Origin of the sequence: Leisingera sp. ANG-M1 (assembly GCF_000813745.1) — a bacterium.
Lineage (GTDB): Bacteria > Pseudomonadota > Alphaproteobacteria > Rhodobacterales > Rhodobacteraceae > Leisingera.
The window spans coordinates 1-111,812 of the sequence record NZ_JWLC01000018.1 but is presented as its reverse complement, the minus strand read 5'-3'; the positions used below and the strand labels follow the sequence as shown (position 1 = coordinate 111,812).

Annotated in this window: 109 protein-coding genes, 2 tRNA genes, 1 pseudogene and 3 riboswitches (1 of these 115 running past the window's edge); of the genes and pseudogenes, 35 read left to right on the top strand and 77 right to left on the bottom strand. The window is 62.8% G+C overall.

The window, feature by feature from the left end; genetic code table 11:
- The 13 genes from napA to RA19_RS15720 all read right to left on the bottom strand — a co-directional run.
- On the bottom strand, positions 1–424 hold the 5' end (the start) of the coding sequence (gene napA, locus RA19_RS15780; RefSeq protein WP_039164298.1) for a nitrate reductase catalytic subunit NapA. 2,075 nt of this gene lie to the left of the window's left edge; the window shows 424 of its 2,499 coding nt (coding positions 1–424); its start codon is at positions 422–424; its stop codon lies off the left edge, out of view.
- Positions 421–699, bottom strand: coding sequence for a chaperone NapD (locus RA19_RS15775; protein WP_039164296.1), 279 nt, complete (start codon positions 697–699; stop codon positions 421–423). The genes napA and RA19_RS15775 overlap by 4 nt, the downstream gene beginning before the upstream one ends.
- A complete protein-coding gene (gene napF, locus RA19_RS15770) occupies positions 696–1,211 on the bottom strand; it encodes a ferredoxin-type protein NapF (protein WP_039164294.1) in 516 nt (171 codons plus the stop codon). Before napF ends, RA19_RS15775 begins: the two co-directional genes overlap by 4 nt.
- 12 nt (positions 1,212–1,223) lie before the next feature.
- Positions 1,224–1,373 carry a periplasmic nitrate reductase, NapE protein gene (gene napE / locus RA19_RS15765; protein ID WP_039164292.1) on the bottom strand — a complete coding sequence of 50 codons (150 nt, stop codon included), beginning with the start codon at positions 1,371–1,373 and terminating at the stop codon, positions 1,224–1,226.
- Positions 1,374–1,671: 298 nt separating this feature from the next.
- A complete protein-coding gene (locus RA19_RS15760) occupies positions 1,672–2,121 on the bottom strand; it encodes a CoxG family protein (protein ID WP_039164289.1) in 450 nt (149 codons plus the stop codon).
- A 140-nt stretch (positions 2,122–2,261) separates the two neighbouring features.
- Positions 2,262–3,062, bottom strand: coding sequence for an XdhC family protein (locus RA19_RS15755; RefSeq protein ID WP_039164287.1), 801 nt, complete (start codon positions 3,060–3,062; stop codon positions 2,262–2,264).
- Positions 3,059–4,237, bottom strand: coding sequence for a vWA domain-containing protein (locus RA19_RS15750; RefSeq protein WP_039164286.1), 1,179 nt, complete (start codon positions 4,235–4,237; stop codon positions 3,059–3,061). The genes RA19_RS15755 and RA19_RS15750 overlap by 4 nt, the downstream gene beginning before the upstream one ends.
- On the bottom strand, positions 4,234–5,043 hold the full coding sequence (locus RA19_RS15745) for an AAA family ATPase (protein WP_446720291.1): 810 nt from the start codon (positions 5,041–5,043) through the stop codon (positions 4,234–4,236). Before RA19_RS15745 ends, RA19_RS15750 begins: the two co-directional genes overlap by 4 nt.
- Positions 5,044–5,214: 171 nt before the next feature.
- Positions 5,215–7,632, bottom strand: a complete 2,418-nt coding sequence (locus RA19_RS15740) for an aerobic carbon-monoxide dehydrogenase large subunit (protein ID WP_039164282.1) — start codon at positions 7,630–7,632, stop codon at positions 5,215–5,217.
- Positions 7,629–8,123, bottom strand: coding sequence for a (2Fe-2S)-binding protein (locus RA19_RS15735; RefSeq protein ID WP_039164279.1), 495 nt, complete (start codon positions 8,121–8,123; stop codon positions 7,629–7,631). Before RA19_RS15735 ends, RA19_RS15740 begins: the two co-directional genes overlap by 4 nt.
- Before the next feature lie 13 nt (positions 8,124–8,136).
- The gene (locus RA19_RS15730) at positions 8,137–8,991 is read right to left on the bottom strand and encodes an FAD binding domain-containing protein (RefSeq protein ID WP_039164277.1); all 855 of its coding nucleotides are present in this window, start codon (positions 8,989–8,991) and stop codon (positions 8,137–8,139) included.
- 127 nt (positions 8,992–9,118) lie between these two features.
- Positions 9,119–10,246: an MHYT domain-containing protein gene (locus RA19_RS15725; RefSeq protein WP_039164401.1), complete on the bottom strand. Its 1,128-nt coding sequence runs from the start codon at positions 10,244–10,246 to the stop codon at positions 9,119–9,121.
- 82 nt (positions 10,247–10,328) lie between these two features.
- Positions 10,329–11,699 (bottom strand): aminotransferase, encoded by a 1,371-nt coding sequence (locus RA19_RS15720; protein ID WP_039164399.1) that lies wholly within the window; start codon positions 11,697–11,699, stop codon positions 10,329–10,331.
- 195 nt (positions 11,700–11,894) lie between these two features.
- Here RA19_RS15720 and RA19_RS15715 point away from each other — a divergent pair, with 195 nt between their 5' ends.
- Positions 11,895–12,560, top strand: coding sequence for a TetR family transcriptional regulator C-terminal domain-containing protein (locus RA19_RS15715; protein WP_039164274.1), 666 nt, complete (start codon positions 11,895–11,897; stop codon positions 12,558–12,560).
- 124 nt (positions 12,561–12,684) lie between these two features.
- Positions 12,685–12,993: a hypothetical protein gene (locus RA19_RS15710; protein ID WP_039164271.1), complete on the top strand. Its 309-nt coding sequence runs from the start codon at positions 12,685–12,687 to the stop codon at positions 12,991–12,993.
- Positions 12,994–13,036: 43 nt separating this feature from the next.
- Here the strand turns inward: RA19_RS15710 and RA19_RS15705 are convergent, their stop codons facing one another.
- From RA19_RS15705 to RA19_RS15620, 18 genes are all read right to left on the bottom strand, one after another.
- Positions 13,037–13,738 (bottom strand): response regulator, encoded by a 702-nt coding sequence (locus tag RA19_RS15705; protein WP_039164270.1) that lies wholly within the window; start codon positions 13,736–13,738, stop codon positions 13,037–13,039.
- Positions 13,739–13,740: 2 nt separating this feature from the next.
- Complete coding sequence (locus RA19_RS25865) at positions 13,741–16,068, bottom strand: ATP-binding protein (RefSeq protein ID WP_052261822.1); 2,328 nt, start codon at positions 16,066–16,068, stop codon at positions 13,741–13,743.
- A 110-nt stretch (positions 16,069–16,178) separates the two neighbouring features.
- Positions 16,179–17,144 carry a DUF3137 domain-containing protein gene (locus tag RA19_RS15695; RefSeq protein ID WP_039164267.1) on the bottom strand — a complete coding sequence of 322 codons (966 nt, stop codon included), beginning with the start codon at positions 17,142–17,144 and terminating at the stop codon, positions 16,179–16,181.
- Between the two features lie 90 nt (positions 17,145–17,234).
- Complete coding sequence (locus RA19_RS15690; protein WP_152615784.1) at positions 17,235–17,420, bottom strand: hypothetical protein; 186 nt, start codon at positions 17,418–17,420, stop codon at positions 17,235–17,237.
- Positions 17,421–17,667: 247 nt separating this feature from the next.
- A complete protein-coding gene (gene gyrB, locus RA19_RS15685) occupies positions 17,668–20,085 on the bottom strand; it encodes a DNA topoisomerase (ATP-hydrolyzing) subunit B (RefSeq protein WP_039164263.1) in 2,418 nt (805 codons plus the stop codon).
- Between the two features lie 140 nt (positions 20,086–20,225).
- Positions 20,226–20,846 carry a LysE family translocator gene (locus RA19_RS15680; RefSeq protein WP_039164260.1) on the bottom strand — a complete coding sequence of 207 codons (621 nt, stop codon included), beginning with the start codon at positions 20,844–20,846 and terminating at the stop codon, positions 20,226–20,228.
- Positions 20,843–21,940 (bottom strand): DNA replication/repair protein RecF, encoded by a 1,098-nt coding sequence (gene recF, locus RA19_RS15675; RefSeq protein WP_039164258.1) that lies wholly within the window; start codon positions 21,938–21,940, stop codon positions 20,843–20,845. The genes RA19_RS15680 and recF overlap by 4 nt, the downstream gene beginning before the upstream one ends.
- 62 nt (positions 21,941–22,002) lie before the next feature.
- The gene (dnaN, locus tag RA19_RS15670; protein ID WP_039164256.1) at positions 22,003–23,121 is read right to left on the bottom strand and encodes a DNA polymerase III subunit beta; all 1,119 of its coding nucleotides are present in this window, start codon (positions 23,119–23,121) and stop codon (positions 22,003–22,005) included.
- Positions 23,122–23,414: 293 nt separating this feature from the next.
- Complete coding sequence (locus RA19_RS15665) at positions 23,415–25,865, bottom strand: GcvT family protein (protein WP_039164253.1); 2,451 nt, start codon at positions 25,863–25,865, stop codon at positions 23,415–23,417.
- Between the two features lie 83 nt (positions 25,866–25,948).
- Positions 25,949–26,962, bottom strand: coding sequence for a GlxA family transcriptional regulator (locus tag RA19_RS15660; protein ID WP_039164251.1), 1,014 nt, complete (start codon positions 26,960–26,962; stop codon positions 25,949–25,951).
- A 16-nt stretch (positions 26,963–26,978) separates the two neighbouring features.
- The gene (locus RA19_RS15655; RefSeq protein ID WP_039164248.1) at positions 26,979–27,875 is read right to left on the bottom strand and encodes a homocysteine S-methyltransferase family protein; all 897 of its coding nucleotides are present in this window, start codon (positions 27,873–27,875) and stop codon (positions 26,979–26,981) included.
- Between the two features lie 122 nt (positions 27,876–27,997).
- Positions 27,998–30,445, bottom strand: coding sequence for a GcvT family protein (locus tag RA19_RS15650; protein WP_039164246.1), 2,448 nt, complete (start codon positions 30,443–30,445; stop codon positions 27,998–28,000).
- 15 nt (positions 30,446–30,460) lie between these two features.
- Complete coding sequence (locus RA19_RS15645) at positions 30,461–30,832, bottom strand: GFA family protein (RefSeq protein ID WP_039164243.1); 372 nt, start codon at positions 30,830–30,832, stop codon at positions 30,461–30,463.
- Positions 30,825–31,226 carry a GFA family protein gene (locus tag RA19_RS15640; RefSeq protein WP_039164242.1) on the bottom strand — a complete coding sequence of 134 codons (402 nt, stop codon included), beginning with the start codon at positions 31,224–31,226 and terminating at the stop codon, positions 30,825–30,827. Before RA19_RS15640 ends, RA19_RS15645 begins: the two co-directional genes overlap by 8 nt.
- Positions 31,223–31,852 (bottom strand): LysE family translocator, encoded by a 630-nt coding sequence (locus RA19_RS15635; protein ID WP_039164241.1) that lies wholly within the window; start codon positions 31,850–31,852, stop codon positions 31,223–31,225. Before RA19_RS15635 ends, RA19_RS15640 begins: the two co-directional genes overlap by 4 nt.
- Position 31,853: 1 nt before the next feature.
- Positions 31,854–32,441, bottom strand: coding sequence for a helix-turn-helix domain-containing protein (locus RA19_RS15630; RefSeq protein ID WP_446720289.1), 588 nt, complete (start codon positions 32,439–32,441; stop codon positions 31,854–31,856).
- Positions 32,442–32,622: 181 nt separating this feature from the next.
- A complete protein-coding gene (locus tag RA19_RS15625) occupies positions 32,623–33,078 on the bottom strand; it encodes a GAF domain-containing protein (protein WP_039164239.1) in 456 nt (151 codons plus the stop codon).
- A gap of 99 nt (positions 33,079–33,177) precedes the next feature.
- Entirely contained in the window at positions 33,178–34,350 is a 1,173-nt protein-coding gene (locus RA19_RS15620) for an acetyl-CoA C-acyltransferase (RefSeq protein WP_039164237.1), read from the bottom strand.
- Between the two features lie 95 nt (positions 34,351–34,445).
- On the opposite strand from RA19_RS15620, the gene RA19_RS15615 reads away from it, so the two are divergent.
- The 3 genes from RA19_RS15615 to RA19_RS15605 all read left to right on the top strand — a co-directional run bounded on the left by RA19_RS15615 (position 34,446) and on the right by RA19_RS15605 (position 37,153).
- Positions 34,446–34,790 (top strand): STAS domain-containing protein, encoded by a 345-nt coding sequence (locus tag RA19_RS15615; protein WP_039164235.1) that lies wholly within the window; start codon positions 34,446–34,448, stop codon positions 34,788–34,790.
- Between the two features lie 35 nt (positions 34,791–34,825).
- Entirely contained in the window at positions 34,826–35,275 is a 450-nt protein-coding gene (locus RA19_RS15610) for an ATP-binding protein (protein WP_039164233.1), read from the top strand.
- 303 nt (positions 35,276–35,578) lie between these two features.
- Complete coding sequence (locus RA19_RS15605) at positions 35,579–37,153, top strand: gamma-glutamyltransferase family protein (protein WP_039164230.1); 1,575 nt, start codon at positions 35,579–35,581, stop codon at positions 37,151–37,153.
- Between the two features lie 25 nt (positions 37,154–37,178).
- On the opposite strand, the gene hspQ is transcribed toward RA19_RS15605, so the two are convergent.
- Positions 37,179–37,505 carry a heat shock protein HspQ gene (hspQ, locus tag RA19_RS15600; protein WP_039164229.1) on the bottom strand — a complete coding sequence of 109 codons (327 nt, stop codon included), beginning with the start codon at positions 37,503–37,505 and terminating at the stop codon, positions 37,179–37,181.
- 85 nt (positions 37,506–37,590) lie between these two features.
- On the opposite strand from hspQ, the gene RA19_RS15595 reads away from it, so the two are divergent.
- Both RA19_RS15595 and RA19_RS15590 read left to right on the top strand, forming a co-directional pair.
- The gene (locus tag RA19_RS15595; protein ID WP_039164227.1) at positions 37,591–38,478 is read left to right on the top strand and encodes an AEC family transporter; all 888 of its coding nucleotides are present in this window, start codon (positions 37,591–37,593) and stop codon (positions 38,476–38,478) included.
- 58 nt (positions 38,479–38,536) lie between these two features.
- Positions 38,537–39,124 (top strand): transglycosylase SLT domain-containing protein, encoded by a 588-nt coding sequence (locus RA19_RS15590; RefSeq protein WP_039164224.1) that lies wholly within the window; start codon positions 38,537–38,539, stop codon positions 39,122–39,124.
- A gap of 279 nt (positions 39,125–39,403) precedes the next feature.
- Here RA19_RS15590 and RA19_RS15585 read toward each other — a convergent pair whose 3' ends face one another.
- From RA19_RS15585 to RA19_RS15570, 4 genes are all read right to left on the bottom strand, one after another.
- Positions 39,404–39,988 carry a LolA family protein gene (locus RA19_RS15585; RefSeq protein WP_039164221.1) on the bottom strand — a complete coding sequence of 195 codons (585 nt, stop codon included), beginning with the start codon at positions 39,986–39,988 and terminating at the stop codon, positions 39,404–39,406.
- A 79-nt stretch (positions 39,989–40,067) separates the two neighbouring features.
- A complete protein-coding gene (locus RA19_RS15580; RefSeq protein WP_039164218.1) occupies positions 40,068–43,103 on the bottom strand; it encodes a DNA translocase FtsK in 3,036 nt (1,011 codons plus the stop codon).
- A 116-nt stretch (positions 43,104–43,219) separates the two neighbouring features.
- The gene (locus tag RA19_RS15575) at positions 43,220–44,398 is read right to left on the bottom strand and encodes an aminotransferase class I/II-fold pyridoxal phosphate-dependent enzyme (RefSeq protein ID WP_039164216.1); all 1,179 of its coding nucleotides are present in this window, start codon (positions 44,396–44,398) and stop codon (positions 43,220–43,222) included.
- A 109-nt stretch (positions 44,399–44,507) separates the two neighbouring features.
- Positions 44,508–45,839, bottom strand: coding sequence for an amidase (locus RA19_RS15570; RefSeq protein WP_039164215.1), 1,332 nt, complete (start codon positions 45,837–45,839; stop codon positions 44,508–44,510).
- Positions 45,840–45,950: 111 nt separating this feature from the next.
- Here RA19_RS15570 and RA19_RS15565 point away from each other — a divergent pair, with 111 nt between their 5' ends.
- The gene (locus tag RA19_RS15565) at positions 45,951–47,177 is read left to right on the top strand and encodes an FAD-dependent monooxygenase (protein WP_039164213.1); all 1,227 of its coding nucleotides are present in this window, start codon (positions 45,951–45,953) and stop codon (positions 47,175–47,177) included.
- A 310-nt stretch (positions 47,178–47,487) separates the two neighbouring features.
- On the opposite strand, the gene RA19_RS15560 is transcribed toward RA19_RS15565, so the two are convergent.
- Genes RA19_RS15560 through RA19_RS15550 form a run of 3 tightly spaced genes read right to left on the bottom strand, consistent with a single transcriptional unit; the run spans position 47,488 to position 49,271 of the window.
- Positions 47,488–47,676 carry a Trm112 family protein gene (locus RA19_RS15560; RefSeq protein WP_039164210.1) on the bottom strand — a complete coding sequence of 63 codons (189 nt, stop codon included), beginning with the start codon at positions 47,674–47,676 and terminating at the stop codon, positions 47,488–47,490.
- Positions 47,673–48,317 carry an LON peptidase substrate-binding domain-containing protein gene (locus RA19_RS15555; protein WP_039164208.1) on the bottom strand — a complete coding sequence of 215 codons (645 nt, stop codon included), beginning with the start codon at positions 48,315–48,317 and terminating at the stop codon, positions 47,673–47,675. Before RA19_RS15555 ends, RA19_RS15560 begins: the two co-directional genes overlap by 4 nt.
- Positions 48,318–48,344: 27 nt before the next feature.
- On the bottom strand, positions 48,345–49,271 hold the full coding sequence (locus tag RA19_RS15550; RefSeq protein WP_039164206.1) for a tetratricopeptide repeat protein: 927 nt from the start codon (positions 49,269–49,271) through the stop codon (positions 48,345–48,347).
- A gap of 74 nt (positions 49,272–49,345) precedes the next feature.
- On the opposite strand from RA19_RS15550, the gene RA19_RS15545 reads away from it, so the two are divergent.
- Positions 49,346–49,867 (top strand): DUF6653 family protein, encoded by a 522-nt coding sequence (locus tag RA19_RS15545; protein WP_039164204.1) that lies wholly within the window; start codon positions 49,346–49,348, stop codon positions 49,865–49,867.
- Between the two features lie 179 nt (positions 49,868–50,046).
- Here RA19_RS15545 and RA19_RS15540 read toward each other — a convergent pair whose 3' ends face one another.
- The 3 genes from RA19_RS15540 to RA19_RS15530 form a co-directional block, all read right to left on the bottom strand.
- On the bottom strand, positions 50,047–50,835 hold the full coding sequence (locus tag RA19_RS15540) for an exodeoxyribonuclease III (protein WP_039164202.1): 789 nt from the start codon (positions 50,833–50,835) through the stop codon (positions 50,047–50,049).
- Between the two features lie 123 nt (positions 50,836–50,958).
- Positions 50,959–51,375, bottom strand: a complete 417-nt coding sequence (locus RA19_RS15535; RefSeq protein ID WP_039164200.1) for a VOC family protein — start codon at positions 51,373–51,375, stop codon at positions 50,959–50,961.
- Between the two features lie 394 nt (positions 51,376–51,769).
- The gene (locus RA19_RS15530) at positions 51,770–52,456 is read right to left on the bottom strand and encodes a response regulator transcription factor (protein ID WP_039164198.1); all 687 of its coding nucleotides are present in this window, start codon (positions 52,454–52,456) and stop codon (positions 51,770–51,772) included.
- Between the two features lie 173 nt (positions 52,457–52,629).
- Between RA19_RS15530 and ribA the strand changes: the two genes are divergently transcribed.
- Positions 52,630–53,718 carry a GTP cyclohydrolase II gene (gene ribA / locus RA19_RS15525; protein WP_039164197.1) on the top strand — a complete coding sequence of 363 codons (1,089 nt, stop codon included), beginning with the start codon at positions 52,630–52,632 and terminating at the stop codon, positions 53,716–53,718.
- Entirely contained in the window at positions 53,715–54,227 is a 513-nt protein-coding gene (locus RA19_RS15520) for a L,D-transpeptidase family protein (protein WP_241479078.1), read from the top strand. Before ribA ends, RA19_RS15520 begins: the two co-directional genes overlap by 4 nt.
- A gap of 54 nt (positions 54,228–54,281) precedes the next feature.
- On the opposite strand, the gene RA19_RS15515 is transcribed toward RA19_RS15520, so the two are convergent.
- Complete coding sequence (locus RA19_RS15515) at positions 54,282–54,932, bottom strand: YggS family pyridoxal phosphate-dependent enzyme (RefSeq protein ID WP_039164196.1); 651 nt, start codon at positions 54,930–54,932, stop codon at positions 54,282–54,284.
- Positions 54,933–55,055: 123 nt separating this feature from the next.
- The gene (locus RA19_RS15510; protein WP_039164193.1) at positions 55,056–56,093 is read right to left on the bottom strand and encodes a porin; all 1,038 of its coding nucleotides are present in this window, start codon (positions 56,091–56,093) and stop codon (positions 55,056–55,058) included.
- A 309-nt stretch (positions 56,094–56,402) separates the two neighbouring features.
- Here RA19_RS15510 and RA19_RS15505 point away from each other — a divergent pair, with 309 nt between their 5' ends.
- From RA19_RS15505 to RA19_RS15485, 5 genes are all read left to right on the top strand, one after another.
- Entirely contained in the window at positions 56,403–56,891 is a 489-nt protein-coding gene (locus RA19_RS15505) for a DUF3576 domain-containing protein (RefSeq protein WP_039164191.1), read from the top strand.
- Between the two features lie 88 nt (positions 56,892–56,979).
- On the top strand, positions 56,980–59,544 hold the full coding sequence (gene leuS / locus RA19_RS15500) for a leucine--tRNA ligase (RefSeq protein ID WP_039164189.1): 2,565 nt from the start codon (positions 56,980–56,982) through the stop codon (positions 59,542–59,544).
- Complete coding sequence (lptE, locus tag RA19_RS15495) at positions 59,531–60,046, top strand: LPS assembly lipoprotein LptE (RefSeq protein ID WP_039164188.1); 516 nt, start codon at positions 59,531–59,533, stop codon at positions 60,044–60,046. The genes leuS and lptE overlap by 14 nt, the downstream gene beginning before the upstream one ends.
- Positions 60,043–61,071 carry a DNA polymerase III subunit delta gene (gene holA, locus RA19_RS15490; RefSeq protein WP_039164187.1) on the top strand — a complete coding sequence of 343 codons (1,029 nt, stop codon included), beginning with the start codon at positions 60,043–60,045 and terminating at the stop codon, positions 61,069–61,071. The genes lptE and holA overlap by 4 nt, the downstream gene beginning before the upstream one ends.
- Positions 61,072–61,141: 70 nt before the next feature.
- Positions 61,142–61,732, top strand: a complete 591-nt coding sequence (locus tag RA19_RS15485) for a glutathione S-transferase family protein (RefSeq protein WP_039164185.1) — start codon at positions 61,142–61,144, stop codon at positions 61,730–61,732.
- Here RA19_RS15485 and RA19_RS15480 read toward each other — a convergent pair.
- A complete protein-coding gene (locus RA19_RS15480) occupies positions 61,705–62,904 on the bottom strand; it encodes a TIGR03862 family flavoprotein (RefSeq protein WP_039164183.1) in 1,200 nt (399 codons plus the stop codon). The two genes, RA19_RS15485 and RA19_RS15480, sit on opposite strands and share 28 nt — an antisense overlap.
- A gap of 68 nt (positions 62,905–62,972) precedes the next feature.
- On the opposite strand from RA19_RS15480, the gene RA19_RS15475 reads away from it, so the two are divergent.
- Positions 62,973–63,266 carry a hypothetical protein gene (locus RA19_RS15475; RefSeq protein WP_039164181.1) on the top strand — a complete coding sequence of 98 codons (294 nt, stop codon included), beginning with the start codon at positions 62,973–62,975 and terminating at the stop codon, positions 63,264–63,266.
- Here RA19_RS15475 and RA19_RS15470 read toward each other — a convergent pair.
- From RA19_RS15470 to RA19_RS15460, 3 genes are read right to left on the bottom strand one after another with little or no spacing between them, the layout of a single operon-like run.
- On the bottom strand, positions 63,263–63,949 hold the full coding sequence (locus tag RA19_RS15470; protein WP_039164391.1) for a VOC family protein: 687 nt from the start codon (positions 63,947–63,949) through the stop codon (positions 63,263–63,265). The two genes, RA19_RS15475 and RA19_RS15470, sit on opposite strands and share 4 nt — an antisense overlap.
- Positions 63,946–64,557: an enoyl-CoA hydratase/isomerase family protein gene (locus RA19_RS15465; protein WP_039164179.1), complete on the bottom strand. Its 612-nt coding sequence runs from the start codon at positions 64,555–64,557 to the stop codon at positions 63,946–63,948. Before RA19_RS15465 ends, RA19_RS15470 begins: the two co-directional genes overlap by 4 nt.
- A complete protein-coding gene (locus tag RA19_RS15460) occupies positions 64,554–65,303 on the bottom strand; it encodes an SDR family oxidoreductase (RefSeq protein ID WP_039164177.1) in 750 nt (249 codons plus the stop codon). Before RA19_RS15460 ends, RA19_RS15465 begins: the two co-directional genes overlap by 4 nt.
- Before the next feature lie 135 nt (positions 65,304–65,438).
- Between RA19_RS15460 and RA19_RS15455 the strand changes: the two genes are divergently transcribed.
- From RA19_RS15455 to lpxK, 5 genes are all read left to right on the top strand, one after another.
- Positions 65,439–66,962 (top strand): DUF2125 domain-containing protein, encoded by a 1,524-nt coding sequence (locus RA19_RS15455; protein WP_039164175.1) that lies wholly within the window; start codon positions 65,439–65,441, stop codon positions 66,960–66,962.
- A gap of 122 nt (positions 66,963–67,084) precedes the next feature.
- Positions 67,085–68,431, top strand: coding sequence for a TldD/PmbA family protein (locus RA19_RS15450; protein ID WP_039164173.1), 1,347 nt, complete (start codon positions 67,085–67,087; stop codon positions 68,429–68,431).
- A complete protein-coding gene (locus RA19_RS15445) occupies positions 68,418–69,221 on the top strand; it encodes an inositol monophosphatase family protein (protein WP_039164170.1) in 804 nt (267 codons plus the stop codon). Before RA19_RS15450 ends, RA19_RS15445 begins: the two co-directional genes overlap by 14 nt.
- A 101-nt stretch (positions 69,222–69,322) precedes the next feature.
- Entirely contained in the window at positions 69,323–70,516 is a 1,194-nt protein-coding gene (locus RA19_RS15440) for a 3-deoxy-D-manno-octulosonic acid transferase (protein ID WP_039164168.1), read from the top strand.
- Positions 70,503–71,504 carry a tetraacyldisaccharide 4'-kinase gene (gene lpxK, locus RA19_RS15435; protein ID WP_039164166.1) on the top strand — a complete coding sequence of 334 codons (1,002 nt, stop codon included), beginning with the start codon at positions 70,503–70,505 and terminating at the stop codon, positions 71,502–71,504. Before RA19_RS15440 ends, lpxK begins: the two co-directional genes overlap by 14 nt.
- A gap of 80 nt (positions 71,505–71,584) precedes the next feature.
- Here the strand turns inward: lpxK and RA19_RS15430 are convergent, their stop codons facing one another.
- Both RA19_RS15430 and RA19_RS15425 read right to left on the bottom strand, forming a co-directional pair.
- Positions 71,585–72,256: a DsbA family protein gene (locus tag RA19_RS15430; protein WP_039164164.1), complete on the bottom strand. Its 672-nt coding sequence runs from the start codon at positions 72,254–72,256 to the stop codon at positions 71,585–71,587.
- On the bottom strand, positions 72,253–72,780 hold the full coding sequence (locus RA19_RS15425; RefSeq protein ID WP_039164163.1) for a DUF721 domain-containing protein: 528 nt from the start codon (positions 72,778–72,780) through the stop codon (positions 72,253–72,255). The genes RA19_RS15430 and RA19_RS15425 overlap by 4 nt, the downstream gene beginning before the upstream one ends.
- An 84-nt stretch (positions 72,781–72,864) precedes the next feature.
- Between RA19_RS15425 and mutY the strand changes: the two genes are divergently transcribed.
- Positions 72,865–73,929, top strand: a complete 1,065-nt coding sequence (mutY, locus tag RA19_RS15420) for an A/G-specific adenine glycosylase (RefSeq protein WP_039164162.1) — start codon at positions 72,865–72,867, stop codon at positions 73,927–73,929.
- Between the two features lie 85 nt (positions 73,930–74,014).
- A complete protein-coding gene (locus tag RA19_RS15415) occupies positions 74,015–75,148 on the top strand; it encodes an alkane 1-monooxygenase (protein ID WP_039164160.1) in 1,134 nt (377 codons plus the stop codon).
- Positions 75,149–75,151: 3 nt separating this feature from the next.
- On the opposite strand, the gene RA19_RS15410 is transcribed toward RA19_RS15415, so the two are convergent.
- From RA19_RS15410 to RA19_RS15395, 4 genes are all read right to left on the bottom strand, one after another.
- Positions 75,152–76,543, bottom strand: a complete 1,392-nt coding sequence (locus RA19_RS15410; protein ID WP_039164158.1) for an adenylate/guanylate cyclase domain-containing protein — start codon at positions 76,541–76,543, stop codon at positions 75,152–75,154.
- 189 nt (positions 76,544–76,732) lie between these two features.
- Positions 76,733–77,836, bottom strand: coding sequence for a site-specific DNA-methyltransferase (locus tag RA19_RS15405; protein ID WP_039164156.1), 1,104 nt, complete (start codon positions 77,834–77,836; stop codon positions 76,733–76,735).
- Positions 77,837–77,943: 107 nt separating this feature from the next.
- Positions 77,944–78,561, bottom strand: coding sequence for a ribonuclease HII (locus RA19_RS15400; RefSeq protein ID WP_039164155.1), 618 nt, complete (start codon positions 78,559–78,561; stop codon positions 77,944–77,946).
- Positions 78,562–78,654: 93 nt separating this feature from the next.
- Complete coding sequence (locus tag RA19_RS15395) at positions 78,655–79,170, bottom strand: hypothetical protein (protein WP_039164153.1); 516 nt, start codon at positions 79,168–79,170, stop codon at positions 78,655–78,657.
- A gap of 169 nt (positions 79,171–79,339) precedes the next feature.
- Between RA19_RS15395 and RA19_RS15390 the strand changes: the two genes are divergently transcribed.
- From RA19_RS15390 to RA19_RS15380, 3 genes are all read left to right on the top strand, one after another.
- The gene (locus RA19_RS15390) at positions 79,340–79,633 is read left to right on the top strand and encodes a hypothetical protein (RefSeq protein ID WP_039164151.1); all 294 of its coding nucleotides are present in this window, start codon (positions 79,340–79,342) and stop codon (positions 79,631–79,633) included.
- A complete protein-coding gene (locus RA19_RS15385; RefSeq protein ID WP_039164149.1) occupies positions 79,605–80,306 on the top strand; it encodes a winged helix-turn-helix domain-containing protein in 702 nt (233 codons plus the stop codon). Before RA19_RS15390 ends, RA19_RS15385 begins: the two co-directional genes overlap by 29 nt.
- A gap of 146 nt (positions 80,307–80,452) precedes the next feature.
- A complete protein-coding gene (locus RA19_RS15380; protein ID WP_052261820.1) occupies positions 80,453–82,027 on the top strand; it encodes a DUF427 domain-containing protein in 1,575 nt (524 codons plus the stop codon).
- Positions 82,028–82,269: 242 nt separating this feature from the next.
- Here RA19_RS15380 and RA19_RS15375 read toward each other — a convergent pair whose 3' ends face one another.
- The 9 genes and pseudogenes from RA19_RS15375 to RA19_RS15335 form a co-directional block, all read right to left on the bottom strand.
- Positions 82,270–83,304: an acyl carrier protein gene (locus tag RA19_RS15375; protein ID WP_039164144.1), complete on the bottom strand. Its 1,035-nt coding sequence runs from the start codon at positions 83,302–83,304 to the stop codon at positions 82,270–82,272.
- Entirely contained in the window at positions 83,301–85,490 is a 2,190-nt protein-coding gene (locus RA19_RS15370) for a dehydrogenase E1 component subunit alpha/beta (protein ID WP_039164141.1), read from the bottom strand. The genes RA19_RS15375 and RA19_RS15370 overlap by 4 nt, the downstream gene beginning before the upstream one ends.
- A gap of 502 nt (positions 85,491–85,992) precedes the next feature.
- Positions 85,993–86,643 carry an energy-coupling factor ABC transporter ATP-binding protein gene (locus RA19_RS15365; RefSeq protein WP_039164139.1) on the bottom strand — a complete coding sequence of 217 codons (651 nt, stop codon included), beginning with the start codon at positions 86,641–86,643 and terminating at the stop codon, positions 85,993–85,995.
- Positions 86,630–87,418, bottom strand: a complete 789-nt coding sequence (gene cbiQ, locus RA19_RS15360; RefSeq protein WP_039164138.1) for a cobalt ECF transporter T component CbiQ — start codon at positions 87,416–87,418, stop codon at positions 86,630–86,632. Before cbiQ ends, RA19_RS15365 begins: the two co-directional genes overlap by 14 nt.
- The gene (locus RA19_RS15355; protein ID WP_039164136.1) at positions 87,415–87,990 is read right to left on the bottom strand and encodes a hypothetical protein; all 576 of its coding nucleotides are present in this window, start codon (positions 87,988–87,990) and stop codon (positions 87,415–87,417) included. Before RA19_RS15355 ends, cbiQ begins: the two co-directional genes overlap by 4 nt.
- Positions 87,987–88,604, bottom strand: coding sequence for a cobalt transporter CbiM (gene cbiM, locus RA19_RS15350; RefSeq protein ID WP_039164135.1), 618 nt, complete (start codon positions 88,602–88,604; stop codon positions 87,987–87,989). The genes RA19_RS15355 and cbiM overlap by 4 nt, the downstream gene beginning before the upstream one ends.
- Before the next feature lie 10 nt (positions 88,605–88,614).
- Positions 88,615–89,400, bottom strand: a complete 786-nt coding sequence (locus tag RA19_RS15345) for a DUF4198 domain-containing protein (protein ID WP_039164132.1) — start codon at positions 89,398–89,400, stop codon at positions 88,615–88,617.
- Between the two features lie 143 nt (positions 89,401–89,543).
- A riboswitch (cobalamin riboswitch) is annotated at positions 89,544–89,758 on the bottom strand.
- A 60-nt stretch (positions 89,759–89,818) separates the two neighbouring features.
- Positions 89,819–90,195 (bottom strand): annotated as a pseudogene (locus RA19_RS26215) (IS5/IS1182 family transposase); the annotation flags it as partial.
- 164 nt (positions 90,196–90,359) lie between these two features.
- A tRNA-Arg gene (locus RA19_RS15335) sits at positions 90,360–90,436 on the bottom strand.
- A gap of 147 nt (positions 90,437–90,583) precedes the next feature.
- On the opposite strand from RA19_RS15335, the gene RA19_RS15330 reads away from it, so the two are divergent.
- Complete coding sequence (locus tag RA19_RS15330; protein WP_039164129.1) at positions 90,584–91,609, top strand: LacI family DNA-binding transcriptional regulator; 1,026 nt, start codon at positions 90,584–90,586, stop codon at positions 91,607–91,609.
- Positions 91,609–92,817 (top strand): winged helix-turn-helix domain-containing protein, encoded by a 1,209-nt coding sequence (locus RA19_RS15325; RefSeq protein WP_039164127.1) that lies wholly within the window; start codon positions 91,609–91,611, stop codon positions 92,815–92,817. The genes RA19_RS15330 and RA19_RS15325 overlap by 1 nt, the downstream gene beginning before the upstream one ends.
- 9 nt (positions 92,818–92,826) lie before the next feature.
- Here the strand turns inward: RA19_RS15325 and RA19_RS27025 are convergent, their stop codons facing one another.
- The 5 genes from RA19_RS27025 to RA19_RS15305 form a co-directional block, all read right to left on the bottom strand.
- On the bottom strand, positions 92,827–93,003 hold the full coding sequence (locus tag RA19_RS27025) for a hypothetical protein (RefSeq protein WP_193748283.1): 177 nt from the start codon (positions 93,001–93,003) through the stop codon (positions 92,827–92,829).
- A gap of 154 nt (positions 93,004–93,157) precedes the next feature.
- Entirely contained in the window at positions 93,158–94,663 is a 1,506-nt protein-coding gene (locus RA19_RS15320; protein ID WP_039164125.1) for a TRAP transporter large permease, read from the bottom strand.
- Positions 94,660–95,241 (bottom strand): TRAP transporter small permease, encoded by a 582-nt coding sequence (locus tag RA19_RS15315; protein WP_039164123.1) that lies wholly within the window; start codon positions 95,239–95,241, stop codon positions 94,660–94,662. The genes RA19_RS15320 and RA19_RS15315 overlap by 4 nt, the downstream gene beginning before the upstream one ends.
- 81 nt (positions 95,242–95,322) lie before the next feature.
- The gene (locus tag RA19_RS15310; RefSeq protein ID WP_039134403.1) at positions 95,323–96,366 is read right to left on the bottom strand and encodes a TRAP transporter substrate-binding protein; all 1,044 of its coding nucleotides are present in this window, start codon (positions 96,364–96,366) and stop codon (positions 95,323–95,325) included.
- A gap of 325 nt (positions 96,367–96,691) precedes the next feature.
- Positions 96,692–97,390 carry a fumarylacetoacetate hydrolase family protein gene (locus tag RA19_RS15305; RefSeq protein WP_039164120.1) on the bottom strand — a complete coding sequence of 233 codons (699 nt, stop codon included), beginning with the start codon at positions 97,388–97,390 and terminating at the stop codon, positions 96,692–96,694.
- 191 nt (positions 97,391–97,581) lie between these two features.
- Here RA19_RS15305 and RA19_RS15300 point away from each other — a divergent pair, with 191 nt between their 5' ends.
- Positions 97,582–98,601 carry a DMT family transporter gene (locus RA19_RS15300; protein WP_052261819.1) on the top strand — a complete coding sequence of 340 codons (1,020 nt, stop codon included), beginning with the start codon at positions 97,582–97,584 and terminating at the stop codon, positions 98,599–98,601.
- 125 nt (positions 98,602–98,726) lie between these two features.
- Here the strand turns inward: RA19_RS15300 and RA19_RS15295 are convergent.
- Positions 98,727–98,802 (bottom strand) — tRNA-Lys (locus RA19_RS15295).
- Positions 98,803–98,989: 187 nt separating this feature from the next.
- Here RA19_RS15295 and dapF point away from each other — a divergent pair.
- The 4 genes from dapF (at position 98,990) to RA19_RS25855 (ending at position 103,004) form a co-directional block, all read left to right on the top strand.
- On the top strand, positions 98,990–99,832 hold the full coding sequence (gene dapF / locus RA19_RS15290; protein WP_039164118.1) for a diaminopimelate epimerase: 843 nt from the start codon (positions 98,990–98,992) through the stop codon (positions 99,830–99,832).
- A complete protein-coding gene (mtaB, locus tag RA19_RS15285) occupies positions 99,829–101,091 on the top strand; it encodes a tRNA (N(6)-L-threonylcarbamoyladenosine(37)-C(2))-methylthiotransferase MtaB (protein ID WP_039164115.1) in 1,263 nt (420 codons plus the stop codon). Before dapF ends, mtaB begins: the two co-directional genes overlap by 4 nt.
- Positions 101,092–101,232: 141 nt before the next feature.
- Positions 101,233–101,721 (top strand): glyoxalase superfamily protein, encoded by a 489-nt coding sequence (locus tag RA19_RS15280; protein WP_342586087.1) that lies wholly within the window; start codon positions 101,233–101,235, stop codon positions 101,719–101,721.
- A 251-nt stretch (positions 101,722–101,972) separates the two neighbouring features.
- Positions 101,973–103,004, top strand: a complete 1,032-nt coding sequence (locus RA19_RS25855; protein WP_052261818.1) for a calcium-binding protein — start codon at positions 101,973–101,975, stop codon at positions 103,002–103,004.
- Positions 103,005–103,189: 185 nt separating this feature from the next.
- Here the strand turns inward: RA19_RS25855 and RA19_RS15270 are convergent, their stop codons facing one another.
- The 5 genes from RA19_RS15270 to RA19_RS15250 all read right to left on the bottom strand — a co-directional run bounded on the left by RA19_RS15270 (position 103,190) and on the right by RA19_RS15250 (position 107,365).
- The gene (locus RA19_RS15270; RefSeq protein ID WP_039164111.1) at positions 103,190–103,975 is read right to left on the bottom strand and encodes a cytochrome c1; all 786 of its coding nucleotides are present in this window, start codon (positions 103,973–103,975) and stop codon (positions 103,190–103,192) included.
- A gap of 19 nt (positions 103,976–103,994) precedes the next feature.
- Positions 103,995–105,329: a cytochrome b gene (gene petB / locus RA19_RS15265; protein WP_039164109.1), complete on the bottom strand. Its 1,335-nt coding sequence runs from the start codon at positions 105,327–105,329 to the stop codon at positions 103,995–103,997.
- 12 nt (positions 105,330–105,341) lie between these two features.
- Positions 105,342–105,902 carry a ubiquinol-cytochrome c reductase iron-sulfur subunit gene (petA, locus tag RA19_RS15260; RefSeq protein ID WP_039164108.1) on the bottom strand — a complete coding sequence of 187 codons (561 nt, stop codon included), beginning with the start codon at positions 105,900–105,902 and terminating at the stop codon, positions 105,342–105,344.
- 213 nt (positions 105,903–106,115) lie between these two features.
- Positions 106,116–106,718, bottom strand: coding sequence for a glutathione S-transferase (locus RA19_RS15255; RefSeq protein ID WP_039164107.1), 603 nt, complete (start codon positions 106,716–106,718; stop codon positions 106,116–106,118).
- A gap of 17 nt (positions 106,719–106,735) precedes the next feature.
- Positions 106,736–107,365: an FMN-binding negative transcriptional regulator gene (locus RA19_RS15250; RefSeq protein WP_039164106.1), complete on the bottom strand. Its 630-nt coding sequence runs from the start codon at positions 107,363–107,365 to the stop codon at positions 106,736–106,738.
- Between the two features lie 155 nt (positions 107,366–107,520).
- Positions 107,521–107,729, top strand: a riboswitch (FMN riboswitch).
- 90 nt (positions 107,730–107,819) lie between these two features.
- Between RA19_RS15250 and RA19_RS15245 the strand changes: the two genes are divergently transcribed.
- Positions 107,820–108,257, top strand: coding sequence for a 6,7-dimethyl-8-ribityllumazine synthase (locus RA19_RS15245; RefSeq protein ID WP_039164104.1), 438 nt, complete (start codon positions 107,820–107,822; stop codon positions 108,255–108,257).
- A gap of 136 nt (positions 108,258–108,393) precedes the next feature.
- Here RA19_RS15245 and RA19_RS15240 read toward each other — a convergent pair whose 3' ends face one another.
- The 3 genes from RA19_RS15240 to thiB are packed head-to-tail and all read right to left on the bottom strand — an operon-like array spanning position 108,394 to position 111,588.
- Positions 108,394–109,092: a thiamine ABC transporter ATP-binding protein gene (locus tag RA19_RS15240; RefSeq protein ID WP_039164387.1), complete on the bottom strand. Its 699-nt coding sequence runs from the start codon at positions 109,090–109,092 to the stop codon at positions 108,394–108,396.
- Positions 109,079–110,635 (bottom strand): thiamine/thiamine pyrophosphate ABC transporter permease ThiP, encoded by a 1,557-nt coding sequence (locus RA19_RS15235; RefSeq protein ID WP_039164102.1) that lies wholly within the window; start codon positions 110,633–110,635, stop codon positions 109,079–109,081. The genes RA19_RS15240 and RA19_RS15235 overlap by 14 nt, the downstream gene beginning before the upstream one ends.
- Positions 110,611–111,588, bottom strand: coding sequence for a thiamine ABC transporter substrate binding subunit (gene thiB, locus RA19_RS15230; RefSeq protein WP_039164100.1), 978 nt, complete (start codon positions 111,586–111,588; stop codon positions 110,611–110,613). The genes RA19_RS15235 and thiB overlap by 25 nt, the downstream gene beginning before the upstream one ends.
- Before the next feature lie 32 nt (positions 111,589–111,620).
- Positions 111,621–111,712, bottom strand: a riboswitch (TPP riboswitch).
- Positions 111,713–111,812 lie beyond the last annotated feature (100 nt).

Genomic DNA, 111,812 nt, shown 5'->3' with positions numbered 1-111,812 from the left:
CTTTCTCGGCCAGAGTCTTCTTCCACTTCTCGGCCATGATGTCGAAGGCCTCATCCCAGGAAACCGGGGTGAATTCGCCGTTCTTGTCGTATTCGCCGTTGGTCTTGCGCAGCAAAGGCGTGGTCAGGCGGTCGGCGCCATACATGATCTTCGAGAGGAAGTAGCCTTTGACGCAGTTCAGGCCGCGGTTCACCTCGGCCTGGGTGTCGCCATGGGTAGCCACCACGCGGCCGGCCTTGGTCGCAACCATGATCGAGCAGCCGGTGCCGCAGAAGCGGCAGGGTGCCTTCGACCATTTCAGCTGAGTCAGGTCGGCGTCGGTAACAAGGTTCTGCGCGGCGGCAGGGATCGGCAGCCCGGCAGCAAGCGCCGCAGCGGCAGCAGCCTGCGCCTTGATGGCGTCACGGCGGGTAATTCCGGTCATTGGAGGGTTCCTTCTTGAAGGGCGAGTTCCTGGGCATCGCAAGCCTGATGGAAGACAAGCGCCGCGCTGGCGACGCCGTCGAGAAGCTGGATCTTTGCCAGGGCATCGCCGATGGCACGGTCACTGTCCGCTTCGAACAGGACAACGATTTTGCCCGAGGGATCGGTTTGCGAAATCTCGGCGTTGGGCATGGATGTGATGGTCTCCAGCACGGCCGCCATGCGGGCCGGATTGCTGCGCACCAGCAGGCTGGAAATGTGAAGCTCTTCTGTCACGCGTGGCTCCTTTGCTGGCGTGGGTCGCAGATGGCGATGGCGTCATTGGGACAGGTGGCAAGGCAGGCGCCGCAGCCGCTGCAGGCCTCAGGATCAATCCGGATGGCGCCAACCGGGCGCACTGACAGATCCATCCGAAGGGCGCGCGGATCACAGCTGTCGGTGCAGAGCTGGCAGCTGATGCCCGCGGACAAAAGACAGTCATCACCGATACTTACGGTGACCGGCCAGGGAGACGGTTGCAGCAAATCGAAAACCGGCTTTGGGCAGGCTTCAGCACAGACCTCGCAAAAGGTGCACTCGCTGCCCCGGAAATTGATCCGCGGGCGGTTCCGGCTGTCGAATTCAATGATTTGTTCCGGACAGCTCTCCACGCAGGCATTGCAACTGGTGCAATGCGCCTGCACCCGGTCCTCATCCGTCCATGGCGGGCGGAATTGCGGCTCGGGGCGCGCGACACGGCCAGTCAGAAAGGCGCGGCGCGAGGGGGCTGTGCTGGCATGCGCTGGCATCGGCCTGGCCCCTTACCCGGCCGGGGGACCCAAGAAAATTTGGGAGATCCAGACGATCAACCCGTAGCCGCCGACGATTCCCACCGCCAGGACTGGCGCCAGAACCACGGCGAGGAACAGGAAGGTGTTCCGTTCTTCGGCTTTGGTTGGCTGTTCGGACATTTTGTCCTCCTTGGCTCCTACAAAAGTAGCGCAGCAAGGCGGGCTGGAAAGAACCCCTCGTGATTCTGGTTCTTCAATGCAGCGCTGCTACGCTGACCGGAGAATGCTCAGGACCGCCGGAGGGCACATTGATCTGAATCATTTCAGAAGCGTTTGATTTCGAAAAACAAAATATTCAAAAAACCGAAAGTGTAAATTTGTCAGCCCTACCGGGTTATCCCGCTGCAAGAGGCTGAGCAAAATTTCTGCCCGCACAACCCATAGGCTGCGCGGGCGGTCTGGAAACCTTCAGCCTGCGTCAGGCATCGGCAGGCGCCATGACCTCTGCGAATTTCTTAAAGAACTTAGCCGCCAGCTTCTTGGCCGTGCTCTGGATCAGCCGGCTGCCCAGCTGCGCCAGCTTGCCGCCAATCTCGGCCTTGGCAGTGTATTTCAGCACCGTCTTGCCATCTGCTTCCTCCAGCGTCACATCAGCGCCGCCTTTGGCGTGGCCTGCTGCCCCCCCATTGCCTTGACCGGACAGTGAAAACGCGTCCGGCGCGCCTGAGGTGTCCAGCTCGACGTTGCCGCTGAAGCGCGCCTTTACCGGGCCAACCTTGAGCACAACCTTGGCTTCCAGCTCGGTATCGGAATGTTTGATCAGCTCTTCGCAGCCCGGAATGCATTGCCGCAGGATCTCCGGGTCATTCAAAGCCTCGTAGACCCGGGCCATCGGTGCGTCGATGATGATCTCGTCGTTCAGTTCCATATGCGGTTCCTTCTTAGCAACAGGGAAATTTGATCTTGGACAGCAGCTCGGCGTGTTCCTTGGACAGTGAAACCTGCGCCAAGCGCCGCCACAGCCGGGCCAGAAAGCCGCCAGGTTTGGTGCTGCGGGGGAGGCTGCTGTCAGTCATCGCTTTGATCTCCGCGCTGGCGCCGGCGCCGCACCTGTGTCAGCTGCGCCAGGATTGAGAGGGCAATCTCCTCCGGGGTGACGGCATCGATGGCCAGGCCTGCCGGAGCTTGGACGGCGGCCAAAAGGATGGGATCACACCCCTCCCCGATCAGCTTTACGGAAAGAGAGGCGAACTTCCGGCGGCTGCCGACAAAAGCGACGAACTCCGCCCCTGCGTTCAGCGCCCCGCGCAGGCTGGCTGCATCGTCCTTGCCCTGTGTGGCCACCACGACCATCCGGCGGGTGCTATCTGGCACATTTGCAGGGGGCGCGTCTGCGCTGCCCTCTGTAACCATCCAGTGAAACTGTTCTGCCAAGGTTTTCAGCGCCCCGGCCACAGGCGATGCGCCATAGACGACCAGTTCTGGCCGCGGCAGCACCGGCTCAACAAAGATGTCGAGCGAGCCCTTGGAGGGGCAGCCGTTCCTGGCAAAGCGGATACCATCCTGTTCGGTGCCCGGGGTGATGCCTTCGGCCTCCAGCATGTCCTGCGGTTTCAGCGAGATCAGCTGCGGCTGGCCCCCTGCCACCGCCTGCTTCACCGCGCGCGCCAGCGCTGCACGCACACAGCCGCCGCCCACCCAGCCATGGGCAATCTCGCCATCCGCCAGCAGCACGGCCTTAGCCCCGGGCTTGGCGGCGGTCAGGCCCGCCGTGCGGATCACTGTGGCAATAGCAAAAGGCGCACCTTCAGAGCGCAGCGCCTGGGTCACGACCGCAAGATCCCGGTCTGTTAGTTCTGCAGGTGTCATAGCCGGGCAAGCTCCGGTTCCAGGGCGGCCAGGTCTTCCAAGCGGTTCGCCGCGCTGAACAGGTCAAGATGCGGAAGGGCGGCTGCCATGCCGCGGGCGATAGGCTCATATCCGGCCCAGCCCTTCATCGGGTTAAGCCAGATGATCCGGCAGCCGCGCTTGCGCAGCCGCGCCAGCGCCGCGCCCAGCAGTTCAGGCGGATCGGTGTCATAGCCATCCGACAGGATCAGAACCGCGGTGCGGCCGTCCACGAAGCGGCGCGCATAGCTGCGTGAGAAATGGTCCAGCGACGCACCGATTTTTGAACCGCCGCCAAAGCCCTCCGCCATGACCGACAGCCGGCCCAGCGCGCGCAAGGCATCCTTGTCGCGCAACGCATCGGTGATCCGCACCAGGCGGGTGTGGAACAGATAGGCATCGCTGGCCGGGTCAGCGCGCATCAGGCCAGCCAAAAAGGCCAGAAAAACGCGGGCGTACAGCGTCATCGAGCCGGAAACGTCACAGATGGCCACAATCTTTACCGGCCGGTCCGGGCGGGTTTTCCGGTACAGGCGCAAAGGTTCTCCGCCCGTGGACAGGCTGCTGCGGATTACCTTGCGCAGATGCAGTTCCCTGCCCTTGCGGGAGGCCTTGCGGCGGCGCGCGCGCCGGTCGCGCAGCGCCGCACCCAAGCGGCGGGCCACGGTTTCCGCTGCGGCGATGTCTTCCTTCTGCACCAGGTCGCGCAGATCTTGCTTCATCAGGTTCCGTGTTGCGACGGCGGCCAGCTTACCCTCGCCGCCGGTTTCTGCTGCACCGCCGCCGCCATCCGGTGCGCTGGCTTTGCCGCCGCTGCTCCTGTCTTCGCCTTTGGTCTCGCGCGAAGAATGAACCGAGGACATATCCAGCGATGGCACCGGTACGGCCTTGGAAGAAACCCGCCCGCCATTGCGCCAAAAACTGTCGAACAGATCGCCGAACCGGGCCGCATCATCCGCGCTGCCGGCACAGACCGCTTTGAGCGCGCGGCAGCAGTCATCGGCATTCCAGGCGTCAACACAGGTCAGCGCCTCCAGTGCTGCCCGGGTTTCCGAAGCCCCCAGTCGCAGCCCATTGGCCCGCAAATGCGCCATGAAACCCGCCATCCGGGCAGCCGGCCCCGGGTCGCGGACCGCAAACCGCGTCACCCGGCTCATGCCGCCCGCCCCGCCAAGCGCTGCGCAACCTCTGTGGTGATGTTTGCGCGGTCGCTTTGGGTCTTCAGCAAAGCGGCCAAGGTTGCCTGCAACTGATGCGGATCATCGGTCAGGTCGGCAACGCCCAGCCCCATAAGCGCCGCCGCAAAATCAAGAGTTTCGGCAATGCCGGGGGTTTTCTCCAGCTCTTCCTTGCGCAAAGCCTGCACAAATCCAACGACCTGCCGGGCCAGGCGGTCTTCCATCCCAGCACAGCGGACCTGCAGAATGGCAAGCTCGGCAGCCGGATCCGGATAGTCCACATGGGCATAGAGGCAACGCCGCCGCAGCGCATCGCTGAGGTCGCGGGTGCCATTGGCGGTCAGGATCACAACCGGGCGGGAAGTGGCGGAAATGGTGCCAAGCTCCGGCACGGTGATCTGAAACTCTGACAGCACCTCCAGCAGATAGGCTTCGAATTCCTCATCCGCGCGGTCAATCTCGTCGATCAACAGGACTGGAGGCGTCTCCTGCCGGATCGCTTTCAGCAGCGGCCGTTCCAGCAGGAACTCTTCCGAGAAGATGCGGCTCTCCACTGCCCGCCCGGTCTCGCCATCCTCAGCCGCAGCCCGGATCGCCAGCAGCTGGCGCTGATAGTTCCACTCATAGATTGCCTGCGCCGCATCCAGCCCTTCATAACACTGCAGCCGGATCAGCTGGGTTTCCAAAACCGCTGCCAGCACCCGGGCCACCTCGGTCTTGCCGACGCCTGCCGCCCCTTCCAGCAGCAGCGGCCGCCCCAGCGCCAGCGCCAAGTGCACCGCCATCGCCAGATCCTCTCCAGCAACATAGCCTTGTGCGGCCAACGCCTCTTTCAGCTCACCATGTGTCACAAATGGGATCCACTCTTCTTCTGGCAATAAATATCCCGGGGGAGGTCCGGAGGGGGCAGCGCCCCCTCCGGCGGGTCGGACCAAGCCAAGCTGGTCCGAAACCCTTCACCCATGCAGGCCCAGGTCATTGGCAGTTTTCCAGATCCGCCAATGATCATGCGGCATTTGCGTATGGCGCAGGCCAAAGGCCCGGAACGCATCCTGCACCGCATTGGAGAAGCAGGGCACCCCGCCCACATGCGGACTTTCACCCACGCCCTTGGCGCCGATCGGATGATGCGGCGAAGGGGTCACCGTGTGATCCGTCTCGTAGTTTGGCGTCTCCCAGGCGGTGGGCAGGAAGAAGTCCATCAGCGTGCCGGTCTTCACATTGCCCAGATCGTCATAGGCAATCTCCTGCCCCAGCGCGACGGCCAGCGCCTCGGTCAGGCCGCCATGCACCTGACCTTCGATGATCATCGGATTGATGCGGGTGCCGCAGTCATCCAGCGCATAGAAACGGCGGATCTCCGGCACCCCGGTGTCAACGTCGATATCCATCACGCAGACATAGGCGCCAAAGGGATAGGTCATGTTCGGAGGGTCGTAGTAGCTCACTGCCTCCAGCCCCGGTTCCACGCCCGGAATGGCCTGGTTATACGCGGCATAGGCGATGTCCTTCATGGTCTTGAACCGCTCCGGCGCGCCCTTGACCACGAAGCGGTCGACGTCGAATTCCACGTCGTCGTCGTGCACCTCCAGCAGGTAGGCCGCGATCATCTGCGCCTTTGCGCGGATCTTGCGGCCTGCCAGAGCCGTCGCGGCCCCCGCCACCGGGGTCGAGCGCGAGCCGTAGGTGCCGAGGCCGTAGGGTGCGGTGTCGGTATCGCCTTCCTCGATGGTGATGCTGTCGGCGGGGATGCCGGTCTCACTGGCCAGGATCTGGGCAAAGGTGGTCGCATGCCCTTGGCCCTGGCTGATGGTGCCGAGCCGTGCGATGGCCGAGCCTGTCGGGTGGATGCGGATCTCGCAGCTGTCAAACATGCCCATGCCGAGAATATCGCAATTCTTGACCGGCCCGGCGCCGACGATCTCGGTAAAGAAGCTCAGCCCGATGCCCATCAGCTTGCGGGTCTCGCCGCGCTTGAAGGCCTCGACCCGCTCCGCCTGCTCGCGGCGCAGCGCGTCATATTCCACCGTTTTCAGCGCCTTGTCCCAAGCCGTGTGATAGTCGCCGGAGTCATATTCCCAGCCCAGTGCAGCCGTGTAGGGAAACTGCTCCTTCTTGATGAAGTTGATCCGGCGCAGCTCAGCCGCGTCCATGTTCAGCTCAATCGCCAGAACCTCGATCATCCGCTCGATGAAATAGACCGCCTCAGTTACACGGAAGGAACAGCGGTAGCTGACCCCGCCCGGCGCCTTGTTGGTGTAGACGCCGTCGACACCCAGATAGGCCACCGGAATGTCATAGGAGCCGGTGCAGATGTTCATGAAGCCGGCCGGGTATTTGGTAGGGTCGGCGCAGGCGTCGAAGGCCCCGTGGTCGGCCGTAACATGGCAGTGCAGCCCGGTAATCTTGCCCTCCTTGGTGGCCGAGATCCTGCCGGTCATCCAATAGTCGCGGGCAAAGGCGGTGGACATCAGGTTTTCCATCCGGTCCTCGATCCATTTCACCGGCTTGCCGGTGACGATCGAGGCCACGATGGAGCAGACATAGCCGGGGTAGACCCCCACCTTGTTGCCAAAACCGCCGCCGATGTCTGGCGAGATCACCCGGATGTTGTGCTCCTCAATCCCCGACAGCAGCGAGGCCACAGTGCGCACCACATGCGGCGCCTGGAAGGTGCCCCAGAGAGTGAGCTTGCCGTTCACCTTGTCCATCGACGCCACCGAGCCGCAGGTCTCCAGCGGGCAAGGGTGGGTGCGGTGGTAGTACATGGTCTCTTCCGTCACCACTTCGGCTTCGTCCAGCACCTGGTTGGTGGCTTCCTCATCGCCCGCTTCCCACAGGAAGATGTGGTTGTGATGCTTGCGGGGGCCATGCGCGCCGTCGGCGCCGGGCTCCAGATCCTCGCGCAGGACCACATCGGACTGCAGCGCCTCAAACGGGTCGACGAGGACAGGGAGTTCTTCGTAGTCGACCTCGACAAGCTCCACTGCGTCGGCGGCCACATAGCGGTCGCGCGCCACCACAAAGGCGACCTCCTGGCCTTGGAACAGTACCTTGCCATCGGCCAGCACCATCTGCTTGTCGCCCGCAAGGGTCGGCATCCAGTGCAGGCTCAGCGGTGCCAGATCCTCGGCCGTCAGCACGGCCACCACACCGTCCAGCGCCATGGCGGCCTCAGTATTAATCGATTTGATCCGCGCATGGGCGTAGGGAGAGCGCACAAAGTCGCCGTGCAGCATGCCGGGCAGTTTCACGTCATCGACGTAGTTGCCTTTTCCCTGGGTGAAGCGGACGTCTTCCACCCGCTTGCGGGAGCATCCCATGCCCTTGAGGTTTGCGGAACGGTCGTCGCGGTCGGGGGTCATATCGTTCATTCCGCGGCCTCCTTGGCTGAGTTCATTTCAGTGGCGGCAACCTGAATCGATTTCACGATGTTCTGGTAGCCGGTGCAGCGGCAGATATTGCCGGCCATGCCAAAGCGGATGTCCTCCTCCGTCGGGTCCGGGTTCTCCTCCAGCAGCTTGGTCGCGCGGGTGATCATGCCCGGGGTGCAGAAGCCGCATTGCAGCCCGTGATGCTCGCGGAAACTCTCCTGCAGCACGTGCAAAGCGTCGGGCTGGCCGATGCCTTCGATGGTGGTGATCTCGGCGCCGTTGGCCTGGGCCACGAACATGGTGCAGGATTTCACCGATTTGCCGTCAATGGTGACGGTGCAGGCACCGCAGTGGGAGGTGTCGCAGCCCACATGCGGGCCTGTCAGGTCCAGGTGCTCGCGCAGGGCATAGATCAGCAGCTCGCGCGGTTCGGCCAGAAACTCGCGGTCCTCGCCGTTCACCTTCAGTTTGATATGCATCTTGTCGCTCATCTCCGCTCCTCCCTCATGCGCGGCCCCAGGCGCGCTGGATGGCGCGGGTCAGGATGATACCGGCCACATGGCGCTTGAACGCCACCGGGCCGCGGTTGTCCTCAACCGGGTCGATGTCATCGAGAACAGCCTGAACGGCGGCGCTGACGGCTGCAGCGTCCACGGAGGTGCCCGTCAGGGCCTCACCTGCCGCGTCCGACCACACCGGCACATCGCTGAGGTTGGTCATGGCGATGGAGGCCGCCGCGCAGGTGCCGCCGTCCTTCTGCAGGATCACCGCAGCGGCAGCCGTTGCGTAGTCGCCGATCTTGCGCTTCTGCTTTTCATAAGCGTAGCCGCCCGAAGGCGCCGCAAAGCTGATCGCTGTCAGAACTTCTTCATCCTCGCGCTCGGTCATATAGGCCGCTTCATAGAAGTCGCGGGCGGCGACAGTACGCTGGCCATCGGGGCCAACAAGGGTGAACTCCGCATCCAGGCACTGCATCAGGCCAGGCATGTCGTTGCCCGGATCGCCATTGGCGACATTGCCGCCGACGGTGCCCATGTAGCGCACCTGCGGGTCGGCAATCACCAGCGCAGCCTCGCGCAGGATCGGGGCGGTATTGGCCAACCCTTGGTGCTGGATCAGCTCATGCTGAGTTACCATGGCGCCGAGGGTTACCCGGCCTTCAGCCACAGCAATCCCCTTCAGCCCGGCCACGTCCTGCAGGTCGATCAGGTGGGGTATCTCTGCCATGCGCAGTTTCATCATCGGGATCAGGCTGTGCCCGCCCGCCATTACCCGCGCGTCATCCCCGTGTTCTTCCAAAAGCGCGATCACGCCGGCCATATCCGCCGGTCTGTGATACTCAAACGCCGCTGGTATCATCGCTTGTCCTCCCTCAACTGGCTGAGGAAGAGACTGTCTGCAGCGGCCTGCTAAGGCCCGGGGATTTCAACCATTTTCGCGGCTTTCTGCACGAAATGCGAATAGGAGCGCACGAAATGCGCGCGGCCTACACCCCCAATGCCGCCCGCACGTCCTTGAGCCGCGAGCGCGACACCGGCACCTTGGCCAGTCCCGGGATATCGAAGTGGCAGACACCATTGTCTTTCAGCCTTTCGAACCCGCTGACATGGGCCGGGTTGATCAGATAAGAGCGGTGGGTCTTGATGAAATCCGTCTGCGCCAGCCGCCGCTCGGCCTCGGTGATAGACCAGCTGCAAAAGTGCTGGCCAGCCGCGGTGTAGAGATGGGTGTAATGCCCCTCGGCCCGGATCGCCGCCACCGCATCGGTGCTGAAGAACTGGGTACGGCCTTCCTGCTCATAAGGGATCTGCCGCGAGACCGGCGCCGCCTCGGCTTCCGGTTCTGCCTGGACTCCGGGCTGAGGAGCCGACCCGTCGGGCGGCTCTACCTGTGCGGCAGACGATGGCTTCAGGAATGTCACCCCGGTCAGCAGAAACGCCCCGCAAAGGGCAAAGCTGGTCAGCACCACGCCAATGGCCAGTGTCTCATTGCCGATCAGGGGCCCGACTTGGCTGGTCACTTCCAGCGGAATGAAACTGGTGCCAGCAATTGCGATGAAATGGACGGTGAAAACCGCCAAACCAAACCCGGCAGTGCCCAAAAGAATGTTGCGGTGGCTGCGCTCGCCATAGGCAATTGAGAACGCCGCGATGTTCAGCGCGCAGGAGGCCGCAACCGCCAAGGCAATGCCCCCGGGTGTATAGAGCGCGCGGCACAGCTCCAGCCCGGCCATGCCGATGTAATGCATCGCCAGCACCCCCAGCCCTACCGTAGTGCCGGCCAATGCGAGGGTCATCCGGGTGCGCTGCCAGAAATGCAGGATCAGGAGCGCCACACCGACCACCAGTATCGCCACCAGCGCAGAGGCCAGAGTGACCGCGGAGTCATAATAGAACTGGATCGGCAGCTGCAGACCGAGCATGGCCACAAAATGCATCGACCAGATGCCGCCGCCCAGCGCCACAGACGACAGTGCAATCGCCAGCTTCCGCTGCGCAAAGGAGCGCGCGGACAGTCCTTTGGTCAGCGACAGCCCCGTGAACCCTGCTACCAGCGCAACGAAAAAGGAAGCCGCCACAAGCCCTTGGTTATGGGTGTAGTCCAAAACCTGCATGACGGGAATCATTAGCCGCTTGCACCACAGCCTGCAATAAAGCTGTGGTGAACCCGCGCCTGCGGATCTTCTGGCACGGCATTCAGCCGGTCAGTTTGTCCTGCACCTCCTGCAAGGCGGCCTCGAGGACACCGAACATTTCGTCGATCTGCTCCAGGCTGATGATCAGCGGCGGCGAAAACACCGCCATATTGATCAACGGACGCACCAGCAGGCCGCGGGCCTCGCAGGCGGCATCTATTTGCGCACCAAGCTGGCGCTCCGCCTCCAGGTCATCCGCCCGCCCCTCGATACAGCCGAGCAGTCCCATGCCGCGGGCGTCGCCGACGATACTGAACTTTTTCAGATCCTGCAGCCGGGCCTGGAAATGCGGCGTCACTGCGCGCACATGTTCCAGTATGCCCTCTTCTTCGAAAATTTCGATGTTTTTCAAAGCTGCAGCACAGCTCACCGGGTGGCCGGAATAGGTGTAGCCATTGGTGTAGCCCGAGGGTTCGCCCAGGTGACTCATTTGCCGCATCACCCGATCCGAAATAATGCAGGCGCCCAGCGGCAGATAGCCCGACGTCAGACCCTTGGCACAGGTGATCATGTCGGGCTGGATGCCGAACAGCTCTTCGGAGGCAAACCAGTGCCCCAGACGGCCGAAGCCAGTGACCACCTCGTCGGAGATATAAAGGATGTCATGCGCCCGGCAGATCTCCCAGGTCCGCTCGTGGTAGCCGGGCGGCGGCACGATCACCCCGCCTGAACTGAGGATGGGTTCGGCGATGAAGGCACCAATCTTGTCCGCTCCCAAAGTACCGATAGCAGTCTCTAAATCAGCCACTTTCGCGTCACACCAGGCTTCGACGCTCATCCCGTCCGGCCGGCGGTAGGGGTTCACATCCGGCAGAAAATGCACCAGCCGGGTCTCGAAATCGAACTGGCTCTGGTCGCGCTCCTTGCCGGTCACCGAATGGGCCAGATAGGTGGAGCCGTGGTAGCCCTTCTCCCGCGCCAGGATCAGTTTCTTCTCCGGCAGGCCGCGCCGGTTGTTCAGATACTGCATGGTGCGCAGCGCGGTATCCACCGCGGTGGAGCCGCCGGTGGTGAAGAAGACGTTGTTCAGATCCCCCGGTGCGCGTTCAGCCAGCTTGCGGGCCAGCACTGCCGAAGGTTCGGTGGTGTTGGTGAAAGGCGAGGTATAGGGCAGCTTCATCACCTGCGCGGCGATGGCATCTGCCATGTCCTGGCGTCCATACCCGATCTGGGTGCACCACATGCCGCCTGGCCCGTCGATGTAGCGCTTGCCGGCCGCATCCCACATGTAGATACCGTCCGCCGTGTCGACGAGCATGTTGTCGTAGCTCCGCCATTCATCCATCGCCATCCAGGGATGCAGCTGATGTGTCCTGTCCCAGGCCTGCAGGGTCTCTGCTGCCGGGGCGTTGCTGAACTTGTGCATGGTCATTTTGCTCATGATGTCCGCCTGATCCGTCCCAGAACACCGCAAGGCGGCACTGCTGCGCTGCCTCTGCCGGTTACCAGACCCTAGGCGATCCCGGCGCTCGCGTAAAGATTATTTGAGCGCTCAATTAAATTTTAGCGGGCTGACAGCCTCAGGTAATTGTGAAACAAGGGAAATAGAGGAACGCATGAGGTTGGCATGAGCGCAGTTGCCGCCAGCGGCAAGAAGCCGCGCAAGGAACGCAAGGACAACGCAGACAAGCGGCGGAGGCAGATTCTTGACGCCGCTTTCCGCTCGATCGTGACCCATGGGCTGGCCAAGACCACGCTTGCGACCGTGGCGAACGAGGCCGGTCTGTCGCAGGGTGTGGCGGTTTTCTATTACAAGTCCAAGAACGGCATCCTGGCCGCGGTGCTGCGCGATCTCTACGAGAAATACGAGACCCGCTGGCACGCGGCTCTGGAGCAAGCTCCGCAAAATCCCGCTGCCCGGCTGCGCGCCGTCCTGACCGCCGACTTTGACGCGGATCTGTGCACTCCCGACACTCTAGCGGTTTGGTTTGCTTTCTGGGGCGAGCAGAACTTTGTCCCGCAATATGCCGAGATCACCAGCGTGTTTGAAAGGAAACGCGCTGACGCTCTGCGCGGCATCTGCCAGCAGCTGGCGCCCGAGGACCCAAGCAAGGCCCTGCTGGCGGGTAATTGGATTGACACGCTAACCGATGGCTATTGGCAAAAGCTGCACCTGTTCCCGCACAGCTGCAGCCGCGAAGACGCCTTGGCGCAGACATTGCAGTTTGCACAGACTCTGTTTCCAGGCCACGCAGAAGCCTTGCAACCTCACCCGCACCGCGCCAACAGCTGACAGGCCGGCAAGGCCGTGGTGCTGCTGGTACATTTGAAACAGAACGCGGTGACATTCTGACAACTGGCCCCCGTATCCAGTGTTCGCCTGGCGCTAGCTGCGCAGGAGAACAGGAGACACGACGATGCCCGTATTTGCAAAACTCGATGGCGTGCCCGGAAGCTCGGAAGGGAACGAAGACAGACCGTCTGCCCCCGCCTGGTTTGACCTGGACGGCAGCGACGAACCGCTGGCCTTTGCACGCGGCAAAGCCTGGATCGAGCCGGTGCCGCTTGCAGATACCGACGGCCACGACCCGGTCATATTCACCGGTTTGGAGCTGGCTCCCGCCGTAAACCCGGATCCCGAGCCAGCCTCTGCTGCAGGTCAGCCGGATCTGTTCTGCCCTTACGAGATGGCGTTCACGACCGTGGAATACCTGATCATGGGCTGAGACCAGCCCTAGGACAAACCGGCCATTGCCGCCGCAGCGCGGCTTACCCGAAAATATAACCGATACCGCGCACCGTGCGGATTACCTCCGGTTTGGCGGGGTTTGTCTCGATCTTGCGCCGCAGCCGGGAAATGCGAAGATCTATCGACCGGTCAAACGGCTCCCAGCCCCGGTCATGCGCCTTGTCCAGCAGCTGGTCCCGGTTCAGGGTCCGGCCGCGGTTTTCGGCAAAGACCCGCAGCAGGCTGAATTCCATGGCCGTGATGGCAATCTCTTCACCGTCCGGCCCAAACAGCCGGGCTCCGTCCAGGTCGAGCCTGCAGGGGCCGAAGTCCACTGTTCCGCTCAACCGGTCATGAACCTTTTGCGCTTGCTCCTGTATCGCACTGCGCCTGATTGCAGCCTTGATCCGGGCCTGCAGCTCACGCAGGTCCACCGGTTTGACGATATAGTCATCGGCTCCGAATTCCAGGCCCAGCACCTTGTCCACAACGTCGCCTGCCGCGGTCAGCATCATCACCGGCACTTTTGAGGCCGCCCGGATTTCCCGCAGAGCTGCCAAGCCGTCCTTGCCCGGCATCTGCACATCCAGAATGACCAGGTCGGGCTCTTCTTCCGCCAGCAGCGCCATCATCGCGGCAGCATCCGCAGCCTCCCGCACGGCATATCCGCAATCACCGAGATAATCTTTGAGCATCTGGCGCAATGGAGCTTCGTCATCGCAGACAAGGACAGTGTGGTTCATGTTTATTCCAAGCTGTAGAGCACAAGCCGGATCAGGGTCAGCAGCTCGCGCTTGATAATTGGTTTTTCAATAAACGGGCGTTCCGAGCGGGCAAAGAAGTCCCGGACATTCCCGCTGAGCGCATCGCCGGTGACAAAGCCGATCCGGCTGGCACACTCCGGGGAAATTACCCGCAGCGCCTCGTAGAATTCCTCGCCATCCATATCGGGCATCTTGAAGTCGCTGAGAACCACGTCAAACGGCCGGGCTTCAATCAGGCGCAGAGCCTCGCGCGGGCTGGTTGTGGACTCGACGCAATATCCCTCTTCTTTCAGCAGGTCATGCAGCAGCTGCGCGACGCCGGCCTCGTCATCAACCACCAGAACCGACAACGTCTCTTCCGGCTCCAGACCGATCCGTTCCACTTCGGCCTGAGCGTCTGTGTTCTGCGCCGCATCCAGCTTGACGTAGAAGCTGGTCCCGGTGCCGGGCGCCGACTGCAGGGACAGCTCGCCTTTGTGGCTTTCGACAATCTTGTGGCTGAAGGCCAAGCCGACCCCCGTGCCTTCGCCAACGTCCTTTGTGGTGAAGAACGGTTCGAAAATCCGGCTTTGGATGTCCTTGGGGATGCCTGGACCATTGTCGCTGATCTCAACCACGGTGCGGTCCGTCTCCGCTTCGTGATACGAACGTACCATGATGCGGCCATCTTCCCGCTGGTCCTGCAGGGCATGGCCGGCATTGACGATCAGGTTGCTGAAAACCTGGGCCAGCTGATCGAAGTCGCAAGCGACAGGCGGCGCGGTTTCGTCCAGTTCGGTCTCCACGATTGTTCCGTTGGCCTTCAGCGAATACCCCGAGACTTCCAGCGCCGTGGCCACGATATCGTTCAGCGAGCAGATCTCGATCCGGGTCGGGCGCTGACGGGCCATCGCCAGGAAGGTCTTGACGATCTTGCCCGCGCGCTCGGCGGATTTGCACACCAGATCTATTCGCTCCGACAGCACCGGGTCCTGAACCTTGCCCTGCAGCATCTGGCTGTAGCCGAACACCACCGACAGCGGGTTGTTCAACTCGTGGGCGACTCCGGCCAGCAATTCGCCAAGCGCCGACAGCTTTTCATTCTGATGGGCAAGCTCGCGCTGTTCCTGCAGTTCTGCTTCGGCGCGGACCTGTTCGGTGATCTCACGGTAGGACAGCAGGTAGCCTCCAAGCGCCGTGACATTCGAGCTGGCCAGAAAGATCCGGCCATCCGACGTCTGCAGCGGGAATTCGCGCCCATAGTTATAGATCAGTGCCATGCCGTGGGCATAGAACTCTTCTTTGCTCATCTCCTCGGGCCAGACATAATACCCGCTTTCGATCGTCGACCAGAAAAACTCTGCCCCCGGCTCCCCCGGCTGCGGATCCAGCCCTGTCGGAGCGATCATGGCGTACCAGGCCTTGTTGGCCAGTACGAACTTCTCCTCGGAATCAAACAGAACCAGCGGGTAATCCACTGCGTCAATTGCGTCGTTCACCGCTTCCAGCCGGGTGGCTTCAGCCTGGCGCTGCTCGGTCAGATCCCGCACAAACAGCAGCGACCCGCCAAAGGCAGTCAGATGCGATGCGCCAACGTAATGCTTACCCTCGGCAGTCCTGATTTCCACCTGTTTGCCGTGCTGGGCCATTTCAACCATCAGCCAGTTGATGAAGTCCTCGTGGCTCTGGCCCTCAGGGATGTCGTAGAATCCATCCTCCACCAGCTCGATGACTTTCTCGACAACGTGATCTCCGGGTTTCGGGGCCAGATGCGGACGGCTGCCGTACATCATTTTCAGCCAGGCCTTGTTACCGAACACAAACCGCATGTTCTCATCGCAGAGGACCAGCCCCTCATCCAGAGCCTGGAACGCGTCCAGCAGCATGTCCCGGGCAACCTGATCCGAGTGCCGCTCGCGGCTGGCATCCCGCAAGGTAACCAACAGCCCGCCAAGGCCGGTTGTTTTGGCGGAGGACACAAGAGTGCGCCCAGCCGCTGTTTCCAGTTCGGCAGGCAGGCCGCCACCGCCAAACACAGCGCTGCCAGAAACAAAACCCTCAGTTTCCGCAGCAGTCGGGCGTTTCAGATGGCCCGTTACCGCAAGGCCCCGCAAAAGGTCTTGCAGGGAGACGCCAGGTTCCGGCGGCAGCTGGCCCTTTGGCAGCAGCATCTCCGCAAACCGGGTGTTGCAACAGATCAGCCGGCTATCCGCATTGAACAGAGCGGCGCCGTCCTCCATTGCATTCAGCAAGTCTTGATACTGCGCGGCGCTTAGGTTTCCCCCGGACAGCCCGGCAGGCGGCGGCGCAGGGTGCGGGGTCGTGCTCATTACGCGGTCCTTTGATACGGCGTGGCGCTTAAACAGCACCCAGATTTCGAAACTGTATCGCGAACTGTATCAATTGTATCCGCCAGAGAAGCTGCCGGATTCCTTAGCTGTCAATCCAGCAGCATATCGATAACGCGCCGCGGCATCACCAAGTCGGCCAAGGCGCGGCGGATTGGTTCATCCGCCAGATGCAGCGGGTCGTTCCCGAGGTTAAACCCCAGAAATCTGTGCGGCAATCGCAGAGCGAGATAGAAATCATGACCCTCGAACGCCGCCTCGCAGTATTCCCGCCCTCCCTGGAACGACTTGGCCATATCAATGAATTTACACGGGAAATTCTGTCCAAGGTGCTGGCTGGCGCGATCAATGTCATCGGAGTAAACCTCAAAAACATTCTCAATGCCCGGGTCTGCAAATTCCCAGCGGTGCGGCGGCACAGCCGGGCTCGACCATTTGTTCACCTTATTCAGGGTCTCCCCGAAATCCCGCAGAAAGACAGTGCAAGGCATGTCCACCGGGCAGTCGACCTGCAGCAAAATGCCTGAGAAAACCTCATGGTAGCGGACATCCCCCTCCGAATCCCGCTCCCTTTGCCGGCATGTCAGGCTAAGCACTTTGTAGTTCACATCCCGCCACTGGCCGGTCACCGCCAGGCTCTGGTTTGCCTCGCTGCCGTGCGGCAGCAGCCGAAGGTCCCGCAGCCTCTCCAAAGGCATGAACCCGCCGGGCACCTCCCGGGTCATCTCCATGCTGCCCAGGAAACGGCACAAAACCGGTGGCAGGAACGCGGCCGCAGCGCGTTCCACTTTGTCGCCCCGCTGAACCCAAAGCAGGAATGCCAGAACAAAGCCTAGGAACAGCGGGAAGAAGGCCAATGCGGGATGCACCGCCATGCCGCTCCAAAATGCCAGCCCGGCAGACAGAGGTATAACAATCCCAACCCAGAGCTTTCTCTTGGCCAAACTGCGGGTCCGCAGAATTTCCATCTCTTTCAGAAAAGGAGAGACTTCGTTTTCATACACGTCTGCGAATCCAGCCTCATGAGGTTCCTGTTCAGCAAAACGGTATTCGGTCATCTGGAAATCCTTGAAATTACGCGGCTGCAAAATGGGAACCGAGGTGGCTTAGGTCAAATATAGCGCGGCTTGTGCCAGACAACTAAGCGTTTAAAGCACAAAGCGCGATGCTCTGCACAGCTTGCCGCCCTGGATCTGCAGCAGGTAGAGGTCGCCGCCGGTGCAGAACCAGGGCGGATACGGCTGCTCGCCCAGGTCGCGGTAACCTTGCGCACAGATCATGTAGCCAGCCTGCGGCGGTTCCAGCAACGTGTCCGCCCCTGCTTTCGTCTGCATTTCGCCGGCGTGCGCGATAGTGAAGAAGAACGCGCAAACATGCCGCTGCTTTCTGCCTAGATCCATTTGTGGGAAATTTGCTCATTTCGAGCGCGGCCAGAGTTGCCGACAAGAAAATGCCCCGCAACTGCCGGCGGGGCATCATGAGCAAAAACCAACAAGGGCTCAAAACACGAACCGCAGAACTATGAGCGGATTCCGCAAAACTATGGGGTATCCGCAGCGCTATGGGGATCCCTACAAAAAGTCAGAAATCGAGGTTTTCCACACTCAACGCATTCTTTTGAATGAACTCGCGGCGCGGTTCCACCACGTCGCCCATCAGCTTGGTGAACAGGTCATCCGCCTCGACCATATCATCGATGCGCACCTGCAGAAGCGTCCGGGCGTCCGGGTCCAGGGTGGTCTCCCACAGCTGGTCCGGATTCATCTCGCCAAGGCCCTTGTAGCGCTGCAGGGTGAGGCCCTTTTCGCCCTCCTCAAGGATAGCCTTAAGCAAGTCCAGAGGCCCGTGGATCACCTGGCTGCGGTCGCGGCGGACCAGCTGAGCAGTGCTGCCATAGACCTCCTGCAGGCTTTGGGTAAAGCTGCCGGTTTTGCGGGCCTCGCCGGAACGCAGCATCGGGCCGTCCAGGGTGCGGACCTCTTCAACGCCGCGCAGGATGCGGGCCAGGCGGATGCCGTGGTCCTGAGTGATCCGGCCCTGCCAGCCGCGCTCATACTCCAGCGCGATGGCGTCGAGCCGGGCGGCGACCTTGTCGGCCACGCCCTGCAGGTCGGAATCAACCGCGCCAGGCACAAAGGCGCCGGCCACCGCGGCCTGCTCCAGGATGTGGCGTGGGTAATGGGTCGGGAAGGCATCCAGCACGCGTTTCAGCTGACGCGCCTCATCCACAACACGGGTGAGGTCGGCCCCGGCCATTTCGGAACCGCCGCCCAGCTTCAGCACCGCGCCGTCGACACCTTGGTTGATCAGGTAGTCATCCAGCGCCGCCTGGTCCTTGAGGTAAACCTCAGACTTGCCGCGCGCGACTTTGTAGAGAGGCGGCTGCGCGATATAGAGGTAGCCGCCTTCGATCAGCTCCGGCATCTGCCGGTAGAAGAAAGTGAGCAAGAGCGTCCGGATATGGGCACCGTCGACGTCGGCGTCCGTCATGATGACGATCTTGTGGTAGCGCAGCTTGTCGATGTTGAACTCATCCCGGCCGATGCCGGTGCCAAGCGCCATCACCAGGTTGCCGATCTCCTGGCTCGACAGCATCCGGTCGAACCGCGCCCGTTCCACGTTTAGGATCTTGCCGCGCAAGGGCAGGATCGCCTGGGTCATCCGGTCCCGGCCCGTCTGGGCAGAGCCGCCGGCCGAGTCACCCTCAACCAGGAAAACTTCGGTTTTAGACGGGTCCTTTTCGGAGCAGTCTTTCAGCTTGCCCGCCAGGTAGTTCACATCCATCGCCGTCTTGCGCCGGGTCAGCTCGCGCGCCTTGCGCGCCGCCTCGCGGGCCAGCGCCGCTTCGATGATCTTGCCGACGATCTGCTTGGCCTCGTTGGGGTTCTCTTCGAACCACTCGGCCAGTTTCTCGCCCACCAGGCTTTCAACCACCGGGCGCACTTCCGACGACACCAGCTTATCCTTGGTTTGGCTGGAGAATTTCGGATCCGGCACCTTGACCGACAGCACGCAGGTCAGGCCTTCGCGGGCGTCATCGCCGGTGAAAGAGACCTTCTCCTTCTTGGCGATGCCAGAGGATTGCGCGTAGTTGTTGATGGTTCGGGTCAGGGCGCCGCGGAAGCCCGCCACATGGGTGCCGCCGTCGCGCTGCGGGATGTTGTTGGTGAAGGGCAGCACCGTCTCGTGGTAGCTGTCGTTCCACCACATGGCGATCTCGACGCCGATCTCGTCCTTTTCGCCGATGATATAGACCGGGGTCTCCATCACCGGGGCCTTATGGCGGTCCAGGTATTTCACGAATTCCTTGACGCCGCCCTCATAGAACAGCTCCACCTCCAGCCGCTCGGCCGGGCGTTCGTCGATCAGAATGATGCGCACACCGGAATTCAGGAAGGCCAGCTCGCGCAGGCGTTTTTCCAGCGTTTCGAAAACATAGTCGAGGTTCGAGAATGTATCGGTCGAGGCCATAAACCGGACTTCGGTGCCGGTCTGATCACCGCAATCGGCAACCACTTCCAGATGCCTGGCGGTATCACCGCGCTCGAACCGGGCGATGTGCTCTTTGCCGTTGCGCCAGATGCGCAGCTCCAGCCAGTCGCTGAGCGCGTTCACCACCGAAACGCCCACACCGTGCAAGCCGCCCGAAACCTTGTAGGAGTTCGAGTCAAACTTACCGCCCGCGTGCAGCTGGGTCATGATGACCTCGGCCGCCGAGACACCTTCTTCCGGGTGGATATCCACCGGAATCCCGCGCCCGTTATCGCTGACAGAAACACTGGAATCGGCGTGGATTTTCACCGTCACATGGTCGGCGTGGCCCGCCAGCGCTTCGTCGATACCGTTGTCCACCACCTCATAGACCATGTGGTGCAGGCCCGAGCCGTCATCCGTGTCCCCGATGTACATGCCGGGGCGTTTGCGAACCGCCTCCAAGCCTTTGAGAACCTTGATGGATTCCGCGCCATATTCTGCGGGAGCCTGCTCGTTTCCGGACATTCACATTTTCCTGTCTTTGCTTCCGGAATTTATACGAAACCCCGGGCGGAATGTCACCCGCAGAGCCCTAATTTTCTTGCCGAATCCAAGCTGCGCGTGCCCTATCAGGCAATCCCTTGCCCGGCCCGCAGCAGCAGTCTTCAGGTGAAGGGAATGATCAGCCCGACGCCGATCAGCAAACCGCCCGACACAAGGTTGATCCGGCGCAGGGTCCGTGGCGAAGAAATGGCCTTGCGCACCCGGTGGACCATACCCGCCAGGGCCAGATTGCCGGCCAACGGGATGACAAAGGACAAGGTCACAATTGCCGCCACGTCCGCCCCAGATGTCCCCGACAGATCAAAGAACCCAGGCAGCACGCCCATGTAAAACAGGATCGCCTTGGGATTACCCAGGATCGCGGCAATCCCAGCCAAAAAACCGGCCCAGATGCCGGGCCTTGTCAGTGCCCTGTTCTCCTGCACCGCCTCACCCGCGTGACGGATCAGCAGATAGCCCATACCAAGGAACATCAAACAGGCCACCCAGCGCAAAACAGTCATTATGCCGGTGAATTCCGACACCACCCAGGACATCCCTGCCACAGCCACCAGCGGCCACAGGATATCGCCGCACGCCACCCCCAGCGCCAGCGGCCAGGCTGCCTGGAAACCGCCCGAAACCGAGCGCGCCATCAAGGCCAGCCACACCGGGCCGGGGGTCAGGAACAGGATTAGCAAGGCGCCGGCATAAAGCACCAGGTCCCAGGAAGTAACCGTCATCGGTGAATAACCTCTGATGCGCCGCTGCTGTCGGAAACTTCCAGCATCTGCGCCCGCGCGCCCAGCTCCGCAAACAATTCCGGCCCGGTCCCGGTCATCCAGGCCTGGGTTCCCAAGGCGCAGATCTCATCATAAAGCGCCGCCCGCCGCGCCGCATCCAGATGCGCCGCAACCTCGTCCAGCAGCAGGATCGGGGGAGCCCCCTCGCGCTGCGCCAGCGCCCGCGCATTTGCCAGGATCAGCGACACCAGCAGCGCCTTCTGTTCGCCGGTCGAGCAATCCTTGGCCGGAACACCCTTAGTCTGGTAGGTGCCGATCAGATCGGTGCGGTGCGGCCCCACCAGGGTACGCCCCGCCGCCAGATCCCGGAAACGGCTCTCCTCCAGCGCTTCCCGGAAGTCTCCCTCCGTCGACGGCATGCTGCCCTCCGACTGCATGAGCTCCAGCTCAGCCGCCGGAAACGCGGTTTCCGCCTCCGCCTGCGCCAGCTGCAGCAGGTCCACCGCCTGCACCCGGGCCGCATGGATCCGGTGCCCGGCCGCGGCCATCCGGTCTTCCAGCACCCGGTACCATGCGGCGTCGCGGATTTGTTCCTTCAACAGGCGGTTGCGCTCGCGCATCGCCTTTTCATAAGCCAGCGACGCCTCAGCATGGGAGGGCTCGAAACTGAGCGCAATCCGGTCCAGGAACCGCCTGCGCCCCTCGGCCGCCTCGATCCACAGCCGGTCCATCGCAGGGATCAGCCAAACCACCCGCGCCACCTGCCCCAAGGCAATCTGGCTGGCGGATTTATTGTCGATTTTCACCTGCCGGGCATTGCCGCCCTCGGACCAGGTTTCCACCTCATAGACCTGCGTCGGCGCCCGCAGTTCCCCTCTCAGCTTCCACCCCAGCGCCTCCGGCTGGCGCGCCATGTCGGCGGCGCTGGCGCGGCGCAAACCGCGCCCCGGCGAGAACAGCGACACCGCTTCCAGTATATTGGTCTTGCCCGCACCATTGTTGCCGTGGATGGCCACCGGCCGCCCGTCCAAACGCAATTCCGCCCGCAAATGCGAGCGGAAATGGGACAAAACGAGTGAGGTCAGAGCCAGCACGCGGGAGCTCCCTAGTTCTTCTGGCCTAAAATATCCCCGCCGGAGGCATCGCCGTCAGGCGATCAAACCCGCATCGGCATCACGACGTAGACAGCGCTTTCGTCGTTGCCTTCCCGCATCAGGGTCGGGTCGCCCGAAGAGTTGAACATGAACACCGCATTCTCACGGTCCACCTGATTGGCGATCTCCAGCAAGTACTTAGCGTTAAACCCGATTTCCAGCCGTTCGTCATTGTAGGCAACGCCCAGCTCTTCTTCCGCAGCACCGCTGTCCGGTGCGTTCACGGACAGGATCAGACGGTCCTCTTCCAGCTGCAGCTTCACCGCGCGGGAGCGTTCCGACGACACCGTTGCCACCCGGTCCACGGCCTGGGCGAATTCCGACGCATCCACTTCCAGACGGCGGGTGTTGCCGGCCGGGATCACCCGGGTGTAGTCGGGGAAGGTGCCGTCGATCACCTTGGAGGTCAGAGTGATGTTCGGAGTGGCAAAGCGTACCTTGGTTTCCGAGACCGAGACCGCAATGTCCATGTCGTCATCATCAAGCAGTTTGCGCAGCTCGCCCACGGTTTTGCGCGGCACGATCACGCCCGGCATGTCCTCGGCTCCCAGCGGCAGCTCTGCGTCGATGCGGGCCAGACGGTGGCCGTCGGTGGCCACGGCACGCAGCGCCTTGCCGCCATCGGCGGAGGACACATGCAGGTAAACACCGTTCAGATAATAACGGGTCTCCTCGGTGGAGATCGCAAATTTCGACTTGTCGAACAGGCGGCGCAGCACTGCCGCCTTGGCCGCAAAATTCGAGTGGTACTCAGACGATGCCATCACCGGAAAGTCCTCGCGCGGCAGGGTGGCCAGCGAGAAGTTCGACCGGCCGGCCTCCACCGCCAGACGGCCGGTTGCGGCGTCGGCGGTCAGGGTGACCAGCGCGCCGTCGGGCAGCTTGCGGACAATCTCGTGCAGGGTGGTGGCGGCCACGGTGGTGGCGCCGGCGCGCTCGACCTGGGCGGGGGCCTTGTCGACCACCTCGATATCCAGGTCGGTGGCGCGGAACTGGACGCTGTCGCCTTCGGCTTCAATCAGCACATTTGCCAGGATCGGAATGGTGTTGCGGCGCTCGACCACCGACTGTGCCTGAGCCACAGCCTTGAGAAGCGTGCCGCGTTCGATGCTGATCTTCATGTCCCAAATCCTCTTCGTCAGGCGCCCGTGTCAGTAGCCGGGACAAGCAACCTACCTGTTTACCCCTGCCGCACAAGGCTTTTTATGGATTTCTCCAAGGGATTTCCGGCGGGGTCAAGAGGCGCTGCGCGGCATAAGGGCCAAACCGGGGCAAACGTTGCAGCAGAACCCGGAACTGTCCCCGCAGGGACAGGGCTGGAAAACTCAGGGTGTCCCCGCGGGGACCCAAACGAAAAACGCCCCGGCACAGGGCCGGGGCGTGATACGGGCAGGTGAATGCACTGGAGAGGTGCTTAGGCCTTCACCCGCTCCGATTTCGGATCGTACATCGGCTTCAGGGAGGCCTCTGCCTTCACCTTTACGCCGCAAACGTCGATCTCGTAGGTCGAGGCCAGCACGTCAGCTGCTTTCTCGCCTTCACACGGCACATAGCCCATGCCGATGGCAGCCCCCAGAGTATGGCCGTAGTTGCCGGAGCTGAGGTAGCCCACGTATTTACCGTCGCGGATGATCGGCTCGTTGTGGAACAACAGCGGTTCAGCATCGGTCAGCTTGAACTGCAGCATGCGGTTCTTGGGTCCGGTTTCCTTACGCTCCAGCACGGCGGCCTTGCCGATGAAATCCGCCTTGTCGGTCTTCACTGCAAAGCCCAGGCCTGCGTCGATCACATTGTCCTCGCAGGTGATGTCGTGGCCGAAGTGGCGGAAGCCCTTTTCGATGCGGCAGCTGTCCATCATGTGCATGCCGCAGAGCTTGAGCCCCATGTCCTGGCCTGCTTCCCACAGGGTTTCGAACGCGTGGCCCGCCATGTCGGCGCTGACATAGATCTCCCAGCCGAGTTCGCCCACATAGGTCACGCGGTGCACACGGGCGAGGCCCATGCCCAGCTCGATCTCCTGCGCGGTGCCGAAGGGGTTCACTTCGTTGGAGAAGTCGTTCGGCGAGACCTTCTGCAGCAGCTCGCGGGCGTTCGGGCCCATTACAGCCAGCACGCCTTCGCCTGCGGTCACATCGGTGATCACCACGCGGTGGTCGCCCACGTGGCGCATCATCCAGGTCTGGTCGGCCAGACGGGTCACCGCCGGGGTCACCACCAGATAGGCGGTCTCAGACAGGCGGGTGACGGTCACGTCGGCCTCGATGCCGCCGCGGGAGTTCAGGAACTGGGTGTAGACGATCTTGCCCGCCGGAACCGACAGGTTGGCACCGCAGATGTAGTTCAGGAACTTTTCGGCGTCCGGGCCTTCGACGCGGATCTTGCCGAAAGAGGACATGTCGTACATGCCGACGTTTTCGCGGACTGCCTTGTGTTCAGCCGCCGAGTTCTCGAACCAGTTCTGGCGCTTCCAGCTGTACTGGTACTCGCGCTCCTGGCCTTTATTGGCAAACCAGTTGGCACGCTCCCAGCCGCCGATCTCGCCCATAACCGCGCCCTGCTCCAGCAGGTGGTGGTGGAACGGGGTGCGGCGCACGCCGCGGGCGGTGGCCTTCTGGCGGTAGGGGAAGTGGTCGGCGTACAAGAGGCCCAGGGTCTCTTTCGAGCGCTCGAACAGATAGGTCTTGTTGCCCTGGAACGGGTGCATACGGGAGATGTCCACGTCGCCCAGATCGAAGGGCTTTTCGCCTTCGTCCATCCACTGCGCCAGCGCCATGCCGGCGCCGCCCGCGGACTGGATGCCGATCGAGTTGAAGCCCGCGGCAACCCAGAAGTTGTCCATCTCGGGCGCCAGGCCCAGGTGGTAGGCATCATCCGGAGTGAAGCTCTCGGGGCCGTTGAAGAAAGTGTGGATACCTGCCTCGGCCAGCATGGGCATACGGTTGCAGGCGGCTTCAAGGATCGGCTCGAAGTGGTCGAAATCCTCGGGCAGCTGGTCGAATTCGAAGCTGTCCGGGATACCCTTCATTGCCCAGGGCTTGGCGTTGGGCTCAAAGGCGCCGAGCAGGATTTTGCCTGCGTCTTCCTTGTAGTAGGCGCATTCGTCCGGGACGCGCAGCACCGGCATCTGGGTCAGGCCTTCGATGCCTTCGGTCACGATGTAGAAGTGCTCGCAAGCGTGCAACGGCACGTTGACGCCCGCCATGCGGCCAACCTCGTGGCCCCACATGCCGGCGCAGTTCACCACCATGTCGGCTTCGATGTGGCCCTGGGACTGGCCGTCGTCGCTGGCCCAGTCAACGCCAGTGACGCGGCGGCCTTCCTTGGAGATGCCGGTGACCTTAATGCGCTCCTTGACCAGCGCGCCGCGCTGGCGGGCGCCTTTGGCCAGGGCCAGTGCGATGTTGGCCGGGTCGCCCTGGCCGTCTTTCGGCAGCCACACGCCGCCGGTCACATCGCCAATGTTCAGGTGCTCGTAGCGGGCTTTGACTTCTTCCGGCGAGATTTCCTCGACCTCAACGCCAAATGCGCGCGCCATGGCGGCCTGGCGGAAGATCTCTTCCTTGCGCTCTTCGGTCAGGGCCACGGTGATCGAGCCGCAGCGCTTGAAGCCGGTGGCGACGCCGGTTTCTTCTTCCAGCGAGCCGTAGAGCTCCTGCGAGTACTTCGCCAGCTTGGTCATGTTGGCGGTGGCGCGCAACTGGGCAATTAGGCCCGCGGCGTGCCAAGTGGTGCCGGAGGTCAGCTGCTTGCGCTCCAGCAACACCACATCCTTCCAGCCCAGTTTCGCAAGGTGATAGGCCACCGAGCAGCCGATCACGCCGCCGCCGATAATGACCACACGGGCCTTGTTGGGAAGATCGCTCATGTCATCGCTCCACAGTCAGTGTTTGCGCCTGATTATCATGAATAGGCGGCGGAAAATGCATCAAAAACGTCAGGCTTCCGCAGCTATTCTCCGGCCTTGAGGATATTTTCCGAACTGTCCTCTCCCAGCCTGCGGCGCTTGCGCAAGGCAAAGGGAGTGATTCCAAAGAAGCTCTTGTAAAGGCTGGAGAATCCGTTGGGAAAGCCGCAGGCGAGGCCGATTTCGCGCACGCTCATGGTGGTGTTGAGCAAGAGGTTGTTGGCCTTGGAGAGGCGCATTTCGCGGTAGAAGCCGTTGGGGGTGGTGCCCAGGAAGGTCTTGAACTTGCGTTCCAGCGAGCGGGTGGAAATCCCAAGCTCGTCAACGATTTCGCTGATCGGCACCGGCTCCTCGATGTTGTCCTGCATGATACGGATGCAGTGGTCGAGGTCGCTGTCGCCGGTGATCGTCGGCTTGGCGCCGGCAAAGGGCTGCAGCGAGGAGAAGTCGCGCACCTGTTCGTGCAGCATGATGTTGCCCACGGTCATTTGCGCCGCCGCTGAGGTCAGGCGCCCGACCAGTGCCAGTACGATGTCGACGGTGGAGCCCATGCCCGCGCATGTGACAACCAGCCCATCCTCGCTGGCCAGCGCGTGGCTGGCGTCGTTCAGCCCCATGCGCTCACGCAGGAGGGCGGAGTTTTCCCAGTGGGTGGTCAGCCGCCCGGCGGCGCCGCCCTGGTCGCGGATGTAGCGGGCGGCGGCCTCGGCCAGAAGATAGACCTTGCCGCCGCGCGAAGTGTAGCTGGAGATCACCCGGCCCAGGCTGAGGCCGGGGTGGTCCGGGTCGGAATTGCCGAGGAAGAAGGCGAAATCCGCGTCCGGCTTGGCGGCGAAGGGTTCAGTGTCGACGCTGAGGCCCGCCTTGCAGCCAACCCGCCCGCCCTGCAGCGACCGCATGGTCCATTTGAACGGCGGCTGGGCCAGCACCCGGTTGGCGATCCGCAGCACTTCGACCACCGCTGACATCTCGGTCAGCACGAAGCCTTCGCAGACAACAATGTCGATGGTCCAGACCCGGGCCGGGTCGGCGGCTTTGAGTTTGTCCGTTTTTGCCATGCTGATCCCCCTCCCGTCAGACGATCCGGTGCCCGGCCGCGCGCAAGCAGCGGGCCAGTTCGGCGATGTGCTCCGGGCCTACCTCGCAGCAGCCGCCGACGATTGTCGCGCCTTGAGCAACCCAGCCCATCGCAAATTCCGCATAAGCTTCCGGCCCCAGGTCCTGGCGCTGCTCCAGCGCGTCGACGGTGGGAGCGTCCTTGAGGAAGCCTTCGGAAATCCGGGTGAAGCCGTTGGCATAGGCGCCGAAAGGCTTGCCGAAGCTTTTCACGATCTCCAGGCCCGCGCCGATCACCTCGGGGCGGGAGCAATTGAGCAGCACCGCCTCCGGCTGGAAGTCTTCGATCAGCGGGACGAGACCGGCCAGCGGCTCGCCGGAGCGCAAAAGGGTGCCGTCCTCATCGGAGACAGATGCGGCCAGCCAGACGGGCTTGTCCGTGCCCGCACAGCCCAGCAGCGCGCCTTTGGCCTGCTCCAGCGAGGAGACGGTTTCGATCAGGAACAGGTCCGCATTCGGTTCCAGCAAATGGACCAGTTCGGCGTAGACGACCTTAGCCTCGTCCGCAGGCGGGCAGATGTCGGGCCGGTAGGAGGCAATCAGTGGACCAAGCGCAGCAGCAACGCGGCCCGCGCCATGTGTTTCGCGCGCGGCCGCCGCCTGCGCAGCAGCCTTGGTCAGCAATTCTTCGAAATACTCTTCGATACCGGCACGGACCAGGCGGTCGCGCAGCACGGCATAGGTGTTCATGGTGGCAATGGTTGCACCGGCGGCGAAGTAGTCGGCGTGAACGCGGCCCACCACTTCGGGCTTTTCGATCATCACCGACGTGGACCACAACGGCGTCGCACGGTCGCCGGAGCGTTTGACAACCTCCTGCCCGATCGAGCCATCCAGAAGCGTGATCTCAGCCATAGCACAGTGACCTTTCCGTGGAGCGCCTGCGCCGCCAGGATACATGAAACGATCCGGCGGCGCAGGCCGACTTTTTTTCAGGCGTCAGCCCGGACAGGTTAAGCCCGGGCTTCCCGCGCTGATCAGGCGCGCAGGCGCTCGTTGGCCGGATCCCACAGCGGTTCGTCCTTCTGAACCACCGCACGGCATTTCTGCCCGTAGATCTCAACTTCCAGCTCAGTGCCCGGCTTTGCCAGCTCAGGGCGCACCATGCCCAGCGCGATGGAGGCGTTCACACGGTAGCCCCAGTCGCCCGAAGTGGTCTCGCCCACGATCTCGCCGTCTTTCCAGATGCAGGACATGTAAGGCGCATCGGCATCGCCAGCCTCAACAATCAGGGTGACGAAGGTCTTCTTCACGCCCTGCTGCTTTTCGTTCTGGATCGCGGCTTTGCCCGGGAAATCCTGCGGTTTGTCCAGCTTGACGAAACGCTCCAGGCCCCCTTCGAGCAGCGAGTAGTCTGTCGACAGATCGCCCTTCCAGGTGCGGTAGCCCTTTTCGATCCGCAGCGAGTTCAGCGCGTACATGCCGAACGGCTTGGCGCCGCCTTCGATCAGAGCTGCATAGATGTCGGCCTGATGCTCGTTGGCGCAGTGGACTTCCCAGCCGAGTTCGCCGGCGTAGGAGACGCGCGCCAGGAAGGCGGGCTTGCCTGCGACGGTGGCTTCCTGGTGGGTCAGCCAGCCAAGCGACAGATCGGCGTCCGAGATCCCAGCAAACAGCTCACGCGATTTCGGACCGGTGACGATCATGGTCGCGAATTCGGTGGTGCGGTCGGTCAGGGTCAGGCCTGCGGGCAGCGCGTTGCGCAGGATCTCGAAGTCGTGCCACTGGGCCGAGCCTGCAGTGATCATGGTGAAGTGGTCTTCGCCATGACGGACACAGGACATCTCGGTCAGGATACGGCCGCGGTCGTCCGAGAAGTAGACCAGGTTCATCCGGCCCACCTTAGGCAGGCCGCCGGTCACCAGGCCGCGCAGGAATTCCGCTGCGCCTTCGCCTTCCAGGTTGAAGCGGGAGAAGCCCGGCAGGTCCAGAACGCCGACGCCGTCGCGGACTGCTTCGCATTCTTCCTGGATACGCTGCTGCCACGGGCCGGAGCGGCCCCAGGTGTGAGTGGCCTCTTCCGAGGTGTCGTCACCATCCTTGGCAAACCAGTTGGCACGTTCCCAGCCGTTATAGGCGCCCATCACGCCGCCCAGATCTTTGATCTTGGCATGGACCTGGCTGACTTTCTTGTCGCGAGCCGCCGGCCATTCGTGGTGCGGGAAGTGCATGGCGTATTCGTTGCCGTAGACTTCCAGGCCTTTCTGGTTGCAGTAGTCCTGGTCGGTATAGTCGGTATAGCGGCGCGGATCGACCGCCCACATGTCCCATTCGGTGTGGCCATCGACGATCCATTCGGCCAGCACCTTGCCGGCGCCGCCGCCCTGGGCAATGCCGAAGGTGAAGCTGTGGGCTTCAAACGCGTTTGTCACGCCGGGCATCGGGCCGATCATCGGCAGGCCGTCGGGGGCGTAGGGGATCGGGCCGTTGATGACGCTGGAAACACCGGAGGACGCCATCAGCGGCACCCGCTCCATCGCGTCGGTGACGATGTCTTCGATCCGGTCCAGATCTTCCTGCCAAAGCTGGAACGAGAAGTCCTCGGGCATCGGATCGTCTTCGGTCAGCCAGTGGCCTTTGCAGTTCGGCTCGTAAGGCCCCAAGTTGTAGCCGTGCTTTTCCTGACGCAGGTAGTAGGACACGTCCACGTCGCGGATCAGGGGCAGCTTGCCGCCGTGTTCCTTGGACCAGGCTTCGACCTCGGGGATCTGTTCGGTCAGCAGGTACTGGTGCTCCATCACCATGGCAGGCACGGTCCGGCCGCCGTAGGGCTTGAACATCTCGCCCACGCGCTGCGCATAGTAACCGGCGGCGTTCACCACATAGTCGCAGTCGATGTCGCCCTTTTCGGTGTGAACGGTCCAGGTTCCGTCTTCGTGCTGGGTCACACCGGTCGCCGGGGTGAAGCGCAGGATCTTCGCGCCCATGTCGCGCGCACCCTTGGCCAGTGCCTGGGTCAGCTGTGCCGGGTCGATGTCGCCATCGGTCGGGTCATAGAGAACCCCGGTCAGGTCATGGGTCTCCAGGAAGGGATAGTGCTCCTTGGTTTCTTCCGGGGTCCACATCTCCATCGGGATGCCCTGGTAGCGGCCCATGGACATGGCGCGCTCGAATTCCTGCATCCGCTCTTTGCTGTGCGCCAGACGGATCGAACCCGAAACATGGTAGTTCATCGGGTAATCGACCGCTTCGGCCAGGCCGGAATACAGCTCGGTCGAGTAGCGCTGCATGTTCATGATCGCCCAGGAGGTCGAGAAGGTCGGCACGTTGCCGGCCGCGTGCCAGGTCGAGCCGGCAGTCAGCTCGTTCTTCTCCAGCAGCACACAATCGGTCCAGCCTTTCTTGGCCAGGTGAAAGAGCGACGAGCAGCCGACAACGCCGCCGCCGATGATGACCACGCGGGCCTTGGTTGGAAAATCAGACATGATAGCTCCCTAGTCTCAGTCCTTTTGCGGCACGCCGTCCGCAATCTCGTAAAAATCGCCTTTGCTGGCGGTGAAGATGTGCTTTTCGATCTTCATCCCCGTGGCGCCGTCGACGGCGCCAAGCGCAAAGCTGGTGGTGTCTTCGTCATGCGCCTTCCAGAACAGGAAGGAGCCGCAGCGCGGGCAGCTGCCGCGTTTGGCCTGCGGGCTGGCTTCATACCAGCTGACCGATCCGGTGATGGTCAGCTCCGTGTCCTTGACATAGGCCGAGGACCAGATGCCGCCCGATTGCTTGCGGCACTGGCTGCAATGGCACATCGAAGCGCCTTGCGGCTTGGCCGCGGTTTCAAACCGGATGTCGCCGCAAAGGCAGGATCCTTTAAGCATCTTCATCTCCCTTGAAACCGGCGCATTGCGGCAGGCCGTCGGCGATCTCGTAGTAATTGCCCTTGTCCGCTATGAAGACATGCGCCTTGGTTTGCAGATCCGTCGGGGTATCGATGGCGCCGGCGGCCACCACCGTGCGCCCCTCGCCCTCCGGCACCCAGAACAGGCTGGAGCCGCACTTGCCGCAGAACCCCCGCTTGGTGGTTTCGCTCGACTGGAACCAGCGCAGACCGTTTTGCCGGATCAGCGCAAGCGCCTCATCCGGGATCGATGTTGCGGCCCAGAAATACCCGGAGGTCTTGCGGCACTGGGTGCAATGGCAGGCGTAGACCGGCCGCAGGGGCGGTGTGAGCTCGAAGGCAACCGCGCCGCACAGGCAGGATCCTTTGATCATCGTGCTGCCTCCAATTGTGGCGCAGCGCTGGTACCCAGCAGCATGCCGTAGATGATGAAGCACAGTGCCATGCCGCGGCGCAGCCAGGTGTTGAACACGGCCTTCATGGCCGCGCGGCCAAGGCCTGCGCCCAGAGCTGTGAAACCGGTGTAGCTGAGCGCGGTGATGATCAGCGCGGTCGGCATGATCACCGCCATCTGCTCCCAGACCGGCACCCCGGGCTGCACGAACTGGGAAAAAGCCGCCAGATAGCCTGCCACGCTCTTGGGGTTGATCACCGCCACTGCCAGCGCGTGCAGATAGACATGCCGGGTTGGCCGCTCTGCCGCTGGCGCCGGACGGGTCGCATTGATCCAGCCGCGCACGCCCATCCAGATCAGAAAGCCGGCGCCGGCAATTTTGGCAGTCATGAACCCGGCGGGAGAGGCCGCAATCAGGGCCGTCACGCCAAGGGCCGAAAGGATCAGGAAGACCGACGCCTGCGTCAGGATGGCCAGCACGCCCACCATCGCCTTTGGGAACCCCAGCGCCATGCCATTGGAGATGCAATTGACGGCATTGGGGCCGGGCGTGGTCACAAAGACCACCCAGAACAGCGCGAATATGGTCCAGGCCTCAAAGCTCATGTCAGTAGACCGGCGGGGCGATGACCCAGACCGCCACGGCAGGCACGTCATAGGGGTTCGACCACTGGTAGGGTTCATGCTTGATCCGGAAGCTGTCGCCCGGGCCAACGGTAAAGGCGCGGCCGCCAATCAGCAGGTCCAGCTTGCCCGAAATCATGTAGCCGACTTCCTGCGTCGGCCGGTGCGCTGGGGTCTGCATCCGCGAGTTCGGCTGGAAAGTGGAATGCACCATCTCGAAGTCATCGGTCAGATCCGGGGATAGCAGTTCTTCGATCAAGCCTTCTTCGCCCGAGCCCATCGGGCGCCGGCTGCCCGCCCGCACCACGTAACCGTGCTCCTCGGCCGGTGCTTCGGAATGAGCAAACAGCATCGACATCGGCACGCCCAGCGCCTGTGCGAGCTCGCGCAAATCCGAGATTGACGGCTCCGACATGTCCCGCTCGACTTGGCTCAGCCAGCCGACCGAACGGTTCAGCATCGCGGCGATGTCCGCCAGCGTCAGCCCCCGTGCCTTGCGCAAGGCACGGATATCCGCTCCCAATGTGGCCGCTGCCAGCGCCTGGTCGTTCACCAGTCCTCTCCCGTCCATGAAAAAATCTCCTCGTTTTTCACGATGCCCCGAATCCGTGAAATTTCCAAGCATTTTTTCACGGACCGGGACATCCCATGAAAAAGCCCAGCGCATAAAGGCGCCGGGCTGCTTCTTTCTGGTTCTAAATACCCTGGGGTGAGGCCGCCAGGCCGAGGGGCAAAGCCCCTTCAGTCCCGAATCACAACCGGCCGAACACTTGGGCCAGGATCGCCGCCAGCTGCTCCGCATCCTCCTGGGTGAAGGCATCCGGCTGATCGCTGTCGATGTCAAATACCCCGATCAGCTCCCCCTGCCCGTCCCTGACCGGCAGCACCAGCTCCGACCGGGTCGAGGACGCGCAGGCAATATGGCCGGGGAAAGCCTCCACATCCGGCACCAGCTGCACTTCGCCAGTTCGTGCCGCCGCACCGCAGACGCCGCGGGAAAACGGGATCTGCAGGCAGCCGTGGCCGCCCTGGTACGGGCCGATCTTCAGCAGTTCAGGCGCCACAGCACGGTAGAAACCGGTCCAGTCGAAGCGGTCGTCCGAGTGATGCACTTCGCAAGCCACGGTGGCCATCAGCGCCACCTCATCTGTTTCACCTTCGGTGAGTGCGGCGATGGTCTTGGCTAGGGTTTGGTAGTCGGCCTGCATGGGGACCTCTCCTTCAACGCGGGTAAGGGGGCTGTCTGCCCCCTCTTGACCTGGCGGTCAATTCACCCCCGAGGATATTTCGGGCCAGATGAAAAGGGATCAGGCCCGCTCGATCGCAATCGCCGTGCCTTCGCCGCCGCCGATGCAGATGGCCGCCACGCCGCGTTTCAGGCCGCGCTTTTCCAATGCGTTCAGCAGGGTGACCATGATCCGCGCACCGGAAGCGCCGATCGGGTGGCCCAGCGCGCAAGCGCCGCCGTTCACATTCACCTTGTCGCGCGCAATGCCCATTTCGTGCATGAAGGCCATCGGCACCACGGCAAAGGCTTCGTTCACCTCCCACAGGTCGACATCTTCCACCTGCCAGCCGATGTTTTTCAGCAGCTTCTGCGCGGCCGGCACCGGTGCAGTGGTGAACCAGCCCGGCGCCTGGGCATGGCTGGCATGGCCCAGGATGCGGGCGCGGACTTGCAGGCCCTGCGCTTCGGCGGCGTCAGCCGAGGCCAGCACCAGCGCTGCGGCGCCATCGGAAATGGAGGAAGCATTGGCCGCGGTCACGGTGCCGTCCTTGCGGAAGGCGGGTTTCAGCGTGGGAATCTTTTCAGGGCGCGCCGATTTCGGCTGCTCGTCCGCATCCGTCACAATGTCGCCTTTACGGGATTTCACGGTCACCGCCGCGATTTCCCCGTCAAAGGCGCCGCTCTCCTGCGCCTCCAAGGCATTGGCCAGCGACTTTAGCGCATATTCGTCCTGGGCTTCACGGGTGAACTGGTATTTCTCGGCACAGTCCTCGGCAAAGGTGCCCATTAGGCGGCCCTTGTCATAGGCGTCTTCCAGCCCGTCCAGGAACATGTGGTCAATCACCTGGCCATGTCCGATACGGGCGCCGCCGCGCATCTTGGGCAGCACATAGGGCGCATTGGTCATGCTCTCCATGCCGCCAGCGATCATCGTCTCCGCATGGCCCAGGGCAATCTGGTCAAAAGCGATCATCGCCGCCTTCATGCCGGAGCCGCACATCTTGTTGAGCGTGGTCGCGGGAACGTCTTCACCAAGCCCGCCGGCAAACCCCGCCTGGCGCGCAGGCGCCTGCCCCTGGCCTGCAGGCAGCACGCAGCCCATCAGCACCTCGTCCACGGTTTCAGCTCTGGCGCCTTCCAGCGCGGCCCGGATGGCGGCGCCGCCCAGCTCCGCTGCTGTCACCCCGTCATACATACCCTGGAACCCGCCCATCGGCGTCCGGGCCGCTCCGGCGATAACAACATCTTTCATGCAATTTTCCTCCAATCGTCAAAATAATACCTACAGAATAGTAAGCTTTGCGGTCTAGAGTGCTGGCAAATGACGTTACATCCCGGGGGACAAATATGAGCCTGACCACCACCATGACGGACGATGCCCAGATCGTCAAAGTCAATGCCGAGCGCATCGACGCCGCCATGGCCATCCAATTCAAGGAAGACATGCGCACCGAAACCGAAAGCGGGCCGGACCGTGTCATTCTGGATCTGTCCGACGTGCAGTTTATCGATTCCAGCGGCCTCGGCGCCATTGTCGCCGCGATGAAGCAGCTGGGCGGCAGCCGCAAGCTGGACCTGGCCGGGCTAACCCCGATGGTGGAAAAAGTGTTCCGGCTCACCCGCATGGACACGGTCTTTGACCTTTACGGCACCCTAAGCGACGCAACCGCACCGGCTGGCGCAAACTCCTGAAGACGAATGCGCTGGCGGCGCAAAGCGAGAATTTGATGGTAAAAACCTTTGCCTGCTCGTTCACGGCCACGAATTTGGATGCCCGCTCCGGCATCTCGTCCGTCGTGACCCAGTTGCGGTCCCTGGGGATACCGGGCACCCGCGTGGACGAGGTGCAGATCGCCTTGACCGAAGCCGTGAACAACGTCGTCGAACACGCCTATGAAGGCGCCGTCCCGGGTGATGTGCTGATACGGGGCGAGCTGTATCCGGAACGTCTGTGGATCAGCATTCAGGACGCCGGCGCGCCCTTCCCGGAAGGGGAGCTGCCGGCGGGCAAGCCCGCAGATGTCAGTGTCGCCACCGAAGACCTCCCGGAAGGCGGCTTCGGCTGGTTCCTGATCCGCGAGCTCGCCAGCCAGGTTCAATATGAACGCACCGAGGGCAACAACAATCTGTCGCTGTGCTTTGAAATCCAGGTGACCAGCCCCGCAGCCAAAGTCTGAGGCCGGTGCAGCCGCCAAGCTGCCAGCCTACCGTTTACTCCACTTTTAACGCTTTGCCACATTGGCGCCGCAATCCTGGCCCGCCAATGCCCAACAGGTAGGCGAAAACTTACCTGTAGCTGAAACGAGCTTCCCCTGGTGCCGCGTGTCCTAGCCCCCACCAGAACGCGGCACCGGGGACATTTCGCTCAAATTCCTCCGCCATTCCTGTTACGTGCCGTTCTGCCCGCCTTCAGGCAGTTTTGAGTTGCCTTCCCGGGGCGCGCTCCTAGGCTCAGCGCATTGACAGCGAGGAGCAGGTTTATGCGCGACTTCCATCTTCCCGGCCGGTCTGCAGTCTTTGCCGCAAACGGTCTTTGCGCGACCTCCCATCCGCTGGCGGCAAACGTGGCGGTGGACATCCTGAAACGCGGCGGCAATGCGATGGACGCGGCGTTGGCAGGTGCGGTTCTGCTTGGCATTTGCGAGCCGCAAATGACCGGGATCGGCGGCGATTGCTTTGTACTCTATTCCCGCCCTGGCCGCGGCGTCCGGGCCTTAAACGGCTCCGGCTGCGCCCCGGCAGGCGCCAGCGCAGCAGAACTGCGGGCGCAAGGGCTGGCAGCGGTGCCGCTGGACCGCCCGGAAGCGGTCACCGTTCCATGTGCAATTGACGCCTTCTGCCGCTTGGCCGAAAGCGAAGGGCGGCTAGGGCTGGATGCGCTGCTGCAGCCTTCCATTCACTATGCCGAAGAAGGCGTGCCCGTGGCGCCGCGCACCGCGTTTGACTGGCAGAACAGCGCCGGGACACTGCAAGGCGCAGCCCGGCAGCATTACTTGCAAGACGGCCAGCCGCTGCGAGCAGGTGATGTATTCCGCGCGCCTGGCCAGGCCGAAGTCCTGCGCCGCATCGCCCGGGACGGGCGGGACGCGTTTTACACCGGAGAAGTGGCCGAGGATATGGCCGGCGCCCTGTCAGCCTTGGGCGGCATTCACACACTGGAAGATTTTGCCTCTGCCAGAAGCTTTGCCACCCAGCCAGTGGAGGGACGCTACAAGGACATTGACCTGGTGGAGCATCCACCCAACGGTCAGGGTGCCACAGCGCTTTTGCTGCTGAATATCCTGAAGCATTTCGACATCGCCGGCATGGATCCGTTTGGTGCCGGGCGGGCACATATCGAAGCAGAGGCGGCCAAGCTTGCCTATGATGCGCGCAACCGGTTTCTGGCCGACCCGGAGCATACCGCCCGGCTGGAACACATGCTGGCGCCGGAAACAGCGGAGCATCTGGCCGCCCTGATCGACCCGAAGCGGGCCATGCCGACCGCCGCGCCGCTGACGGAAGCCGTGCATAAGGACACCGTCTATATCACCGTGGTGGACAAGGACCGCATGGCGGTGTCGCTGATCTATTCGATTTTCCACGGCTTTGGCTCCGGCATCGCATCCGAAAAGTTCGGCATCCTGCTGCAGAACCGCGGAGCCGGGTTCACTTTGGAGGAGGGCCATCCGAACGAGTTCGGCCCCGGCAAGCGGCCGATGCACACAATCATTCCAGCCATGCTGAAACAGGACGGCGGCGTGATTATGCCGTTTGGCGTCATGGGCGGCGGATATCAGCCCACGGGCCATGCGCGGCTGGTTTCGAACCTTAGCGATTTCGGGATGGATCTTCAGTCCGCCATCGACGCGCCACGCTGCTTTGCCGATGGCGCCGTGCTGAAGGTCGAGCGCGGTTATGCGGCATCGGTGCGCCAGGAGCTGGCAGACATGGGGCACAAAATTGAGGTCCCGGACACACCTCTGGGCGGTGCGCAAGCGGTCCGGATCCATGTTTCGGACGTGCTGGAAGGCGCCAGCGATCCGCGCAAGGATGGCTGTGCGCTCGGCTATTGATACCGGAGCCGGGACGGTGCGGCGCTCAGTTCAGCTGATAGTGCAGCGCATAGGCGCCACCGTCGAAATTGCCAAACATTTCAGGCACATCCGGGTGTCCTATAGGCTCACCCGAGTAGTCGGCAACCAGATTCTGCTCCGAGACATATGCCACGTAGTAAGTCTGATCGTTTTCGGCCAGAAGATGGTAGAACGGCTGGTCTTTTACCGGCCGGCTGTCCTCGGGAATGGCCTCGTACCATTCCTCGGTATTGGCAAACTCGGGATCGACGTCGAACACCACCCCGCGGAAGGGGTGCTTCCGGTGGCGGACGACCTGTCCAAGATTGTATTTTGCTCGTGTTCTCATCATGGTCTTGCAGCCCCCGTCTGATTTAAATAGCGCGCAGGCGCAGGGATTGTCCAACTCTTGACGCAAATTTTCAGGGAAACAGACTGTGAACCTTGCTTTGACAGTGCTCGAAATCACCGCTCCGGTGTTTTTGCTGGCCGCGGCCGGTTTTATCTGGGTGAAGCTGGGGTTTGAGTACCGCACCCAGTTCGTGACCCGGCTGGCGATGACGCTGGCGGTGCCCTGCCTGATCTTCACCGCGCTGATGCAGACCGACCTGGACAAGGGCGCGCTCGGCACCTTTATGCTGGCCGCGCTGGCGGGCCATTTGCTGCTGGCGGTTGCGGGCGAGGTGCTGTGCCGGCTGGGGCGGCTGGACCGGCAGACCTACATGGCGCCCTTTGTGTTCGGCAATACCGGGAACCTGGGCATCCCCCTGTCGCTGTTTGCCTTTGGCGAGGCTGGGCTGGGCTATGCCGTTGTCATGCTGGCAGTTTCAGCCATCCTGTCCTTTACTTATGGCATCTATCTGGTTGCGGGCCGCAGCGCAGGCAGCAAAGCCATTCGCGAGCCGATGGTCTGGGCAACGCTGTTGGGCGGGCTGTTCCTGTGGCAGGACTGGGAGACGCCGCGCTTTCTCACCAACGCGCTGGAGCTGACCGGGCAGATGGCGGTGCCGTTGATGCTGATTACCCTGGGCACGGCGGTGGCGCGGCTGACACCGGGGAAGACCGGGACAGCCGTTGCGTTTTCCCTGGTGAAATTCCTGATCTGCGCCGCGGCGGGCTGGGGGCTTGCGGCGGCGTTCGGGCTGGATCCTGTTGCGTCCGGCGTACTGATCCTGCAGCTCGCAACGCCGGTTGCGGTGACCGCCTATCTGCTGGCGGAGAAATTCGAGGCGGATTCCAGTGCGGTGGCAGGTCTGGTGGTGGTTTCCACCCTGATGTCGGCGGTGCTGCTGCCGCTGCTGCTGAGCCGGCTTATTGAATTGTGATTTCCACACGCCTGGCAATCCGCTAAACTTGGCCAAAACAAGATAATGGGCAGAGGCAATGAGCAGACTCATAAGCGCCCTCGTTCTCCTCTTGGCGGTTGCGTCTTGCGGAGGCGGGCACAAATCGCCGCCGCGCAATCTGGATAATGCATGCAGCATCATCAAGGAGCGGCCGGAATACCTGAAAGCCTTCCGTGCCACCCAGCGCCGCTGGGGTGTGCCGGTTCATGTGCAGATGGCGACGATCTATCACGAGAGCCGGTTCCGTGGCGATGCGCGCACACCGCATCAATTTGTGCTGGGAGTGATCCCGGTCGGGCGGCAGTCCAGCGCTTACGGCTACAGCCAGGCTTTGGACGGCACCTGGGACGACTACCGCCGCGACACCGGGCGGCGCCGTGCCAAGCGCGACCGGATCAGCGATGCGACGGATTTCATGGGCTGGTACATGCGCAAAAGCTACGAGAAGAACGGCATCCCGCTTTATGACGCGCGCAATCAGTACCTGGCCTATCACGAAGGCCACACCGGCTACGCCAGAGGCAGCTACCGCTCGAAATCCTGGCTGCTGCGGGTAGCGGGCCAGGTTCAGTCCCGCGCTGAGACCTACCAGGCCCAGCTCGCGACGTGCCGCAAGTTCCGGTGATCTCCCGCAAACGGAAGGCTCCCGCCCGCCGCATGGTCTTTCTTGCGAAAGACCTTCGGCCGTTGGGCGGGGCACCGCGCCAAGGCGCGGTGCGGTCCCGCTCTTAAGCGGGCCGCGCGGGACTGGAAAACCGGCTTCTGCATCAGCAGTAGTACCGCCTTGCCAGACAGTAGAAGCGCTGCTGCGCCGGGCATCAGCCCGGCGCCGGGCCCAAGGCCGCCAAGGTGTGGCTGCGTCAGCAGCCGCACCTGCGGGCGCGGGAGCCCCGCGGCTCTTGCCTTAGCGGGAACGGCCGCTGGTGGTGAACAGGCTGGAGGACAGCGGCTGGCCGGTCTCCATTCCTCCAAGGATAACGGTTGTCTGACCACCGGCGCTGTCGTGGATCACCCATTTGCGCAGCTCCACCGGATCGCCAGTGAACATCAGTTCGATACTGCCATAATCCGGATGCTCCGGATCCTGCGCCCGCACGATGGTCGAGGTGCCGTCAAAGGAATGCCCCACCACCATATTGGCGCGTCCCAGATCAACAGTGCGGGCCAGGATGATCGACAGCGGCGTGCGCTTCAGCGGGTAGGTTTCCGGCGGCTGGTTCGACTTGGGGTCGTGGATCACCACAGCCCCGCCGCCAGCCACCACGGTGCCGCCGCCATTGCCATCATACTCAAACCGCATCCGCCCCGGCCGGTGCATATAAAGCTTGCCGGTGGACAGGCTGCCGTCGTCATTAACTTGGGTGAAGGGCGAAGACGCCGTCTTGATCCCATTCAGATAGCGGGAGATCTCATTAAGGCTCAGTTGCTCGGCCGCCCAGGAAGCGGGGGCAGCTAGGGTCAGCGCAAGGGCAAGGGCAATCCGTTTCATGAGCTCAACATAGGTACGCTGCTGCAGAAGTGAAGATGCCGGACCCGCTAGGGCCCGGCATCGGCGGAATTTCGTCAGCTTATTGTTCGGGAACAAGAATTTCCCGCTTGCCCACATGGTTAGCAGCCGAGACAACGCCCTCGTCCTCCATCTGCTCAACCAGCCGGGCTGCCTTGTTATAGCCGATCGCCAGCTTGCGCTGGATGTAGGACGTCGAACATTTGCGGTCCTTGATCACAATGGCAACTGCGGTGTCATAAAGAGCGTCTTCGGTATCGGTATTGCCGCCGGTATTCAGCCCCAGAACCGCATCAATATTGTCAGCCTTGTCCTCATCCGGGCCGTCCAGCACGCTGCCGACATAGTCCGGCGGGCCGAACTGCTTGAGATGGTTCACCACCTCCTCGACCTCTTCATCAGAACAGAAGGGGCCGTGGCAGCGTGTGATCTTGGCGCCGCCGGCCATATAGAGCATGTCGCCCATGCCGAGAAGCTGCTCGGCGCCCATTTCGCCCAAGATGGTGCGGCTGTCGACTTTCGACGTCACTTGGAAGGAAATCCGGGTCGGGAAGTTGGCTTTGATGGTGCCGGTGATCACGTCCACCGAGGGGCGCTGGGTGGCCATGATCAGGTGGATGCCCGATGCCCGCGCCATCTGCGCCAGACGCTGGATGCAGGCTTCGATCTCCTTGCCCGCAACCATCATCAAATCGGCCATCTCGTCGACGATCACGACGATATAGGGCAGCGCCTTGGGTTCGAATTCTTCGGTCTCGAACACCGGTTCGCCCGTGTCGTCATCGAACCCGGTCTGAACAGTGCGCGAGAACAGCTCGCCTTTGGCCAGTGCTTCCTTCACCCGGCCATTGTAGCCCGCGATGTTGCGCACGCCCATCTTGGACATCTTGCGGTAGCGGTCTTCCATCTCGCCGACCACCCATTTCAGAGCGACGACCGCCTTTTTCGGATCGGTCACAACCGGCGACAGCAGATGCGGGATGCCGTCATAGACGCTGAGTTCCAGCATCTTGGGGTCGATCATGATCAGGCGGCATTCATCCGGCGTCAGCTTATACAGCAGCGACAGAATCATGGTGTTGATCGCCACCGACTTACCGGAGCCGGTGGTACCGGCGATCAGCAGGTGGGGCATCTTGGCGAGGTTTGCGACCATGGCGTCGCCGCCGATGTCCTTGCCCAGCGCCAGCGGCAGTGCGTGGTTGCCGTCGCCAAAGTCGCGCGACGACAAGATTTCACGCAGCACCACTTTTTCGCGGTTCTCGTTCGGCAATTCGATACCGATCACGGTGCGGCCAGGCACGGTAGAGACCCTCGCGGACAGCGCCGACATGGAACGGGCTATGTCGTCGGCCAGGCCGATCACGCGGGAGGCCTTGAGGCCCGGCGCCGGCTCCAGCTCATACATGGTGACAACAGGGCCGGGGCGCACCGAGACGATCTCACCCTTGACGCCATAGTCGTCCAGCACGGTTTCCAGCATCCGCGCGTTTTCCTCCAGCGCCTCATCGCTGAGGTGGTGGCGCTCGATGCTCATCGGGTTGGTCAGCAGATTGAGCGGCGGCAGTTCGAAATCGCTGCTGCTGTCTTCAAAGGCCAGCTTGGGCTGGGCCTCTGCCTTGGCGCGGGCGGAGGGCTGCACGGCCTTGCGGGCTGGCTTTTCGACCACGGCCTTGCGGGGCTCTGCCACCGGCAGGTCAACCGTCAGGCGCGGGCCCGGCGCGGCAGGTGCGGCGGCCTGAGGAACAGGTGCAGCATCGACGGGCGTGGCGGGTTTAGCAACATCCGGCAGCGCTTCAGAGGCCACATGGTCCGGGGTAATCATGCCATGGTCAGCCGCAAAATCTTCGGCATCGGCACGCGTTTGCACCGCGGAATCCGAGCCTTCGGGCACATCGGTTTCCTCTTCCGGTGCCTGCCAGGTCAGCGGCGGCTCTTCCGGCAGCGGGGCGGCAGGCACCTGCGCGGCTGTCAGCGGCGGCTCCGGCGGCAGGCCATCGTCTGCTGCTACAGAGTTGAAGATCAGCGGTGCCGGGCGCTGGCCGCGACCCTTGGTGAGCGGCAGGTTGGGGTCTTCTTCCGGCGGCACTTCGGCGGCGCGGCGGATGCGCACCGCATTGGCGATTTTCTGCGACACCCGGTCTTCCGGAGACGCGCCGTCTTCGGGACGGTCTTCCGGCTCATATGCCTGCGCTTCTGCGGTATAGAGGTTTTCAGCCTCAGCTTCAGGCGCGGCGCGGCGGATCAGGCCCGGCACCCGCGACAGCAGGCCACCTTTGGCAGGAGCTTCAGTCTCTTGCTGAACAGCTTCCTCCACGTAGGTGTCGTCCGGATAGTCCTCAAACATCTCCGGCTCGGCTGCCACATCGGTGTACTCTTCAGCGGCCTCGGCGCGGGCTGCGCGTTCCTTGCGGTAGGTGAGGGCCGCCTGCAGGCCGTTCGAGGCACCGCGGCCCAGCAATGCGGCAACTGCGCCATAGCCCAGGATCAGGCCGATCATCACCTTGTGCAGGCCCTTTTTCACTTCGGGCCAGGTGAACCCCAGCACCGCGCAGCCAAGGGCAATCATGCCAGCGGCGCTGAGCAGGGACATGATTTTGACCATGAAATGCAGGCTGACCGGCAAGAGCGCCAGCAGCGCGCCGAGGAAGGTATAGCCAACCATGCCGCCGAGGCCGAAATCATAGTTCTGCTGCCAGCTGCTGCTGGCGTTCAGGGTCTCCATGTGCAGGGCCACCACCAGCAGCCACGGCACCGACAAAAGCAGCGGCCAGACCACCCGGTCCTCGCCCCGGTGCAGCACAAAGCGCGCACCCCAGGCAAACAGGAACAGCGGCAGCGCCCAGCTGGCCTTGCCGAACAGGGTAATCAGGATGAAGGAGACAGAGGCGCCGGGACGGCCCAGCCAGTTTTGCACCGGCGCGTCGGTGGAGACGGTCCAGTTCGGATCTTCGGGCGTGTAGGAGCCCAGCATGGCGGCAACCGCCAGCCCCGCCAGGATCAGGGCGATCCCGATCAATTCCTTGCCGCGCTTTTCAATGGCCGCCTGCATGTTGCTGTCGAGCAGCGGATCGCGGCTGCGGGTTTGAAATGCCATGCCTACCTCAGTTCCGTATCTTACGGCGCTGCCCGCTGTTCACCGCAGGTCTGTGCGCCCGATTATTGGTTTTGGCTGTGCGGCCCGCCCTGCTCGTTGGGCCGCGCAGCGAAATCTCAGTAGAGGCAACCGCGCAGCGTGGTCAGCGCCTTGCGGGTGTCCTCGGAGGGTGCGACCAGCGCCACCCGGATATATGTCTCGCCCGGGTTCTGTCCCGGTTCGCCTTGCGCCAGGTAAGCGCCAGGCAGCACCCGCACGCCGGTCTCTTGCCATAGCTTCAGCGCGGCCTTCTCGCCGTTTTCCACTGGCAGCCACAGGAAGAAACCCGCCTGGGGTGCCATATAGCCGTTGAGGCCAGCAAAGACCTCGTCGGCGATGGTGTATTTTTCCTGGTAGAGCGCACGGTTCTCCACCACATGTGCCTCATCTGCCCAGACCCGGGCCGCAGCCGCCTGCAACGGTGCCGGCAGCGGTGCGCCGGAATAGGCCCTCAGCTGTTTCACACGTTTGATGGTATCAGGGCCGGCGGCGATCAGGCCAGAGCGCAGGCCCGGCAGGTTCGACCGTTTGGACAGCGAGTTGAACAGCACCACCCGCTCGGGATCGGCACCCAGCTCCTGCGCGACGGTCAGCGCACCCACAGGCGCCTCATCGCGGTAAATCTCGGAATAGCATTCGTCCGCGAAGATACGGAAATCGTACTTTTCCGCCAGCTGGATCAGCCGGGTCCAGTAATCGCGCGAGGCCACCGCCCCCTGCGGGTTGGCAGGCGAGCAGATATAAGCCACGGCGGTGCGGTTCAGCACATCCTCAGGCAGGTTCTCGTAGTCCGGCAGATGGCCGGTCGCAGCGGTCGCGGGCACAAACACCGGCTCAGCCGCGACTGAGAGCGTGGCCACCATATAGACCTGGTAGAAGGGGTTCGGGATCAGCACCACCGGCTTTTGCCCGTTCTTCTGCTCCGGGCAGAGCGCCATGGCGGCATTGTAAAGCCCCTCGCGGGTGCCGTTCAGCGCCATAATTTGGGTTTCGGGATCCGTCGTCACACCGTAACGGCGGCTGATCCAGTCCGAGATGGCGCCGCGCAGTTCGGGGGTGCCGTCGTTGTTCGGGTACTGGTTAAACCCGGCCGCGTTTTCGGTGATGACATCGGTGACCCAGGCCGGAAACGCATGTTTCGGCTCGCCAATGGTCATATGCACCACATCCCCGCCAGGGGTGTGATGGTCCAAAAGCGCCCGCAGGCGCGGGAACGCGTAGGCTGGCAGGTTCGAAAACCGCTCAGGAAAATCCATGTCTTATGCCTCGGTCACGGGATCATTGGCGCCCCGTTTGCGCCTTAGGTTACAGAGGGCGGGCGGATGCGTCCACCCGGTGAGTGGCCCGATGGGCCAAATGTGGCTTTCAGGCCAAGGCCGCCTCGATCGCGGCGCCGATGCGCAGCAGGGCCTCTTCGCAGTCCGGCTGGCCCAGCACCTGCAGGCCGCAGCTAGGGGTGCCGGTCGGCAGCGACAGCCCGCAGAGCCCCATCAGATTGCCAATCCGGGTGTTGCGCAGCGCCAGCAGGTTGGATTGGACATAGTAGCCGTGATCGTTTTGCAACCGCTCCATGTTCGGCGGCAGGATTGGAGACACCGGGCTCAGCACCGCATCAAACCCGGCCACGGCCTGATCCCAGGCCATCCGGCACTGCTCCAGCTTGCCCCAGGCCGCGACGTAGTCCGAGCCTCTGAATTGCGCGCCGGAGCGGAAGCGTTCCAGGATTTCCGCATACATCAGCTGCGGCGAAGCTTCGATCACGTCTTTCCACAGCCCGTAGGCTTCGGTGGTGTAGAGAATCGGGCTGAGGCCCATGGCCTCTTCCAGCGCGGGCACGTCCAGCGGCACGATTTCGGCGCCTGCATCTTTCAGCTTTTGAAGCGTTTCCTGGTAAGCTGCCGCTATTTTCGGGTCCAGATCATTCTGCGCCACAGTCTGTAAATCGGCGAAACGGCGCCCTTTGAGTGAAGCCGGGCAGCGCAGATCCGGGCCGGGGGTGCCTTCCAAGACGCCCAGCAGCAGGCCCGCGTCCTCGACGGAGCGCGCCAGCGGGCCGATGGTGTCGAACTTCAGGCACAGCGGCACCACGCCTTCCAGGGTGATCCGGCCGGAGGTGGTCTTGAGCCCCACCAGATCATTCCAGGACGACGGGATCCGCACCGATCCGCCAGTGTCCGAGCCAATGCCCGCAGCCGCCAGCCCGTAGGTCACAGACGCCGCTGCGCCGGAGGACGACCCTCCGGGTGCGGCCTCTGGATCATTGACGCAAGGCGGCGTTTCCTTGACCGGGTTGAAGCCAAGGCCGGAGAAGGCCAGCTCGCTCATATGGGTCTTGCCGAGGCAAACAGTCCCCATGAGCGTCGCATTGCGCAGCACTGTTGCGTCCTGCTCCGGCACCCGGCCCTTGAGAAGGTCCGAACCGGATTCGGTTGTGGTGCCTGCGCTGTCGAACAGGTCCTTCCAGCTGATGGGTACGCCGTCCAGCAGCGAGCGGCGCAGCCCCAGGCCGGCGCGCGCCTCAGCGGCTGCAGCCTCGGCCAGGGCGCGGTCATGGGTCACTTGGGTATAAATCCGGTCTTTCAGCGGATGGGCATCGATCGCGTCCAGATAGCAGCGGGTCAGCGCCACAGGGCTGATTTCACCCGCCTCAATCCCGCGTCCCAGATCAGCGGCGGTCATCGTCAGCCAGTCTTTCATTTGCCCATTCACTCCTAAACCTTCGGCGCCGACGGTAGCGGCAGCAGGACGCAGGCACAATCCCGCGCTTCCTGCATGGACAATCCCGCCAGCAGGCGCATATTGCGGGGCATGAAAAATGCGTGTGATATCCTGATCGTGGGCGGCGGGCTGAACGGCCCTGCCCTTGCCCTGGCCCTGGCGCAGACCGGGCACAGCGTCACCGTGGTCGACTCGCTCACCCCGGACAAACTTGCTGACGAAGGCTTTGACGGGCGCGGCTATGCGCTGGCGCTGGCCTCGCAGCGGCTGCTGCAGCAGATCGGCGTGTGGCAGCACGTTGGAGACAACGCGCAAGCCATGCTGGAGATCAAGGTGACAGACGGCCATGCGGGCCAGGGGCCGTCGCCTTTTTTCATCCATTTCGACCATGCCGAACTGGAAGAAGGCCCGATGGGTTATATGGTCGAGGACCGCTATCTGCGCCGCGCCTTTCTGCAAGCGATGGAAGATGCGCCCGGCGTCACGCTGGTATCAGGCCGCACTGTGGTGGCGCAGGCGCCGGACACAACCGGTGTGACCGTCTCGCTGGACGACGGCGGAGAGCTGCGCGGCCAGGTTCTGGTCGGCTCGGACGGACGCCGCAGCGGCACCGCCCAGCGCGCGGGCATCAAGCGCACCGGCTGGGATTACGGCCAGACAGCACTGGTTTGCGCCATCGACCACGAAAAGCCGCACAACGGCATCGCGCATCAGTTTTTTATGCCGCCGGGGCCGCTGGCGATCCTGCCGCTGCCCGGCAACCGCTCCTCCATCGTGTGGAGCGAGCGGACAGAGACAGCCAAAGCGATCCATGCATTGGACGACGACGGTTACATCCAGGCCCTCCGCCCGCGGTTTGGCGATTTCCTGGGGGAGATCTCCCTGGCAGGCAAACGCTTCACCTACCCGCTGAACCTGACCATCGCCAACAGCTTCATCGGTGACCGCATGGCGCTGATCGGCGACGCTGCGCATGGGATGCACCCGATTGCAGGCCAAGGGCTGAACGCCGGGCTGCGCGACGTCGGAGCGCTTGCCGAAGTGATCACTGGAGCTACCCGCCGCGGTGAAGATATCGGCTCGCTCCTGGTGATGGAGCGCTACCAGCAATGGCGCCGCTTCGACACCGCGTCTCTGGTTGCGGCCACCGACGTGTTCAACCGGCTGTTTTCCAACGACAACCCGCTGCTGCGGCTGGGCCGGGACATTGGCATGGGGCTGGCGGGCGCACTCCCCGGCCTGCGCCGCGGCTTTGTGCGCGAGGCCGCAGGCCTGACCGGCGATATGCCACGGCTTCTGCAAGGCCGCCCGATCTGACACCGGGACCCTCCCGCCTGCTCCGGAACATCCGGGGATGTACCTGCACAGTTGGGCCCGGCACCTCGCTGCCGCGCGGTGCCGCAGCGCAAAACGCAAGCACAACATAGGCTCTCAACGACAGGAAATTAGCTCCGACGCAACAGCAATCCCGCTTGGAAACCCGCAGCGTTGCTGTAGAGCGCAACCGCGCCGCGCCTTGGCGCGGCGCCGGGCCCAAGCCTGGCAAGGGGTGCCGGCGCAGCCGGTGCACCTGAAGGCGCGGGAGCTCCGCACCAAGGCAGGCGGAATGCGCAAGCTGGCGGCAGGATCAATCCAGTTCGCGGGCTTCGTCCACCAGCATGACCGGGATACCATTGCGGATCGGAAAGGCCACATTGGCCGCCCGGGAAATCAGCTCCTGCGCCTGAGAGTCATACTCCAGCACCGTCTGCGTCAGCGGGCAGACCAAGGCTTCCAGCATCCGCCGGTCAAAGACAGGCGCCTGTGGTTCGGTCATTGCAATGTTTCCTCATGAGATCCGCCGCGCAGGGCGAATTCGATCAAAGTGACAAGCGTTTCCCGTCTTGTGGCAAGACAGGGCGCCTCGAGCAAGGCCTGTTTGTCCTCGGGGTCGAACTCCAGAAGCATCGCCAGGGAATTGATCAGCAATTCATCCTCGGCTTCTTTCAGTGCTTCCCAGTCAGTCGAAAGGCTGCGTGCCGAAAAGAACCGTTCCAGAAGATCCAGAAACGACGGCCGGTCCAGCGTGTCATCCGCCTCCGACCGGCCCAGATCCCGGTCGAACCCCGCCCAGCTGACGTCGCAGCGCCGGTAGGGCGTGAAGCCGCTGGCCTCGCGGGTGATACGGAAGCGGGAGACACCGGACAGGGTGATCAGGTACCGTCCGTCCTCGGTCTCGGAAAACTGGGTGACCCGCCCGGCGCAACCGATGCTGTGCAGCTCTTCCTCCCCGCCATGCGGGTTCGGAAAGGGCTGCACCATGCCGATCAGCCGCTGCCGCGTCTTCAGAGTGTCTTCCAGCATCTGCAGGTAGCGCGGCTCGAAGATATGCAGCGGCAGCCGCGAGCGGGGCAGCAACAGCGCCCCGGGCAGGGGGAACACGGCAATCGTGTCCGGCAGTTCGGCAGCCTGGATCATGGGACAGAGTGTAGCGCTGCCCCGGTGTTAGGCAAATATCAGCGAGCTCAGTTTGCGGCGCCCGTTCAGAACCACCGGATCGTTCGGCTTGAGCGCATCGAAAATGGTGAACAGCTGCGTCTTGGCGGCGCCATCGCTCCACTCCCGGTCGCGGCGGAACAGCTCCAGAAGCTCTGCCACAGCAGCTTCGGCATCGCCCGCCGCATGCAAAGCCTGGGCCAGATCAAACCGCGCCTGGTGGTCGTCCGGGCTGGCCTCGACAGCGGCCCGCAGTTCCGCAACCGGGCCTGCATTCTCCGCTTGCCGCGCCAATTCGATCTGCGCAAATGCCGCTTCGATTTCCGCAGCTTCCGCAATCTCCGCCGGAGCGCCGTTCAGCACCGCTTCTGCCTGGTCCAAATCGCCCAGCGCAATATGCGCGCGTGCCAGCCCGCCATAAGCCGCAGCGTTGCTGCCGTCTTCACCGAGAATGGCCGCAAAAGTCTGCGCCGCGTCCGCAACGGCCCCTTCGGCCAGCATTTGCTCGGCCGCTTCCAGCGCTTCGCCAAGCCCGCCGTCGGCAGAGCCCCCTGCGGCTTCGATCACCTTCTTAAGGAAAGCATCGATTTCGGAGGCGGGCAGCGCCCCCTGGAACATATCGACAGGACGGCCTTGGACAAAGGCAACCACGGTAGGGATCGACTGCAGCGGCAGCCCCTGCTGCGCCAGCGCTTGGGCCAGCCGCTGGTTTTCGTCCACGTTGATCTTGGCCATGGTCGCCGCGCCTTTGGCCTTGGTCACGGCCGCTTCCAGCATCGGGCCCAGCGTCTTGCAAGGGCCGCACCAGGGCGCCCAGAAATCCACGATCACCGGCGCCTGCATCGACGCTTCCACAACGTCCTGCATGAAGGTGGCTTCGGTCACGTCTTTGATCAGATCGCCCGCCGGTGCGGCGCTGCCAAGAATTTCGCTCATCAGATTGTTCTCCGCTTGGAACTTGCCCCCTATATGGAATCCTGCGCGCCGGAAACCAAGAGAGGAGTTTGCCCATGACCCGCCGCCGGTTCGATCTTTTTGCAGCCTCCGAGAAGCTGATGCGCATGGATGAGGCCGCCTGGGCGAGGCATGCAAACCCCTGGAGCGTATACAGCCGGATGACAGTTCTGCCGCTGATGACGCTGGCTGTTTGGTCCCGCGTCTGGCTGGGCTGGGGTGCGCTGCTGCCGGTGGCGCTTGTTCTGGTCTGGACCTGGTGGAACCCGCGCGCCTTTGGACCGCCAGCCAGCACGGTCAATTGGGCCTCCCGCGGCACCTTCGGAGAGCGGGTCTTCCTGAACCGCCGGCACGTGCCCATTCCCGCGCATCATGCCCGCTGGGCCAAAGGGCTGGCCTGGGTCTCGGGCCTGGGTGCGCTGCCTTGGCTGCTGGGTATTTGGCAGCTTGATCCGGGATTCACTCTTTTCGGGCTTGCAGTGATGGTGGGCGGCAAGCTCTGGTTTGTGGACCGGATGGTATGGCTTTACCAGGACATGAATGACCGGCACCCTGCCTACGCCGCCTGGACACGCTAAGGGGAAACGCTCCCGCCCCCGGCAGCGGGCCCTGGCTGCGCCAGTCCCCTTGCGGCGTTGGGCCGCGCGCCGCGCTGACGCGCGGCGTGCCCGCACTGCGCGCCAGCGCAGTGCCATGCCCAACTGAGACGGGTCGCCTTTGGAGACCCAGGATCAGGCGGGAGCCCCCCCGCTTGCCGTCACAGATCGAAGGTTGCAAAGACTGGCGCATGGTCGCTGGGCTTTTCCCAGCCGCGGGCATCGCGCAAAATCCGGCTGGAGTGGGCCGCATTCCGGATGTCCGCTGTGGCCCAGACATGGTCAAGACGGCGCCCTTTGTCGGCAGCATCCCAATCCTTGGCCCGGTAGCTCCACCAGCTGTAAAGGCGGCCGTCGGGGAGGTCGTTCCGGGTCACGTCGGACCAGCCGCCCGCTTCCATCACGTCAGCAAAATGCTCGACCTCGATGGGTGTATGGCTCACCACTTTCAGCAGCTTCTTGTGGTCCCAGACATCATCCTCGCGCGGTGCAATGTTCAGGTCGCCGACCAGAATCGCTTTTTCCGGCTTCTCCGCCTTGAACCAGTCGCGCATATCGGTGAGGTAGTCGAGCTTCTGACCGAACTTCTCATTCTGCTCCCGGTCCGGCACATCGCCGCCCGCCGGCACATAGAAGTTGTGGATCACCACCCCGTTCTCCAGCCGCCCCGCCACGTGGCGCGCGTGGCCGAGGCCGGCAAAGTCCTTGTCGCCGATATCCTCGATCGGCAGCCGCGACAGGATGGCAACCCCGTTGTAGCCTTTCTGCCCGCGGGCGATCATGTGGGAATAGCCAAGCGCCGCAAACCCCTCCATCGGGATCTTTTCCACCGGGCTCTTGCACTCCTGCAGGCACAGCACATCCGGGCCTTCCTCCTGTAAGAGCTTCTGAACAATCGGCTCCCGCAAGCGGACAGAGTTGATGTTCCAGGTGGCAAGAGTAAATGGCATCGCGCGCCTCATTCTGAGTTCCGGGTTCCCGCGCGATACTGCCTGTCCGGGCCAGGAAGGGCCAGAGCCGATTTTACGCAGCTTGGCAGGCCGCGTTCCATGCTGCAGCCCGTGCAGCCTGTGCTACCCGTCCCGCCCCGGTTCGTTCGGTTTGCTGGAGAAAAGTGCGATCTTGTTGCCTTGGGGATCGCGCAGGTACCCGACGTAGAACCGAGGTCCGTAAGAGGCGCGGAAGCCCGGCCGGCCTTCGTCGGAACCGCCTGCGCGGAGCGCGGCTGCGTGAAGGTCGCAAACCTGCTTTTGACTGCTCGCCTCAAAGGCAACCATGGACCCGTTTCCGGCAGAGGCCGGTCCGCCGTCAAAGGGCGGTTTCACGTAGAAATCAGGCAGAACAGGAGACTGGCCAGGGGCAACAGGCAAGGCATAGCTTAGCCCCGCAGGCCCCTCCTGCAACTCGTATCCGAGGGCCGGCAGGAAGGCCGAATAAAACCGTTTTGCGCGCGCGATGTCATCCGCGCCGACTGTGACGTAGGCAATCATGCTTCCTGGTTTTCTCCGGCAGTTTGGGCATTCAAACAAGGCAACGGCATTGTTGCAAGCCTAGACAGGGGTTGGTTCAATTTCCTGCGCCTTCCAGTCTCCTCGCCAGCATTGGCAAAACGGCTGCAAAAGCCCGCTGGCTCCCGCAGGGCAGATCACGGCCGCGCGTCCAGTGCGACTCATAAAAGACGGCCCCCGGACCGCGCCGTGAAAGACCCAGGCTTCGGCGGCTGTGTACGGTGCACGCCGTCGGCAGGCAAAAAAAGACCGGGCACGCGGCCCGGCCAAGTCCAACAGGGAGGTGCATACCGTAACCCGGATATGCGCGGGATCTTCTGCAGTCTAAAGATGCGCCTTGGGTGCCTCTTTGATCTGCGTCAACTGCCCTAATAGCTCAGGCAACCAGACGGTATCCGCCTGATTCCGTCACCAGCAGGCGCGCATTCGACGGATCGGGCTCGATCTTCTGCCGCAGGCGGTAGATATGGGTTTCCAGCGTATGGGTAGTGACGCCCGCATTATAACCCCAGACCTCATGCAGCAGCACATCGCGCGGCACCACGCCATCGCTGGAGCGGTAGAGGAACTTGAGGATATTGGTTTCCTTCTCGGTCAGCCGGATCTTGCGGTCATCTTCGGTGATCAAGAGCTTCATAGAAGGTTTGAAAGTATACGGCCCCAGCGCAAAGACTGCGTCTTCGGACTGCTCGTGCTGGCGCAGCTGGGCGCGGATACGGGCCAGAAGAACCGGGAATTTAAACGGTTTGGAGACATAATCATTGGCCCCGGCGTCCAAGCCCAGAATGGTGTCCGCATCGCTGTCATGGCCGGTCAGCATCAGGATCGGCGCCTTCACTCCCTGCTTGCGCATCAGGCGGCACAGCTCGCGGCCATCGGTATCCGGCAGGCCGACATCCAGGATAATCAGGTCATAGAGGGCTTCCTTGGCGCGCTCCATGGCGCTCTGACCGTTCTCGGCTTCAAACACATCGAAGTCTTCGGTCATCACCAGCTGCTCGCTCAAGGCCTCGCGCAGGTCCTCATCGTCATCAACCAGCAGAATTTTCTTCAGTTGCGCCATCGGCTCGCCCTCCTGTTCTCTGGACCACACATGCGTATCCTTCACGCTGCCGGCAAGATTTGCTGCAAAACTCTCACGCCGACGTGTCCATGGCATGGAAAATGTTTCACATCCGTTGCATTTAAGCGTAAAGACAGCGAGCCTTTGTTACAAAATAACAGCGGAATCCCCGTATGAGCCTGATGCCCACGATGATCGAATTGCTGGCCCGTGCCCGGGTCGATCTGCGCATGGGGCTGCCAGTGGTGCTGACCGATGGCCCGGATGCAGCACTGGCGATCAGCGTGGAGGCGCTGAGCACGGCGCGCCTCGCAGATATGCGGGCCCTGGGCGGCTTGTCTCTGGCGCTGACCGCACGGCGGGCGGAAACGCTGAAGGCCCGGGTCTATGACGAAGACATCGCCCGCATCGAGGTTCCCGCCTCAGAGGGGTTGCAGTGGATCCAGGCGCTGGCCGATCCTGCGGACGATCTCAACACGCCGATGAAGGGCCCGCTTTCCAGCCTGCGAGGCGGTTCCGCCAATCTGCACCGGCTGGCCATCGCCCTGGTGAAATCCGCCCGGTTGCTGCCGGCTGCCGCTCTTGTGCCCATCAGCGATGCGGCCGGTTTTGCCGCGGCTCACGGCCTCACCACCCTTTCGCGGCTTGCTGCTGAACCTTTACTCAGCGAAAGCTCCCCGCTGCATCCGGTTGCCGCGGCCCGGTTGCCGATGGATGCAGCCGAGGCTGGGCGGCTGCATATCTATCGCCCGGAAGATGGTGCTGAAGAACATTATGCAGTGGAAATCGGCCGACCTGACCGCTCCAAACCGGTGCTGGCACGGCTGCACTCCGCCTGTTTCACCGGCGACGTGCTTGGCTCCTTAAAATGCGATTGCGGCCCGCAGCTGCGCGGAGCGCTGGCGCAGATGGGCGAAGAGGGCGCGGGCGTGCTGCTCTACTTGAACCAAGAGGGCCGCGGGATCGGCCTGGCGAATAAAATGCGGGCCTATTCCTTGCAGGATCAGGGGTTTGACACCGTCGAAGCCAATCACCGGCTGGGCTTTGAGGATGACGAACGCGATTTCCGTCTCGGCGCTGCCATTTTGCAGAAGATGGGCTTTTCGCAAGTCCGGCTGCTGACCAACAACCCCAACAAGATCGCAATGATGGAGAAAACCGGCATTACGGTGGCGGAGCGGGTGGCACTGAAGGTTGGGGAAAACGCCCACAACCAGCATTACCTGGCGACCAAGGCGCGCAAGTCCGGGCATATGCTGTGACTTTGCCGGCCGATCTGGTCCTGACACCACGCGGTGTCCGCTTTTTGGGACGGGTGCTGCCCTGCAGCATCGGCAAAGGCGGCTTGACCTCCGCCAAACGCGAAGGCGACGGCGCAACTCCCATCGGCGTGCATAGAATTGCCGGAATGTTCTACCGCCCCGACCGGCTGCCTGCTCCGGCAGCGTGGGCCAAGCCGGCCGGGCCCGGCGATCTATGGTCCGACGATACAGAAGACAGCTGCTACAACCAGCATGTGCGGACGCCCTATGGCTTTAGTCACGAAAAGCTGCGCCGGGCCGATCCCTTGTATGATCTTGTCCTGATCATGGATTGGAACTGGCCGGATGCGCTTCCCGGGAAAGGCTCGGCAATCTTCATCCACCAATGGCGGCGCCCCGGTTATCCCACCGAGGGCTGTATCGCTTTTTCCCGCGCGGATCTCCACTGGCTGGCTGCCCGTATACAGCCCGGCACACGGGTCATTGTACCTCCCCTGGCCCGCTGGTAACGCAACCAAGACTTCTCAAAAGTCTTGGCGATAGATTTCGAAAACTTTTGCGCTTCAATAGGTCCGGGCGCCAAAAATTGCGGAGCCGATCCGTACATGGGTGGCACCCAGCGCAATCGCCTTCTCGAAATCGCCGCTCATGCCCATCGACAGGCCTTGCAGCCCGTTGCGTTCTGCGATCTTGGCCAGCAGTGCAAAATGCAGGCTGGCCTCCTCTTCCACTGGCGGGATGCACATCAGTCCTTTGACCGGGAGATCCAAGCCGCGGCATTCGGCAATGAACGCATCCGCATCCGCCGGCAATACGCCTGCCTTCTGCTCTTCCTCGCCGGTGTTCACCTGGACAAACAGCTCCGGGCACTTGCCCAATTCCTGCGCCAGCCGCGCCAGCGTTTTGGCCAGCTTAGGCCGGTCAACCGAATGGATGCTGTCAAACAGCTCCATCGCCTGGCGTGCCTTGTTGGTCTGCAAGGGGCCGATCAAGTGGAGGTCGACTCCCTCGAACTGCTCTGAAAACCCCGGCCATTTGCCAGCCGCTTCCTGCACCTTGTTCTCGCCAAAGCAGCGGTGGCCTTGCTGCAGCACTGCCTCGATCCGCTCGTTCGGCTGCACCTTGGACACGGCAATCAGTTGCACACTGCCGACTGCGCGGCCTGCATTCTGTTCAGCCTTGGCAATCCGGGATGTAATCTCTGCAAGCGGCATGGGGTACGGCCTCATCTCTGTTTGGCCGCAAAAAACACTGTTTACCGGCAAATGTTAAGCCACAAAAGAAAAGGGCGGGCCCCGAAGGAACCCGCCCCGAATTCACGCTAGGCGTGCTTCAGCTTAGAAGCTGAAGTGCAGACCTGCCTGAACGGAGTTGGAATCGTCGTCAGCACCGTTGTCAACGAGGCCAGCAACGAAGGTCACACCACCACCCAGGTCGTACTCGTAGTTGATGCCGAAGGCGGTGCCGTCGGTCACACCGTCCTGAATGCCAGCGGTCACCGGGTCGGTGTCAATGTTATTGGAGTCGGTGTTGCTCACCCACGCAACGATGGTCGAAGCTGCGCCGATTTCGGCTTCACCTACCAGGGTCACGCCGTCTGCTTGCTCGGTCTGAGCGTACTGCAGGGTTGCGCCGAACTGACCGAAGTCTGCGCCAGCAGCGAAGAACATCAGATCGTCATTCAGATCAACGGTGGCACCGCCGGTGGTTACGCCGGTCGCACCATTGCTGGAGGACTGATATGCACCGGTTACGAAGTAGTCACCGAAGGAGTAGTTCAGCATGATTGCGGTACGCTCTTCACCGTTTGCGTCGGTGGAGGTGCCGGCAGTGCCGTTCTGCTGCGAGTAGGAGATGTGGCCGGTGAAGCCGCCAGCGGAGTAGATGGCTTCGATGCCGCCGCGGCCAACGCCAGCGGAGGTGAAGGTGTCAAAGCCAGCGCCTTTGATGGCCAGGGAGTTGAAGCCCATGCCGTCGATGCCGGTGCCAACCGAAGTGGTGTTCAGGTACAGGCCCGGTGCGGAGTCGATCGCGCCCCAGATGTTGCCAACGTTCACACGCAGGCCGCCGTAAGCGACGTGGAACTGCGGGCTGGAGAAAGTGGCTGCGCCCTGAGCGCCGTCACGGTTTTCTGCCTGAGCGCGGATGCGGCCACCAACGGTCACGCCACCATCGGTTTCGGTCGACACGTCGAAGGTCAGACGGAAACGGCTGGTGATGTTGGTTGACGAAGTGTTGTCCAGGTTACCGGCAACGTCATTGGCTTCGTTCCAGTCCAGACCAAAACGGCCGTAGCCGGAGATGTTGACGCCTTCTGCCGCGGCCATGCCTGCGGTGGCGATCAGCGCGGTGGTCGCGAAGAGAACCTTTTTCATAGTTTTTCCCTCGGTTTTCTAATCCTAGCCCAAACCGGGGAATCCGGCGTGGGTATGCCAAGGGGTTTCGCTCTTTCGCCCCCGTTTTGGCAAGGCTTGGGAAAGTCAGGCGAAACGATGCGCCACGGGATGGTGCAGCTTTGCCACAGTCTGCGCGCTCTGCCCCCAAGACTCAGCTTGATGCAGCGCCGGCTGCCGGCCCATTTTAGAGGAAACGCCCTTTAGGACAGGAGTATAAGGGCCAAAGCCCTTGCTCCGCCGGCGCGGCTTGCGGTAGGTGTTCGCCCAGAAATGGCTCCGGGAGCGGTTATGAATTACGGAAAGACCCTGCGGGTAACTTTGATCGGCGCGATCTGCCTCAGCCTTGCAGCTTGCGGCAGCAGCAGGCGGGACGGCAAAGCGCCTGCCAGCACAGCGCGCACAATCAGTCATAAAGAAGAGATTCAAGGCGCCGCGACCAAGTCCTCGGTCTTTGACTTTCTGAATGCCAAGCCGGATCAGACTGTTCAGGTAAACCGGTATCTGTGGTCAGCCAGTCTGGACGTTCTGAGTTTTCTTCCAGTGCAATCCGTTGACCCTTTCACCGGGGTGATTGTCACCGGCTATGGAACGCCCCCGGGCGGCGGCCGCTCTTACCGGGCCACGATTCACATCAAGGATCCGGCATTGGATGCGCGTTCATTGAATGTTGCGCTGCAATCCAAGGGCGGACCGGTCGGCAGCAGCACCACCCGCGCGGTCGAGGATGCGATTCTCTCCCGTGCCCGGCAACTGCGCATCGCGGATAAAGGCTTCTGACCTGCTGCCCTCTGGAAACACCAGCAAAACCCCATTATCAGAAGCGCCGGGCCCATAGCCCGGCGTTTTCATGCAAAGGACCGCTCTGATGTCGCGTTACTCCGCCACGGAAATCGAAGCAAAATGGCAGGAAGCCTGGGATAAAGCCGGGATTTTCCAGGCCAAGCGCACTGGCGACAAGCCGAAATACTATGTGCTGGAGATGTTCCCTTACCCGTCAGGCAAGCTGCACATGGGCCATGTGCGCAACTACACTATGGGCGACGTGATCGCGCGCTACAAGCTGTCCACGGGCCATAACGTGTTGCACCCAATGGGTTTTGACGCCTTCGGCATGCCCGCGGAAAACGCCGCTATGGCTTCGGGCGGGCACCCGAAGGACTGGACCTATTCGAACATCGACACCATGGTCGAGCAGATGAAGCCGCTGGGCCTGTCGCTGGACTGGTCCCGCATGTTCGCCACCTGCGACCCGGAGTATTACGGCCAGCAGCAGGCGCTGTTCCTCGACTTCCTGGAAAAGGGCCTGGTCTACCGTAAGAACGCGGTGGTGAACTGGGACCCGGTCGACATGACCGTGCTGGCCAACGAGCAGGTCGAAAACGGCCGCGGCTGGCGCTCCGGCGCGCTGGTCGAGCGGCGCGAGCTGACGCAATGGTTCTTCAAGATCTCGGATATGTCCGAGGAGCTGCTGTCGGCCCTGGACACCCTGGAGAACTGGCCCGCCAAGGTCCGCCTGATGCAGGAAAACTGGATCGGCAAGTCGCGCGGGCTGCAGTTCTCGTTTGAACGCACCGATGGCGGCGAGGCGATTGAGGTCTACACCACCCGCCCCGACACGCTGATGGGCGCATCTTTTGTCGGCATTTCGCCCGACCACCCGATTGCCAAGGCGCTGGAGGCCGAATCGGAAGAGGTTGCGGCGTTTGTTGCCGAATGCCGCAAGGGCGGCACCACCGAGGAAGCCATCGAAACTGCCGAAAAGCTGGGCTATGACACCGGCATCCGGGTGAAACACCCGCTGAACCCGGAATGGGAGCTGCCGGTCTGGATCGCCAACTTCATCCTGATGGACTACGGCACCGGCGCGATTTTTGCCTGCCCGGCGCACGACCAGCGCGACCTCGACTTCTGTCGCAAGTACAGCCTGCCGGTGATCGACACCTTCTTTGCGCTGGACAATGATTCTCCGGTGGCAAACGAAGCCTTTGTGCCGCCGAAGACCGAGAAAGTGCGCTGGGTCGATCACTTTGCCGGGCTGACCGAAGCCACCGGCGAGGAAGCCATCAACGCCACTGTCGATTTTGCGGAAACGGCAGGCTGGGGCCAGGGCGTCACCAAATACCGCCTGCGCGACTGGGGGCTTTCCCGCCAGCGCTACTGGGGCTGCCCGATTCCCGTGGTCCACTGCGAAGACTGCGGCGTGGTGCCGGAGAAGAAAGAGAACCTGCCGATCGCCCTGCCCTATGATGAAGATGGCAAAGCCATCGACTTCTCGGTGCCAGGCAACCCGCTCGACCGCCACCCGAGCTGGCGCAACTGCGCCTGCCCGTCTTGCGGCAAGCCTGCGCAGCGCGAAACCGACACCATGGACACCTTCGTCGATTCGTCCTGGTACTTTGCCCGATTCACCGCCCCGCGCGCCGAAACCCCGACCAACATGGCCGAGGCCGAATACTGGATGAACGTCGACCAGTATATCGGCGGCATCGAACATGCGATTCTGCACCTGCTCTATTCGCGCTTCTTTGCCCGCGCGATGCAGATCTGCGGCCACCTGCCCCAGAAATCGGCAGAACCCTTCGACGCACTGTTCACGCAAGGCATGGTGACCCATGCGATCTACAAGACCACCGGCGACAACCACCGCCCGGTCTACCACTACCCCGAGGAAGTGGAGCTGCGCGACGGCAAGGGCTTCCTGAAGGACGGCACCGAGGTGGAGATCATCCCGTCGGCCAAGATGTCCAAGTCCAAGAACAACGTGGTGGACCCGCTGCACATCATCTCGTCCTTCGGCGCCGACACCGCGCGCTGGTTCGTTCTGTCCGATTCGCCGCCCGAGCGCGATGTGGAATGGACCGCGGCCGGGGCCGAAGCCGCCTATAAACACCTGACCCGGGTCTGGAACCTCTGCGACCGGATTGGCGAGATGGATCCGGAAGCGGCAGGCCAGGGCGACGAGGATCTGCTGCGCGAGATGCACAAATGCATCCGCGACGTGACCCTGGGTGTCGATTCCTTTGGCTTCAATGCGGCAATTGCCAAGCTTTACGCCTTCACCAACACGCTCGCCAAATCCAAGGCCAGCGCCAAGGTGCAGAAACAGGCGATCATGACCCTGGCCCAGCTGATGGCGCCGATGACCCCGCACCTGGCCGAAGATATCTGGAGCCATCAGGGCGGCGAAGGCCTGGTCGCCACCGCGCCCTGGCCAGTTGCGGATGAAGCGATGCTGGTCGAAAACACCGTCACCCTGCCGATCCAGATCAATGGCAAGCGCCGCGGCGAGATCGAAGTCGCCAAGGATCTGGACAAGGCAGAGGTTGAAAAACTCGCTCTGGCGCACGAAGCTGTGCAAAAGGCGCTGAATGGCGGAGCGCCGAAAAAGGTGATCGTGGTGCCGGGCCGGATTGTGAATGTCGTTGCTTAACCCCAAAGCCATGCTGCTGGCCCTGCCCCTGCTGGCAGCGGCCTGCGGCTTTACCCCGGTTTACGCTCCTGGCGGCACCGGCTCTGTCTTGCATGGCCGGATCGAAGTGCAAGCCCCGGAAGAGATCAAGAATGCCCGCGGCACCGACGCCTTTTTCCTGGTGAGGAACCTGGAGCAGCGCCTGGGCCGCGGCGGCAGCGCCGCCTACAAGCTCGACCTGTCCCTCCGTACCAAGGAAGAAGGGCAGGCGATCACCGTAGACAACGAGATCACCCGCTATTCGGTGATCGGCACAGCGGATTACTCCCTGACCCGTCTGTCGGATGGCAAGGTTGCTTCCAGCGGCACGGTGCAGAATTTCACCGGCTACTCCGCCACCGGCTCCACCGTCGAAACCCTTGCAGGCGAGCGCGATGCACGGGAACGCCTGATGGTGATTCTCGCCGATCAGATCACCGCACAGATCCTGGCAACCGCGGATCTCTCCGCACCGGCCGAATGAAGCTCTCCCCGCGCGACGCGGAAGGCTATTTTGCCAAGCCCGACCCGGGCAAGACCGGCATCCTGATCTATGGCGCCGACGCTATGCGGGTGTCGCTGAAGCGGCAGCAGGTGCTGGCTGCCCTGCTCGGCCCCGGCGCTGAAGAGGAAATGCGTCTTAGCCGGATGCCTGGCGGCGATCTGCGCAAGGACCCAGCGCAGCTGCTGGACGCCGTGAAGGCTGTGGGCTTCTTCCCTGGTGTCCGCGCGGTCTTTGTCGAAGGCGCCAATGATACTGCCACCCCGGCCATCTCCGCGGCGCTGGAAGAATGGCAGCCTGGCGATGCGCAAATCGTGGTCACGGCAGGCCAGCTCAAAGCCTCTTCGAAACTGCGCAAGGCCTTTGAAGGCCACAACAATGCCTATGCGGTCGGGATCTATGACGACCCGCCCTCGCGTGCCGAGATCGAACGCATCCTGGGCGAGGCCGGCATCCGCGACGTCCCCGGCGACAGCATGTCAGCGCTGACTGATATCGCCAATGACATCGGCCCCGGGGACTTCTCCCGGATGATCGAAAAGCTGGCGCTGTATAAGCACGGCGACAGCAGCCCGCTGGCGCTGGACGACATCGGCGCCGTTGCCCCGCAATCGACCGAGGCCGCACTGGATGACGTGCTGAACGTGGTGGCCGAAGGCCGCAGCGCCGAGATCGGTCCGCTGATCCGGCGTTTGCAGGCGCAGGGTACCAATGCGGTGACGCTGTGCATCGGTGCTACCCGGCATTTCCGCACCCTTTACACCATCGCTGCCGCCCCCGGCGGCCCGGCGCAAGGCATCGGCCAGCTGCGCCCTCCGCTTTACGGCAAACGCCGGGACCGGATGCTGCGGCAGGCGCAGAACTGGGGTGCTAACCGGCTGGAAACCGCGCTGACGATCATCACCGACACCGACCTGGCCCTGCGCTCGGCCGGACAGACTGCGCCCGCGCTGGCGCTGATGGAGCGCGCCCTGATCCGTCTCGCGATGCTGAGCCGCGCCCGCTGACCCCGCGTTCCCCGCCTTGATCCCCTCCCCTGAGCGGCCCATCTTAGCTGCACACAACAGGAGAGAAACGATGTATACGGTCACCGGCATCCCGCTCACCCGCACCTTCAGGGTGCTTTGGGCGCTTGAAGAGCTTGGCGAACCTTATGAGCTGCTCCAGCACGGCCCCCGCAGCCCGGAAGTCCAGGCGCTGAATGTCTCGGGCAAGGTGCCGGTGCTGCAGGCCGAAGGCGAAACCATCACCGATTCGACCGCCATCCTCACCTATCTGGCCGACAAACACGGAGCGCTGACGGCCCCCGCCGGCACTGTGGCCCGCGCCAAGCAGGACGCGATGACCCATCTGCTGCTGGACGAGGTCGACGCCGTCCTCTGGGCCGCCGCCCGTCACAGCTTCATCCTGCCCGAGGACCAGCGGGTGCCAGAGGTGAAAGGCAGCCTGAAGTGGGAGTTTGCCCATAACCTGGCACGGCTGGAAGGCAAAATGGCCGGCCCCTTCCTGATGGGCGAGGAATTCACCATTGCCGACATCATCTGCACCCATTGCCTGAACTGGGCGCGCAGCGCCAAGTTCCCGGTCGAGGGCGAGAAAATCCAGGACTACGGCAGGCGGATGCGCGCGCGCGAGGCGTTTCAGCGGGTGGCCGCACTCGCCAAATAATCCGCAGCCGCCCGCCCGGCCCAGCGCCCGGTCGCCAGGCAGGCGGTCAGAAGGTAGCCTCCCGTAGGCGCCTCCCAGTCCAGCATCTCACCGGCGCAGAATGTGCCGGGGAGCTGCTTCAGCATCAGCCCATTGTTCAGTGCATTACGGCACACGCCGCCCGCTGTGGAAATCGCTTCATCCATCGGGCGCAGACCTGCGTGTTTCACCGGCAGCGCCTTAATTAGCTGAGCCAGTGCTTCTGGTTCATGCGGCAAGGGGCGACCAAACTCCTGAAGCAGCGCGGTTCGCGCGGCGCCGAGTTTCAGCACTTTGCGCAGGTGGTTGGAGAAACTCGCCTTGCCGCGCGGGCGGGACAGGCGGCGGATGAGCTCTACCTCTTCCAGATCCGGCAGCAGATCTATCTTCAGGTCCGATCCGTCCCGGACCGCCGCACATACCGAGTATATTCCTCCTCCTTCCAGGCCGCGTTCCGAAATCACCGCCTCCCCTCGCGAAGACAGACTCCCGGCCTGCAGTGCACTGCCCTTCAATGGCTGCCCGAAATGCGTCTTCATGTGGTTGGACCACTCCACCAGAAGCCCCGCATTGGCAGGTCTAAATGGTTCAGTTTGCACTGCTTTTTCCTGCAACAGCAGTGCCCAGGCCCCGTCCGATCCCAAACGCGCCCAGCTCGCGCCGCCCAGCGCCAGAATTACCGCCCCGGCCTCAATCCCTTGCAGCCCCTGCGGCGTGTCAAAAGCCAGCGCCTCATCATCCCAGCCGGTCCAGCGCCAGCGGGTGCGGACTTCGGCACCGTATCCTTCCAACCGCGCCAGCCAGGCGCGCAGCAGCGGCGACGCTTTCATCGCCTTAGGAAACACCCGGCCAGTGGAACCGATGAACAGCTCAGAACCCAGCCCCTGCGCCCAGTCTTGCACGGCTTGCGCGTCAAAGGCGCGGATCATCGGCGCCAGCCAATCCGCCGCCTCGCCATACTGCGTGATCAGCTGTTCAAACGGCTCATCCTTGGTCAGGTTCAGTCCGGACTTGCCCGCCATCAGGAATTTGCGCGCAACTGACGGCTTGGCATCCAGCACTAGAACGCGGTGCCCAGCGCGGCCCAGCTCCTCGGTCGCCATCAGCCCGGCCGGACCTGCGCCGATCACCACTGCATCCCATGCCTCTGCCATGCCATCCCCTTGCCAGCTCCAGCCGCCAGCGTGTCTATTCACTGCACCAAACCTAAAGAGGCCCGTGCATGTCTGATCCGGTCTGCCCGCTTTGCGGCCGCCCCATTCCTGAGGGCGCCCCGCAAAGCCTGCACCATCTGATCCCAAAACTGAAAGGAGGCAAGGGCGGGCCGGTGGTTCTGCTGCATGACATCTGCCACCGCGAGATCCATGCCACGCTGACCGAGGCGGAGCTGGCGCGCGACTACAGCACGCCCGAGGCGCTGAGGGCGCATCCGCGGCTGGCCAAGTTCATCACCTGGGTGCAGAAACGACCGCCGGAGTTCCGCTCCCGTGTGCCTGGCAAACGGCGCAAGCACTAGGTGATCTCCAACCCCCGAAACGCCGGACTGTCCCGCAGCTTAGTCCCGGCGATGTGCTGGAATTCCAGCGTGGTATAGGGGCGGCGCCACAGCCATTCGCGGTTTGCGACGGCCTGCAGATCCGGATCCGGCGGCACTTCATCTGTGTACGCCAGAAAGTGCAAATCGAACCCGAATTCGGAGACATCCTGCACCGACAGCAGTTTCATGTCCGCATGTGCCGCCAACTCAGCCGCAATATCCCCGGTCCGCAGGGTAATCTGCCCGACATGCGCGCCGCCGCCCAGCGGCAGCGACGCATCGCCGGCGCCCTCGGGCCGGTTGCCGAGAAAGTCATGCTGCAGCAGTTCGATGGCAAAGCCCTCAGGGTCGTGCAGATGCGCCATATAGCCGATGTCGCGGAATTGATGCGGAGCTGAGACCTCCACCCCTTTCTGCCGCAGCTGTTCGCAGGCAATGTCCAGATCGGGCAGGCAGATGCCAATCTTCCAATAACGTTCATTCCGGGAGTGCGCGGCCCGCGAGCCGCCAGACAGCAGGATCAGATCCGCATCCTCCCCCGCGTAACCGGCACGCCAGGCCCCGCCCTCTGCCTGCACGTTCATGCCAAACACATCGGCATAGAAGCGGGCTAGGTTCTCGGGGTTCTCAACTTGCAGCCGGACACCGGACAGCCGTTTCACCGGCACATCTCCAGGATACCGGCAGCGATTTCCGGCTTGGCCTCCAGCGAATGGGCCAGCAGGTCATGTGCTGTTTCCACCAAGGCCTCCGGCTCGACGATCCGGTCCACCAGCCCGTAGTCATAGGCCTCTTGCGCGGTGATCTTCTGGCCTGCCGCCAGGACCATCTTGGTCCGGGCTGGCCCGATCAATGCCGCCATGCGTTTGGCGTCCGAAGGCTGCGGCAGGAAGCCAAGCTTCATCACCGGGTAGAAGAATTTGGCCGACGGCACCGCGATGCGGATGTCGCAGGCCAGCGCCATGCCGTTGGCGCCGCCTGCCAAGGTACCGTTCAGTGCTGCCACCTTCAGGCAGGGCACCGCGGCTAAGGCATTTGACAGCCGCTCCCACACCGGCGAGATGGCGAGACCTGCGCGCGCCTCATCCAGGTCGGCCCCGGCGCTGAACACCTTGCCGGCGCCGGTCAGGATCAGCCCACGGGCCTCCCCGGCGCGCTCGGCAATCTCCGCCAGTTCGGTCAGCATCGCCTCTGTCAGCGAGTTGGCCTTGTCCGGGCGGTTGATGGTCACAGTCCAGAGGCCGTTTTCTGCGATCTCCAGTTCGATCATACCAGCCCCACCCGCTGGCGGATGCTGTCCTCGCGCAGGGAAACTTCGTGGCCTACGTAATCGTCCGCTTCGTCGGTGCACATCCACATCAGCGCGCGCGCCGGCCATTCGGCGGGGATATGGTCTTCCCATTCCAACTCGCTCACCGGGTTGATGCCGCTGGCCTTGATCTCCCGCTGCATCTGCGTGGCCACGGTTCCCGGTGACAGGCCCATGGCGCGGATGCCATTGCCGCGCTCCTCCAGATCCAGGGCAGAAGTCAGCATCGCCGCGCCCGCCTTGGACGAGCAATAGGCGCTCCACCCCTCCAGCGGCCGGTGTGCCGCGCCGGAGCTCACAGTGATAATGGTGCCGCCGCCCGCAGGCTTCATCAAAGGCAATGCGGCGCGCATGCCATTGAACACGCCCTTGAGGTTGATATCGATCAGGTTGCCCCAATCATCGGGCTGCGCCTCTGACAGGCGGGCGATCGGTTCAATCACGCCGGCATTGTTGATCAGGATGTCCAGGCCGCCGAATTCCTGATGCGCCTTGGCCAGCGCAGCCTCGACCGCAGCGTAGTCAGACACATCACAGGCAAAGGTCAGCACTTTTCCGCCGATCTCCTCTGCCAGCGCCTGCAAGGCCTCCGCACTCCTTGCCAGCAAGGCCAGATTGGCCCCGGCGGCGGCAAACACCCGGGCCGCATCGGCGCCGATACCGCGGCTGGCCCCTGTAATTGCAACTGTTTTTCCGTTGAAATCCATTCCCGCTGCCTCCAAGTGGCTGATAACCCATGTGGTAATGCGGTTAGGGGGAACGGTCCAGCCCAAGGCCCCCTTGACGGCACAGCCCACGGGGCAGACCATGTATTCAATTCGCTTACAGGGAAAGGTTCTCTTATGTCCGTATTTCTTGCCCGCGGCGGTGCCGCCGCGGCTGTTGTTGTTATTTCCGCCCAAGGCGCCCTGGCCGACGTCAGCGCCCAGGATGTTTGGGCCGACTGGAAAGCCTATCTGACCAGCACCGGCTATTCCGTTTCCGGCAATGAATCCGTATCCGGCAGCACCCTGACCGTTACTGATGTGTCGATGGTCATGCCAATCCCCGAGGAAGACGGCTCCGGCACCGTAAGCTTCCCGGAAATCCAGTTTGTTGAGAACGGCGACGGCACCGTCAACGTGCTGCTGCCTGCGGAATTCCCGATGGGGTTTGATTTTTCCGGCGATGGCGAGAGCTTCTCGGGCAAGCTGATCTATGCCCATGACGGCAGCCCGATGACTGTCTCCGGCGACGCCGAAAACATGACCTACGGCTACAGCTCCTCCAAGGTGACCATGACGCTGGACGCGCTGACTGCGGATGGCGAAGCGATCCCTGCGGATGTGGCAAAAGTTCTGATCGTCATGAATGACGTGGCGACGCAAACCGATATGAAGATTGCGGACGCGCGCAGCTATGACCAGACGCTGACGGCCTCCAGCCTGACCTATGACATGGGGTTCAACGATCCTGAAAGCGACGACAAGGGTGCCTTTAAGGGCGCGCTGCAGGGGCTGAGCTTCAGCGGCACCAGCACCGTGCCGACCGGCCTGGAAGGCCCGGACATGCAAGCCCTGCTGGCAGCCGGGTTTGCCTTTGACGGCACCTTCACCTTTACCGGCGGCAACGGTTCGGTCTCAGGCGTCGACGGGCGCGACAACTTTGCCATGGAAAGCAGCTCGCAGGGCGGTTCGATCGCGGTTGCGATGAACAAGCAGAACCTGACCTATGACGTCTCGCAGACCGGCACCAATGTGACCATTTCCGGCTCCGAAATCCCCTTCCCGCTGGCGCTCAGCATGGCCGAGACCGGCTTCAAGCTGATGATGCCGCTGGCCAAATCCGACGAAGAGCAGGACTTTGCCCTGGGCATCACCCTGCGCGACTTTGCGGTTCCGGAGATGCTCTGGGGCATGGTCGACCCAACCGGTCAGCTGCCGCATGATCCGGCCACTGTGATCCTGGACCTGGCTGGCAAGGGCAAGGTGCTGTTTGATCTGTTTGACCCGGAAGCCATGGTCGCAGTGGAATCCGGCGACGAGCAGCCGGGCGAGCTGAACGCGCTGACCGTCAAGCAGCTGCAGGTTTCCGCCGCGGGCGCCGAACTGACCGGTACCGGCGATTTCACCTTCAACAACGAAGACCTGGTGAGCTTTGACGGCATGCCGGCACCGTCGGGCGCGGCCAACCTCAAGCTGGTCGGCGCAAATGCTCTGATCGACAAACTGATCGGCATGGGCCTGATGAGCGACAGCGACGCCATGGGCGCGCGGATGATGATGGGCATGCTGGCTGTGCCGGGCGAAGGCGAAGACACGCTGACCTCGAAAATCGAGATCTCCGAGGATGGCCAGATCCACGCCAACGGACAGCGCATAAAATAACCATCAAATCCCGGACAGGTTGTGCAAAGGGGCTGCTTCAGGCGGCCCCTTTTTTGCGGCCTGCTCTTGCGGCAAGGCCTTTGTCTGGATAGCTCTGATAGGGAGCAGAACAGAAGGTGCCCATGACCCAGTCCCCCGAAGCGCTTTGCCACGCCCTGATTGATGCCGCCCGCAAGGCCGGCGCGGATGCCGCCGATGCCATGGCTGCCGAGGGCAGTTCCCTCAGCATCGAAGTGCGCGAGGGCAAGCTGGAGCATGCGGAGCGGTCCGAGGGCACCGATCTGGGCCTGCGGGTGTTTGTGGGCAAACGGCAAGCGCTGGTGTCTTCCTCAGACATGCGTCCGGAGACAATCGCAGCAATGGCCGAACGCGCCGTTGCGATGGCCAAGGAAGCGCCCGAAGACCCTTATACCGGCCTTGCCGATCCATCGCAGCTGGCCCAGGGTTGGGACTTGGCTTCGCTGGAGCTGGAGGACCCCAGCGGCGAGCCGGAACCGGCGGCACTGCAGGCAGATGCTCTGGCGGCCGAGGCTGCTTGCCAGGAGATCGACGGCATCACCCAGGTGCAGTCCGCAGGCGCCGGCTACGGACGCCATATAGTGCATCTGGCCGCCACCAACGGATTCTCCGGCGGCTACCAGCGGACCGGCCGGTCGCTGTCGGCCACCGGAATCGCAGGCACCGGCACCGGCATGGAACGCGACCACGACGGCGACTCGCGCACGTTCCAGGCCGACCTGCGCAGTGCTCAGGACATTGGCCGCACCGCAGGCGAGCGCGCGGTGGCGCGGCTCGGGGCTCGCAAGCCCAAGACCGGCAGCTTCCCGGTGCTGTTCGACGAACGCATTTCCTCGTCGCTGATCGGCCATCTGCTGTCAGCGGCCAATGGCGCCGCAATTGCACGCGGCTCCTCCTGGCTGAAGGATTCGCTGGGCCAGAAAGTGCTGCCCGAAACGCTTTCGGTGATTGAGGACCCGCACCGCCCGCGCATTTCCGGCTCGCGCCCGTTTGACGGTGAAGGCCTGGCGACCCGCAAGCGCACCGTGGTGGACAACGGCGTGCTGACCGGCTGGACGCTAGACCTGGCATCCGCCCGCAAGCTGGGGCTGGAAAGCACCGGCAACGCCGCCCGCGGCATCGGCGGGGTGCCCTCGCCCTCAACCTGGAACATCGCGCTGACCCAGGGCGGGGCCAGCCGCGAGGACTTGATTGCGCAAATGGGCACCGGCCTCTTGGTCACCTCGATGATCGGCTCCACCATCAACCCGAACACCGGAGATTATTCCCGCGGCGCCTCGGGTTTCTGGGTGGAAAACGGCGAGATCGCCTATCCAGTCAACGAATGCACCATCGCGGGCAACCTGCGCGAAATGCTGCGCCGGATTGTGCCAGCCAATGACGCCCGCACGCATCTGTCCACTGTGGTTCCGTCGCTGCTGGTCGAAGGGATGACCCTTGCCGGCAACTGACCTTTCCCTGCTTGTGAAAGCGGCGGAACTGGCCGGAGACATCGCTTGCCGCTACACCGGGCCCGAGGCCAAACGCTGGGACAAGCCCGGCGGTGCCGGTCCGGTGACCGAAGCGGACCTAGCCGTGAATGCCATGCTGGAAGACATGCTGCCCAAGGCGCGGCCTGGATACGGCTGGCTGTCTGAGGAAACCGAAGACAGCGAGGCGCGGCTGTCCTGCGAGCGCGTGTTTATCATCGACCCGATCGACGGCACCCGCAGCTTTGCCGAAGGCTCCCGCACCTGGGCACATTCCTTTGCCGTCGCGGAACAGGGCGAGGTGACGGCTGCAGTGATCTACCTTCCGCAGCGCGAGCTGATGTATACCGCTGCCAAGGGCCGGGGCGCTGCCTGCAACGGCACGCCTATTCATGTGTCCACGGACACCGAACTGGCAAGCGCCGAGGTGCTGGCAGCCAAACCCAACCTGCAGGCCCATCACTGGCTGAACGGCACCCCGCCGGAGTTCATCCGCAGCTACCGGCCGTCGCTGGCCTACCGCCTGGCCAAGGTCGCGGACGGCCGCTTCGGCGCCATGCTGACCCTGCGTCCCAGCTGGGAGTGGGACATTGCAGCTGGCGATCTGCTGATCCGCGAGGCAGGCGGCGCCATCACTGACCGGACCGCCAGCCTCTTGCGCTTCAACAATCCCCATCCGCGGCTGAACGGTGTGGTTGCAGGCAACAGCACCTTGCACCAGGCTCTGATGGCAAGGCTGGACCCGGACAGCCCCGGCATCGCTGGACATTGAATGCGCCCGGCCTTAAGCCCGGCTCCAGTCAGACGTAAAGTTTTCACAGACAAACCCGCATGTTGCAGATACCTTGGGCCGGAAAATTCAGATCGAACCAGATGCAACGGCGACCCACAGCTCCCAGCCGCTCCTCCGTGCTGCAGCCCCGCCCCAAGGGCGAGCTGCTGTGGGTGCACGCGACCACGCCTGAACGCTATCTGGCGCTCTGCGACATCGGCCGCCGCCTGAAAAGCCTGCGCCCGGATCTCTCGGTGCTGGCCAGCTGGGAACCCGGGCTGCGGCTGACCGGCACAGTGGGCTGTGATATTCCTATTGGCCCGCTGGCCGAAGACACCGCAAGCGAAGCCCGCGCATTCCTGGATCACTGGCAGCCTGATGCCTGCATCTGGACCGGCACACCCTCACGCCGGGTGATGCTGAAGCAGCTGCGCGACCGGAAAACCGGCGTGCTGCTGGCCGACCTGCTGGAGAATGAAGTTCCGAACCGCGCCAGCCGCTGGCTGCCCGACCAGCGAAGGCGCCTGCTGGACGGGCTGACTTGCATTCTCACCCCGTCCAAGGCGGTGCAGGCGAGACTGGTCCGGGCAGGGTTCCCGGCCGAGCGGGTCGAACTGGCCGGCAAGCTGCGGGTCTCTGCCATTCCGCCCGGCTGCAATGACGATGAACTGGCGGCAATGCAGCAGTCTCTGGGCAGCCGCCCGGTCTGGCTGGCGGCCCATGCCAAACTCAGCGAGCTGCCGGAAATCCTGGAGACGCACCGGACCGCCTTGCGGCTTCTGCACCGGCTGCTCCTGGTGATTGCCCTGGATGATCCCAAGGACCTGGACGCTGCCGCCAATTTGCTGCAGGAGAGCGGCCTGCCCTTTGCCGACTGGGAAAACGGCGATGAGCCCGAGGATCTGACACAGGTGCTGCTAACTGGCGGCGAAGACCTCGGCCTCTGGTACCGGCTTTCGCCCGTGGCGCTGCTGGCCAGCAGTCTGGATCCGGCCTCCCAGGGGCAATCGCCGCTGGATGCTGCCGCGCTCGGCTCTGCCCTGCTGCACGGGCCCGGCATCCATGCCCACCGCGAGCTGTATGAGCGGCTGACCAATGCCGGCGCCGCTCAGCCGGTACGCACGCAAGCCGACATGGCCGACGCCGTCGTTGCTCTTTCCGCTCCCGACAAGGCCGCCGAGATGGCCCTGGCCGGCTGGCAGAGCGTCACCGAAAGCGCTGCTACTGCCGATACTCTGTTGGAAAAGGTCCAAACCCTTCTGGATCAGCGCGAGGACACACATGCGGGCTCCTGATTTCTGGCACAAGCCGCCCGGCTCCTTTGATCTGCGGGCGGCTTTGCTGGCGCCGCTGGGCTGGGCCTACGGACGAGCCACTGCATCGCGGCTGGCCAAGGGTAATCCCGCAAAGCCCGGGGTGCCGGTAATTTGCGTGGGCAACCTGAATGCAGGCGGCACCGGCAAGACACCCACCGTGATTTGGCTGCTGGAAACCCTGCGCAACCTCGGCCATGAACCGCATGTGGTGACCCGCGGTTACGGCGGCACGCTGGAAGGGCCGGTTCAGGTCATTCCCGGGCAGCACAAGGCTGCGCAGACCGGCGACGAGCCGCTGCTTTTGGCCGCCTTTGCCGAAGTCTGGGTAGCCAAGGACCGCGCAGCAGGCGCCCGCGCTGCAGCCGCAGACGGGGCCACGGTGATTGTGCTGGACGATGGTTTCCAGAACCCCGCAGTAGCCAAGGACCTGTCGCTGATCGTGGTGGATGCACTGCACGGTTTCGGCAATGGCCGCTGCCTGCCCGCCGGCCCCTTACGGGAACCCGTTGCAACCGGACTGAAGCGCGCCGATGCTGTGCTGTCGCTGGGGCCTGAGCCCGCGCAGAACGCCTTTACATCGGCTTGGGGAAGCCAGCTGCAAGGCCTGCCCCATTTCACCGGCGTGCTGGAACCGCTGCAGACCGGCATGCCCTGGAACGGCACCCGGGTGCTGGCCTTTGCAGGCATCGGCCACCCGCAGAAGTTCTTCAACACCCTTCGCGGCCTTGGCGCCGACATTGCCCGGGCCGAGGCCTTGGACGATCATCAGCCGCTGACCAGCGCGTTGCTGAACCGGCTGGAAAACGAAGCCAAACTTCTGAACGCGCAGCTGGTCACCACCGAAAAAGATGCCGTCCGCCTGCCAGACAGCTTCCGCCCCAAGGTGATCACCCTGCCAGTAAGATTGCAGATCGCCAGAGATGAGGCCTTGAAAGATCTGCTGAAGAAAACCGCGCCTGCGCCGTGATTCTGCTTGGCATTTGATGTGCAAAACAAAAAAGAGCCCGGGCATTCGACCCGGGCTCTTCGTTTGACGGTTAAATCTGCTCAGCCTTCCAGTTCAGCGTCCAGCAGCTTTTTGAAGTCCGCGTAAGACTGGTTGGAAACCTTCTCGCCGTTCAGGATGAAGGACGGGGTTGCCTCGATGCCGTGCTCGGTGGCGTTTTCCTGATACCAGGTCACCAGGGTCTGCGCCTTGGTGCCGTCCTGCAGGCAGGCTTCCAGCTGCTCGTTCTCGATGCCGGCCAGGCGGCCGATCTTACGCAGCTCGTCGACAATTGCGGAGGCATCGCCAGCCCGCGCCCAATCCGACTGGCCCTTGTAGATCAAGTCGGAAATGCCAAAGAACTTATCGGTGCCGCCGCAGCGCGCGATCATCGACGCCCACAGGCCGTAACGGTCGAAATAGACCTCGCGGTAGATGAACTTCACCTTGCCGGTGTCGATGTAATCTTCCTTCAACTGCTTGAAGGTGTTGTTGTGGAAGTTGGCGCAATGCGGGCAGGTGTAGGAAGCGTATTCGATCAGTGTGACCGGCGCATCCTCGGCCCCCAGGGTCATCTCGGTGATGGTGGAGGTGTCCACTTCGGCTTCCTGCGCAAAGGCGGCGCCGACCAGCGGGTTCTGCGGCAGATTGCTCTGGCTGTTGAAGCCTGAGAGGGCATAACCGCCCGCAACAACCGCAACCGCGGCAAAGACACCAGACATGAGACGGGTCATTTGAACCCCTTTCCTTGCGTTTTCTGTTTTGTCAGCACATTGCGCCCCAGACGCTCCAGGGCGGCGCGCAAATCGTCGTTTTCCACCCCTTGTGCTGCCTTGCTGGCCTCCGCAGCATCCTGCGGGTCTGGCTGAAGCGGAGCTTGCACTTTGGGGGCATACTTGAATTCCACGCGGCCGCCGGAAAATCCCGTCGGTGCCGTTTGCGTGATCCGCACCTTGGAGATGGCATTGAAGCCATAGACCGCATTTACCCGCTCGCGCAGGCGTTCCTTTTGCATTTCGAGCATTGGCGCATTGGCCCCGGTCGTCAGCACCGTCAGCGTAGCGCCAAAGGAACCGCGCCCGTAACCCACGTTCACCGGCCGCGCCATTGCGGCGATATCCGGCCCGGCGATCTCTTCCCAATGGGTGAGCAGGCGCGATACCGCGAATCCCCGGCTTTCCCCCGCCTTGCGGATCTGCTCGCTGAGGAGCTTGGAGGTCCGGGAAAACCCGCGTGTGGTGCTTCGCCTGAATGCCATGATCTAGCTTTTGCTCGACTGCGTACCCTATTGTAAAGAGCCCGGGTACAGGCGCCAGCCTAACCGCAAGCCAAGGAATAACGAATGCGTGACTTGAACAGCGATTCCGCCGCGATGAGCGGAGACCTGCTTGCCTGGTACGACGTGCATGCCCGTGCGATGCCCTGGCGGATCGGCCCGGCGGAGCGCACGGCCGGCGCGCGCCCCGATCCCTATAAGGTCTGGCTCAGCGAGGTGATGCTGCAGCAGACCACGGTGGCCGCCGTCAAGGAGTATTTCCTGCGCTTCACCAGCCGCTGGCCAACGGTGCTGGACCTGGCGGCGGCGGAAGACGCCGACGTGATGAGCGAATGGGCCGGACTTGGCTACTACGCCCGCGCCCGCAACCTGCTGAAATGCGCGCGCGTTGTTGCCGAAGACTTCGGCGGCAGCTTCCCGGATACCTATGACGGCCTTCTGAAACTGCCCGGCATCGGCCCCTATACTGCCGCCGCCATTTCCTCCATCGCCTTCGACCGGCCGGAAACCGTACTCGACGGAAATGTCGAACGGGTCATGTCGCGAATCCACGACATCCACGAACCGCTACCCGGCGTGAAACCTGTCCTCAAGGACCGCGCAGCCGAGCTGACCCCGGCACAGCGTCCCGGCGACTACGCTCAGGCAGTGATGGACCTGGGCGCCACCATCTGCACCCCCCGCAACCCGGCCTGCGGCATTTGCCCCTGGCGCGCCCCTTGCGCGGCGCGTGTTGCAGGAACAGCTGCAGAATTGCCCAAGAAGACGCCCAAAAAACCAAAGCCGACGCGGTACGGCATCGTTTACCTGGCAAAATCGGCGGATGAGACCTGGCTGCTGGAGCGCCGCCCGGACAAGGGCCTCTTGGGCGGCATGCTCGGCTGGCCCGGTTCGGAGTGGAATGACGACCCGGCCCCGAACCCGCCGTTTGAGGCCGACTGGCAGGATCTGGGCGGCGAAGTCCGCCATACCTTCACCCATTTCCACCTCATTCTGCAGGTGACGACGGCAGAACTGCCTGCGGGTTTCAACCCGACTGAAGATCAGGAGCTGATCCCGCGCCACAGCTTCCAGCCCTCCAGCCTGCCCACTGTGATGCGCAAGGCTTTCGATCTTCACAAAGGCAGCTGACTGCCCCCGTGCTCCTATTGGGTTTTTAAGCGTTAGGGCATAGGGTCGGCGCAAACGCGCGCTGACTGATTTGGGAGACACAGGCATGATTGCCCCCGAAACCCTTGCCCGCTGGCAAAGCGCCCTGCCGTTCTGGATGTCCTTCCTGCTGCTGCCGCTGGCGTGGATCGCTGCGCTGCAGGGCGGCTGGGCCCTGATCCTGCCGCCGCTGGTAACCTGGCATCTGTTTGCCGTGCTGGACGGGATGTTCGGTCTCAACCTGGAAAATGCCGACCCCGAAACCCCTGACAGCGTCCTTAAATGGTACAAGCTGCTGACCGCTGCCTGGGTGCCGCTGCAGTTCGTGACGCTGTTTGTCCTGATCTGGTACGTAAGCGGCGCAGACCACCTGAACGGCTTTGAGAAGTTCGCCGTGTTCTTTGGTGTCGGCGTCATCACCGGTGCCGTAGGCATCAACTACAGCCATGAGCTGATGCACCAATCCAGCCGGGTTGAGCGCTGGCTGGGGGATATTCTGCTGGCCATGGTGCTTTATTCGCACTTCCGCTCTGAACACCTGCTGGTGCATCACCGCTATGTCGGCACCCCGCGCGACCCGGTGACTGCGCGCTATAACGAGGGCTTCCACCGCTTCTACCCGCGGGTGCTGCGGCAATGCTGGCACTCTGCCTTCCGGGCGGAGAAAGAGAAGCTGGCCAAGAAAAACCGCCCATGGACGGATCTGTCGAACCCGTTTTTCCGCTATTGGGCGCTGCAAGGCGCCATGCTGCTGCTGGCACTGCTGCTGGGCGGCGTGACGGGCGTGCTGCTGTTCCTGGTGCAGGCCGGCGTCGCCATCTGGCAGCTGGAGCTGGTCAATTATGTGGAACACTACGGGCTGACCCGCAAACATCTGGGCGACGGCAAGTATGAGCCGGTGCAGCCGCGCCATTCGTGGAACGCGGCGCATAAGGCGTCGAACTGGCTGCTGATCAACCTGCAGCGCCACTCGGACCACCACTACAAGCCCAACCGCCGCTTTCCGCTGCTGCAGAACTATACCGAGGCGGACGCGCCACAGCTTCCCTACGGCTATCCGGTGATGACAGTTGCCGCGATGATCCCGCCCTTGTGGCGCCGGGTGATGAACCCGCGGGTGCGGCGCTGGCGGCAGGCCTATTACCCGGAAATCACCGACTGGCACCCCTACAACAAGGCGCTGAACCCGCAGCCGCGCTGACCCTTAACCCCAGGTAAGAACCGTCATCGGCGTATCCAGCCCGCGCACCTCCTGACCCGGTTGCCGGGCCGCGCCTTCCAGCAGATCCGTGCCAGCGCGTTCAGCACGCACCTGGTCAGCCAAAGCTTCGCTGACGGCGATGCGGGTCTGCAGCGGGCGGGTCAGCTTCTCCAGCCGTGAAGCAATGTTCACCGCCATGCCCAGCACAGCATATTCCAGCCGGTTGGCGCCAATGTCTCCCAGCAGCGCCTCGCCATAGTGGATGCCGATCCCGGCGCGGATCTCCGGCAGGCCGCGGCGGGCGCGTTCCGTGTTCCATTTAGCCAGCGAGGCTTGCATCGCCTGGGCGCAGGCCAGCGCGTTAGTGGCGTCCTGCTCGCCAGCCACAGGCGTGCCAAAGGTCGCCATCAGCCCGTCGCCCAGGTACTTATCCAGCGTGCCGTGATGGCGGAACACCTCGCGCTCCATCCGGCCGTGGAACTCGCGCAGCAGATCAATGACGTCATGCGGGTCCTGCTCGGCCGACAGCCGGGTAAAGCCGACGATATCGATAAACAGAACCGCCACGTTCTCGCTGCGCACCTGCTTCAGCGGCTCGTCATTCTGCGACAGCTGGTCCACCACGTTGGGAGAAAAATAGCGCGACAGGTTGGCCCGCTCCCGCTCCAGGCTGGCGTTGCTCCTCAGCAGCCCGTTGAAGCGGCGCACCGAAAACCCAAGGGTCACCGCCACCAGGACAAAGACCACCGCCTCCTGTACCCGGAGCTGGACACCGAAATCATTAGGATCAAAGAACTCCGCCAGCTGCGCATCAAAAGCAAAGGCGTTGTCCGCCGCTTCGCTAAGCCCGGGGAACGGGCTGGAGAACCACCAAGCCAGCGCCAGCCCGCCCAGCCACATGGTTGCCCCCCAGGTTCCAATCGCAATCACCGTGCGCCAGGAATAGGCCATGGTGCCGGCCGCAAGGATGACAAAGAAGTACTGAAAATTGTCGAAGCGGTACTGCATCGCTACCGGCATATCGTGGCTGCCAAACGGGTTCGGCACAACCATCCCGAAGGTCATGATCAGTAGATCTAGGAAGATCAGGAACAGTTCCAGCTTGGAGCGCCCGACCTTGCCCGCCCGGCTGATGAACCAGCCGTTGAGGCATAACAGGGCAAGGATGCCGTGGTAATAGACCATCTCCCAGGCCGGGTTGAGAAAGATGATGAACACGCCGATGACCGGCATCGCGATCCAGCGCGCCCGCACCGCCAGCTGCAGCCCGCGCCGCTTGTGAGCCTCCAGCGCGGCTTCGGCAAAGCGGGTTTCCGCTTCAGAAGCCTGGCTCTGGCTGCCGTTGTTTGTTTCCGTTGCAGCCCGTCCGCCCGGTGCTAGCGCTGTCTCGGTCATGAAAGATCCCTTTCCGCCACTGGCAGCCACGGTTCCCCTTGCAGATAGTGGTCCTGCAGCAATCAGGGAATAGCGCATCCTGGTATAAATGCGCAAAAAACCCCGCCTTCTACAGGCGGGGCAAGGTGTGCGCCTGTGCATCAAGCACAGGCACCTGCAATAGGCTTTTGTGTTCGGTAAAGCCGGGGCTCAGTTCTGCATCTCGGCCCGGATCTGCTGGCGCAGCACGTCGATCGGCACGGTCTTGCCTTCGCGCTTGAAGCACCAGTAGGTCCAGCCGTTGCAGGATGGCGCGTTCTCCAGATGCGCGCCCACCTGATGGATCGAGCCCTTGACGTTGTCGCCGACCAGAGTGCCGTCCGCGCGCACCTTGGCCTTGTGGCGGCGGTTCATCGAATAGAGCTCCTCGCCCGGGCGCAGCATGCCGCGCTCAACCAGCTGGCCGAAGGGCACCCGCGGCGCCGCACGCTTGCTGGCGGAAACCTCCAGCGCTTCGCGGTCGAACTTGCGCACCGCCTTGATCCGCTTCTCGGCCACCTTGCGGTAGGCTTCCTCGCGCTCGATGCCGATGAACTCGCGGCCCAGCATCTTGGCCACAGCACCGGTGGTGCCGGTGCCAAAGAACGGATCCAGCACCACATCGCCCGGGTTGGTCGAGCCGACCAGGATCCGGTGCAGCAGCGATTCCGGCTTTTGCGTCGGATGCGCCTTGTCGCCGTTCTCGTCCTTCAGCCGCTCGTGGCCGGTGCAGATCGGCAGCACCCAGTCCGAGCGCATCTGAATGCCTTCGTTCAGTGCCTTCAGCGCTTCATAGTTGAAGGTGTATTTCGCGCCTTCGGACTTCGACGCCCAGATCATCGTCTCATGCGCGTTGGTGAACCGCTTGCCGCGGAAGTTCGGCATCGGGTTCGACTTACGCCAGATGACGTCGTTCAGCACCCAATAGCCTTCGTCCTGCAGCACCGAGCCGACCCGGAAGATATTGTGGTAGGAGCCGATCACCCAGATCGAGCCGTTCGGCTTCAGCAGGCGGCGCGCCGCCTTCAGCCACTCGCGGGTGAATTTGTCATAGGCCTGGAAACTGGAAAACTGGTCCCAGTGATCATCCACGGCATCGACTTTGGAGTTGTCGGGACGGTGCAGCTGGCCTTTCAGCTGCAGGTTATAGGGCGGATCCGCGAAGATCAGATCGACCGAATTGGCCGGCAGGCTGTTCATCGCCTCGATACAGTCGCCGCCAATAATCGTGTTTAAAGGGAGCGCTGCCGCGCCCTTTTTGATGGTTGTATTCATTGCTCTGCCTCAAAACCACGGCGCATTTTTGCGCTCATTAGGTTGTCCACAGGATGAGTCATCGCGGATTCGAGGTCAATTTGTTTTTTAGAACAACAGCCTGCGGTTCAGTCTTGATACAAGATGTTGTGTACGGGTTTGAATGACCGCCGATGATGTGGGGTCACGCCCAGATCAACTAGTGCTTCCCGGTGCTGTTTCGAGGGATAGCCTGCGTTTTTCTCCCAGCCATATCCCGGGAACTGTTGCGCCAAATCCACCATGATCCTGTCGCGCGCCAATTTGGCGACAATCGAAGCGGCCGCGATGGAAAGTGATTTGGCATCGCCCTTGACGACAGCCTCGCACGGATGGCTCAACCCTTTAGGGATCAGGTTGCCGTCAATCAGCAAATAGTCCGGCGCCGGGTCCAGCGCCGCCACCGCGCGTTCCATCGCCAGATGCGAGGCGCGCAGAATGTTCAGAGAATCAATCTCTTCCACCGTGGCGTGGGCGATGGAAACCTGGGCCGCGGCTAGGATTTCCGTCTCTACCGCTTCACGCTTCTTCGGGCTCAGTTTCTTGGAGTCGTTGAGGCCTGCGGGGATCGCCGCGGCATCCAGCACCACGGCGGCCGCGGTCACCGGACCGGCCAGCGGACCGCGGCCCACCTCGTCCACTCCGGCAATTCTCAGGAACCCTTTGGCGCGGGCGGCATCTTCGAGACTGTAGTCAGGCTGTGTCATGGCTCTGACAAAGCCAATCCCGCCCCGGGATGCAAGCGGCATCAAAAAAGGGGGGCCGGAGCCCCCCAGGTTTACTGCTGCTCGAAACCGTATTCAGCGGTAGTTGACCATCCGGTAGCCGTGGCGCTTGAGGCAGCCGGGCTTGAAACCGGTGCGGTTGTTTTTGCCATTCCAGAAAGTCACCTTGCAGGCCCTGGGAAGCTTATGGGTCTGGCCATAGTGGCGGTTCAGGCAGCCCTTGCCGGCCAGAGGGTAGTTGCGGCTGTAGCGCGGGAAGTAGCGGACGCATTGCGCGGGCAGGTCATAGCGGCGCACCCGCGGCGGCAGCGGCTTCACATGGCCGCCATGGCGGTTGTGGGTGTGGTGCTTGGGGCCGTGCCGGTGATTGTGCGGCGGGTTGTAAGTCCGGGTAACATGACGGTCGTCATCCTTCCTGGCGTCATTAATGGCGGCGCCCAGGATCCCCAGCAGTGCCATGCCGGCAATGAATTTGGCGACATCCTCGTCAGCGCGCGCTGGTGCGGCCGAGAAGCCCGTGATGGCAATCGAGGCTGCCACGATCAGCGCGATGAATTTGCGGTGCGGTTTGGAACCTTGTGTCTTGGCCATGCCGGAACCTTTCTTTTAATAGTTGGGTGCGCAGCCTGTGCGCTTGGATGAACCCAACCTGTCCCCACCCCCTTCAGACAGGCAATATCGGCCGCTTGTTATCGGATATCAGCGACCTCAACCCCCTGCGGTTATTGAATTTCACCGCCCGCCGACGCAGGATGGCCGCATGAAACAGAACCTCCTGATCCCCGCCCTTGCGGCCGCCCTTCTGTCGCTCTCATCGCCAGCACAGGCGGCTGACTGCTATGCCGATTACAAGGCCAAACAGGACAACCCGCTGCGCCTGCACTACGGCGTGATTCAGATTTCCGGCGCCTGTAAAAAGAAAGCCGCCCGGCAGGAGATCCAGGCCCGTATCGCCCCCGCCGGCTGGAAGCTGTTGAACGTCCTGTCCGTCTTTGGCCCCGAAGGCCTGCAGCAGAGGAAGGCCAATGCCGGATCCTACTATCTCCGTTTCTGAGGCCCGCGCCTCCGGCAGCCGGGTGATCGCGCTTGGCATCGCCGCCATTGTCGCGCTGCTGGTGATTGCCGGCACGGTCCTCTTGCTGACGCTGCCTGATGCCAACGCATTCAATGCCCGCGTTGAGCAGCTGTTCATCGAAAACGACCTGACCACCCAGGCCGAGATCAAGCTGCTGGAGATCCTGGCGCAGTCCGGCACCGCCTTTGCCGACACGCTGACCAGCTACCGGATGGTGATCTTTGTGCTCCTGGTCTTTGCCACCGCGATGATGGTGGCGGCGCTGACGGTGCTGGGCATGCTGGTGATGCTGAACCGCCGCATGGCTCAGATCGAGCGGGCGGGCATTCAGGTCACCGAGCTGCTGATCAGCCGGGACGAGAACACCGTCTACCTTAACAACATGGGGTTCAAGCTGACACCGGCTGCAATGGAAACGCTCTCCGTCCTCGCCGAAGCCCGTTTGGACGATGACGTGCTGTCAGGGGCCGAGATTGAGGCGGTTATCTCCGGCCGCGCTTCCGCCGATTGCGAGGAAGCCGCCGGCGCCACCCGCATCAAGCGCTTGCGCGACACCCTGGGCAACCAGATGGTCAGCGAGCTGCTGGTCAAGAACATCGCCAAACGCGGTTATGTGCTGTCGATCAGCAAGGACGTGATCCGCATGGTCTGACACCGGGGTATCATCGCTCCGCATTGCTCAATATCCTGTGTTCGGCTCTGGAATTCCCTCCTCAAGACCCCACATAGCTCAGAACCGGCCCAAGCCGGCCGGTCCTGGTTTTGGCATGTATCGGCACAGGAACAAGGACCTCGGGGATGGACACTCAGGTGCAAAAACGGCGGCAAGGCTACGGCATCATTGTTGAGCCGCTGCAAGGCCAGATCACGGCCCGGCGCAATGGCACCATCCTGGCGCAAAGCAGCCGCGCCAAGGTGATGTATGAAACCCGGTTGCCGCCCGCGATCTACTTCCCGGCCGAAGACGTAACGGCACCTCTCTCTTCCCATACGGACCTGCAGACCTTCTGCCCGTTCAAAGGCACCGCCAGCTACCGCGACATCCTGCTGCCCGGTGACGGGGTGCAGAACGGTGTCTGGGCCTACGAGGAAGCCATGCCAGAAGCATCGGCCATTACAGGCCACATCGGCTTCATGCCCGGCGCCGGCGCAGAGTTCGATCTGGGCAGCAACACGGTTGAAATGCCGGACTACGGCAATATCTCCGGCCCGGTAATCGACTGGCTGCTGCGCGACGCCGCGCTGGTACCAACCCCCGAAGAGCTGACCGCCGCCCTAGCGGAAAAATTTGTCGAACAGGGCATCTACCTGTCGCGCCTGTCCGTCATGGCCTGGTCGCTGCACCCGCTGATCGCCGGCAAGAATTTCATCTGGCAGAAGAAGACTGGCGAAGTCACCACCTACGCGCCATCGTATGAGATCCACGACCACCCCGCGTATCAGAACAGCCCGCTGCGCCATGTCTCCAACGGTCTGGGCGGCGTGCGCCACCGGCTCGGCTGCTGCCGCTCGGAGGATGCCTTCCCGATCCTTGAAGACCTGCGCAAGGAAGGCGCCACCGACTATGTCGCCATGCCGCTGCGCTTCTCCGACGGGCGCATCAATGTGCTGACCCTCACCAGTAACCACCCCAACGGCTTCTCCACCGCCAACCTGGGGCTGATCTTTGAATGTTCCGACGTGATCGCCCGTTACTACGAAATCTTTATGCAGCGTGAAAACGCCCAATCGCTGCTGGAGACTTATGTGGGCAAACGCACCGGCGCCCGGGTGCTCGGCGGAGAGATCCGCCGCGGCGACGGCGACGAGATCGACGCCGCCATCATGTTCTGCGACCTGCGCGGCTCCACAAGGCTGGAAGAGCAGCTGGGCCGCCAGGACTATATCGCGCTCCTGAACCAGTTCTTCGAGACCGCCTCGACCATCGTGCATGATCACGGCGGCGAAGTGCTGAAGTTCATCGGCGACGCTGTGCTGGCCGTGTTCCCGGCCGGCAGCGACCCTGCCAAGGCCCGGCAGCAGGCACTGGACAGCGCCCGCACCATCGTCGCCCGGCTGGAAGAGATCGCCCATCAGCCGGATGGCCACCGCTGCGAGGCCGCCATCGGCATCGCCTATGGGCGGGTGACTTACGGCAACGTGGGTTCGCGCGAGCGGCTCGACTTCACGGTGATCGGCCAGGCCGCCAATATCGCCGCCCGCCTCGGCGACTACGGCAAGACCGTGAACTATCCGGTGGTCGTCAGCCGCGACATCCTGAGCGACCCGTCCCAAGGCGTTTCGCTAGGAGCCGTCAGCCTGCACAATGTCTCCCAGCCCGTTACCTGCTTTGCGGTCCCAGCCGCAAGGGAACCGCAAGCCGCCGCGGAATAGCCCCTCTGCCGTTCAGTCCCGGGTCAAGGGCGGCGCAGCCGCCGCGCGAAAGCGCGGTTCACCCTTGAGGCGGGGCTGAACCCTCCACAATCGGCATCGGCCTTCAGGGCAAACCTGCCCCTGAAGGCCTTCTCAGCAGAAATCTTCCCCCCTGCCCGCAGGGCAGGGCCACGCCCAAGGCTGCTTTGCCGGCATCTCCGATGCAGGCAACAGGCGCGGGAGCCTCTCCCCTTGCGGCAGGTTCAACCCGCCACCAAAGCGCGTTGCGCCGGATCCCCCATCGACACCAGCAGCGGCGCCTCCGCCTGCCGCACCTTGAATGCTGCCTTGCCAGATATCCCCTGCCAGCCGCAGTGCACCAGCGATTGCGCCACCGCGCCGCCCAGCGTGGTGCCGGGGCCGGTCACGATGAACAGGTCCGGCGCAAACTCCAAGGCCGCATTCTGCACCGCGCGGGTGAAATCATAAGGCTCCACCACCTGATGCCCCAGCGTGTAGTCCCAGAGCGCTTCCGTATCTGTTGCCCCCGGCCACCAGATCTGCCCGCGCCCGTCAATTAGCGGAACCTGCGGCTGGCGGAAGGCCTCTGCCGGGAGCCGCTTGCGCCCTTCTGCCGCGACCGGCGCCTGGAGATGCGTGTGAAAGGCCGCGTGATTAGCCAGCCGCATCGGGAAGCGCTCGTCCACCACAGGCACCGCCCCCTCAAACGCTGCCAGTCCGGCCTCGTTGCCGGCCAGCACCAGCATCCCGCCCAGATCGATCGACAGAGCCAGGTCATGCCCCTCACGCACATCGATCTCAGCTGCCAGCGCCAACAGCTCCGATTTTCGCACAGGATCGTTCTGCCAATCCGCCCCGGCAAAGGGGTAAACCAGCTGGCCGCCAATCAGCTGCTCCTGCATCAAGGTTCCCATGGTGTTCACTACCCGGAACCCATCTGCCGCGCTCAGCGCCCCGGCGGCCGCCAGCGCGATATACCAGCCCATCGAATTGCCGGTGACCGCAACCACCTCGATGTCCTCCGCCAAGGACTGCGCGTCCGCCAGAGCTGAAGCATAGATCAAAGGCGAGGCAATATCCCCGCGGGAATACTTCGACACCGAAAACCGGGTAGCGCCATCAAGAGCCGTGACTTCCTCCTGCACGGCGGCCCTGCGCTGCGCATCAAAATCCGCAAAAAGCGCAGCCTTGTCCGCATGGAAACGGTGCAGATAGCCAAGCTCAGCCTTGTTGTAGGTGCCCCGGCCCGGGCAGATCAGAACAGCGGTGCGGGTCATGATTTGCCTCCTGCCAGCTTCAGTGCCGCCTCAACAATGCTGTCCTTGGAGGGCAGCGTGGCGCCATAGGCCGGCCCTGTTGCGATGAAACAATCACTGGCCGCAATCCGCGCCGTAGGAATGCCGGATTGCTCCGCAAACAGCGCCATCAGCGCTTCCGACTGGCTGCCGGTGATGCGGCATTCATCGACAATCAGCACATGTTTGCAGCCCTGAACCGCTTGCAGCAGCGCGGCCTCCGGCAAAGGCGCCAGCCAGCGCAGGTCCACGATCCGCGCATCCACACCCTGTACCGCCAGCTCTGCCTGCGCCTGGGTGGAGAGATACCGCCCATTGCCATAGGTCACAATCGCCAGATCGGTGCCGCCGCCATGCACACCAACCTCACCCAGTCCAATCCGCCGGTCCGGCGACGGGTAGCTGCGCATCCAGCCGCCGTCCTTCGCCTCATGCAGGTCCCTCATCGGATAGAGCGCAATCGGCTCGACAAAAACCACCACCCGCTGCTCCTCGCGCGCCAGCCGCACCGCCTCGCGCATCATCATCGCAGCCTCGGCCCCGTCCGAGGGGCAGGCAATCACCAGACCCGGAATGTCGCGTAGCACCGCCAGCGAGTTGTCGTTGTGGAAGTGGCCGCCAAACCCCTTCTGATATCCCAGCCCGGCAATCCGCAGCACCATCGGGTTGGAAAACTGCCCGTTGGAGAAAAACGGCAACGTCGCCGCCTCGCCGCGCAACTGGTCCTCAGCATTGTGCAGATAGGCCAGGAACTGGATCTCCGGCACCGGCAGGAACCCGTTGTGCCCCATGCCGATCGCCAGCCCCAGGATCGATTGCTCATCCAGCAGGGTATCGATCACCCGGTCCGGACCAAACCGCTGCTGCAGCTTCTGGCTGACGCCGTACACCCCGCCCTTGCGGCCCACATCCTCGCCCATCATGATGATCTCGCCATGCTCCAGCATCAGATCGGTCAGCGCCCAGTTGATCAGGCGCGACATCGGCTGCGGCTCCTCCATCGCCCGCGTGTCGCTGCCAAAGGCCGCTGCCCGCGCCTCTGCACTCGGGCCATTGGTTGGGGCGCATTCCCGCTTCGGCGGGATCAGGCTGGCCGCAACATCACTGGCTGTATTCAGATGCGGCCGCGTCACCGCTTCGGCCCGGATCCGCTCCACCCGGGCGCAAGTGTCCTGATAGATCTTCAGCGCTTCATCGGGGCGCAGCGCGCCAGCCGCCGCCATCAGCCGCACCGAATGCAGAAGCGGATCATTGGCCTCGTCCGCCTCCACCTCGGCTTTGCTCATATAGGTGGTCGGCACATCCGCCCCGGCATGGCCGTAAAGCCGCACCGTGCGCAGATGCAGAAAGGCCGGCTTCCTGCGCGTGCGTACATAGTCCGCCGCCTCCTGCGCCACCTGAAAAGCGTTGTAGATATCCAGCCCGTCTGCCTTGAAATACTTGATGCCGGGCCGCCCGGCCATCGACGCCTCGATCCAGCCTTTCGGCGTCTTCACCGAGATCCCGATGCCATTGTCCTCGCAGACAAACAGCAGCGGCAGCGGCGTCGACTGCACCGAGGTCCAGCCCGCGGTATTGATCGCCCCCTGCGCGGTCGAGTGGTTGGCCGAGGCATCCCCGAAGGAGCACATGACAATGGCATCCTCCGGCAGCACCTGATGCTCCGGCTTGTGCCGCTTCGCTGCACCGATGGAATAGGCTGCCCCCACCGCCTTTGGCAGATGCGAGGCAATGGTCGAGGTCTGCGGCGGGATCATCAATTCCTTGGAGCCCAGCACCTTGTGCCGCCCGCCGGATGTCGGGTCTTCGCTGGAACAGGCAAAGGACAGCAGCATGTCCCAGGCAATCCGCTGCCCCGGCACTTGATCGGCGCGGGCAATCTGAAACGCCGCATCCCGGTAATGCAGGAAAGCCATGTCGGTGGGGCGCAGAGCACGCGCCACAGCCGCCATCCCCTCATGGCCTGAAGAGCCAATAGTATAGAAACCTTCCCCGGCTTTCTGCATCGACCGGCTGGTCAGGTCCAGAGCCCGGCTCAGCACTTGGGCACGGTAGGCCGCAACTGCCTCGGCAGACGCGAGCGGCCCGGCCGGAGGAACTCCCGCCGGAAAATCCTCTGCAGCGACCCGGTCAAGAAAATTCTGATGCACGATCTGAGCGCGGTCCATGCGGCCTCCTTGGAAAGAATGCTGCTGCATTTATCCGCGACCCCGACCGGCAAGGCCAATGAGATTGCGTTCTGCGCTCATTCCATGCCGGAATGACAAGCCGCACAGCCAGTCCTGCACATCACCTATAGAAGAACAACTGGCGGCCCCGGCAGGAGTCGAACCAGCAACCTGCCCCTTAGGAGGTGGTGTCCCTGACTGCAGAGCAAGGGGTTACAAACAAAAGAGCATACCCTCCCATATGCCTTTGCGAGCCGGGCAATCATCAGCCCCCCGGCCTGCCGCCGCACTTCTTCATCCCCGAAGCTGTGTGGCAATTCTCCTTAAATGGGCACCATTGAAGCCCAAACAGATATATAATCATTCTCCCCCAAAGGGACTGCGACTCGGATCCTTGGAGACAGCAGCGACAATTTTTGCCATATCGCCGAATCGAGCTGTGCCGACCACGGGACCTTCGCAAGTAGATTACCGTTCAGAGCCCCTCAATTGGGTGAATTTCCTAAAACCTTGCGAGGTTCCGCTCAATCAAGTGATAACCTGCAGGGGCAATTTGGGCGCGGAATTCCGGGTCATGACTGACTAGCAAGATCGCCTGATCAAGACCTTGTAAAATGTCAATCAGCTGCGCGTAGTTGACCGGGTCCAGTGCGTTGGTTGGCTCATCAAGAATGAGCACCTCAGGCTCCATTGCCAGTACAGTGGCCACCGTCACCAGCCGCTTCTCTCCGCCTGACAGCTTGTGGGTAACCCGGTCGCGCAGATGCATCAATCCCAAACGGGTCAGCACATCGTCAACGATTGCCAGCGCCTCTTGTTTGGATTTACCAAGATTTAGCGGGCCAAAAGCCACATCCTCGGCTACCGTCGGGCAAAACAACTGGTCGTCAGCATCCTGGAAGACCAGGCCTACGCGGCGGCGCATGGCGTGGAAATCGGCCTCTTCAGCGCAGCGCTTGCCAAAGGCACTGACGCTGCCGCCATTGGGGGCAAGCAGCCCCATGATAATCTTCAGCAGCGTCGATTTGCCGGCCCCGTTCGGACCGACAATGGACAGCCGCTCGCCGGCTTCCAGCCGCATCGAGGCGCCGTCCAGCACCGGGTCAAGCCCGGGATAGGCAAAGCGGATGTCGGTCAGCTCAAGAAGCGGCATAGGAAACCTCGGCCCAGACCAGGGCGGCAAGCGCGGCAGAGAGTGCCAGGGAAAAAAGCAGATCGGAGCGGCTGAAACGGAAATCCTCCAGCAGGAGGATGCGCCCTGTGAATCCGCGGCATTTCATTGCCGCCAGAATGCGTTCCGAGCGTTCAATGGCGCGCACCAGCATCATGCCGACCAGAAAGCCATAGCTGCGGTAGGTGTGCCAGTTGGTGCCGGGGCGGAAGCCGCGCAGCTTCATCGAGGTGCGCAGCCGCTGGTACTCCTCGCGCAGCACGTCGATGTAGCGGATGGTGAACATCATCAGATGCACCAGCCGCTCAGGGGTTTTCAGGGCAAACAGCGCGTGCCCCATGGTGACAGGTTCCATGGATCCGACCAGGGTCATCACCGCCAGAATGACCGCATTGGCAGTCAGGGCGATTTCCACCGCGCGGCGCAGGCCCTCCCAGCTCGCCTCCAGCCCCCAAAGGGAAAACACCGGAGTACCGGGAATCGTGAAGGGCAGCATCAGCAGCATAAAGATGATGAAACTGTCCATCATCGCCATCCGCTTCAGCGTCTTGCGCGGCGGCAGGCCGGAGAATGCCAGCAGCCACAGCGACAGGCCAAGCGCCGCCGTCAGCACCCAAAGGCTGCTGAGCGAAACAACCACCACCGCGTAGACGGCGGTCATCACGATGCGCATCCTCGGATCGAGACTCGTGACCTTCGCGCGAAAGCCGCCAAAGCCGCCAATCGGCTTGTCATTGCCTGTCAGCACATAGGTCATGCGCTGCTTCCGATCTTGCGCCGGGCGGCGATATAAAAGCCCAGCCCGAACAGGCCGAAAATATAGCCGATGCCGCCTAGAATGGACTGAAAGTCCGACTTATTCTTGAACGCGGTCAGTTCCTGGCGCAGCGGCCGCAGCTCGGTGCGCAGCATCCGTGCCAGCTCGGCGCGGGATTGGTCGGACAGGCCGGCAGCTGCCGCCGGGGCAGTGGTGCCGGTTGCTGCAGGTGCCGTCTCAATCGGGCTTTCGCCCATAATCTGCGCCACTTCTGCAGCCTCCATCCTGATCTCCGCGACATGGCCCGCGCCCAGATCGCCGCGGAAGACATGCGTGACCGGCGATGCCGGGGTGAACAGGAAAAAACCGTCGGCATCGGTCCTGGTTTCGCCCAGCTTGGCGCCGGCCGCGTCAAACACCTCGATCAGCAGGTCCGCGGCCATGTCGCCGTTAGAAAACCCCACTTCGCCCTCGATATCCGACCCCGATGGGAACACCGAGGAGATCACGTTATGCGCTAGGGCCGGCAGCGGTGCCAGCAGCGCCAGGAACAGAACGCAGGCGCGGATCATGCCAGGCTTCCTTTTGTGTCGATGAACAGCTCGGGCTTCACCCGCCGGGCCAGGAAAATGGCTGCGCCCGACAGCAGCGCTTCGATCACCATCACCGGGATATGGGAGAAGAACACCAGTTTTGCGGCCAGGATGAACTCGTCACCGGACAGCATCAGCGACACCGCTACGGCGAGGGTTGTGGCAGCAATGGCAAGGCCACCGCCGATGCCGCCCCAGATCGCGCCCTGCAGCGGTGAGCCCCGCGCCAACAGCGGCCGGAACATCAGCCCGACCAGAACCGCGGGCAGAGCGATGTTGACGGCATTCACGCCCAGAACGGTGAGCCCGCCAAAGCCAAAGAACACCGCCTGCAGCAGCAAACCGACAAACAGAGCCGGGAAGGCAGCCCAGCCCAGCACCAGCCCGGCCAGCCCGTTCAGGATCAGGTGGACCGAACTCGGCCCGATCGGGACATGGATCAGCGAGGCCACAAAGAAACTCGCCGAAAGCACCCCCGCCGCCGGAATACGCTCCAGCGGCAGGCTGCGCAGCCCCATGGCAATACCGCCGACGGCGGCAACCGCGCCGCCGATCACAACCGGGTTCGACAGTGCGCCGTCTACGATATGCATAGGGTCAGTCTCACTTCAGCTCTTCAGCGTGGATCCACAGCACAGCATCCTGGCTGAGCTCCTTGCCCTCGTGCTCGGTCGCCGGGCCGGAGCCCAGAGCGGCGAAGCCCCAGTAACCGGCTTTCGGAATGCCAAAGGAGAACACGCCGTTCTGGTCGGCAATGGCCACAATCGCACCGCCCGGCATCTCGCCCACGGTGGGGCTGGTGGTCGAGAACTTCTCGAGGTCCGGCTCGGCCGCCATGAATTCAATCTCGATTTCGGCACCGGCAACCGGCTTGCCGTCTGCCAGAACCTGGCCCGAGAAGGTGGAGCCGACGATGACGTTGTAAGGCTTGTTCAGCGGCAGGATCTCGGTGGCCAGGCCAACCGGCTGGTCCCAGTCGGTGGGCAGGGTGTTGCGGTTCAGCACAACCTTGGCGATCTGCTGGATGTAGATGTCCTCGCTTTCCTCGTAATAAGGCGCGGGCACGGTCACAACGACATAGTCGCCGGAGCGCTTCACCGGAACGGACGCCTTGTAAGCAGAGGCTTCGTTCTCAACACCTTTAAAGGTGGCGGGCTCCAGGCGGTCCGACAGGTCGATTTTCTCGCCCTTGTGGATCATGAAAAACTCTTCCGGCTTGCCCATGTCCATGGCATGGCCGTTGGCCATCGGGTGCCAGAACACCAGGCCCATCGGCACGTCGCCGGGCTTCTCGATCAGCGCGTTTTCGGTGTAGTTCAGCTGGAAATGCGCCGATGCGGTTACCGGCAGGGAAACGGCCAGAGCAGCGGCCAGGTAGTTCAGTTTCATTTCGTCCTCATTCGACGACGCAGGCGCACCTGCAATCAGGAATGAACAACGGGGATCAGTGGCACGGGATGGCCGGAACGGCCGTCGCGCCAGACGCGCACCCCGGCGTCCGGTGGAAAAGGGCCGACACCCCGCAAGCGGAGTCTCAATCCCCGTGTCCGGCAGGTCTCCTGACTCGCGGGTCCTGGTTCGGCTGGCCTTCCCGGGATCGATCCCAGTGGCTTATTCAGCGTCACTCACCGCTCACAGTTGCGGGGGCAGTCACGGATTTGGTCCCTTTTGGGTACGCCGCACCGTGTTCCCTATTTCTTCCGCTGCGCATTGAAACACTCGCGGAACCGGTCACTTTGGCTGAATGGCAAAACGGAAATTCTGAGTCAAGTGTCTCGTCTCCTGTGCGTTCTAGGCTCAGGACACATAGCCAGTATGTGACGAGTGCGGCCGTGTTTGCTGAGAAGATGACCTTCGGGGATCTATCGTATCGAGCCGCCAGTCCTTCAGCCTGCCGGACATGTTTTCGGTCCGATTGCGGCGCTTGCCGTATTTCACCAGCTTCTTTTGATGCTTCCGGCCATGGAGTATCCTCTGAGTTTTCAACGCTTCCCGGAACCAACCGGCCTCTTAGCCGCGGTCTCCGCGCAGCCAGTCGACATCTGGCAAGCTGGTCAACAACGCCCCTGCGCCGATGCAGCCGCTGACCTGTCCTGCCGTAACGAACAAGTTGAGCAGCCGCCCTCGGCTGTCGCAGATGGCGTGCAGTTTGGTGTTCATGCCGCCTTTGGTTCGGCCAAACAAAGCGACATGAGTGCTTCAGCAAAGCTCGAGTGCGCCTGGCAGGCATCCCTGATGCTCTATTGATCAGGCGGCCTGGCAGGGCGTAATCGCACAGTTTAGCTCCGAGTTTCGTTCCGCACTGGAGGATTTTCCAATTTCAACCAAAGCTAAGTGATTGTTTCCATTGGCGACCCCGGCAGGATTCGAACCTGCAACCTGCCCCTTAGGAGGGGGCTGCTCTATCCAGTTGAGCCACGGGGCCGCGCACTTTAACGCGATAGCAAATCCCTCCTGCGATCACAATGGGATGGGCGCAGGCGAAAGCCGTTTTGCCGCGCTCAGTTTCCATTGTGCAGCATCCGGTGTCTGCGCTAACGTTGCAAACAGCAGTAACAAGAGGCTCAGGAACGTGACCACGGACAGCAAGCGCCCGCTCACCCTTCGCGATGTATCCGAAGCAACCGGTGTTTCCGAAATGACTGTGAGCCGTGTGCTGCGCAACCGCGGGGACGTGTCGGAGAAAACCCGCACCAAGGTGCTGAGCGCCGCCAAGGAGCTGGGCTATGTGCCCAACAAAATTGCCGGCGCGCTGGCCTCGAACCGGGTGAATCTGGTTGCGGTGATCATCCCGTCGCTGTCCAACATGGTCTTTCCCGAGGTGCTGACCGGTATCAACAAGGTGCTGGAAAACACCGAACTGCAGCCTGTGGTCGGCGTTACCGACTACAAGCCTGAAAAAGAGGAAAAGGTGCTGTACGAGATGCTCTCGTGGCGCCCCTCCGGTGTGATCATCGCGGGGCTTGAGCACACGGATGCAGCCCGCGCGATGCTGAACAACGCTGGTATCCCGGTTGTGGAAATCATGGATACGGATGGCAAGCCCGTGGATTCGATGGTCGGCATTTCGCACCGCCGGGCAGGCCGGGAAATGGCCAAGGCGATCCTGAAGGCGGGCTATCAGCACATCGGCTTCATGGGCACCAAGATGCCGCTGGACCACCGGGCCCGGAAACGCTTTGAAGGCTTCACCGAGGCGCTAGCCAAGGAAGGCGTCGAGATCGAGGACCGCGAGTTCTATTCCGGCGGCTCGGCGCTGGCAAAGGGGCGCGAAATGACCCAGGCGATGCTGGAACGCTCGCCAGAGCTGGATTTCCTCTATTTCTCCAACGACATGATCGGAGCCGGCGGGCTCTTGTACCTGCTGGAGAAAGGGATCGATGTTCCTGGCCAGATCGGCCTGGCCGGCTTCAACGGGGTCGAACTGCTGCAGGGCCTGCCGCGCAAGCTGGCAACCATGGACGCCTGCCGCCAGGAGATCGGCAGAAAGGCTGCTGAAATCATCGCCGCGCAGCTGGAGGATCCGGACGCTGAGCTGGAGCAGCATGTGACGCTGACACCGACCATTTCTTATGGCGATACGCTGAAACGCCGCTGATGGCGCTGCAACGGCTGGACAACCAAACTGCGCGGCGGCTGTTTCTGGACCGCCACGCGCTGCTGGAACAACCCGCAGGGCCGGCCAAGGGGGCCGATCTGCTGACGCTGATCCAGCGGCTGGGATTTGTGCAGCTCGACAGCATCAACACGGTGGCGCGCGCGCATGATGTGATCCTTTATTCACGGCGGCCAGGCTACCGCTCCAAGCACCTGAAGCAGCTCTATGAACGGGACCGCGGGCTGTTTGAGCACTGGACCCATGACGCCGCGATGATCCCGATGGCGTTTTACCCCCATTGGCATCTGCGGTTCCTGCGCGATACCGAGATGCTGCGCAAACGCTGGCGCAACTGGCGGCGCGACGGGTTTGAGGCGCGGTTCGAGACCGTCTTGAACCATGTGCGCGATCACGGGCCGATCAGCTCATCCGACGTGGGCAAGGATGAAAAGAAGGGCTCTGGCGGCTGGTGGGACTGGCATCCGTCCAAGACCGCGCTGGAGTATCTCTGGCGCTCCGGCGCGCTGACCGTCATCGGGCGCGAGGGTTTTCAGAAACGCTATGACCTGACAGAACGGGTGATCGAGGAGCATCTTTGCCCTGGGCGCCTTCCCTGCGATACACAGGCGACAGTCAACTGGCTCTGCTCAGCCGCCTTGGACCGCCTGGGTTTTGCCACATCCGGCGAGCTGGCCGCCTTCTGGGACACCGCTTCTGCGGCTGAGGCCAAGGCCTGGTGCGCCGGGCAGCTGCGTCTGGGAGAGCTGGAAGAGATCGAAGTCGAGCAGGCGGACGGAAAACTGCGCAGGGTGTTCGCCCGCCCCGGCACGGGTGAGGCCGCTGCAGAACTGGGACCGGCCCCTGGGCGGATGCGGGTGCTGAGCCCCTTTGATCCGGCTCTGCGCGACCGCAAACGGGCCGAGCGGCTGTTCGGCTTTCACTACCGGATCGAAGTCTTCACCCCGGCTCCCAAACGGCAGTACGGCTATTACGTCTTTCCGCTGATGGAAGGCGCGCGGCTGGCGGGCCGTATTGATATGAAAGCTGAGCGCGACGCGGATATCCTGCGCGTCACCGCCGTCTGGCCGGAGCAGGATGTGAAATGGTCTGCCGCCCGCACCAGGCGGCTGGAGGCAGAGCTGGACCGTATGGCGCGCTTTGCCGGCGTTGCCAGCGTCGTCTTCTCTGATGGCTGGCTGCGCCTGTAGACAGCTGCGCTAGGTACTGCTGCGCTTGCGCGACAGGATCAGGTCCGGCAGCACCAGCGTGTCAATCAGCGCGTCGCACAGGCCGACGCAATTGGTGCAGCCGACACAGGGCCCCTGCAATTCGGAAACTTCCGTCGCCAGCGCTTTGACACGGGGCGCGGTGGATTTGCTGCGGCTGATCTGCATGGCGGGTCTCCCCATTTGCTGCGGCGTGTTCCGGTAAGCCCAACCCGGAAAGGTGATTCAGGTCAATCCAAGCCTATGTCACAAAATATTTCGATTTCCTGCATAGGCCCGGAAGCCGCCTCTCCCCGGGCAAGCCAGGAAGAGGCAGAATGTCTTACTGTGTCAGCATCAAGGGGAGCAGCGTGATCACCGGGAAGGCGACCAGGATAATCACCCGGATGATGTCGGAGGCGACAAAGAACATCACCGCCTTGTAGGTGTCGATCATCTTGGTCTTTCGGTCCATCGCATTGATGATGAACAGGTTCATGCCGACCGGCGGGGTGATCAACCCGACCTCCACCACGATCAGCACCAGGACCCCGAACCAGATGGCGACATATTCCGCCTCGATCCGGTTCACTCGGCCTTCGGTCACCCGGATGCCCAGCTCTTTCATCTGCTCACGGGTGAGCTCAGCACCGGCTGCAATGGCGTCCTTGATCGAGGCCAGCATCTCAGTGCCCATGCCCTCGGGCACGCCGGCCTTCAGCACCTCCATCGCCGCATCCGCTTGCATTGCGGGCAGGGACAGCAGGCCGAAATCCATCGCCGAGATCACCGGGAAGAAGATCGGGATGGTCAGCAGGATCATCGACAGCGAGTCCATCAGGCAGCCGAACACCAGATAGAAGGCCAGGATCAGCGTCAGCACCACCCAGGGGCTGAGGCCCTGGCTGACTACGAAATCAGCCAGCTCCTGCGGCACTTTTGTCAGCGCCAGGAAGCCGTTGTAAAACCCCGCACCCAGCACAATGAAGAAGATCATCGCGGTAGAACGCGCGGTGACCATGAAACTCTCACCCAGGGTTTCGCGGTTCAGCCCGCCGTTCATCCAGGCAATCAGCCCGGTGCCAAAGGCGCCCACGGCCGCACCCTCGGTCGGGGTGAACCAGCCGAGATAAATGCCGCCGACAACCAGGCCGAAAACCAGGAGCACTGGCCAGACATGGAACAGCGCGGCAAAGCGCTCGGCCCAGGGTACCGGCGGACGGGTGCCCGCGCTTTCCGGGAACAGGCGGACATAGATAGAGATCGCAATCACATAGCCCAATGCCGCCAGCAGGCCCGGGATGAAGGCCGACAGGAACAGCTTGGCGATGTTCTGCTCGGTCAGGATCGCATAGATCACCAGCACCACAGAGGGCGGGATCAGAATGCCGAGCGTGCCACCCGCCGCCAGCGTTGCGGTGGAGAAGCCGCCGGCATAGCCGTATTGCTTCAGCTCCGGCAGCGCTACGCGGCCCATGGTGGCCGCGGTCGCCAGCGACGAGCCGCAGATCGCGCCAAAACCCGCACAAGCACCGATGGAGGCCATTGCCACCCCGCCCTTGCGGTGCCCCAGGAACCCTTCGGCGGCTTTGAACAGCGCTGTCGACATGCCGCCCAGCGTTGCAAAATGCCCCATCAGCAGGAACATCGGCACGATGGTCAGCGAATAAGAGGAAAACGTCGTATAGGTCTCGCTTTTCAGCCGCCCGAAGGCCACTTGGGTGCCGTCGGTCACCCAGATCAGCCCTCCAAGCCCGACCAGGAACATCGAGAGCCCGATCGGCACCCGCAGGAAAATCAGCAGCATCAGGACCGGGAAGGAGGCGATGCCAATCTCAAGAGCCGTCACGTTTCGCCCTCCACGCCGTCCCAAACCAGGATGCGGCCGGTAAAGAATTCAATGGTGCGCACCGCACCCATGTAGATGCCCACGATGGCGGCCACGACTGCTGCCACCATGCTGATGGCGTAGGCCCACCAGACCGGGAACTCGAGCAGGAAGGAGGTCTCGCCGTTGGAATACTTGCCGGCCAGACCGGCGCCCAAACGCCAGGCGATCAGTATCAGAACGGCCGCAAACAGCAGCTCGGTCACCATCCGAAGGAACCGTTTCACCCCGCGTGGAAAAGCATTGGCCACCACATCCACCGAGGCATGGCCCGCAGTAATCTGGCACAGCGGCAGGAAGGCGAAGATGGCAAAGGCCACGCCTGCCTCGACCAGCTCAAAGTCGCCGTTCACGGGGCCGACCCAGCCCGTCATCCATCTCGAAAACCCAGGCGCAATCCGCTCCATCAGATCGCCATGGAACAGCCCGTTCAGCAGCCGCCCTGCGATCGAAACACATGTCAGAATGATCAGGAGAGTGAGGACCGCACCGCCCAGGTAGGCCATGGCCTTGGCCAGCCGCATCATGAGCTTGTGCATGGTAATGTTGCCTTATTCCGGTGTGCGAAGGGCCGCAGTGCCAATGCCGCGCGGCCCTTCACCTTTATCAATCAAAACGCCTTACTGATACTGCGGCGTGTATTTCTCGATCAGGCCGCTGGCCTCTTCGATCAGTGCGGCACCGTCGATGCCTTTTTCGTTCATGTCAGCGATCCACTTGTCATAGATCGGCTGCGCACGCTCGCGCCACAGGGCGGTCTGCTCGGCGTCCAGGGTGATGACGTTGTTGCCCAGATCCAGCGCCATTTCGCGCGAGGGGCCGTCGGAATCCGCCTGGGTGCCGCCGGCAAAGACCGAGAACTCCAGACCGGAGTTGTCGTCGATGGCCTTCTTCAAGTCATCCGGCAGGCTTTCGTACTTGTCCTTGTTCATCGCCAGCACGAAGGTCAGGGTATACAGCGCCTTGCCAGTGAACTCGGTGTGGTTTTCGACCAGTTCCGGAACCTTCAGCGCCGCGGTCACTTCCCACGGGATGGTGGTGCCGTCGATCACACCTTTGGACAGGCCTTCCGGAACCGCCGGAACCGGCATGCCAACCGGGGTTGCACCCAGTTCGGTCAGCAGCGCGTTGACCGAGCGGCCGCCACCGCGGATTTTCATGCCTTCCAGATCTTCAGGCGCTTCCACCGGGTCCGAAGTGTGGATCATGCCGGGTCCGTGCACCCAGGTGCCCAGGATGTGCACATCCTTGAACTCGGTGTCCTTCATGTGCTTTTCGAACATTTCCCAATAGGCATGCGACACCGCGCGTGCGTTGGTCATCATGAAGGGCAGTTCGAACACTTCGGTCGAAGGATAGCGGCCCGGGGTATAGCCGACCACGGTCCAGACAACATCCGCCACGCCATCAATGGCCTGGTCCATCAGCTCCGGCGGCTTGCCGCCCAGCTGCATCGACGGGAACCGGTCGACCTTGATGCGCCCGCCCGAGGATTCCTCGACGTTATCGGCCCAGACATCCAGGATCAGCTTCGGCACATTGGCCTGCGCCGGCAGGAACTGGTGCAGTTTCAGGGTGACTTCCTGGGCAAATGCCGGTGCCGCGCACATCGCTGCGACGGCTGCCGCGCCTACAGCGCCCAGTAGCTTTCTCCGAGTGGTCATGTCGTCCTCCCTTTGACCTATTCACTTGCCGGGCTTCCACTCTGCGCAACATTGCTGCAGCACCCGGCCAAAATCTTTCCGTTTCTGCCGTCAGAGCCCCGTTTCAGGTTCATTTAACGAACCGCGTGCATCTCTGCTATTAGGTGCGTTTGTAACTATCAACAGCAGATTATGCATTTTTCACTCATGAAATACGCCTGCAAATGAGGTCTGCAGACAAATTCACAAGATTATATGTTACGAAGCCCCCCGCATTTACACCCAAATTGATACATATCGAATCGGCCATATGGCAACAACAATCGTGACGGCCGACCGCCTTGCGTCATTCCGCAGCAGTCAGGGACAGCCCGACCGGTTCCAGCCCGTCAACACCGCCGCGCATGCGGTCGCCGCCTTGCACCGGTCCCACCCCTGCCGGTGTTCCGGTCAGAATCACATCCCCAGGCCGCAAGTGGTAATAGCCTGAAAGGTGGCAGATGATTTCCTCCACAGACCAAATCATCTCGTCCAGCGAGGCATCCTGGCGGATCTCGCCGTTCACCTCCAGCCAGATCCGCTGCCCCGCGGGACTGCCCCAGTCCGCGGCCCGGGTCAACGGCGCCAGCACCGTGCCATTCTCCAGATCCTTGCCCAGATCCCAGGGCCGCTGCTTCTGCCGCTCGCGGATCTGCAAATCGCGCCGCGTCATGTCCAGCGCGCAGCAATAGCCAAAGACAGAAGCCTGCGCCGCCTCGGGCGAAGCCCGGAAGACCGGCGCGCCAATGGCCACCGCCAGCTCCATTTCGTAATGGAAGTTCTCGGTCCCCGGCGGATAGGGCACAACTGTGTCTGTCAGAACCGCGTTGGCCGCTGCCTTGGTGAAATAGAACGGCGCCTCCCGGTCCACTTCATTGCCCATCTCGGCGGCATGGGCGGCATAGTTGCGCCCGACACAGAAAACCCGTCCCACAGGATAGCCTGCAGTTTCCCCCTGCACCGGAATCACCGGCGCCTGCGGCAATGCAAACAGAGCCTCACCCATCTGAATATCTCCTTTCGCCTGGCTTTCCTCCAACTCAGACCTGCAAAGCCAGCCCCTGTAAACCCCGCTTCAGTTCGGTAACGGTTTGAATTTTCATACCCATGCGCTTGCCAGCGACGCTGTTGTCGCAGTTCCGCCAGAAGCCGCCGCCTTCTCAGGCAGCCTGTTCCTCCAACACGAGGAGTCGCGCGATGGCTGTCACAGAAGCAAACACACCGGAATTTGCCCCGCAGGCACCCCAGGTGCAGGACGCCCCCGATTCCCGGCCCGTGGCCGGGATTTTGTTCCTGCTTCTGGCCACCACCCTGTTTCCGATTCAGGACGTGATCATCAAAAGCCTCAGCGGCGGCTATGCGGTGCATCAGATCGTGTTCTGGCGCGGCGTCTTTGCGCTGCCGATCGTGGCTGCCATTGCCTGGCTCGACGGCACCCTCTGGCCGCTGCGGCTGGGCTCGATCCCGCTGCAGCTCCTGCGGGCTGCTGCCGGCTTCAGCTCCTACCTGGTCTATTACATGGCCCTGGCCGCCATCGGCCTGGCCGAGACCGCCGCCATCACCTTCTCCACCCCGATCTTTGTCACCATGCTGGCCACTGTCTTCCTGGGCGAAAAGATCGGCCTGTTCCGCTGGTTTGCCGTCTTCATCGGCCTGGCCGGTGTTCTGGTGATCGTGCAGCCCGGCGCCGGAGTGTTCGAGCCCGCAGCGGTTCTCGCCCTTCTTGCGGCCGTTGCCTATGCGGTCTCGATCATCACCACCCGTAAACTGGGCAAGCGCACCAACGGCGGCTCCATGACTCTGTTTACATTGGTGTTCTTCATCACCGCAGGGGCCGTCCTCGGCCTGATATTCTCAAATCTGCAGACCGAATCCCCGCACCCCAGCCTCGCCTTCCTTTACCGCGAGTGGGCCGCCCCCAGCCAGCGCGACTGGCTGTTGCTGCTAGCGCTTGGCGGCATCTCGGGCGTCGGCTTCTTTGCGCTCTCCCAAGCCTACCGGCTGGCCGAGGCCTCGGTGGTCACCCCGTTTGAATACACCTACCTGCCGTGGTCCGTGTTCTGGGGCTGGATGATCTTTGGCAGCCTGCCCGGCATGGCCACCTGGATCGGCCTGTCGATGATCGTCGGCGCCGGCCTGCTGATCGTCTTCCGCGAAGCCGTCAAAGGCCGCCGCCTGGTCCGCCGCAAGGGCCTCGGCATCCTGCGCCAGCGCTGAGGCAAACACGGGCAGGCCCGCGGGCCTGCTCCCTTTCGCCGGACAAAACACGGCAGCTGCCGGTCCAAGCGCGATTCCCCAACGGGGATCAGATGCTTATCAATTTCAGTGGATTTTGGAGGAAGTGGTGAGCCGTGCAGGATTCGAACCTGCGACCCACTGATTAAAAGTCAGTTGCTCTACCAACTGAGCTAACGGCCCACTTCTTCGTTGCTGTCTAAGTGTTTTTCCCAGAGGGTTCAAGCACTTATTTCGCTTCGGAACTGCTTGGCAGCGTGTGTCTCGCTGTCCCGATAGGCGGCGTATCTAGGGCCAGTACGTCAGAGGGTCAACCCCTTTTTTCAACTTTTCTCACCGAAGGCTGGATTCATTTCTGTGCCGGGTCTATATGCCCGCCATGAGCACCAAGGCAGATACCGCACTCCCCTTCATGAAGATGCATGGGCTGGGCAACGACTTCGTCGTTGTTGACGCGCGCGCGCAGGATATTGCCATTACTCCGGCAATGGCCAAGGGAATCGCGCACCGTCAATTCGGCGTCGGCTTCGACCAGCTGACCGTGATATCAAACGGCACGGGCGACGCGCATCTGACCTTCTACAACGCTGACGGTTCCACCTCCGGCGCCTGCGGCAATGCTACCCGATGCATTGCCCGCCACCTGATCCTGGAAAGCGGCAAGCCTGAGCTGCACCTGACCACCGACCGCGGCGACCTGTTTGCCCGCGATGCCGGCAACGGGCTCACTTCGGTCAATATGGGCGCACCGCAGCTTGACTGGCAGGACATCCCGCTGGCTGAAGAGATGGACACGCTGGAGCTGCCGATCGAGGGCGCCCCGACCGCCACAGGCATGGGCAACCCCCATTGCACCTTCTTTGTCGAGGATGCCGAGCTGATCCCGCTGGCAGAATTCGGCCCCCGCTATGAACACCATCCGCTTTATCCGCAGCGCACCAATGTGCAGGTCGCCCAGGTGACCGGCCCCGACCGCATCCGCATGCGCGTCTGGGAGCGCGGTGTAGGCGTCACGCTGGCTTCCGGCTCCTCCTCCTGCGCAACAGCCGTTGCCGCGGCACGGCGCGGGCTGACAGGCCGCAAGGTGCAGGTGGATCTGGACGGCGGCACCCTTTGGATCGACTGGGCAGAGGATGGCGTCTGGATGACCGGCCCCACCATGCATGTTTTCGACGGCAGCTTCACCCGCGAATTCCTGGAGTCGCTGGGATGAACGCACCCAAATTCACCACCCTTGGCTGCCGCCTCAACGCCTATGAAACCGAGGCGATGAAGGAGCTGAGCCAGCAGGCAGGCCTGGAGAACGCCGTGGTGGTGAACACCTGCGCCGTGACGGCAGAGGCCGTGCGCAAGGCGCGTCAGGAAATCCGCAAGCTGCGCCGCGAAAATCCGGAAGCGCCGATCATCGTCACCGGCTGCGCCGCCCAGACCGAGCCGGAAACCTTCGCCGCGATGGAAGAAGTCACCCGCGTTATCGGCAACACCGAAAAAATGCAGCCGCAAACCTGGCAGGACATCGCCAAAGGCCCTGATTTCATCGGAACCACCGAAAAGGTTCAGGTCGACGACATCATGTCGGTGACCGAGACCGCAGGCCATCTGATCGATGGCTTCGGCACCCGCAGCCGTGCCTATGTTCAGGTCCAGAACGGCTGCGACCACCGCTGCACCTTCTGCATCATCCCCTATGGCCGCGGCAACTCCCGCTCGGTGCCCGCAGGCGTAGTGATCGACCAGATCAAGCGGCTGGTGGACAAAGGCTATAACGAGGTGGTGCTGACCGGCGTGGACCTCACCTCCTGGGGCGCTGACCTGCCCGCCCAGCCGCGCTTGGGCGATCTGGTGATGCGGATCCTGAAACTGGTGCCGGACCTGCCCCGCCTGCGCATCTCCTCCATCGATTCGATCGAGGCGGACGACAACCTGATGCAGGCCATCGCCACCGAGCCGCGCTTGATGCCGCATCTGCACCTGTCGTTGCAGCACGGCGATGATCTGATCCTGAAACGCATGGCCCGCCGCCACCTGCGCGACGATGCCATCGCTTTCTGCGAAGAAGCCCGCCGCCTGCGCCCGGAAATGACCTTTGGCGCCGACATCATCGCAGGCTTCCCGACCGAAACCGATGCTCATTTCGAGAACTCTCTGAAGCTGGTTACCGACTGCGGCCTGACCTGGCTGCATGTGTTCCCCTACTCCAAACGCGAAGGCACCCCGGCCGCCAAGATTCCCAATCAAGTGAACGGCAACGTCATCAAGGACCGCGCCGCCCGCCTGCGCGCCGCCGGTGACGCCCAGGTGGAACGGCATTTGGCTGAACAGATCGGCCGGACCCACCGCATCCTGATGGAAAACCCGCATATGGGCCGCACCGAGCAATTCACCGAGGTGAGTTTTGCCGCAGCCCAGGAGGAAGGCCGCATCGTCACTGCAGCGATCACCGGCCGCGCTGGAAGCCAGCTCACTGCCTGAAGCGGACCGGAGTTGCTTTGTTAACCCCATCCCGATAAAGATCGCGGTACAGGTCCCGGATACCTGCCGCTCGCGGCCTTCGGCCATGGTGAAATCCGGACAAGGATCTTTCCTGACGCCTGGGTGCACGCCCGGATAGCAATGCGAGCCCTATCTGCATCGGCAACCGCACCCGTTGCGAAAGGCAGACCTATGCAGACTCAATCACCGCTCCCCTCTGTGTCCCAGTTAAAGGCCGAAGCGCGCCTCTTGCGCAGAGAAACGCAAAACCAGGGCCGCCCTGTCAGCCACAGCGCCGCCCTGGAGCGGATCGCCGAATACTACGGGTTCCGCGACTGGAACACGCTGCGCGCCCGCGCATCAGCAATGAAAGCGCTGCAGATCGGCATGCAGGTCGAAGGCCGCTACCTTGGCCAGCCTTTCACCGGCGTTGTGCACGGCCTTGCCGCTTGCGGCAGCCGGGGCCATCAGCGGATCACGCTGCAGTTCACCCGCCCGGTCGACGTCGTCCGGTTTGAGAGCTTTTCGTCCTGGCGGCAGCGGGTCTCTGCGGTAATCACCGCCTGCGGCCGCTCGCCGCAAAAAACCTCGGACGGCCAGCCGCAGCTGGTGGTCGGCCCCCGCGCCTGAAAGCTGCTGGTTTGCCGCAGGACCATCACTCCTGCGGCGCGGACGCGCTTTTAGATGCAGCGGAGCAGCAGACCTTCAAAGCTGCTCCCTGCAGCCGAAAACTACCGTCAAACACCGCCTGCCATTAACACTTTGTTTGCCAAGCCCGCACCAAGGTTCTGCATTGCAGCCCAAACAGAATGTTAGAGGGAAAAGTGATGGCAACCATCAGATTGAGCGGAAATTTTGACACGGATTTCCTAGACTTGGGTATGGCAGCAGGCAGTTCGCCCCTGGACCCTGAAACGGGCCGCCTTGTCGCAAACACCAATACGGATTGGAGCGCCACGGGTTTCAGTGCCTTGGCAACAATTGAACAGACGGCAGGCGGCAGCCAGATTGTCACGGCGTTTGAATACAGTTTTGCGCCCGAAGATATGCCGGAAGACGCTAAAACCTTTCAGATTTCCGGTATCAGCATTCCAGTTGAAGAGTTCAACAAGATGTCCAACGCCGCCTTGTTGGACTTCCAGAATTTTCTAACCACACATAGCTTTCTTGAGGGCGGAACAGTGTCCCCTGGATTGTCGGTTTTCGGCGGCGCCGGCGCCGATACCTTCACGCTCTTTGGCGATGACGACTTGCTTTCGGGGAACGACATATTCCGGATGGGACGCGGAAATGACTTTGCCTATGGCATGGACGGCAATGACACCCTGATTGGCGGCCGGGGCGACGACGAACTGATCGGCGGCGAAGGGCATGACCGACTCAACGGCGGCAGCGGCGACGACACGCTGAGCGCAGGCGCGGGTGATGACTTGCTGAAAGGCAAGACCGGCAGCGATATCCTCCTGTCCAGCACGGGCAGCGACACGCTTTATGGCGGCAAAGGCAACGATGTCCTGGCCGTTCAGTCCTACGCAGGATCGGGGGACCACATTTTGCATGGCGGCCGCGGCCGTGACTTCCTGTGGGGCGGTGAGGGCGGCGATGACATGCTCACCGGCGGTTTTGGCGCGGACACGTTCTTCTTTGATGACGGAATGGGAGACGACACCATCACCGACTTCAACCTGGCCCGCGACACGCTTTGGCTGCACCCGGATCTCGGCATCACAGCAGGCGGCCTTGCAGAAGTTGCGCAAACCAAGGATGGCAGCACCGTGCTGGATTTCGGCAGCGGCGGCAGCATCACGCTGGCCGGCGTCACAGACCTGGAAGCGCTGGCAAGCAGCACGATGACCGGCAACGGCGGCAGCGCGGTCTCTTTCTGGGAACCAAGCGTATACTTTCTGTTCTGAACGGCATAGCAGCAACGGTCGGCGAAGCCTTCCGGGGCCAATAAACCACCCCCGGCATCTTCAAGTTGCAAACTTGCCGGGGACATCTCCGGAAACGCTGCAGGCAAACTGCCCCTCAAAGAAAAGACCCCTGCAGATCACTGCAGGGGTCTCATCAGAATAGCTTGTAACATCCGGACCGGATATCAGTCTTTGCCTTTGTGCGGCGCCCACAGGCGCTTGTTGGTCAGATACAGCAGAACCGACAGCAGGGTCAGGAACAGCACGCCGACAAAACCGGCCTGCTTGCGTGCCATCATCTTGGGCTCGGCGGTCCACATCAGGAAGGCCGCGACGTCCTGCGACATGGAGTCCACGTCGTTGGCGTGGCCGTCAGCAAACTCCACCTGCTCATCCGACAGCGGCGGCGCCATTGAGATCCAGCCGCCCGGGAAGGCAGTGTTCTCATAGAAGATGGTGCCCGCTTCTTCCTTCTCGTTGCCGGTGTAGCCAGCCATCAGCGAGGCGATGTACTCGGCACCGCCCATGCCTTTGAACAGCTGGTTCAGACCCAGGCCGTAGGGCCCGTGGAAACCTGCACGCGCCTTGGCCATCATGCTGAGGTCCGGGGCGCCGGCATTGTTGTTTTCCGGGAAGAAGTCGACCGGCTTGGCCGGGCGGTCCTCATCCAGTTCCGGATCATAGACGCTGAAGTTGTCAGCCGCGTAGGCACGCACCTGATCTTCCGGCATCTGCGGGCCGCCCTCGTCGGACAGGGTGCGGATCGGCACCAGCTTCAGCCCGTGGCAGGCTGCGCAGACTTCGGTGTAGATCTGCAGGCCGCGCTGCAGCTGGTTGCGGTCATAGGCGCCGAACGGACCCTCAAACGAGAAGTCGTAATCTTCGACATGGCCTGCCCCGCCTGCTGCGAAGGACGCAGCAGGGATCAGGGCCAGAGCGAAGGCGGCACCGGTTGCCAGTTTCTTGAACATTGCTAGGTGTTCCTTCTTCTTACTCGGCGGGAGTGGCTTCAGCAGAAGACTTCTTGCCGTAGTGGGCTTCGAAATCCTCTTCGATGGTTGCCGGCTGTGCCAGCGGCTTCTCGATCACGCCCAGCAGCGGCAGGATCACGAAGAAGTAGCCGAACCAGTAGGCCGATGCGATCAGCGAGAACGATGCATAGGGCTCTTCCGCCGGCATCGCGCCCAGCCACATCAGGGCAAAGAAGTCCACGACCAGCAGTGCAAACCACCACTTGAACATCGGACGGTAGCGGCCCGAACGGACGCGCGAGGTGTCCAGCCAGGGCGCCAGCGCCATGGCCAGGATCGCGCCGAACATGGCGATCACGCCGAAGAACTTCGCGTCGATGATGCCGCCGGTGATGAAGGAGGCGAACTGCACAACCCAGACTTCCGAGGTGAAAGCACGCAGGATCGCGTAGAACGGCAGGAAGTACCATTCCGGAACGATGTGCGCCGGGGTCACCAGCGGGTTGGCTTCAATGTAGTTGTCCGGGTGGCCCAGGTAGTTCGGCATGAAGCCGACAATCGCCCAGAACACAACCAGCACAACGGCCAGGCCCAGGAAGTCCTTGATCACGAAGTACGGCCAGAACGGCAGGGTGTCTTTCTCGGCTTCGGCTTTCGAACCTTTACGGACATCAACACCGGTCGGGTTGTTGTTGCCGGTGGTGTGGAAAGCCCAGATGTGCACGATGACCAGCGCTGCGATCACGAAGGGCAGCAGGTAGTGCAGCGAGAAGAAGCGGTTCAGGGTGGCGTTGTCCACCGCCGGTCCGCCCAGCAGCCAGGTCTGGATCGCTTCGCCGATGAACGGGATCGCGCCGAACAGGCCAGTGATGACGGTGGCGCCCCAGAAGGACATCTGGCCCCACGGCAGCACGTAGCCCATGAAGGCGGTGCCCATCATCATCAGGTAGATCAGCATGCCGATGATCCAGGTGACTTCGCGGGGCGCCTTGTAGGAGCCGTAGTACAGACCGCGGAAGATGTGGATATAGACAGCAACAAAGAACAGCGACGCGCCGTTCATATGCAGGTAGCGCAGCATATGGCCGCCGTTCACGTCGCGCATGATGTGCTCGACGGATGCGAATGCCAGGTCAACATGCGGCGTGTAGTGCATCACCAGGACGATGCCGGTGACGATTTGCAGCGCCAGGCAGAATGCCAGGACGATGCCCCAGATCCACCACCAGTTCAGGTTCTTGGGGGTGGGGATCATGATGGTGTCATAGATCAGGCCGACGATGGGCAGGCGGCTGTGCAGCCACTTTTCTGCGCCTGTCTTCGGCTCGTAATGGTCGTGCGGAATACCGGACATGAGCGCGTTTCCTTATCCCAGCTTGATGGTGTTGGCGTCGGTGAACTCAGCCACCGGCACGTGCAGGTTCTCAGGCGCCGGGCCTTTGCGGATACGGCCAGCAGTGTCGTAGTGCGAGCCGTGGCAGGGGCAGAACCAGCCGTTGAATTCGCCGGCGCCGTCGCCAAGCGGCACACAGCCCAGGTGGGTGCAGACACCCATCATCACCAGCCATTCGCCGGCTTCATCCATGGTGCGGTTGACGTCGGCCGCATCGGTGCCCGGCTTGTTCGGGTTTTCCGACCGCGGGTCGATCAGCTCGGACAGTTCCACGGCCCGGGCTTCTTCGATCTCTTCCGGGGTGCGGCGGCGGATGAACACCGGCTTGCCCAGGAACATGACGGAGATCTGAGTGCCAACTTCCACGCCGCTGACATCGACCAGGATCGAGGACAGCGCTTTCACGTCGGCGGAGGGGTTCATCTGGTTGACCAGGGGCCATACGGCGGCACCCGCGGTCACTGCCCCGGCGCCGGCAGTGGCGTAGTAGAGGAAATCTCTCCGGGTTCCTTCGTTGTCTTCTGCGTGGGACACGAGGTTTTCTCCAATTCCAGCGCCCGTTTAGGGCAAACATGCGCATGCACCGCGATTTCTCGCAGTGACTCAGGCGCGTGTCTAGCGGGGAGAATTGCATTCGTCCAGCGGTCATAGGCGCGCAGAAAGCCGCAACGGGTCATTTCTGTTACGCCTGTGTGACAGTGCCGCACCCATGTCGGTGCGGCAGCTGCCGTTTTCAAGGGGCAGGCCTCAGCCTGCCGGCGGTTTGGTCGCCTGCATCGACGGGCGCGAATCAAATTCCGCAAACCAGCCCGCCAGCGCCTCGTTGCCTTGCCGCCAGCCGGCATCGGGATGCCGGAAATCCACATAGGCCAGCGCGCAGGCTACCGAAATCTGCCCCATGTCCAGCGGCCCCTGCAGATGGCTCATCCAGCGCGCATTGAGCGCCGCGCAGCCGCCCAGCACCTTGCCGCGCTGCGCCGCAAGCCACTCATCCCACTGTTTTTCCTCGGGCCGCAGCCGTTTCTCATAAGACATGGCAACCGCCGCATCCATGACCCCGTCGCCGGTGGCTTCCAGCAGTTTCGTATCCCAGCCGCCGCCATACAGCCGGCCGCCCGCCCGCTCATCCAGAAAGGCGCATATCACCCGGCTGTCATATAGCGTCGGCCCGTCGCCGCGTTCCAGCGCCGGGATCTTGGCCAGCGGGTTGCTGGCCTGCAGATCGTTGTCAGGTGCCAGCGGCGTGGTTGCCACATCGTGGATCTCCACCGAATCGAGCTGTCCGGTCTCGTGCAGTAAGACCGTGACCTTGCGCACAAACGGCGATGCCGCCGCATAAAAAAGCTTCATTGAAAATCCTCCGCAATTTATCCCTCAGCCGCCACCCGTGCCGCGCGCATCAGTCTGGCCAGCTCATTCAGCTCCGAACCAACGCCGCCTGAAATGGCTTCGGCGGCCCCGGCACGGGCGGCCTCCGTTTTATTCTGGCTCAACTTCCAGGTGCCATCCACCCCCGTAATCCGCAGCCGCGCCGGCACGATCATCCGCATCATCCGCGCCAGCGCCTCCGGATTCATCTTGCTGGTGGTCCAGGGCGGTTTCGGCCCCAGCCGCGCCTCGAAGAATGCCGACTGCCGGTCCAGCAGATCCAGCAATTCCGAATCCGGGCGCAGCTCCAGCTCACCGGTCAGATGCACCGCAACATAATTCCAGGTCGGCACCTGGTCCGGCACCCCGTACCAGTCCGGCGACACATAGCCGTCAGGCCCGCCCACAGCGATCCGGGCCGGTTTGGTCTCTTTCAGCGCCCGCACGATCGGATTCGAGCGCACCAGATGCAGGTCCGCCCATTCCCCGCTCTCAGACAGCAGGAACGGCACATGGCTGATCAGCGGCGCCGCGTCCGAGGACACCGCCAGCACCCCGAATCCGCGGTCACGGGCAAAGCCCAGGTTCTGCGCCGTTTCGGCGTCGTGGAAAATCGGGTTCGGGTGCATGCTCTCTCTCCTTTGCCTGCGTTACTTGTGAAAGCCCGTGCCTGCGCTGGAAAGGTCCAATTCTCTTCGCCTGAGCAATACCAATCCCGCATCGCCGCTGATTGAAGACAGCGTTTTTCTTCTCTTGAAATCGACCTTCCGGCGCGGCAATGTCCGGCTGTTCTCAGGGCGGGGCGGAATTCCCCACCGGCGGTAAACGGGCATGTCCCCGTAAGCCCGCGAGCGGCTTCTGCGTTTGACGCATCCACAGCCCGGAAATCGGGATCCGGTTTTCGGACCGAGCTGTGGGGCCAACAAAGAAGTGTCAGCAGATCTGGTGCAACTCCAGAGCCGACGGTCACAGTCCGGATGGAAGAGAACGTGCGTCAGGACCGCTTTGGGCTCTCCAGCTCTGCGCGCGCCTGCCGTTCGTGATCGCCTTGGGTGACGTGTCAGAGCCAAAGGAGATTACGAGATGACACACACCCGCTTTGCCTTCATCAAGGCGCAATGGCATGCCGATATTGTCGACCGAGCGCTGGAAGGGTTTCAGGAGCTGATCCCGGCCGGGCAGATCGACGTCTTCGACGTTCCCGGCGCGTTCGAGATGCCGCTCCTGGCGCAGGAGCTGGCCAAAACCGGCAAATACGCCGCCGTGGCCTGCGCTGCGCTTGTCGTGGACGGCGGCATCTACCGGCATGATTTTGTGGCCCAGGCCGTGGTCGACGGGCTGATGCGTGCCGGGATGGATACAGACGTGCCGGTGCTTTCGGTCTCGCTGACCCCGCACCATTTCCAGGAAACCGAGCATCACATTGCCATCTACCGCGCGCATTTCGTGCAGAAAGGCCGCGAAGCCGCCAATGCTGCGCTGATGATCACCAAGACGCGGGAAGCAGCGCTGTCCACCTAAGAGTGCCGCCTGCCGGGCTCTCCCGTTGCAGGTGCCTTTCAAACAGCGTGACGCACATCTAAGACTCTGTTAATTAAAGGGGTTTCGCTACGAAACCCCTTTTCATTTACGCTTTGGGATTGCATCGCCGCCGGGGTCAGGCGCTTCCCAAATACGCCTTCAGCGCCGGCGGCGGGTTGTCCAGCAGCTCCGCCGCCGGCTGCGGCTGGTGCGCCTTGCCTTCCGCCACCAGCACCACCTGATCGGCGATCCGGCGGGCGTCGCCCGGATCGTGGCTTACCATCAGCACCGTTGCACCGCTTTCCCGTGCAAGGTCCGCGACCAGATCCAGCATCTCCGCTTTCAAAGCCGGGCCGAGGGCGGCAAAGGGCTCATCCAGCAGCAGGATATCCCGCCCCTGCACCAGCACCCGGGCCAAAGCCACCCGGCTTTGCTGCCCGCCGGAAAGCGCCGCGGGCTTGCGGCTGCCCATGCCTTCCAGCCCCACGCGCTGCAAAGCCTCATCCACACGGCGCCACTCTGCATCAGCCAGCCGCAGGTTTGCATTGATGCCAAGCGCCACATTCTGCGCCGCGGTCAGATGCGGAAACAGGTTGCCGTCCTGAAACAGCATCGCAACCGGGCGCTTGCCGGGCTGCGCGCGGGTCAGGTCCGAACCGTTCCAGCTGACCCGCCCCCGGCTCAGAGGCAGAAAACCGGCAATTGCCTCGATCAGCGTCGACTTGCCGGCGCCGGAAGGCCCGATCACCGCTGCGCAGACACCAGGCGCCACCGCCAGGTCCGCCTCCACGGCGAAGCCGCCATTCATAATCCGGCAGTTTTCAAGCTTCAGCATGCCAGCGCCCTCCGCGGTCCAGGATCCAGAACGCCCCCATCGAGAGCACAAGCAGCAGCAGCGCCGCGCCCGCCGCCGCCTCCATCCGGTACGCCCCCATCAAACGGTAGATCTGTAAAGGCAAGGTTGCGAAATCGGGATCGGCAAACAGCGCCACCACACCGAGGTCTCCCATCGACAAAGCCGCCGCCAGCCCGGCAGCAAACCCCGTCTGCGCCCGCATCCGGGGCAAATAGACATGGCGCACAAAAGCCCAGCCCTGCATATCCAGCGACAGCGACAGGCGGCCATAGCGCCCCAGCACCTCCCGCGCCCGGGGCACCAGGATGCGCATGGCAAAGGGCAGCGCCATCACCGCATTGACCAGCGCTGTCACCGGCAGGGCCAGCGCAAAAGGATCGGCAATCGGATAGATCACGATGAACAGCCCGGTGCCGATCACCAATGGCGAGGCGGCAAGCCCCAGAATGCCTGCCAGTTCCGTCATACCGTTGCGCCCGGCCGCCACCGCTGCCGCCATCGGCAAGGCCAGGCCCAGCAGAATCACTGTGCTGATACCTGCAACCAGAATGGAATTCCCAGCCGCTTGCCAGACCGTGCTCTTCAACGCCGTCAGCCCGGGCAGCCCTGCCAGCACAATCGCCGCCAGCGGCAGCAGCAGGAACGCCGCAGACAGGGAAATCCAAAATCCATCCAAACAGCGCGCCAAACCGCCCTGCGCGTCCCAGCGCCGCACTGCGCGGTCCAGCCCGGTGCCAAACCCTTCGCCTGCGGATACCCGCAGCGCAACCATCGCAGCCGCGCCGGTCAGCACCAGCTGCAGGCCCGACAGCAGTGCCGCGCGGCCCAGGTCGAAATCAAAGCGGAACGCCTGATAGATGGCGAGCTCAATGGTCGTGGCCCGCGGCCCGCCGCCCAGAGTCAGCGCCACCGCAAAACTCGACAGGCAAATGGCAAAGACCACAGCCAGGGCCCCTGGCGCCACCCGCCACAGCATCGGCGCCTCCAGCAGCCGCCACATCGCCAGCGGCCCCGCATCCAGCTGCGCCGCCAGGCGGAAGCGCTCGGCCGGGATCTCCTGCCAGCCCTGCAGGATCAGCCGGGTTGCCAGCGGCAGGTTGAAGAAGACATGCGCCAGCACCACGCCGTGCAGCCCATAGATCTGTACAGGCTCTAACCCGACGGAAATCAGGCCCTGGCTCAGCCATCCGGCCCGGCCAAAGACTGCCAGCAGGCCAAGAATGGCGACGATAACAGGCAGAATAAAAGGCGCGCCCATAAGCGCAATCAGAAGACTCCGCCCCGGGAAGCGCCGCCGCGCCAGCGCGCGGGCGACGGGAATAGCAAGACCCACGCTCAGCAGCGCGGACAGGCTCGCCTGTGTCAGCGTGAACCGCAGCGCTACCCAGTCGCTGGCGGCAAACCCGGTACCGGCCTCAGCCCGGACAGCAACAGCCGCAAGGGTCCCCAGGATCAGCGCAGCGACGAGCAGGGCCGCGCCAATCCCGGGAAACGCGCTTACTGGCTGAGCGCGTCCAGCCATTCGCCCAGCGCCGCATCACGGACTTCAGCAGCCTCAGTCTCACTCAGCAGCAGCGACTTGCCGGGCTGCACCAGGGTTTCAAACCCCTCCGGCAGACCTGCAGCCGGGGTCACGGCAGGGTACATCCAGTTGGTGGTCGGAATGATCGACTGGAACGTATCCGACACCATGAAGGCCAGGAACTGATCCGCCAGCTCCGGCTGATCGGAACCCGCCAATTTGCCGGCAACCTCCACCTGCATGTAATGGCCCTCATCAAAGGAGGCCGCCGCCTTGGAGGAATCTTCCTCGGCAATCAGGTGATAGGCAGGCGAGGTGGTGTAGGAGAGCACCATGTCGGCCTCGCCTTCCAGGAACATGCCATAAGCCTCGGACCAGCCCTTGGTCACGGTCACGACATTGTCCGACAGACCTTTCCAGATTTCGGGAGCCTCATCGCCATAAGCCGCCTTGACCCACAAAAGCAGACCCAGACCAGGGGTCGAGGAGCGCGGGTCCTGGATCACGATTTTCTTGTCCGAAGCCGCCAGCGCCTTGAAATCGGCCGGCGCAGCTGCATCGGCGTTGTGGACAAAGGCGAAATAGCCCCAGTCATACGGCACAAAGGTCGCGTCGTTCCATTCCACCGGCAGCGCATAGTCGGCGCTGACGGCGTGATCGGCAAACAACCCGGTTTCCTTGGCCGCCGCAGTCAGGTTGGTGTCCAGACCCAGCACCACGTCAGCATCCGAACGCGCGCCTTCCAGCTTGACCCGCGCCAGCAGCGCCGCGCCGTCACCCGCGCCAACCAGTTTCAGGTCGCAGCCGCAGGTTTCTTCAAAGGCCTTCTCCACTGCCGGGCCCGGCCCCCAGTCGGAGACAAAGCTGTCATAGGTGTAAACGACCAGTTCGGGCGTTTCGGCAAAAGCCGCCGTTGCGCCGAGCAGTCCCGCTGCAAATGCAAGATGTTTCATGGCATCCTCCTTTGCGGCTTTGGGCAAGGGTGGAATGCGTCCAGTACCTTCCCTCCGCCGGTGTGAGCCGGTTCAGGTTCAACGGGTGTTTTCTCAGCGCCGGTGCGCACCCCGAGGTGGCGCGGACCATAGGGTTTTCGGCAGGGAAACACAAGCAATGCCCCCGCTTGGCCTTGCATGAAGGAGAATCTGGACTGCCCCCGCCCCGCCTCAACCGAATCCGG

Excerpts from the sequence above, each read along its gene's own strand:
- RA19_RS15590 (WP_039164224.1), top strand. The coding sequence starts at position 38,537 with ATGAGCAGACTCATAAGCGCCCTCGTTCTCCTCTTGGCGGTTGCGTCT.
- mutY (WP_039164162.1), top strand. The coding sequence starts at position 72,865 with ATGCGTGACTTGAACAGCGATTCCGCCGCGATGAGCGGAGACCTGCTT.
- RA19_RS15575 (WP_039164216.1), bottom strand. The coding sequence starts at position 44,398 with ATGGATTTTCCTGAGCGGTTTTCGAACCTGCCAGCCTACGCGTTCCCG.
- hspQ (WP_039164229.1), bottom strand. The coding sequence starts at position 37,505 with ATGATGAGAACACGAGCAAAATACAATCTTGGACAGGTCGTCCGCCAC.
- RA19_RS15605 (WP_039164230.1), top strand. The coding sequence starts at position 35,579 with ATGCGCGACTTCCATCTTCCCGGCCGGTCTGCAGTCTTTGCCGCAAAC.
- RA19_RS15240 (WP_039164387.1), bottom strand. The coding sequence starts at position 109,092 with ATGCTGAAGCTTGAAAACTGCCGGATTATGAATGGCGGCTTCGCCGTG.
- lptE (WP_039164188.1), top strand. The coding sequence starts at position 59,531 with ATGTCGTTGCTTAACCCCAAAGCCATGCTGCTGGCCCTGCCCCTGCTG.
- RA19_RS15680 (WP_039164260.1), bottom strand. The coding sequence starts at position 20,846 with ATGACGGTTACTTCCTGGGACCTGGTGCTTTATGCCGGCGCCTTGCTA.
- RA19_RS15255 (WP_039164107.1), bottom strand. The coding sequence starts at position 106,718 with ATGAAGCTTTTTTATGCGGCGGCATCGCCGTTTGTGCGCAAGGTCACG.
- RA19_RS15465 (WP_039164179.1), bottom strand. The coding sequence starts at position 64,557 with ATGATCGAACTGGAGATCGCAGAAAACGGCCTCTGGACTGTGACCATC.
- gyrB (WP_039164263.1), bottom strand. The coding sequence starts at position 20,085 with ATGTCCGGAAACGAGCAGGCTCCCGCAGAATATGGCGCGGAATCCATC.
- RA19_RS15610 (WP_039164233.1), top strand. The coding sequence starts at position 34,826 with ATGGTAAAAACCTTTGCCTGCTCGTTCACGGCCACGAATTTGGATGCC.
- RA19_RS15395 (WP_039164153.1), bottom strand. The coding sequence starts at position 79,170 with ATGGCCAAGACACAAGGTTCCAAACCGCACCGCAAATTCATCGCGCTG.
- RA19_RS15640 (WP_039164242.1), bottom strand. The coding sequence starts at position 31,226 with ATGATCAAAGGATCCTGCCTGTGCGGCGCGGTTGCCTTCGAGCTCACA.
- RA19_RS15250 (WP_039164106.1), bottom strand. The coding sequence starts at position 107,365 with ATGCACCCGAACCCGATTTTCCACGACGCCGAAACGGCGCAGAACCTG.
- RA19_RS27025 (WP_193748283.1), bottom strand. The coding sequence starts at position 93,003 with ATGCAGATCAGCCGCAGCAAATCCACCGCGCCCCGTGTCAAAGCGCTG.
- RA19_RS15560 (WP_039164210.1), bottom strand. The coding sequence starts at position 47,676 with ATGACCGAACCACAGGCGCCTGTCTTTGACCGGCGGATGCTGGAAGCC.
- RA19_RS15745 (WP_446720291.1), bottom strand. The coding sequence starts at position 5,043 with ATGGCGGTGCACTTGGCGCTGGCGCTGGGGCGGCCGCTGCTGCTGGAA.
- RA19_RS15650 (WP_039164246.1), bottom strand. The coding sequence starts at position 30,445 with ATGTCTGATTTTCCAACCAAGGCCCGCGTGGTCATCATCGGCGGCGGC.
- RA19_RS15270 (WP_039164111.1), bottom strand. The coding sequence starts at position 103,975 with ATGTTCAAGAAACTGGCAACCGGTGCCGCCTTCGCTCTGGCCCTGATC.
- RA19_RS15345 (WP_039164132.1), bottom strand. The coding sequence starts at position 89,400 with ATGAAACTGAACTACCTGGCCGCTGCTCTGGCCGTTTCCCTGCCGGTA.
- RA19_RS15460 (WP_039164177.1), bottom strand. The coding sequence starts at position 65,303 with ATGGATTTCAACGGAAAAACAGTTGCAATTACAGGGGCCAGCCGCGGT.
- RA19_RS15535 (WP_039164200.1), bottom strand. The coding sequence starts at position 51,375 with ATGATTGCCTACGTCACAGTCGGCGCGGATGACATCGCGCGCGCAAAA.
- RA19_RS15635 (WP_039164241.1), bottom strand. The coding sequence starts at position 31,852 with ATGAGCTTTGAGGCCTGGACCATATTCGCGCTGTTCTGGGTGGTCTTT.
- RA19_RS15235 (WP_039164102.1), bottom strand. The coding sequence starts at position 110,635 with ATGGCTGGACGCGCTCAGCCAGTAAGCGCGTTTCCCGGGATTGGCGCG.
- RA19_RS15310 (WP_039134403.1), bottom strand. The coding sequence starts at position 96,366 with ATGACCACTCGGAGAAAGCTACTGGGCGCTGTAGGCGCGGCAGCCGTC.
- RA19_RS25865 (WP_052261822.1), bottom strand. The coding sequence starts at position 16,068 with ATGAGCACGACCCCGCACCCTGCGCCGCCGCCTGCCGGGCTGTCCGGG.
- RA19_RS15630 (WP_446720289.1), bottom strand. The coding sequence starts at position 32,441 with ATGGACGGGAGAGGACTGGTGAACGACCAGGCGCTGGCAGCGGCCACA.
- RA19_RS15755 (WP_039164287.1), bottom strand. The coding sequence starts at position 3,062 with ATGACACCTGCAGAACTAACAGACCGGGATCTTGCGGTCGTGACCCAG.
- holA (WP_039164187.1), top strand. The coding sequence starts at position 60,043 with ATGAAGCTCTCCCCGCGCGACGCGGAAGGCTATTTTGCCAAGCCCGAC.
- dapF (WP_039164118.1), top strand. The coding sequence starts at position 98,990 with ATGCCCGCCATGAGCACCAAGGCAGATACCGCACTCCCCTTCATGAAG.
- RA19_RS15370 (WP_039164141.1), bottom strand. The coding sequence starts at position 85,490 with ATGGACCGCGCTCAGATCGTGCATCAGAATTTTCTTGACCGGGTCGCT.
- RA19_RS15425 (WP_039164163.1), bottom strand. The coding sequence starts at position 72,780 with ATGGCATTCAGGCGAAGCACCACACGCGGGTTTTCCCGGACCTCCAAG.
- RA19_RS15570 (WP_039164215.1), bottom strand. The coding sequence starts at position 45,839 with ATGAAAGACTGGCTGACGATGACCGCCGCTGATCTGGGACGCGGGATT.
- lpxK (WP_039164166.1), top strand. The coding sequence starts at position 70,503 with ATGCGGGCTCCTGATTTCTGGCACAAGCCGCCCGGCTCCTTTGATCTG.
- RA19_RS15530 (WP_039164198.1), bottom strand. The coding sequence starts at position 52,456 with ATGGCGCAACTGAAGAAAATTCTGCTGGTTGATGACGATGAGGACCTG.
- RA19_RS15580 (WP_039164218.1), bottom strand. The coding sequence starts at position 43,103 with ATGGCATTTCAAACCCGCAGCCGCGATCCGCTGCTCGACAGCAACATG.
- RA19_RS15440 (WP_039164168.1), top strand. The coding sequence starts at position 69,323 with ATGCAACGGCGACCCACAGCTCCCAGCCGCTCCTCCGTGCTGCAGCCC.
- cbiM (WP_039164135.1), bottom strand. The coding sequence starts at position 88,604 with ATGCATATCGTAGACGGCGCACTGTCGAACCCGGTTGTGATCGGCGGC.
- RA19_RS15615 (WP_039164235.1), top strand. The coding sequence starts at position 34,446 with ATGAGCCTGACCACCACCATGACGGACGATGCCCAGATCGTCAAAGTC.
- RA19_RS15405 (WP_039164156.1), bottom strand. The coding sequence starts at position 77,836 with ATGAATACAACCATCAAAAAGGGCGCGGCAGCGCTCCCTTTAAACACG.
- RA19_RS15625 (WP_039164239.1), bottom strand. The coding sequence starts at position 33,078 with ATGCAGGCCGACTACCAAACCCTAGCCAAGACCATCGCCGCACTCACC.
- RA19_RS15720 (WP_039164399.1), bottom strand. The coding sequence starts at position 11,699 with ATGACCATGCACAAGTTCAGCAACGCCCCGGCAGCAGAGACCCTGCAG.
- RA19_RS15715 (WP_039164274.1), top strand. The coding sequence starts at position 11,895 with ATGAGCGCAGTTGCCGCCAGCGGCAAGAAGCCGCGCAAGGAACGCAAG.
- RA19_RS15735 (WP_039164279.1), bottom strand. The coding sequence starts at position 8,123 with ATGAGCGACAAGATGCATATCAAACTGAAGGTGAACGGCGAGGACCGC.
- RA19_RS15655 (WP_039164248.1), bottom strand. The coding sequence starts at position 27,875 with ATGGCTGAGATCACGCTTCTGGATGGCTCGATCGGGCAGGAGGTTGTC.
- mtaB (WP_039164115.1), top strand. The coding sequence starts at position 99,829 with ATGAACGCACCCAAATTCACCACCCTTGGCTGCCGCCTCAACGCCTAT.
- napE (WP_039164292.1), bottom strand. The coding sequence starts at position 1,373 with ATGTCCGAACAGCCAACCAAAGCCGAAGAACGGAACACCTTCCTGTTC.
- napF (WP_039164294.1), bottom strand. The coding sequence starts at position 1,211 with ATGCCAGCGCATGCCAGCACAGCCCCCTCGCGCCGCGCCTTTCTGACT.
- RA19_RS15455 (WP_039164175.1), top strand. The coding sequence starts at position 65,439 with ATGTCCGTATTTCTTGCCCGCGGCGGTGCCGCCGCGGCTGTTGTTGTT.
- RA19_RS15365 (WP_039164139.1), bottom strand. The coding sequence starts at position 86,643 with ATGCCGCTTCTTGAGCTGACCGACATCCGCTTTGCCTATCCCGGGCTT.
- cbiQ (WP_039164138.1), bottom strand. The coding sequence starts at position 87,418 with ATGACCTATGTGCTGACAGGCAATGACAAGCCGATTGGCGGCTTTGGC.
- RA19_RS15515 (WP_039164196.1), bottom strand. The coding sequence starts at position 54,932 with ATGCCGCTTGCAGAGATTACATCCCGGATTGCCAAGGCTGAACAGAAT.
- RA19_RS15245 (WP_039164104.1), top strand. The coding sequence starts at position 107,820 with ATGACACACACCCGCTTTGCCTTCATCAAGGCGCAATGGCATGCCGAT.
- RA19_RS15690 (WP_152615784.1), bottom strand. The coding sequence starts at position 17,420 with ATGCAGACGAAAGCAGGGGCGGACACGTTGCTGGAACCGCCGCAGGCT.
- ribA (WP_039164197.1), top strand. The coding sequence starts at position 52,630 with ATGAGCCTGATGCCCACGATGATCGAATTGCTGGCCCGTGCCCGGGTC.
- RA19_RS15315 (WP_039164123.1), bottom strand. The coding sequence starts at position 95,241 with ATGCACAAGCTCATGATGCGGCTGGCCAAGGCCATGGCCTACCTGGGC.
- RA19_RS15375 (WP_039164144.1), bottom strand. The coding sequence starts at position 83,304 with ATGACCCGCACCGCTGTTCTGATCTGCCCGGGCCGGGGCACCTACAAC.
- RA19_RS15450 (WP_039164173.1), top strand. The coding sequence starts at position 67,085 with ATGACCCAGTCCCCCGAAGCGCTTTGCCACGCCCTGATTGATGCCGCC.
- RA19_RS15555 (WP_039164208.1), bottom strand. The coding sequence starts at position 48,317 with ATGATCCAGGCTGCCGAACTGCCGGACACGATTGCCGTGTTCCCCCTG.
- RA19_RS15410 (WP_039164158.1), bottom strand. The coding sequence starts at position 76,543 with ATGACCGAGACAGCGCTAGCACCGGGCGGACGGGCTGCAACGGAAACA.
- dnaN (WP_039164256.1), bottom strand. The coding sequence starts at position 23,121 with ATGAAGATCAGCATCGAACGCGGCACGCTTCTCAAGGCTGTGGCTCAG.
- RA19_RS15480 (WP_039164183.1), bottom strand. The coding sequence starts at position 62,904 with ATGGCAGAGGCATGGGATGCAGTGGTGATCGGCGCAGGTCCGGCCGGG.
- RA19_RS15760 (WP_039164289.1), bottom strand. The coding sequence starts at position 2,121 with ATGGAACTGAACGACGAGATCATCATCGACGCACCGATGGCCCGGGTC.
- RA19_RS25855 (WP_052261818.1), top strand. The coding sequence starts at position 101,973 with ATGGCAGCAGGCAGTTCGCCCCTGGACCCTGAAACGGGCCGCCTTGTC.
- RA19_RS15540 (WP_039164202.1), bottom strand. The coding sequence starts at position 50,835 with ATGCCATTTACTCTTGCCACCTGGAACATCAACTCTGTCCGCTTGCGG.
- RA19_RS15300 (WP_052261819.1), top strand. The coding sequence starts at position 97,582 with ATGGCTGTCACAGAAGCAAACACACCGGAATTTGCCCCGCAGGCACCC.
- RA19_RS15380 (WP_052261820.1), top strand. The coding sequence starts at position 80,453 with ATGGACACTCAGGTGCAAAAACGGCGGCAAGGCTACGGCATCATTGTT.
- RA19_RS15430 (WP_039164164.1), bottom strand. The coding sequence starts at position 72,256 with ATGACCCGTCTCATGTCTGGTGTCTTTGCCGCGGTTGCGGTTGTTGCG.
- RA19_RS15510 (WP_039164193.1), bottom strand. The coding sequence starts at position 56,093 with ATGAAAAAGGTTCTCTTCGCGACCACCGCGCTGATCGCCACCGCAGGC.
- RA19_RS15415 (WP_039164160.1), top strand. The coding sequence starts at position 74,015 with ATGATTGCCCCCGAAACCCTTGCCCGCTGGCAAAGCGCCCTGCCGTTC.
- RA19_RS15325 (WP_039164127.1), top strand. The coding sequence starts at position 91,609 with ATGGCGCTGCAACGGCTGGACAACCAAACTGCGCGGCGGCTGTTTCTG.
- leuS (WP_039164189.1), top strand. The coding sequence starts at position 56,980 with ATGTCGCGTTACTCCGCCACGGAAATCGAAGCAAAATGGCAGGAAGCC.
- RA19_RS15305 (WP_039164120.1), bottom strand. The coding sequence starts at position 97,390 with ATGGGTGAGGCTCTGTTTGCATTGCCGCAGGCGCCGGTGATTCCGGTG.
- RA19_RS15585 (WP_039164221.1), bottom strand. The coding sequence starts at position 39,988 with ATGAAACGGATTGCCCTTGCCCTTGCGCTGACCCTAGCTGCCCCCGCT.
- RA19_RS15385 (WP_039164149.1), top strand. The coding sequence starts at position 79,605 with ATGCCGGATCCTACTATCTCCGTTTCTGAGGCCCGCGCCTCCGGCAGC.
- RA19_RS15750 (WP_039164286.1), bottom strand. The coding sequence starts at position 4,237 with ATGAGCCGGGTGACGCGGTTTGCGGTCCGCGACCCGGGGCCGGCTGCC.
- RA19_RS15565 (WP_039164213.1), top strand. The coding sequence starts at position 45,951 with ATGAAAAATGCGTGTGATATCCTGATCGTGGGCGGCGGGCTGAACGGC.
- petB (WP_039164109.1), bottom strand. The coding sequence starts at position 105,329 with ATGTCCGGTATTCCGCACGACCATTACGAGCCGAAGACAGGCGCAGAA.
- RA19_RS15665 (WP_039164253.1), bottom strand. The coding sequence starts at position 25,865 with ATGAGCGATCTTCCCAACAAGGCCCGTGTGGTCATTATCGGCGGCGGC.
- RA19_RS15695 (WP_039164267.1), bottom strand. The coding sequence starts at position 17,144 with ATGACCGAATACCGTTTTGCTGAACAGGAACCTCATGAGGCTGGATTC.
- RA19_RS15645 (WP_039164243.1), bottom strand. The coding sequence starts at position 30,832 with ATGCTTAAAGGATCCTGCCTTTGCGGCGACATCCGGTTTGAAACCGCG.
- RA19_RS15485 (WP_039164185.1), top strand. The coding sequence starts at position 61,142 with ATGTATACGGTCACCGGCATCCCGCTCACCCGCACCTTCAGGGTGCTT.
- RA19_RS15475 (WP_039164181.1), top strand. The coding sequence starts at position 62,973 with ATGTCTGATCCGGTCTGCCCGCTTTGCGGCCGCCCCATTCCTGAGGGC.
- RA19_RS15390 (WP_039164151.1), top strand. The coding sequence starts at position 79,340 with ATGAAACAGAACCTCCTGATCCCCGCCCTTGCGGCCGCCCTTCTGTCG.
- RA19_RS15705 (WP_039164270.1), bottom strand. The coding sequence starts at position 13,738 with ATGAACCACACTGTCCTTGTCTGCGATGACGAAGCTCCATTGCGCCAG.
- RA19_RS15400 (WP_039164155.1), bottom strand. The coding sequence starts at position 78,561 with ATGACACAGCCTGACTACAGTCTCGAAGATGCCGCCCGCGCCAAAGGG.
- RA19_RS15505 (WP_039164191.1), top strand. The coding sequence starts at position 56,403 with ATGAATTACGGAAAGACCCTGCGGGTAACTTTGATCGGCGCGATCTGC.
- RA19_RS15740 (WP_039164282.1), bottom strand. The coding sequence starts at position 7,632 with ATGAACGATATGACCCCCGACCGCGACGACCGTTCCGCAAACCTCAAG.
- RA19_RS15355 (WP_039164136.1), bottom strand. The coding sequence starts at position 87,990 with ATGATCCGCGCCTGCGTTCTGTTCCTGGCGCTGCTGGCACCGCTGCCG.
- RA19_RS15730 (WP_039164277.1), bottom strand. The coding sequence starts at position 8,991 with ATGATACCAGCGGCGTTTGAGTATCACAGACCGGCGGATATGGCCGGC.
- RA19_RS15280 (WP_342586087.1), top strand. The coding sequence starts at position 101,233 with ATGCGAGCCCTATCTGCATCGGCAACCGCACCCGTTGCGAAAGGCAGA.
- RA19_RS15710 (WP_039164271.1), top strand. The coding sequence starts at position 12,685 with ATGCCCGTATTTGCAAAACTCGATGGCGTGCCCGGAAGCTCGGAAGGG.
- RA19_RS15545 (WP_039164204.1), top strand. The coding sequence starts at position 49,346 with ATGACCCGCCGCCGGTTCGATCTTTTTGCAGCCTCCGAGAAGCTGATG.
- RA19_RS15620 (WP_039164237.1), bottom strand. The coding sequence starts at position 34,350 with ATGAAAGATGTTGTTATCGCCGGAGCGGCCCGGACGCCGATGGGCGGG.
- RA19_RS15550 (WP_039164206.1), bottom strand. The coding sequence starts at position 49,271 with ATGAGCGAAATTCTTGGCAGCGCCGCACCGGCGGGCGATCTGATCAAA.
- RA19_RS15660 (WP_039164251.1), bottom strand. The coding sequence starts at position 26,962 with ATGGCAAAAACGGACAAACTCAAAGCCGCCGACCCGGCCCGGGTCTGG.
- RA19_RS15725 (WP_039164401.1), bottom strand. The coding sequence starts at position 10,246 with ATGCAGGTTTTGGACTACACCCATAACCAAGGGCTTGTGGCGGCTTCC.
- thiB (WP_039164100.1), bottom strand. The coding sequence starts at position 111,588 with ATGAAACATCTTGCATTTGCAGCGGGACTGCTCGGCGCAACGGCGGCT.